The sequence below is a fragment of the Pantoea brenneri genome (assembly GCF_038594305.1).
Taxonomy (GTDB): domain Bacteria; phylum Pseudomonadota; class Gammaproteobacteria; order Enterobacterales; family Enterobacteriaceae; genus Pantoea; species Pantoea brenneri.
Genome location: NZ_JBCGBG010000001.1, coordinates 1270908 through 1384101, shown reverse-complemented (window position 1 = coordinate 1384101; position 113194 = coordinate 1270908). Strand labels below are relative to the sequence as shown.

Annotated in this window: 112 protein-coding genes, 3 tRNA genes, 1 other RNA gene and 1 pseudogene (2 of these 117 only partly in view); 53 read left to right on the top strand and 64 right to left on the bottom strand. The window is 55.9% G+C overall.

Translation table 11 applies throughout. The features are described from left to right. The 8 genes from pheT to AABB92_RS06420 form a co-directional block, all read left to right on the top strand. Positions 1–1630, top strand: the 3' portion of a protein-coding gene (gene pheT / locus AABB92_RS06455) for a phenylalanine--tRNA ligase subunit beta (RefSeq protein ID WP_031375693.1). The gene continues 758 nt to the left of window position 1, outside the view; only the last 1630 of its 2388 coding nucleotides appear in the window; its start codon lies off the left edge, out of view; the stop codon is at positions 1628–1630. A gap of 4 nt (positions 1631–1634) precedes the next feature. After that, on the top strand, positions 1635–1937 hold the full coding sequence (gene ihfA, locus AABB92_RS06450; RefSeq protein WP_003853259.1) for an integration host factor subunit alpha: 303 nt from the start codon (positions 1635–1637) through the stop codon (positions 1935–1937). 161 nt (positions 1938–2098) lie between these two features. Continuing rightward, positions 2099–3082, top strand: coding sequence for a vitamin B12 ABC transporter permease BtuC (btuC, locus tag AABB92_RS06445; RefSeq protein ID WP_046288363.1), 984 nt, complete (start codon positions 2099–2101; stop codon positions 3080–3082). Between the two features lie 39 nt (positions 3083–3121). After that, entirely contained in the window at positions 3122–3667 is a 546-nt protein-coding gene (locus tag AABB92_RS06440; RefSeq protein ID WP_031375694.1) for a glutathione peroxidase, read from the top strand. Beyond that, the gene (btuD, locus tag AABB92_RS06435; RefSeq protein ID WP_031375695.1) at positions 3668–4417 is read left to right on the top strand and encodes a vitamin B12 ABC transporter ATP-binding protein BtuD; all 750 of its coding nucleotides are present in this window, start codon (positions 3668–3670) and stop codon (positions 4415–4417) included. Positions 4418–4485: 68 nt separating this feature from the next. Then, positions 4486–4944, top strand: a complete 459-nt coding sequence (locus AABB92_RS06430; RefSeq protein WP_031375696.1) for a C40 family peptidase — start codon at positions 4486–4488, stop codon at positions 4942–4944. Positions 4945–5239: 295 nt separating this feature from the next. Beyond that, the gene (locus AABB92_RS06425) at positions 5240–5986 is read left to right on the top strand and encodes an EAL domain-containing protein (RefSeq protein ID WP_031375697.1); all 747 of its coding nucleotides are present in this window, start codon (positions 5240–5242) and stop codon (positions 5984–5986) included. 85 nt (positions 5987–6071) lie between these two features. Then, a complete protein-coding gene (locus tag AABB92_RS06420; protein ID WP_031375698.1) occupies positions 6072–7523 on the top strand; it encodes a protein adenylyltransferase SelO in 1452 nt (483 codons plus the stop codon). 1 nt (position 7524) lies between these two features. Here AABB92_RS06420 and AABB92_RS06415 read toward each other — a convergent pair whose 3' ends face one another. Continuing rightward, positions 7525–8571 (bottom strand): 3-deoxy-7-phosphoheptulonate synthase, encoded by a 1047-nt coding sequence (locus AABB92_RS06415; protein ID WP_031375699.1) that lies wholly within the window; start codon positions 8569–8571, stop codon positions 7525–7527. A gap of 152 nt (positions 8572–8723) precedes the next feature. Then, complete coding sequence (ppsR, locus tag AABB92_RS06410; protein ID WP_031375700.1) at positions 8724–9551, bottom strand: posphoenolpyruvate synthetase regulatory kinase/phosphorylase PpsR; 828 nt, start codon at positions 9549–9551, stop codon at positions 8724–8726. Positions 9552–9990: 439 nt separating this feature from the next. On the opposite strand from ppsR, the gene ppsA reads away from it, so the two are divergent. Then, entirely contained in the window at positions 9991–12375 is a 2385-nt protein-coding gene (gene ppsA, locus AABB92_RS06405) for a phosphoenolpyruvate synthase (RefSeq protein ID WP_031375701.1), read from the top strand. 70 nt (positions 12376–12445) lie between these two features. Here ppsA and rprA read toward each other — a convergent pair. Further along, an RNA gene (gene rprA / locus AABB92_RS06400) (antisense sRNA RprA) lies at positions 12446–12553 on the bottom strand. Positions 12554–12817: 264 nt separating this feature from the next. Beyond that, positions 12818–13927, bottom strand: a complete 1110-nt coding sequence (gene ydiK / locus AABB92_RS06395) for an AI-2E family transporter YdiK (protein WP_031375702.1) — start codon at positions 13925–13927, stop codon at positions 12818–12820. 207 nt (positions 13928–14134) lie between these two features. Between ydiK and ydiJ the strand changes: the two genes are divergently transcribed. Next, on the top strand, positions 14135–17188 hold the full coding sequence (gene ydiJ, locus AABB92_RS06390) for a D-2-hydroxyglutarate dehydrogenase YdiJ (RefSeq protein ID WP_046288361.1): 3054 nt from the start codon (positions 14135–14137) through the stop codon (positions 17186–17188). 33 nt (positions 17189–17221) lie between these two features. On the opposite strand, the gene AABB92_RS06385 is transcribed toward ydiJ, so the two are convergent. After that, positions 17222–17626 (bottom strand): hypothetical protein, encoded by a 405-nt coding sequence (locus AABB92_RS06385; protein ID WP_031375703.1) that lies wholly within the window; start codon positions 17624–17626, stop codon positions 17222–17224. Positions 17627–18015: 389 nt separating this feature from the next. Here AABB92_RS06385 and sufA point away from each other — a divergent pair, with 389 nt between their 5' ends. Genes sufA through AABB92_RS06350 form a run of 7 tightly spaced genes read left to right on the top strand, consistent with a single transcriptional unit; the run spans position 18016 to position 24678 of the window. Next, positions 18016–18390, top strand: a complete 375-nt coding sequence (sufA, locus tag AABB92_RS06380) for a Fe-S cluster assembly scaffold SufA (protein WP_031375704.1) — start codon at positions 18016–18018, stop codon at positions 18388–18390. Between the two features lie 7 nt (positions 18391–18397). Continuing rightward, a complete protein-coding gene (gene sufB / locus AABB92_RS06375) occupies positions 18398–19891 on the top strand; it encodes a Fe-S cluster assembly protein SufB (protein ID WP_031375705.1) in 1494 nt (497 codons plus the stop codon). A 42-nt stretch (positions 19892–19933) separates the two neighbouring features. Continuing rightward, positions 19934–20680 (top strand): Fe-S cluster assembly ATPase SufC, encoded by a 747-nt coding sequence (sufC, locus tag AABB92_RS06370; RefSeq protein ID WP_031375706.1) that lies wholly within the window; start codon positions 19934–19936, stop codon positions 20678–20680. Then, positions 20655–21935, top strand: coding sequence for a Fe-S cluster assembly protein SufD (sufD, locus tag AABB92_RS06365; RefSeq protein WP_031375707.1), 1281 nt, complete (start codon positions 20655–20657; stop codon positions 21933–21935). The genes sufC and sufD overlap by 26 nt, the downstream gene beginning before the upstream one ends. Next, positions 21935–23158 carry a cysteine desulfurase SufS gene (gene sufS, locus AABB92_RS06360; RefSeq protein WP_031375708.1) on the top strand — a complete coding sequence of 408 codons (1224 nt, stop codon included), beginning with the start codon at positions 21935–21937 and terminating at the stop codon, positions 23156–23158. Before sufD ends, sufS begins: the two co-directional genes overlap by 1 nt. Before the next feature lie 21 nt (positions 23159–23179). Beyond that, positions 23180–23596: a cysteine desulfuration protein SufE gene (gene sufE, locus AABB92_RS06355; protein WP_031375709.1), complete on the top strand. Its 417-nt coding sequence runs from the start codon at positions 23180–23182 to the stop codon at positions 23594–23596. A 56-nt stretch (positions 23597–23652) separates the two neighbouring features. After that, a complete protein-coding gene (locus AABB92_RS06350) occupies positions 23653–24678 on the top strand; it encodes a L,D-transpeptidase family protein (protein WP_046288360.1) in 1026 nt (341 codons plus the stop codon). 79 nt (positions 24679–24757) lie between these two features. On the opposite strand, the gene AABB92_RS06345 is transcribed toward AABB92_RS06350, so the two are convergent. From AABB92_RS06345 to AABB92_RS06320, 6 genes are all read right to left on the bottom strand, one after another. Further along, entirely contained in the window at positions 24758–24994 is a 237-nt protein-coding gene (locus AABB92_RS06345; protein ID WP_006118977.1) for a major outer membrane lipoprotein, read from the bottom strand. Between the two features lie 303 nt (positions 24995–25297). After that, the gene (gene pykF / locus AABB92_RS06340) at positions 25298–26710 is read right to left on the bottom strand and encodes a pyruvate kinase PykF (RefSeq protein WP_031375710.1); all 1413 of its coding nucleotides are present in this window, start codon (positions 26708–26710) and stop codon (positions 25298–25300) included. Between the two features lie 344 nt (positions 26711–27054). Beyond that, positions 27055–27131 (bottom strand) — tRNA-Val (locus AABB92_RS06335). Between the two features lie 10 nt (positions 27132–27141). Next, positions 27142–27218, bottom strand: a tRNA-Val gene (locus tag AABB92_RS06330). A 3-nt stretch (positions 27219–27221) separates the two neighbouring features. Beyond that, positions 27222–27298 (bottom strand) — tRNA-Val (locus AABB92_RS06325). A 153-nt stretch (positions 27299–27451) separates the two neighbouring features. Further along, positions 27452–28825 carry an MATE family efflux transporter gene (locus AABB92_RS06320; protein ID WP_031375711.1) on the bottom strand — a complete coding sequence of 458 codons (1374 nt, stop codon included), beginning with the start codon at positions 28823–28825 and terminating at the stop codon, positions 27452–27454. 205 nt (positions 28826–29030) lie between these two features. Between AABB92_RS06320 and AABB92_RS06315 the strand changes: the two genes are divergently transcribed. Further along, entirely contained in the window at positions 29031–29690 is a 660-nt protein-coding gene (locus AABB92_RS06315; protein ID WP_046288359.1) for a riboflavin synthase, read from the top strand. A gap of 53 nt (positions 29691–29743) precedes the next feature. On the opposite strand, the gene cfa is transcribed toward AABB92_RS06315, so the two are convergent. Both cfa and punC read right to left on the bottom strand, forming a co-directional pair. Then, complete coding sequence (gene cfa, locus AABB92_RS06310) at positions 29744–30892, bottom strand: cyclopropane fatty acyl phospholipid synthase (protein WP_031375712.1); 1149 nt, start codon at positions 30890–30892, stop codon at positions 29744–29746. Between the two features lie 312 nt (positions 30893–31204). After that, positions 31205–32407 carry a purine nucleoside transporter PunC gene (punC, locus tag AABB92_RS06305; protein WP_046288358.1) on the bottom strand — a complete coding sequence of 401 codons (1203 nt, stop codon included), beginning with the start codon at positions 32405–32407 and terminating at the stop codon, positions 31205–31207. Between the two features lie 106 nt (positions 32408–32513). Between punC and punR the strand changes: the two genes are divergently transcribed. Beyond that, positions 32514–33419, top strand: coding sequence for a DNA-binding transcriptional activator PunR (gene punR, locus AABB92_RS06300; protein WP_031375713.1), 906 nt, complete (start codon positions 32514–32516; stop codon positions 33417–33419). Here punR and purR read toward each other — a convergent pair. Continuing rightward, a complete protein-coding gene (purR, locus tag AABB92_RS06295) occupies positions 33416–34441 on the bottom strand; it encodes an HTH-type transcriptional repressor PurR (RefSeq protein WP_031375714.1) in 1026 nt (341 codons plus the stop codon). The two genes, punR and purR, sit on opposite strands and share 4 nt — an antisense overlap. Positions 34442–34722: 281 nt before the next feature. Between purR and cydH the strand changes: the two genes are divergently transcribed. Then, positions 34723–34812: a cytochrome bd-I oxidase subunit CydH gene (cydH, locus tag AABB92_RS06290; protein WP_122983609.1), complete on the top strand. Its 90-nt coding sequence runs from the start codon at positions 34723–34725 to the stop codon at positions 34810–34812. 59 nt (positions 34813–34871) lie between these two features. Here the strand turns inward: cydH and AABB92_RS06285 are convergent, their stop codons facing one another. Beyond that, on the bottom strand, positions 34872–35666 hold the full coding sequence (locus AABB92_RS06285; protein ID WP_031375715.1) for a C40 family peptidase: 795 nt from the start codon (positions 35664–35666) through the stop codon (positions 34872–34874). Between the two features lie 364 nt (positions 35667–36030). Here AABB92_RS06285 and AABB92_RS06280 point away from each other — a divergent pair, with 364 nt between their 5' ends. Beyond that, entirely contained in the window at positions 36031–36366 is a 336-nt protein-coding gene (locus AABB92_RS06280) for a Grx4 family monothiol glutaredoxin (RefSeq protein WP_176035873.1), read from the top strand. A gap of 45 nt (positions 36367–36411) precedes the next feature. On the opposite strand, the gene rnt is transcribed toward AABB92_RS06280, so the two are convergent. The 4 genes from rnt to AABB92_RS06260 all read right to left on the bottom strand — a co-directional run bounded on the left by rnt (position 36412) and on the right by AABB92_RS06260 (position 39463). Next, positions 36412–37077 (bottom strand): ribonuclease T, encoded by a 666-nt coding sequence (rnt, locus tag AABB92_RS06275; RefSeq protein ID WP_031375717.1) that lies wholly within the window; start codon positions 37075–37077, stop codon positions 36412–36414. Positions 37078–37196: 119 nt separating this feature from the next. Next, a complete protein-coding gene (gloA, locus tag AABB92_RS06270) occupies positions 37197–37604 on the bottom strand; it encodes a lactoylglutathione lyase (protein ID WP_031375718.1) in 408 nt (135 codons plus the stop codon). Positions 37605–37718: 114 nt separating this feature from the next. Beyond that, positions 37719–38816: an alkene reductase gene (gene nemA / locus AABB92_RS06265; RefSeq protein WP_046288357.1), complete on the bottom strand. Its 1098-nt coding sequence runs from the start codon at positions 38814–38816 to the stop codon at positions 37719–37721. Positions 38817–38866: 50 nt separating this feature from the next. Beyond that, entirely contained in the window at positions 38867–39463 is a 597-nt protein-coding gene (locus tag AABB92_RS06260) for a TetR/AcrR family transcriptional regulator (protein ID WP_031375719.1), read from the bottom strand. Positions 39464–39641: 178 nt separating this feature from the next. On the opposite strand from AABB92_RS06260, the gene AABB92_RS06255 reads away from it, so the two are divergent. From AABB92_RS06255 to AABB92_RS06240, 4 genes are all read left to right on the top strand, one after another. After that, complete coding sequence (locus AABB92_RS06255; RefSeq protein WP_031375720.1) at positions 39642–39881, top strand: DUF1289 domain-containing protein; 240 nt, start codon at positions 39642–39644, stop codon at positions 39879–39881. A gap of 68 nt (positions 39882–39949) precedes the next feature. After that, entirely contained in the window at positions 39950–40846 is an 897-nt protein-coding gene (locus AABB92_RS06250) for an aldo/keto reductase (protein ID WP_031375721.1), read from the top strand. 84 nt (positions 40847–40930) lie between these two features. After that, positions 40931–41449: a superoxide dismutase family protein gene (gene sodC, locus AABB92_RS06245; RefSeq protein WP_031375722.1), complete on the top strand. Its 519-nt coding sequence runs from the start codon at positions 40931–40933 to the stop codon at positions 41447–41449. A 131-nt stretch (positions 41450–41580) separates the two neighbouring features. Beyond that, positions 41581–42048 carry a hypothetical protein gene (locus tag AABB92_RS06240; protein WP_031375723.1) on the top strand — a complete coding sequence of 156 codons (468 nt, stop codon included), beginning with the start codon at positions 41581–41583 and terminating at the stop codon, positions 42046–42048. Here AABB92_RS06240 and AABB92_RS06235 read toward each other — a convergent pair whose 3' ends face one another. The 3 genes from AABB92_RS06235 to AABB92_RS06225 are packed head-to-tail and all read right to left on the bottom strand — an operon-like array spanning position 42049 to position 45144. Continuing rightward, positions 42049–44049, bottom strand: coding sequence for an FUSC family protein (locus AABB92_RS06235; RefSeq protein WP_046288356.1), 2001 nt, complete (start codon positions 44047–44049; stop codon positions 42049–42051). Next, complete coding sequence (locus AABB92_RS06230) at positions 44046–44903, bottom strand: efflux RND transporter periplasmic adaptor subunit (RefSeq protein ID WP_046288355.1); 858 nt, start codon at positions 44901–44903, stop codon at positions 44046–44048. The genes AABB92_RS06235 and AABB92_RS06230 overlap by 4 nt, the downstream gene beginning before the upstream one ends. 4 nt (positions 44904–44907) lie before the next feature. Then, entirely contained in the window at positions 44908–45144 is a 237-nt protein-coding gene (locus tag AABB92_RS06225; RefSeq protein WP_031375724.1) for a DUF1656 domain-containing protein, read from the bottom strand. 150 nt (positions 45145–45294) lie between these two features. Here AABB92_RS06225 and slyA point away from each other — a divergent pair, with 150 nt between their 5' ends. Further along, positions 45295–45732, top strand: coding sequence for a transcriptional regulator SlyA (gene slyA, locus AABB92_RS06220; protein WP_031375725.1), 438 nt, complete (start codon positions 45295–45297; stop codon positions 45730–45732). Positions 45733–45775: 43 nt separating this feature from the next. Here slyA and slyB read toward each other — a convergent pair whose 3' ends face one another. Next, positions 45776–46243: an outer membrane lipoprotein SlyB gene (slyB, locus tag AABB92_RS06215; RefSeq protein ID WP_031375726.1), complete on the bottom strand. Its 468-nt coding sequence runs from the start codon at positions 46241–46243 to the stop codon at positions 45776–45778. Positions 46244–46528: 285 nt separating this feature from the next. Here slyB and anmK point away from each other — a divergent pair, with 285 nt between their 5' ends. Further along, the gene (gene anmK / locus AABB92_RS06210; RefSeq protein ID WP_031375727.1) at positions 46529–47650 is read left to right on the top strand and encodes an anhydro-N-acetylmuramic acid kinase; all 1122 of its coding nucleotides are present in this window, start codon (positions 46529–46531) and stop codon (positions 47648–47650) included. 61 nt (positions 47651–47711) lie between these two features. On the opposite strand, the gene AABB92_RS06205 is transcribed toward anmK, so the two are convergent. The 3 genes from AABB92_RS06205 to AABB92_RS06195 all read right to left on the bottom strand — a co-directional run bounded on the left by AABB92_RS06205 (position 47712) and on the right by AABB92_RS06195 (position 50058). Then, the gene (locus AABB92_RS06205; RefSeq protein WP_046288354.1) at positions 47712–47945 is read right to left on the bottom strand and encodes a DUF4060 family protein; all 234 of its coding nucleotides are present in this window, start codon (positions 47943–47945) and stop codon (positions 47712–47714) included. 273 nt (positions 47946–48218) lie between these two features. Further along, positions 48219–49436: a diguanylate phosphodiesterase gene (locus AABB92_RS06200; RefSeq protein ID WP_031375729.1), complete on the bottom strand. Its 1218-nt coding sequence runs from the start codon at positions 49434–49436 to the stop codon at positions 48219–48221. Positions 49437–49533: 97 nt separating this feature from the next. After that, complete coding sequence (locus AABB92_RS06195) at positions 49534–50058, bottom strand: GNAT family N-acetyltransferase (protein ID WP_031375730.1); 525 nt, start codon at positions 50056–50058, stop codon at positions 49534–49536. A 309-nt stretch (positions 50059–50367) separates the two neighbouring features. On the opposite strand from AABB92_RS06195, the gene AABB92_RS06190 reads away from it, so the two are divergent. Next, positions 50368–50601, top strand: coding sequence for a hypothetical protein (locus AABB92_RS06190; RefSeq protein WP_031375731.1), 234 nt, complete (start codon positions 50368–50370; stop codon positions 50599–50601). Between the two features lie 172 nt (positions 50602–50773). Here the strand turns inward: AABB92_RS06190 and AABB92_RS06185 are convergent, their stop codons facing one another. Then, positions 50774–51943, bottom strand: a complete 1170-nt coding sequence (locus tag AABB92_RS06185) for an MFS transporter (protein WP_046288353.1) — start codon at positions 51941–51943, stop codon at positions 50774–50776. Then, positions 51940–52482, bottom strand: a complete 543-nt coding sequence (locus tag AABB92_RS06180; RefSeq protein ID WP_031377851.1) for a TetR/AcrR family transcriptional regulator — start codon at positions 52480–52482, stop codon at positions 51940–51942. The genes AABB92_RS06185 and AABB92_RS06180 overlap by 4 nt, the downstream gene beginning before the upstream one ends. 542 nt (positions 52483–53024) lie before the next feature. On the opposite strand from AABB92_RS06180, the gene AABB92_RS06175 reads away from it, so the two are divergent. Continuing rightward, the gene (locus AABB92_RS06175; protein WP_031377850.1) at positions 53025–53300 is read left to right on the top strand and encodes a hypothetical protein; all 276 of its coding nucleotides are present in this window, start codon (positions 53025–53027) and stop codon (positions 53298–53300) included. 139 nt (positions 53301–53439) lie between these two features. Here AABB92_RS06175 and budC read toward each other — a convergent pair whose 3' ends face one another. From budC to treZ, 4 genes are all read right to left on the bottom strand, one after another. Next, positions 53440–54204, bottom strand: coding sequence for a meso-2,3-butanediol dehydrogenase (budC, locus tag AABB92_RS06170; protein WP_031377849.1), 765 nt, complete (start codon positions 54202–54204; stop codon positions 53440–53442). A 116-nt stretch (positions 54205–54320) separates the two neighbouring features. Next, on the bottom strand, positions 54321–56396 hold the full coding sequence (gene glgX, locus AABB92_RS06165; protein WP_046288352.1) for a glycogen debranching protein GlgX: 2076 nt from the start codon (positions 56394–56396) through the stop codon (positions 54321–54323). Between the two features lie 62 nt (positions 56397–56458). Continuing rightward, positions 56459–58987, bottom strand: a complete 2529-nt coding sequence (gene treY / locus AABB92_RS06160; protein WP_031377848.1) for a malto-oligosyltrehalose synthase — start codon at positions 58985–58987, stop codon at positions 56459–56461. Next, on the bottom strand, positions 58984–60771 hold the full coding sequence (treZ, locus tag AABB92_RS06155; protein ID WP_089561258.1) for a malto-oligosyltrehalose trehalohydrolase: 1788 nt from the start codon (positions 60769–60771) through the stop codon (positions 58984–58986). Before treZ ends, treY begins: the two co-directional genes overlap by 4 nt. 463 nt (positions 60772–61234) lie before the next feature. Between treZ and AABB92_RS06150 the strand changes: the two genes are divergently transcribed. Then, positions 61235–61501 carry a hypothetical protein gene (locus tag AABB92_RS06150; RefSeq protein WP_089561265.1) on the top strand — a complete coding sequence of 89 codons (267 nt, stop codon included), beginning with the start codon at positions 61235–61237 and terminating at the stop codon, positions 61499–61501. A gap of 41 nt (positions 61502–61542) precedes the next feature. Here the strand turns inward: AABB92_RS06150 and AABB92_RS06145 are convergent, their stop codons facing one another. Then, positions 61543–62799, bottom strand: coding sequence for a mechanosensitive ion channel family protein (locus AABB92_RS06145; protein WP_031377386.1), 1257 nt, complete (start codon positions 62797–62799; stop codon positions 61543–61545). Positions 62800–63058: 259 nt separating this feature from the next. On the opposite strand from AABB92_RS06145, the gene AABB92_RS06140 reads away from it, so the two are divergent. Beyond that, positions 63059–64720 carry a methyl-accepting chemotaxis protein gene (locus AABB92_RS06140; RefSeq protein WP_031377385.1) on the top strand — a complete coding sequence of 554 codons (1662 nt, stop codon included), beginning with the start codon at positions 63059–63061 and terminating at the stop codon, positions 64718–64720. A 248-nt stretch (positions 64721–64968) separates the two neighbouring features. Here AABB92_RS06140 and AABB92_RS06135 read toward each other — a convergent pair whose 3' ends face one another. Both AABB92_RS06135 and AABB92_RS06130 read right to left on the bottom strand, forming a co-directional pair. Then, entirely contained in the window at positions 64969–65538 is a 570-nt protein-coding gene (locus AABB92_RS06135) for a hypothetical protein (protein ID WP_031377384.1), read from the bottom strand. Positions 65539–65685: 147 nt separating this feature from the next. Then, complete coding sequence (locus tag AABB92_RS06130) at positions 65686–66147, bottom strand: hypothetical protein (RefSeq protein ID WP_152659088.1); 462 nt, start codon at positions 66145–66147, stop codon at positions 65686–65688. A gap of 451 nt (positions 66148–66598) precedes the next feature. Here AABB92_RS06130 and AABB92_RS06125 point away from each other — a divergent pair, with 451 nt between their 5' ends. After that, positions 66599–66862, top strand: a complete 264-nt coding sequence (locus AABB92_RS06125; RefSeq protein WP_031377382.1) for a hypothetical protein — start codon at positions 66599–66601, stop codon at positions 66860–66862. A gap of 116 nt (positions 66863–66978) precedes the next feature. Here the strand turns inward: AABB92_RS06125 and katE are convergent, their stop codons facing one another. Continuing rightward, on the bottom strand, positions 66979–69243 hold the full coding sequence (gene katE / locus AABB92_RS06120) for a catalase HPII (protein WP_031377381.1): 2265 nt from the start codon (positions 69241–69243) through the stop codon (positions 66979–66981). Positions 69244–69438: 195 nt separating this feature from the next. Here katE and AABB92_RS06115 point away from each other — a divergent pair, with 195 nt between their 5' ends. Then, entirely contained in the window at positions 69439–69852 is a 414-nt protein-coding gene (locus AABB92_RS06115) for a VOC family protein (RefSeq protein ID WP_046288350.1), read from the top strand. 86 nt (positions 69853–69938) lie between these two features. After that, on the top strand, positions 69939–70589 hold the full coding sequence (gene zinT, locus AABB92_RS06110; RefSeq protein ID WP_072050985.1) for a metal-binding protein ZinT: 651 nt from the start codon (positions 69939–69941) through the stop codon (positions 70587–70589). Positions 70590–70714: 125 nt separating this feature from the next. On the opposite strand, the gene AABB92_RS06105 is transcribed toward zinT, so the two are convergent. Then, positions 70715–70891, bottom strand: coding sequence for a con-10 family general stress protein (locus tag AABB92_RS06105; protein WP_031377378.1), 177 nt, complete (start codon positions 70889–70891; stop codon positions 70715–70717). Between the two features lie 154 nt (positions 70892–71045). Continuing rightward, entirely contained in the window at positions 71046–71411 is a 366-nt protein-coding gene (locus AABB92_RS06100) for an MmcQ/YjbR family DNA-binding protein (RefSeq protein WP_031377377.1), read from the bottom strand. A gap of 96 nt (positions 71412–71507) precedes the next feature. Here AABB92_RS06100 and AABB92_RS06095 point away from each other — a divergent pair, with 96 nt between their 5' ends. Next, on the top strand, positions 71508–72476 hold the full coding sequence (locus tag AABB92_RS06095; protein WP_031377376.1) for a UV damage endonuclease UvsE: 969 nt from the start codon (positions 71508–71510) through the stop codon (positions 72474–72476). A 48-nt stretch (positions 72477–72524) separates the two neighbouring features. Here the strand turns inward: AABB92_RS06095 and AABB92_RS06090 are convergent, their stop codons facing one another. From AABB92_RS06090 to AABB92_RS06080, 3 genes are all read right to left on the bottom strand, one after another. Next, entirely contained in the window at positions 72525–73388 is an 864-nt protein-coding gene (locus AABB92_RS06090) for a glucose 1-dehydrogenase (protein ID WP_031377375.1), read from the bottom strand. Between the two features lie 89 nt (positions 73389–73477). Further along, positions 73478–74326, bottom strand: coding sequence for a manganese catalase family protein (locus tag AABB92_RS06085; RefSeq protein WP_031377374.1), 849 nt, complete (start codon positions 74324–74326; stop codon positions 73478–73480). Between the two features lie 289 nt (positions 74327–74615). Next, positions 74616–74873, bottom strand: coding sequence for a biofilm development regulator YmgB/AriR family protein (locus AABB92_RS06080; RefSeq protein WP_031377373.1), 258 nt, complete (start codon positions 74871–74873; stop codon positions 74616–74618). Between the two features lie 541 nt (positions 74874–75414). On the opposite strand from AABB92_RS06080, the gene AABB92_RS06075 reads away from it, so the two are divergent. Beyond that, a complete protein-coding gene (locus AABB92_RS06075) occupies positions 75415–75639 on the top strand; it encodes a hypothetical protein (protein WP_031377372.1) in 225 nt (74 codons plus the stop codon). Between the two features lie 96 nt (positions 75640–75735). Here the strand turns inward: AABB92_RS06075 and AABB92_RS06070 are convergent, their stop codons facing one another. Next, positions 75736–75987 carry a hypothetical protein gene (locus tag AABB92_RS06070; protein WP_031377371.1) on the bottom strand — a complete coding sequence of 84 codons (252 nt, stop codon included), beginning with the start codon at positions 75985–75987 and terminating at the stop codon, positions 75736–75738. A 336-nt stretch (positions 75988–76323) separates the two neighbouring features. Between AABB92_RS06070 and umuD the strand changes: the two genes are divergently transcribed. From umuD to AABB92_RS06040, 6 genes are all read left to right on the top strand, one after another. Then, positions 76324–76743, top strand: coding sequence for a translesion error-prone DNA polymerase V autoproteolytic subunit (gene umuD / locus AABB92_RS06065; protein ID WP_031377370.1), 420 nt, complete (start codon positions 76324–76326; stop codon positions 76741–76743). Between the two features lie 2 nt (positions 76744–76745). After that, on the top strand, positions 76746–78014 hold the full coding sequence (umuC, locus tag AABB92_RS06060) for a translesion error-prone DNA polymerase V subunit UmuC (protein WP_031377369.1): 1269 nt from the start codon (positions 76746–76748) through the stop codon (positions 78012–78014). Between the two features lie 152 nt (positions 78015–78166). Further along, positions 78167–78445 carry a hypothetical protein gene (locus AABB92_RS06055; RefSeq protein WP_046288349.1) on the top strand — a complete coding sequence of 93 codons (279 nt, stop codon included), beginning with the start codon at positions 78167–78169 and terminating at the stop codon, positions 78443–78445. Between the two features lie 209 nt (positions 78446–78654). Continuing rightward, on the top strand, positions 78655–79269 hold the full coding sequence (locus tag AABB92_RS06050; RefSeq protein ID WP_031377367.1) for a TetR/AcrR family transcriptional regulator: 615 nt from the start codon (positions 78655–78657) through the stop codon (positions 79267–79269). Between the two features lie 145 nt (positions 79270–79414). Further along, positions 79415–79618, top strand: a complete 204-nt coding sequence (locus AABB92_RS06045; protein WP_031377366.1) for a hypothetical protein — start codon at positions 79415–79417, stop codon at positions 79616–79618. A gap of 108 nt (positions 79619–79726) precedes the next feature. Then, positions 79727–79867: a hypothetical protein gene (locus tag AABB92_RS06040; RefSeq protein ID WP_227021914.1), complete on the top strand. Its 141-nt coding sequence runs from the start codon at positions 79727–79729 to the stop codon at positions 79865–79867. Between the two features lie 191 nt (positions 79868–80058). Here AABB92_RS06040 and AABB92_RS06035 read toward each other — a convergent pair whose 3' ends face one another. The 3 genes from AABB92_RS06035 to AABB92_RS06025 all read right to left on the bottom strand — a co-directional run bounded on the left by AABB92_RS06035 (position 80059) and on the right by AABB92_RS06025 (position 81219). Continuing rightward, a complete protein-coding gene (locus AABB92_RS06035) occupies positions 80059–80331 on the bottom strand; it encodes a hypothetical protein (protein ID WP_031377365.1) in 273 nt (90 codons plus the stop codon). Positions 80332–80738: 407 nt separating this feature from the next. Further along, the gene (locus AABB92_RS06030; RefSeq protein WP_031377364.1) at positions 80739–80969 is read right to left on the bottom strand and encodes a YgdI/YgdR family lipoprotein; all 231 of its coding nucleotides are present in this window, start codon (positions 80967–80969) and stop codon (positions 80739–80741) included. 16 nt (positions 80970–80985) lie between these two features. Further along, positions 80986–81219 carry a YgdI/YgdR family lipoprotein gene (locus AABB92_RS06025; RefSeq protein ID WP_031377363.1) on the bottom strand — a complete coding sequence of 78 codons (234 nt, stop codon included), beginning with the start codon at positions 81217–81219 and terminating at the stop codon, positions 80986–80988. A 306-nt stretch (positions 81220–81525) separates the two neighbouring features. Here AABB92_RS06025 and AABB92_RS06020 point away from each other — a divergent pair, with 306 nt between their 5' ends. Next, positions 81526–82206, top strand: a complete 681-nt coding sequence (locus AABB92_RS06020) for an SOS response-associated peptidase family protein (RefSeq protein WP_031377362.1) — start codon at positions 81526–81528, stop codon at positions 82204–82206. A gap of 68 nt (positions 82207–82274) precedes the next feature. Here the strand turns inward: AABB92_RS06020 and AABB92_RS06015 are convergent, their stop codons facing one another. Beyond that, the gene (locus AABB92_RS06015) at positions 82275–82478 is read right to left on the bottom strand and encodes a hypothetical protein (RefSeq protein WP_031377361.1); all 204 of its coding nucleotides are present in this window, start codon (positions 82476–82478) and stop codon (positions 82275–82277) included. A 189-nt stretch (positions 82479–82667) separates the two neighbouring features. On the opposite strand from AABB92_RS06015, the gene AABB92_RS06010 reads away from it, so the two are divergent. From AABB92_RS06010 to pdxY, 4 genes are all read left to right on the top strand, one after another. Next, positions 82668–82982 (top strand): MliC family protein, encoded by a 315-nt coding sequence (locus tag AABB92_RS06010; protein WP_031377360.1) that lies wholly within the window; start codon positions 82668–82670, stop codon positions 82980–82982. 25 nt (positions 82983–83007) lie between these two features. Beyond that, positions 83008–83664, top strand: coding sequence for a pyridoxamine 5'-phosphate oxidase (gene pdxH / locus AABB92_RS06005; RefSeq protein ID WP_031377359.1), 657 nt, complete (start codon positions 83008–83010; stop codon positions 83662–83664). Between the two features lie 140 nt (positions 83665–83804). Further along, positions 83805–85079 (top strand): tyrosine--tRNA ligase, encoded by a 1275-nt coding sequence (gene tyrS, locus AABB92_RS06000; RefSeq protein ID WP_031377358.1) that lies wholly within the window; start codon positions 83805–83807, stop codon positions 85077–85079. Positions 85080–85135: 56 nt separating this feature from the next. After that, positions 85136–85996: a pyridoxal kinase PdxY gene (pdxY, locus tag AABB92_RS05995; protein WP_031377357.1), complete on the top strand. Its 861-nt coding sequence runs from the start codon at positions 85136–85138 to the stop codon at positions 85994–85996. Between the two features lie 69 nt (positions 85997–86065). On the opposite strand, the gene gstA is transcribed toward pdxY, so the two are convergent. After that, on the bottom strand, positions 86066–86671 hold the full coding sequence (gene gstA, locus AABB92_RS05990) for a glutathione transferase GstA (protein WP_031377356.1): 606 nt from the start codon (positions 86669–86671) through the stop codon (positions 86066–86068). Positions 86672–86820: 149 nt separating this feature from the next. Further along, entirely contained in the window at positions 86821–88317 is a 1497-nt protein-coding gene (gene dtpA, locus AABB92_RS05985; protein WP_031377355.1) for a dipeptide/tripeptide permease DtpA, read from the bottom strand. A gap of 679 nt (positions 88318–88996) precedes the next feature. Between dtpA and AABB92_RS05980 the strand changes: the two genes are divergently transcribed. Next, a complete protein-coding gene (locus tag AABB92_RS05980) occupies positions 88997–89695 on the top strand; it encodes a CTP synthase C-terminal region-related (seleno)protein (RefSeq protein WP_031377354.1) in 699 nt (232 codons plus the stop codon). 37 nt (positions 89696–89732) lie between these two features. On the opposite strand, the gene AABB92_RS05975 is transcribed toward AABB92_RS05980, so the two are convergent. From AABB92_RS05975 to AABB92_RS05915, 13 genes are all read right to left on the bottom strand, one after another. Further along, positions 89733–91079: an enolase C-terminal domain-like protein gene (locus AABB92_RS05975; protein WP_046288347.1), complete on the bottom strand. Its 1347-nt coding sequence runs from the start codon at positions 91077–91079 to the stop codon at positions 89733–89735. Next, the gene (locus tag AABB92_RS05970; RefSeq protein ID WP_046288346.1) at positions 91057–92400 is read right to left on the bottom strand and encodes an MFS transporter; all 1344 of its coding nucleotides are present in this window, start codon (positions 92398–92400) and stop codon (positions 91057–91059) included. The genes AABB92_RS05975 and AABB92_RS05970 overlap by 23 nt, the downstream gene beginning before the upstream one ends. 210 nt (positions 92401–92610) lie before the next feature. Then, complete coding sequence (locus tag AABB92_RS05965; RefSeq protein WP_031377353.1) at positions 92611–93333, bottom strand: HPP family protein; 723 nt, start codon at positions 93331–93333, stop codon at positions 92611–92613. Positions 93334–93559: 226 nt separating this feature from the next. Continuing rightward, complete coding sequence (nth, locus tag AABB92_RS05960; RefSeq protein WP_031377352.1) at positions 93560–94192, bottom strand: endonuclease III; 633 nt, start codon at positions 94190–94192, stop codon at positions 93560–93562. Then, positions 94189–94893: an electron transport complex subunit E gene (locus AABB92_RS05955; RefSeq protein ID WP_046288345.1), complete on the bottom strand. Its 705-nt coding sequence runs from the start codon at positions 94891–94893 to the stop codon at positions 94189–94191. Before AABB92_RS05955 ends, nth begins: the two co-directional genes overlap by 4 nt. Then, entirely contained in the window at positions 94886–95518 is a 633-nt protein-coding gene (gene rsxG / locus AABB92_RS05950) for an electron transport complex subunit RsxG (protein WP_031377350.1), read from the bottom strand. The genes AABB92_RS05955 and rsxG overlap by 8 nt, the downstream gene beginning before the upstream one ends. 3 nt (positions 95519–95521) lie before the next feature. Continuing rightward, complete coding sequence (gene rsxD / locus AABB92_RS05945; protein ID WP_031377349.1) at positions 95522–96580, bottom strand: electron transport complex subunit RsxD; 1059 nt, start codon at positions 96578–96580, stop codon at positions 95522–95524. Further along, entirely contained in the window at positions 96581–99445 is a 2865-nt protein-coding gene (gene rsxC / locus AABB92_RS05940; RefSeq protein WP_342550265.1) for an electron transport complex subunit RsxC, read from the bottom strand. After that, positions 99438–100016 carry an electron transport complex subunit RsxB gene (gene rsxB, locus AABB92_RS05935; RefSeq protein ID WP_031377347.1) on the bottom strand — a complete coding sequence of 193 codons (579 nt, stop codon included), beginning with the start codon at positions 100014–100016 and terminating at the stop codon, positions 99438–99440. The genes rsxC and rsxB overlap by 8 nt, the downstream gene beginning before the upstream one ends. Beyond that, positions 100016–100597 (bottom strand): electron transport complex subunit RsxA, encoded by a 582-nt coding sequence (rsxA, locus tag AABB92_RS05930; protein WP_031377346.1) that lies wholly within the window; start codon positions 100595–100597, stop codon positions 100016–100018. The genes rsxB and rsxA overlap by 1 nt, the downstream gene beginning before the upstream one ends. A gap of 123 nt (positions 100598–100720) precedes the next feature. Further along, positions 100721–101164, bottom strand: a complete 444-nt coding sequence (locus tag AABB92_RS05925; protein WP_031377345.1) for a DUF2569 domain-containing protein — start codon at positions 101162–101164, stop codon at positions 100721–100723. Between the two features lie 103 nt (positions 101165–101267). Then, positions 101268–101483, bottom strand: a complete 216-nt coding sequence (gene ydgT / locus AABB92_RS05920) for a transcription modulator YdgT (protein ID WP_031377344.1) — start codon at positions 101481–101483, stop codon at positions 101268–101270. Between the two features lie 375 nt (positions 101484–101858). Next, positions 101859–102392 (bottom strand): cysteine hydrolase family protein, encoded by a 534-nt coding sequence (locus tag AABB92_RS05915; protein WP_031377343.1) that lies wholly within the window; start codon positions 102390–102392, stop codon positions 101859–101861. Positions 102393–103163: 771 nt separating this feature from the next. Between AABB92_RS05915 and ytfQ the strand changes: the two genes are divergently transcribed. The 4 genes and pseudogenes from ytfQ to yjfF all read left to right on the top strand — a co-directional run bounded on the left by ytfQ (position 103164) and on the right by yjfF (position 107687). Continuing rightward, positions 103164–104120, top strand: a complete 957-nt coding sequence (gene ytfQ, locus AABB92_RS05910; RefSeq protein WP_031377342.1) for a galactofuranose ABC transporter, galactofuranose-binding protein YtfQ — start codon at positions 103164–103166, stop codon at positions 104118–104120. A 54-nt stretch (positions 104121–104174) separates the two neighbouring features. Beyond that, entirely contained in the window at positions 104175–105695 is a 1521-nt protein-coding gene (locus AABB92_RS05905; RefSeq protein WP_046288343.1) for a sugar ABC transporter ATP-binding protein, read from the top strand. Next, a pseudogene (ytfT, locus tag AABB92_RS05900) lies at positions 105688–106711 on the top strand (galactofuranose ABC transporter, ATP-binding protein YtfT); the annotation flags it as partial. The gene AABB92_RS05905 and the pseudogene ytfT, both read left to right, overlap by 8 nt. After that, positions 106701–107687 (top strand): galactofuranose ABC transporter, permease protein YjfF, encoded by a 987-nt coding sequence (gene yjfF / locus AABB92_RS05895; protein WP_031377340.1) that lies wholly within the window; start codon positions 106701–106703, stop codon positions 107685–107687. The pseudogene ytfT and the gene yjfF, both read left to right, overlap by 11 nt. Positions 107688–107731: 44 nt before the next feature. On the opposite strand, the gene AABB92_RS05890 is transcribed toward yjfF, so the two are convergent. The 3 genes from AABB92_RS05890 to AABB92_RS05880 all read right to left on the bottom strand — a co-directional run bounded on the left by AABB92_RS05890 (position 107732) and on the right by AABB92_RS05880 (position 112412). Next, positions 107732–108199, bottom strand: a complete 468-nt coding sequence (locus AABB92_RS05890; protein ID WP_046288342.1) for a GNAT family N-acetyltransferase — start codon at positions 108197–108199, stop codon at positions 107732–107734. 868 nt (positions 108200–109067) lie between these two features. Beyond that, on the bottom strand, positions 109068–110567 hold the full coding sequence (gene araA / locus AABB92_RS05885; protein WP_046288341.1) for an L-arabinose isomerase: 1500 nt from the start codon (positions 110565–110567) through the stop codon (positions 109068–109070). 147 nt (positions 110568–110714) lie between these two features. Beyond that, positions 110715–112412, bottom strand: a complete 1698-nt coding sequence (locus tag AABB92_RS05880; RefSeq protein ID WP_046288340.1) for a ribulokinase — start codon at positions 112410–112412, stop codon at positions 110715–110717. A 365-nt stretch (positions 112413–112777) separates the two neighbouring features. Here AABB92_RS05880 and AABB92_RS05875 point away from each other — a divergent pair, with 365 nt between their 5' ends. Continuing rightward, positions 112778–113194 carry the 5' end (the start) of an arabinose ABC transporter substrate-binding protein gene (locus AABB92_RS05875; protein WP_031377611.1) on the top strand. It continues 567 nt past the right edge of the window, so the window shows 417 of its 984 coding nt (coding positions 1–417); it begins with the start codon at positions 112778–112780; the stop codon falls past the right edge of the window.

Sequence of the window (113194 nt, the reverse complement as noted above, 5' to 3'; positions counted from 1 at the left end):
CAACTATGTGCTGCTGGAGCTGGGTCAGCCGATGCACGCCTTTGACCTCGACCGTATTGATGGCGGGATTGTGGTGCGGATGGCGAAAGAGGGGGAAACCCTGACGCTGCTGGACGGCACCGAAGCCACTTTACAGAGCGACACCCTGGTGATCGCCGATCACCAGAAAGCGCTGGCGATGGCCGGTATTTTTGGCGGCGAGCATTCCGGTGTGAACAGCGAAACGCAGAATATCCTGTTTGAGTGCGCCTATTTCGACCCGCTCTCGATTACCGGCCGCGCACGTCGTCACGGTTTACACACTGATGCGTCACATCGTTATGAGCGTGGCGTCGATCCGGCTCTGCAGCAGATGGCGCTGGAGCGTGCGACCGCGCTGCTGTTAGACATCTGTGGTGGTGAAGCGGGTCCGATCATCGATCAGACCCATCAGGCCGCGTTACCGCCGCAGGCCACCATTACCCTGCGTCGTGAGAAGCTGGACCGTCTGATTGGTCACGTTATCCCGGATCAGCAGGTGACGGATATTCTGACCCGCCTCGGTTGCCAGGTGAGCGCCGCTGAGGGCCAGTGGCAGGCGGTTGCGCCGAGCTGGCGTTTTGATATGGCGATTGAAGAAGATCTGGTTGAAGAAGTCGCCCGTATCTATGGCTACAACAACATTCCGGACGTGCCGGTACAGGCCGGCCTGGTGATGACCCGCCACCGCGAAGCAAATCTGTCGCTGAAGCGTGCCAAAACTCTGTTGGTCGATAAAGGCTATCAGGAAGCGATTACTTACAGCTTTGTGGACCCGAAAATTCAGCAGCTGCTGCATCCGGGTGAAGAGGCACTGTTGCTGCCCAGCCCGATCTCCAGCGATATGTCGACCATGCGTCTCTCTCTGTGGACCGGCTTACTGAGTGCGGTGGTCTACAACCAGAACCGTCAGCAGAGCCGGGTGCGCCTGTTTGAGAGCGGCCTGCGCTTTGTGCCGGATAGTCAGGCCGATCTTGGCATCCGTCAGGATCTTATGCTGGCTGGCGTACTGAGCGGCAACCGCGCTGAAGAGCACTGGGATCTGGCGCGCCAGACGGTTGACTTCTATGATTTAAAAGGCGATTTAGAATCGCTGCTCGATTTAACTGGCAAACTGGACGACATCAGCTTCCGGGCTGAAGCGAATCCGGCGTTGCATCCAGGACAGAGCGCTGCGATTTATTTGCATGATGAACGAATCGGATTTATCGGAGTGGTTCATCCTGAGCTGGAACGTAAGCTTGATCTCAATGGTCGCACCTTAGTCTTTGAACTGCTTTGGAATAAGGTCGCAGACCGCGTCCTGCCTGACGCGCGCGAGATTTCACGCTTCCCGGCGAACCGTCGTGATATTGCCGTTGTGGTGGCTGAAAACGTCCCTGCAGCAGATATCATCGCGGAGTGTAAGAAAGTTGGCGTAAATCAGGTAGTTGGCGTAAACTTGTTTGACGTGTACCGCGGTAAGGGCGTTTCTGAGGGTTACAAGAGCCTCGCAATCAGCCTGATTTTGCAGGATACCAGCCGGACACTCGAAGAAGAGGAGATTGCCGCGACCGTTGGCAAATGCGTTGCGGCATTAAAAGAGCGATTCCAGGCAACCTTGAGGGATTGAACCTATGGCGCTTACAAAAGCTGAAATGTCAGAGTACCTGTTTGAGAAACTCGGGCTGAGCAAACGCGATGCAAAAGAGTTAGTGGAGCTGTTTTTCGAAGAGGTACGCCGCGCTTTGGAAAATGGAGAACAGGTAAAACTGTCTGGGTTTGGCAATTTCGACCTGCGCGACAAAAACCAGCGTCCTGGCAGAAACCCGAAAACGGGGGAAGATATTCCGATTACTGCGCGTCGCGTAGTGACCTTCCGCCCAGGGCAGAAGCTGAAAAGCCGCGTAGAGAACGCTACACCCAAAGAGACTGACTGATTTCAGCGTTTCAAAAAGGCCGCGCAAGCGGCCTTTTTTCATTTCAGGCATTCCCGGCCTCACGCTTCCCGGCAACCGCGCCGGTGCGCATCACCAGCAGCCTTTCTTTTTTCTGCAATCCCTCTACAATCAAATCTCTGTTTTCTCAGCTAATCCTGCTTATGTCTCTGCTAGACCAGCTTGCTCACCAGGCCGATCGCCGTAGTCAGAAATGGCTGGCGGGGCTGGCTATTGCGCTGCTTGCGCTACTTATTGTCAGCCTGTGCGCTGGCGACAGCTGGATTGCGCCGTCACACTGGCTCAATGACAGCAGCAGGCTGTTTGTCTGGCAGCTGCGTCTGCCGCGCAGCGTGGCTGTGATGCTGGTGGGCGCCTCACTGGCGCTATGCGGCGTGGTGATGCAGGCACTGTTTACCAATCCGCTGGCCGAGCCGGGACTGCTTGGCGTCTCGAATGGTGCCGGGATAGGGCTGGTGCTCGGGGTACTGCTCGGCAGCGGCTCACTGTGGAGCCTGAGCCTGGCGGCGATGGCCGGTGCGCTGATCATCACCTTAATACTGTTGCATTTCGCCCATCGCCAGCTCTCCATGACCCGGCTGCTGCTGACCGGCGTTGCGCTGGGCATCATCTGCAGCGCTATCATGACCTGGGCGGTTTACTTCAGCACCAGTCTTGATTTACGTCAGCTGATGTACTGGATGATGGGCGGCTTCAGCGGTATTGACTGGCGCTACGGCTGGATGATGCTGGCCTTATTGCCGGTGATGCTGGCGCTGAACGGCAGCGGCCGGATACTGAATTTACTGGCACTGGGCGAGACTTCGGCACGCCAGCTTGGCCTGTCGCTGTTCTGCTGGCGCAATCTGCTGGTGCTGGCGATGGGCTGGCTGGTGGGCGTTAGCGTCGCCATGGCCGGGGCCATCGGCTTTGTCGGGCTGGTGATCCCACATCTGCTGCGCCTGAGCGGCATCAGCGATCACCGTTATCTGCTGCCGGCGTCCGCGCTGGCCGGTGCCAGTGTGCTGCTGGGCGCCGACATCGTCGCCCGCCTGGCACTGACCGCAGCTGAATTACCGATTGGCGTGGTGACCGCAACGCTCGGTGCACCGTTGTTTATTGCATTACTGGTGAAATCTTCACGCTAGCCTCGGCTGGTTATTTAACATCCACGATAGGAATCCAGAATGAGCATTTATCAAACTGAACTGGTTACGCTTGATGGGGAAAAAACCACGCTGTCACAGTGGCAGGGCAAGGTACTGCTGGTGGTCAATGTCGCCTCTAAATGCGGTCTGACGCCGCAATATGAAGAGCTGGAGAATCTGCAAAAAGCCTGGCAGGATCAGGGTTTCAGCGTGCTGGGCTTTCCCTGCAACCAGTTTCTTGAGCAAGAGCCGGGCAGCAGTGAGGAGATCAAAACCTTCTGCAGCACCACTTATGGCGTGACGTTTCCGATGTTTGAAAAAACCGAGGTTAATGGCGAACAACGCCATCCGCTCTATGCCCAGCTGGTGGCGGCACGACCTGACGCCGTGCGTCCGGAAGGCAGTGGTTTTTATGAGCGCCAGGTGAGCAAAGGCCGGGGCCCGAAAGCGCCAGGAGATATCCTGTGGAACTTCGAAAAATTCCTGATTGGCCGTGACGGCACGGTTATTCAGCGTTTTGCACCTGATATGACGCCGGAAGATCCGATCATTCTGGAGACCATCAAGCAGGCGCTGGCAAAATAAATGCTGTTGCGGTTGAAACAGGTAGCCGTCTCCGGACGGCTGCTGCCGTTTAGCAGTGCGCTGGATGCCGGTCAGCTGCTGCATCTGGTCGGGCCGAACGGTGCCGGCAAAAGCACCTTACTGAGCGTCATCGCCGGTCTGCAATCCGCTGACGGCAGCGTCGAGCTGGATCAGCGTCCGCTGGGTAACTGGCACGGCAGCGCGCTGGCGCAGGTGCGGAGCTGGTTGCCTCAGCAGCAGTTACCACTGAGCCAGATGCCGGTCTGGCACTATTTGCGCCTGCATCTGCAACCGGCTGATACCGGCGCGGATCGGCGCCTGACTACGCTGCTGCAACGGCTGCAGCTGGATGACAAGTTAACCCGTTTGTTGACCCAGCTCTCTGGCGGTGAGTGGCAACGCGTCCGGCTGGCTGCGGTCTGTGCCCAGATCGATCCGCAGATTAATCCGCGTGGCCGGTTACTGATCCTCGACGAGCCGCTAACCGCGCTGGATCTGGCCCAGCAGAAAGCGGTGGATGATTTAATTGCTGAGCTGTGCGCGGCGGGTATCAGCGTCATCGCCAGCAGCCATGACCTCAATCACAGCCTGCAACAGGCTGATTGCGTCTGGCTGATGCATCAGGGCCAGGTTGTGGCGCAGGGAACGCCTGCGATAGTACTGACGCCGTCGCAACTGACGCCGCTGTATCAGATTGCGTTTCGCCAGCTGGAAATAGAAGGGCGCACGCTGCTGACAGTGCTGCCCTGACACTTGCCACCCGGCGCGCTTTCCCGCTACATTAAGCCGGTCGTAACTTCTGATAAGGACATTTGGCGATGCGCCTGGCTTTGCTGCTTTGGGTTCTGCTACTGACGGGCTGCAGTCATCACGCGCCGCCCATTAACGGCCGTCTTTCCGATTCGATCACCGTGATTGCCCAGTTGAACGATCAGCTTGGCAACTGGCGTGGTACGCCTTATCGCTATGGTGGCATGAGCCGCAACGGCGTCGATTGCTCCGGCTTTGTTTATCTCACCTTCCGCGACAAATTCGCCCTGCAATTACCGCGCACCACTGCGGCGCAGAGCGATATCGGAACGCGGATCAGTAAGGACGATCTGCTGCCGGGTGATTTGGTATTTTTTAAAACCGGCCGCGGAGAAAATGGCTTACACGTCGGGATTTATGACACCGATAACGCCTTTATCCATGCCTCAACCAGCCAGGGCGTGATCCGGTCATCGCTGGATAATGTCTACTGGCGTAAAGTGTTCTGGCAGGCGCGGCGCATTTAACCGTGCGCCCATCCCGCCGACTTAAGTCCAATTTAAATCAGACCTTAACCCGCCAGTGAAAGTTTTATTTTAAATGACATTTATCCCGGCGGGATTTTATTAATCACAATGTCTGCCGGTTTAATTCCACTAATAACCGGGGTTTTATTAGTCCTATTTGGCTTAAGCGAGATTGTCAGACGGCAAACGGCGATGGAAGGCTAATTAAGTCCATCTCTTCAATGATTTGGTCCTATTGCCTGCCTGTATCCATTCATATAGGATATAACCATCGCCGCATATTCTGGCAGTAGAAATGAAAATTCACTTATCGGCCGACTATCAGTCGGAAATTTGGTTCTACCCTGCCTGTGATGTTGACGGGCGGCTGACCGCTGTCGAGCTGGTAACCCAGTTTGTGCATGAAAGTGCACCTATCACCCTGCCGCAGGACCTGCTGCTGCCGCAGCTGGACGAATCGCAGCAGCTGCGCCTGTTACAGAGTCAGATTGGATTACTGGAGCAGTATCGCGCGCTGTTTGAAACCCACACGGTTTCGGCATTAATTCGAATTGATGAGGGAATGGCGCGCACCCTGCTGGAAAGTGAATTGCTGATGCGGAAAATAAAGCAGCTTCCTTATGTGCGGCTGGATATCACTGAAACGTTTCCGCACCTCAGGCAGGGCAGAAATAATCCGTTGCTACAGAGCCTGCGGGCTGAATTTAATTTATCGCTTTCGCATTTTGGTGCCGGAAAATCACCGGCCAATGCAGTCTACGATAATTTATTTAACTGTATCAGTCTCGATAAAGGATTTATTCACTCGCTGGCCAAACGCGCCTCTTTCGTGCCGTTTATACAAAGCATTATCGATAACTTCCGATCCCATTGCGATCAGATCATTATTTGTGGCATTGACGATGAGGCGCTGCTGGACAAAGCCCTTCAGCTGAGCGGTGCGCATTTGCAGGGCGCGCTGTTCCCGGTGGTGAAATCAGATGCGCTATGCTCACTAATCAGTGCCGACAACCGCGTGCCATCCTCCCTGCATCCGTGCTGATGCGACCTGTTTAATCCCCGATATCAGCGTTACACTGAAGGTTTTAGCTGAACGACGTATCGCTGAGCGTCGCATGGGAGAAACAATGTCCACTGGCAAGCTTACCTTTGACAACACCTGGTTTCGCGAACTGACAGGGTGTTACACCGCGCTTACCCCCACGCCGCTGACAGGCGGACGCCTGCTCTATCATAACGCACCGCTGGCCGCCTCAATGGGGCTGGATGAGGCGCTGTTTACCGGTGACGGTCATGATGTCTGGCACGGCGCGGCCTTACTGCCCGGCATGCAGCCGCTGGCGCAGGTTTACAGCGGCCACCAGTTTGGCGTCTGGGCCGGGCAACTGGGCGACGGGCGCGGTATTCTGCTGGGCGAACAGCGGCTGGAAGATGGCAGCAAGCTTGACTGGCATCTGAAAGGCGCGGGTCTGACGCCCTATTCACGGATGGGGGACGGCCGTGCAGTGATCCGTTCCAGCGTGCGCGAATTTCTGGCCTCAGAGGCGCTGCATCATCTGGGTATCCCGACCACCCGGGCGCTGACGTTATCGATTGGCGATGAACCGGTCTATCGTGAAACGCCGGAACGCGGCGCCATGCTGATGCGGATCTCGCCGAGCCATCTGCGCTTTGGCCACTTCGAACATTTCTTCTACAGCCAGCAGCAGGATAAGGTGCAGCAACTGGCCGATTATGCGATCCGCCACCACTGGCCTCACCTGACAGAGGATGCTGAACGCTATCAACTGTGGTTTACCGATGTGGTCCTGCGCACGGCACGCCTGATCGCGCTGTGGCAAAGCGTCGGTTTCGCCCATGGCGTGATGAATACCGACAACATGTCGATTCTGGGCCTGACCATCGATTATGGCCCGTTCGGCTTCCTTGATGACTACCAGCCCGATTACATCTGTAACCACAGCGATTATCAGGGGCGCTATAGCTTCGAAAATCAGCCGATGATCGGCTTATGGAACCTCAACCGGCTGGCACATGCGCTGTCCGGGCTAATGACTACAGAGCAGCTGAAGCAGGCGCTGAGCGTTTACGAGCCGGAACTGATGCGGGTCTGGGGCGAACGGATGCGGGCTAAGCTCGGCTTGCTGACGGCGGAGAGCGGCGACAACGAAATTCTGACCGAACTGCTGGCGCTGATGACCAAAGAGCACAGCGACTATACGCTGACCTTCCGCTTGTTAAGTGAGACGCAGCAGGCTGAATCCCGTTCACCGCTGCGCGATGAGTTTATCGATCGTGAAGCCTTTGATGGTTGGTATCAGCGCTATCGTGCGCGGTTATTGCAGGAAGAGGTGCCCGATGCCAGCCGACAGGCAGTGATGAAATCAGCGAATCCGGCAGTGGTGTTACGTAACTATCTGGCACAGCAGGCGATTGATGAGGCAGAGCGGGGAGAGCAGGGCGCGCTGGCGCGATTGCACCAGGCGCTGCAGCAACCTTTCAGCGATCAGACGGCCGCTGAATATCGTCAACGGCCGCCAGACTGGGGTAAAACCATAGAGGTGAGCTGTTCCAGCTAACTCAGAAACGGCAGGAGACTGCCTCGGCGAGCAGGGCAAGCACGGCTTCACTGTCCTGCCAGCCGAGGCAGGGATCGGTAATCGACTGGCCATAAACCAGCGGTTCACCGCCGACCACCTTCTGATTACCCTCTGCAAGGAAGCTCTCAATCATCACGCCGGCGACCGCACGCGATCCGGCTACGATCTGCTGCGCCACATCGGCCGCCACATCAAGCTGACGGCGATGCTGCTTCAGGCAGTTGCCGTGACTGAAGTCGATCACCAGCTGTTGCGGTAAGTTAAATTCTGTCAGGCTGGCCGCCGCGTCTGCCACATCGCTGGCGTGATAGTTAGGCTGCTTGCCACCGCGCAGGATCACATGGCCATGCGGGTTGCCGCTGGTCTGATAGATGGTCATCTGACCGAGCTTATCCGGTGACAGGAACATATGGCTGGCGCGGGCGGCACGAATCGCATCTACCGCAATGCGGACATTGCCGTCGGTACCATTTTTAAAGCCGACCGGACAGGAGAGTGCAGAAGCCATTTCACGGTGGATCTGGCTTTCGGTGGTACGAGCACCAATTGCGCCCCAGCTGATCAGATCGGCAATAAACTGTCCGATCACCATATCGAGAAACTCTGTCGCGGTCGGTAAGCCAAGGGCGTTGATATCAATCAGCAACTGGCGAGCAATGCCAATCCCGCGGTTCACGTCATAGCTGCCATCCAGATCGGGATCGGAGATCAGCCCTTTCCAGCCCACAACGGTACGCGGCTTCTCGAAGTAGGCGCGCATCACGATCTCCAGTCGATCCTGATAACGGACGCGCAGGGCATTCAGGCGTTCGGCATACTCCAGCGCCGCTTTTGGGTCGTGCAGTGAGCAGGGGCCGATAATCACCAGCAGACGTGGATCTTCACCGGTCAGGATACGGGCAATACGCTGGCGGGCCGCCGTGACGTTATCAGCAATGGCGTCTGAGACAGGATGTCCGGCCGCAAGGCTGGCAGGCGTAATCAGGCTGCCAATGCGCGCGGTACGCAATTCGTCGGTTTTGTTCATGATTTTCTCGGAAACTATTCTTCGCAACGGTGAAATACCGGGAAGTGATGGTGGTCACAATAAACCATTAGCCTGCGAATTCAACCCGGGAATTAATAATGAAATCAAAACCGACGGCAGCGACGCTTTACATCGCGGCCGCGGGGAGACGCTTAGTACATGCGGCGGGTCAGGCCCATGATGTCGAGAATTTTGGTGGCGATCTCCTCCACCGAGTAGTTGGTGCTGTTGAGATAGCGGATCTGATGGGTCCGGAACAGCGCTTCCACTTCTCCCACTTCCAGCCGGCACTGGCGCATTGAGGCGTAACGGGTATTTTCCGCCCGCTCCTGGCGAATGGCGGCCAGCCGTTCCGGATCGATAGTCAGCCCGAACAGTTTATGCTGATGCGCGCGCAGCGCCGGCGGCAGTTTGAGGTTATCCATATCATCCGCGATAAAAGGGTAGTTGGCGGCACGGATACCAAACTGCATCGCCAGATAGAGGCTGGTGGGGGTTTTGCCACAGCGCGACACGCCCAGCAGAATGACCTGAGCGTCTTCCAGACCGCGCAGCGAAATGCCGTCATCATGCGCCAGGGTGTAATCAATCGCGGCGATACGCGCATCATATTTGCCGAGGTTGCTGGCATCCAGCCCGTGGGTGCGGTGAGCTACCGGTGCTGGCGATAATCCCAGCTCCTGCTGCAACGGGGCCACCAGCGCCTGAACGATGTCCTGACAAAAGCCTTCGCTCTGAACAATGATGTCGCGCACTTCCGGCGTAACAATAGAAAAGAACACCAGCGGCCGCACACCGCTCTGCTGATAAAGGGCATTGATCTGCGCTTTGACCGCCTGCGCCCGCTGAACATTTTCAACAAACGGCAGCGTCAGGCTGGTGATATTGACCGGAAACTGTGACAGCACCGCATGGCCCAGCACTTCGGCGGTGATGGCAGTACCATCGGAAATATAGAAAACGCTTCTGTCAGTCGTCATGACGGGTCAGCCTCTGCAAAGAATGAGCGGTCAGAAAGCGCCGCGAGATAAAATAAATAATCCATATTTCCCTGTTATGAATCTTTTAGTTGCATTATTAACGCCCTGTTTTAGCACATCAGTAAAAATGAAAGCGTGTTTCATTCCGCATAATTTGGCGGTCACTCTTTCGGGGACCGTAAATAGTCACCCTGCTTGTTGCGCAACAAAAAACAATTATTAAGTGACTGAAAAGCTGTCATTTACTGTTGCATCAGACAGTTAGCGAAAAATAAACCGCTTGCGCAACGGGTTATTCTGGCGTGCACAATTCCGAATCTGTTGCCAATATTCTGCTTTAACGATTCAACAGATCGTCATTGCCAGGGGCTTATGCCAGGCTGAACGGGTTGATTGCAGAATATTCCATGTGCCCATTCATTGATAAAGGATAAGCTCAATGTCCAATAAAGGCGAACAGCCGCTAGTGCTCTGGTATAACCAGCTTGGCATGCATGATGTTGATCGGGTGGGGGGCAAAAATGCCTCTCTGGGTGAAATGATTACTAATTTGTCGTCGCTTGGGGTCTCGGTTCCCAACGGTTTTGCGACCACCTCGTATGCCTTCAACCTGTTTCTCGATCAAAGCGGACTGAACCAGCGCATTTATGCATTACTGGATAGCACCGATATTGATGATGTTGATGCGCTGGCGAAAGCCGGTAAGCAAATTCGTCAGTGGATTGTTGAAACGCCGTTCCTGCCGGAACTCGAAGCGGCAATCCTTGAAGCCTATCAGCAGCTCTCGACCGACGATGCCGAAGCCTCCTTTGCGGTTCGCTCATCGGCGACGGCTGAAGATATGCCCGATGCCTCTTTTGCCGGTCAGCAGGAAACCTTCCTCAACGTGCAGGGCATCGAGGCAGTGATGGTGGCGGTGAAGCATGTCTATGCTTCGCTGTTTAACGACCGTGCCATCTCTTACCGCGTGCATCAGGGCTATGACCACCGTGGCGTGGCTTTATCAGCGGGCGTCCAGCGAATGGTCCGTTCCGACCTTGCCGCTTCCGGCGTGATGTTTACTATCGATACTGAATCCGGCTTTGATCAGGTGGTATTCATCACCGCAGCGCTGGGCCTGGGTGAGATGGTGGTGCAGGGCGCGGTTAACCCCGATGAGTTCTATGTGCATAAACCGACGCTGGCGGCTGGCCGGTCGTCGATTGTGCGCCGCAATATGGGCTCGAAAAAAGTTCGCATGGTCTATGCCGATTCACTGGAGCATGGCGAACAGGTGCGGATTGAAGATGTGCCGGAAGCGGAGCGCGATCGCTTCTGTCTCTCTGATGACGAAGTGCAGGCGCTGGCGCAGCAGGCGGTGCTGATTGAACAGCACTATAAGCGTCCGATGGATATCGAATGGGCCAAAGATGGTCACACCGGCAAGCTGTTTATCGTGCAGGCGCGTCCTGAAACCGTCCGTTCAAACGGTCAGGTGATGGAGCGTTACACCCTGCAGGGCCAGGGCAGTGTAGTAGTAGAAGGCCGCGCAATTGGTCATCGTATCGGCGCCGGTGAAGTGAAGGTGATTCACGACATCAGCGAAATGAACCGTATAGAAAAAGGCGATGTGCTGGTGACTGACATGACCGACCCGGACTGGGAGCCGATCATGAAGAAGGCCTCGGCGATTGTCACCAACCGTGGCGGCCGTACCTGTCACGCGGCGATCATTGCGCGTGAGCTGGGGATCCCGGCAGTAGTTGGCTGTGGTGATGCCACTGATCGCCTGAAAGAGGGCCACCAGGTCACGGTCTCCTGTGCCGAAGGCGATACCGGTTATGTCTACGATCAGTTGCTCGATTTTGACGTCACCAGTTCGCAGGTTGATTCACTGCCGACGCTGCCGCTGAAAATCATGATGAACGTTGGCAACCCTGACCGCGCATTTGACTTTGCCTGTTTGCCGAATGAAGGCGTTGGCCTGGCGCGTCTGGAATTTATCATCAATCGCATGATTGGCGTCCACCCGAAAGCGCTGCTGGAATTTGATCAGCAGACCCCGGAACTGCAGCAGCAGATTCGTAAAATGATGAAGGGATTTGACGATCCGGTTGAGTTTTACATCGGACGCCTGACTGAAGGGATTGCCACACTTGGGGCCGCTTTTGCACCGAAACGGGTAATTGTGCGACTTTCGGACTTCAAAACCAATGAGTATGCCAACCTGGTCGGCGGTGAGCGTTACGAGCCGGAAGAGGAAAATCCAATGCTCGGCTTCCGGGGTGCCGGTCGCTATGTCGCCGACAGTTTCCGTGACTGCTTTGCGCTGGAGTGTGAAGCTGTGAAGCGGGTACGCAATGAGATGGGGCTGACTAACGTAGAGATCATGATCCCGTTCGTACGCACCGTCGATCAGGCGCAGGCGGTGGTTGAAGAGCTAGCCCGTCAGGGACTGAAGCGCGGAGAGAACGGGCTGAAGGTGATCATGATGTGCGAAATCCCGTCCAATGCCTTACTGGCGGAGCAGTTCCTGCAGCACTTCGATGGCTTCTCGATCGGGTCCAATGACATGACTCAGCTGACGCTGGGACTGGACCGCGACTCAGGGGTGGTTTCAGCACTGTTTGATGAGCGCAATGAGGCCGTCAAAGCCCTGCTGTCAATGGCGATCAAGGCAGCGAAGAAGCAGGGCAAATATGTCGGGATTTGCGGTCAGGGACCGTCGGATCATCAGGACTTTGCTGCCTGGCTGATGGAGGAGGGGATTGACAGTTTATCGCTCAACCCGGACACCGTCGTCGAGACCTGGGTAAGCCTGGCGCAGTTAAACAAATCTGCCTGACGGCAACCCTGATTCACCCGTAAAGGCCAGCTCTGCTGGCCTTTTCTATTTATGGCTGGCCAGTGACAGGCAAAAAAAAAGCCCATCACAGGGGATGGGCAAAGACTACACACAGCAATTCTTTACTTTACTCAGGGGAAAAAGGTTGTTTAGAAATCAGTGAGTTGATTTCGAACATAGGAAACATGTTATTCACCAGACCGGCTGACGTCTTTAAGAATCCTCTTATTAGTTTAAAGCCGATAATCTTTTGTCACCTTTTATGCTGCATTTCCCTTAAGAAACAGTGCAGAAAGTAATCTTTTTTAGCCCTGAATGGTCGATTCAGGGCTAAAGATGGCTTTTTTCTTAAAAACCGCTAATGAAAAATAAACTTTACGTGACGCAAAATAATTGGGGCGGTCAATCATCATTAACCGCCCTAACCATTGCTGATGCAGATTTAATGCGGGGTTTCGTCGTGATCGGTGAGGGCTTCGGCCACGGCCAGCGGGTCATCGTCTGGCGCGGGCGCTTCATGCACCCAGACCGACACCAGGCGATAAGAGACTGCCAGCACCACCGGACCGATAAATAAGCCAATCATGCCGAAGGCGAACAGGCCGCCGATCACCCCGGAAAGGATCAATATCATCGGCAGGTCAGCACCCATCCGAATCAGCACCGGGCGCAGCACGTTATCCAGCGTACCGACCACGCAACTCCAGACCAGCAGTACGGTGCCCCAGGTGGTATCCCCACTCCAGTAGAGATAGATAATGGCCGGCACCAGCACCAGCAGCGGACCAATCTGCACCAGGCAGCAGAGGATCATCAGCACCGTGAGCAGCGTGGCGTAAGGAATGCCGGAGACCGCAAGGCCAATCCCGCCCAGCACGCCCTGCACCAGCGCCGTCACGACCACGCCCAGCGCCACGGCACGGATTGACTGCGCCGCCAGCAACACTGCTGCATCGCCCCGGCGACCCGCCATACGGAAAGCAAAATGGCGAATACCCTGCGCCGCCTGTTCACCACGCCAGTAGAGCAGCACGCTGAACAACAGCATGACCGCCAGATGGATCATAAAGCGGCCAAAATGGCCGGCCTGCGCCACAAAGAAGCCGGTGGTGCGGCCAATATAGGGTTGCACTTTGGCCATGATGCCGGAGCCACCGCCTTCCACCAGCGTGTGATAACTGGCGTAAAGCTTTTCGCCCACCATCGGCATATCGTTGAGCCACAGCAGTTGTGGCATCAGATGGCCTTGCGTCACCCAGGCGACCACTGGTGCGCTGTTATCGATCAGGCTGCTGACCAGCAGAGCGATAGGAATAATAAACAGCAGCAGCAACAGCAAGGTCATGGCAATCACCGCCAGTGAACGGCGTCCCCATAACAGCCGCTGCAGCCGGAGCATCAACGGCCAGGTGGCGATCACCACCATGCTGGCCCAGGCAAAACCCAGAATAAAGGGCTGCACCACCCACAAACAGGCGATGATCAGTAACAAAATGAACATCAGGGTAAAAAGTATCTGTGGTAAATCCATGTCCCGATACAGGCTTTTCATCATCGACTCATAACCTCGTCTAAATCCTTCATTGCCGGGCTCTCGGTGCCCGTTTTTATCATGATCTATTTAGTGCGGATTAAACAGAGCAGCAGGGAAAGGTTTTTCCCTTTCCTGAAAAAACGGCGGTCAGCCAAAAAGTGTGATAAAACGAGGGACCGCAAACGCGCAAACGCAAACGTTTACAACATCTTCGGTTAGACAATAATGATCCCACAGATTTCGCAGGCGCCGGGCCTCGTTCAACTGGTGCTGACATTCCTTGAGTCGCTGAAAGAGCAGGGTTTTACCGGCGACACCGCCACCAGCTATGCTGACCGCCTTTCACTCTCTACCGATAACAGCATCTATCAGCTGCTGCCCGACGCGGCGCTGTTTCCGCGCTCAACCGCTGACGTTGCGCTGATCGCCCGGGTGGCAGGCGAGCCACGCTTTGAAAGCCTGGTCTTCACGCCACGCGGCGGTGGCACCGGCACCAACGGACAGTCGCTGAACCAGGGCATTATTGTTGATATGTCGCGCTACATGAACCGCATCCTCGAGATCAATACGGATGAGGGCTGGGTGCGGGTAGAAGCGGGCGTCATCAAAGATCAGTTGAACGCCTGGCTTAAGCCGTATGGCTTTTTCTTCTCGCCAGAACTGTCGACCAGTAATCGCGCGACGCTGGGCGGGATGATCAATACCGACGCCTCCGGCCAGGGATCGCTGGTGTATGGCAAAACTTCCGATCACGTCAATGGTCTGCGAGCGGTGCTGCTGGGGGGCGATATCCTCGATACCCGGCCGATGGCGACAGCGCTGGCTGAAACGATTGCCCGCACGGCAACCCCGGAAGGGCGCATCTATCAGCAGGTGCTGAGCCGCTGTCGTGAGCAGCGTGAGCTGATCCTCGAAAAATTCCCGCGGCTCAACCGCTTCCTGACCGGTTACGACCTGCGACATGTGTTCAGCGACGATATGCAAACCTTCGACCTGACGCGCCTGCTGTGCGGAGCCGAAGGGACGCTGGCCTTTATCACCGAAGCGCGGCTGGATATTACGCCATTGCCTAAAGTGCGGCGGCTGGTCAACATCAAATATGATTCGTTCGATTCTGCGCTGCGTAATGCGCCATTCATGGTGGAAGCACAGGCGCTGTCGGTCGAAACCGTCGACTCAAAAGTGCTTAACCTGGCGCGTGAAGATATCGTCTGGCATTCAGTGCGGGAACTGATTACCGACGTGCCGGATAAAGAGATGCTGGGGCTGAACATTGTCGAGTTTGCCGGTGATAACGCTGCGTTGATCGACAGTCAAATCAGCCAGCTCTGTGCGCGGCTGGATGCGCTGATGGCGCAACAGCAGGGCGGCGTCATCGGTTATCAGCTCTGCGACGATCTGCAGGGCATTGAGCGTATCTATAACATGCGCAAAAAGGCGGTGGGGCTGCTGGGTAATGCCAAAGGCCGCGCCAAGCCGATCCCGTTCGTCGAAGATACCGCCGTCCCGCCGGAAAGCCTGGCGGATTACATTGTCGAATTCCGCGCCTTGCTCGACAGCCACGGACTGAGTTACGGCATGTTCGGTCACGTTGATGCTGGCGTGCTGCATGTCCGTCCGGCGCTGGATATGTGTGATCCGCAGCAGGAGATGATGATGAAGCAGATCTCCGACGAAGTGGTGGCCCTGACGGCGCGCTACGGCGGATTGCTGTGGGGCGAGCACGGCAAAGGCTTCCGCGCGCAGTACAGTCCGGCGTTCTTTGGCGAAACCCTGTTCAATGAGCTGCGCCGCATTAAATCGGCATTCGATCCGCATAACCGCCTCAATCCCGGCAAAATCTGCACCCCTTTTGACAGCCATGACGAGATGATGCAGGTCGATGCGGAGAAGCGTGGCACCTTCGATCGTCAGATTCCGCTCACGGTGCGTGACGAATGGCGCGGCGCGATGGAGTGTAACGGTAACGGCCTGTGCTTTAACTTTGATGTTCGCAGCCCGATGTGTCCGTCGATGAAGATCACCCGTAACCGTATCCATTCTCCCAAAGGCCGGGCGACCCTGACGCGGGAATGGCTGCGACTGCTGGCTAATCAGGGCGTGGATCCACTGATGCTGGAGAAGCAGTTACCGGAGAGCCGGCTTTCGCTGCGTGGGCTGATCGCCCGTACCCGCAACAGCTGGCACGCCAGTAAAGGGGAATACGATTTCTCGCATGAGGTCAAAGAGGCGATGTCGGGCTGTCTGGCCTGCAAAGCCTGCTCAACGCAGTGCCCGATCAAAATTGACGTGCCCAGCTTCCGCTCGCGCTTCTTACAGCTTTATCACACCCGTTATCTGCGTCCGGTCAGCGATCATCTGGTGGCGGCGGTTGAAAGCTACGCGCCATTAATGGCGAAGGCCCCCAAAACCTTTAACTTCTTTCTGCGCCAGCCGTGGCTGAAAGAGCTGAGCAAAAGCCAGATCGGCATGGTCGATCTGCCACTACTCTCTTCACCGACGCTGAAACAGCAGTTGAGCGGCCATCCCGCCATGAACATGACGCTGGAACAGCTGGAACGGTTACCGGCGGCTGAACAGGCGAAATGCGTGCTGGTGGTGCAGGATCCGTTTACCAGCTTCTATGAGGCGCAGCTGGTGAATGATTTTATCCGGCTGATTGAGAAGCTCGGCTATCGACCGGTTCTGCTGCCGTTCTCACCGAATGGCAAAGCGCAGCACGTGAAAGGCTTCCTGCAGCGCTTCGCCCGGACCGCCAGCCGCACCGCTGATTTCCTTAACCGGGTAGCACGGCTGGGAATGCCGATGGTTGGGGTCGATCCTGCGACCGTGCTCTGCTACCGCGATGAGTATCGTCAGACGCTGGGCGAGGCGCGCGGTGATTTCAGCGTGCTGCTGGTGCATGAGTGGTTGCAGAGTGCGCTGGCGGAACGGGAAGTGCAGAGCACCACGGGCGAGTCGTGGTATCTGTTCGCCCACTGTACCGAAGTGACGGCGTTGCCTTCCGCGCCGAATCAGTGGCAGGAGATTTTTTCCCGTTTTGGCGCAAAGCTGGAGAATATCAACGTGGGCTGCTGTGGCATGGCGGGCACCTACGGCCACGAAACGAAAAACCTCGAAAACTCACTGGGGATCTACGCGCTCTCCTGGCATCCGCAGCTACAGCGCTTACCGCGTCAGCGCTGTCTTGCCACCGGTTACTCCTGCCGCAGTCAGGTCAAGCGGGTGGAAGGTAACGGCATGCGCCATCCGCTGCAGGCGCTCTTAACGCTAATGTAAAAAAATTGTGCGCGACGTCACGACGCGGCTGGATTAGAATATCCAGCCCGCGTGACGCACAAAGTCGCTTTGCAGCGCGGTGGCTTTATCCCATTCACCGATCATCGCCAGCTGATGGCACAGACGGGTCAGGGAGAGTCGCGCCAGTTGGTAGGCCTGAATGCGGAACAGGCGATCGCGATCGCTATTTCCCATCTCCTGCACCAGGCGATGATGCAGTTTGCCCATGGCATGCAGATAGCTCTGGTCATCTCCGTTCAGCTGGCAGACTTCTGCCATATCCAGACAGGTATCATTAAACTGACGTAATTGCTGAATGGTACAGTCGGCCCGGTCGAGTCTGGCCTGCGCCAGGTAGAAGTCGACGGTGATATCGCGTACCGAAAATTTGTATTCATCGATCTTATGCTGCAGCCAGGCAGAGACTGAAAGCGTCATAATGCCACCCTGAACGTGAATGATAATAATTATCATATTCATCCGGGCGAGGAATGCAATTGCTGCAGCAGAAAAATTTAACGATTTATCTGACCTGTCGGTATAATCGGAAATAACAATCTGTTTACATCGTAGAAAGGCGTAACCTATTAATAAGCACTTTTATGAAAAGTCATAATTTAAAAAAGAGTGCGTTATTAACAGGTTACAACAGGACTCTTCGCGTGGTCTGTCTCACCGCAAAGTGAGTTGAAGGGTCTATGCTTAATAAACAGGCGAAAAAAACAGCACAAGATGATTATCCCTGCAAAACAAGAGGTTGAAGTGATCGGTCAGATCACTACCATAGGGGGATAGCCTGAAAAGGTCCGGACTCAAGAGGTATCAACATGGCATCCGTTAATGCAGACTCTTTCTCACCCGACGATTTCGTCTGGAAAGGGCTGACGCTGACTGAAACCGCAGCGCAACAAATTCTCAATCTGGCTGCTCAGGACCCTGATGTCAAGGGGCTACGGTTAGGCGTGAAACAATCCGGCTGCGCCGGGTTTGGTTACGTCATGGATCTGGTGAAAGAGCCAGTCGATGACGATCTGCAGTTCTCGTTCCACGGCGCAACTCTGTTTGTGCCGCTTCAGGCGATGCCATTTGTTGATGGCACCGAAGTGGATTACGTTCGCGAAGGCCTGAATCAGATTTTTAAATTCAATAACCCTAAAGCTCAGCACGCCTGCGGGTGTGGCGAAAGCTTTGGCGTCGAGTAAGTGAAATATGTCACGACACAGCGAAACATCTGACGATGTACAAATCTGGGACGGCAAGCTCAACTATAAAGAGGGCTTCTTTACCCAACTGCAGACCGAAGAATTTGCGAACGGCATCAATGAAGATGTGGTGCGCGCGATCTCGGCCAAGCGTAACGAGCCAGAGTGGATGCTGGAGTTTCGTCTTAAAGCTTTCCGTGCCTGGCTTGAAATGGAAGAGCCTCACTGGCTGAAAGCGCATTACGAGAAACTCGATTACCAGGATTACAGCTACTATTCCGCACCGTCGTGCGGTAACTGCGATGACAGCTGCGCTTCTGAGCCGGGTGCGACCCAGGCATCAGGCAGCGCGCCGGCCAGCGATTACCTGACGCAGGAAGTGGAAAACGCCTTTAACCAGCTGGGTGTCCCGGTGCGTGAAGGTCGTGAAGTGGCCGTTGACGCTATTTTTGACTCCGTCTCGGTGGCTACGACCTATCGCGGCAAGCTGGCGGAGCAGGGCATTATCTTCTGTTCCTTCGGCGAAGCGATTCAGGAACACCCGGAGCTGGTGAAGCAGTATCTCGGCACGGTCGTCCCGGCCAACGATAACTTCTTTGCCGCGCTGAACTCGGCGGTGGCTTCAGACGGAACGTTTGTCTACATCCCGAAAGGCGTCCGTTGCCCGATGGAGCTGTCGACCTATTTCCGCATCAACGCAGCCAAAACCGGTCAGTTCGAACGCACCATCCTGATTGCCGATGAAGACAGTTACGTCAGCTACATCGAAGGTTGTTCAGCGCCGGTGCGTGACAGCTATCAGCTGCACGCGGCCGTGGTGGAAGTGATCATCCATAAAAATGCCGAAGTGAAATATTCGACGGTGCAGAACTGGTTCCCGGGCGGTGAAGGCGAGGGCGGTATCCTTAACTTCGTTACCAAGCGTGCGCTGTGTGAAGGTGACCACAGTAAAATGTCCTGGACGCAGTCTGAGACCGGCTCAGCCATTACCTGGAAATACCCGAGCTGCATTCTGCGCGGTGATTACTCGGTCGGCGAATTCTATTCTGTGGCGCTGACCAGCGGCCGCCAGCAGGCGGATACCGGCACCAAGATGATTCACATTGGTAAAAACACCAAATCGACCATCATCTCGAAAGGGATTTCGGCCGGTAAAAGTGAGAACACCTATCGCGGCCTGGTGAAGATCATGCCGACCGCCACCAACGCGCGTAACTTTACCCAGTGTGACTCAATGCTGATTGGCCCGGACTGCGGCGCACATACCTTCCCGTATGTTGAAACCCGCAATAACACCGCCCAGCTTGAGCACGAAGCCACCACCTCACGTATCGGCGAAGACCAGATGTTCTACTGTCTGCAACGCGGTATCAGTGAAGAAGATGCCATCTCGATGATCGTGAACGGCTTCTGTAAAGACGTATTTTCGGAGCTGCCGCTGGAATTTGCCGTGGAAGCCCAAAAATTGTTAGCCATCAGCCTTGAGCACAGTGTGGGCTGATGCCGTCACACGCGTTGCCGGAAGCAATGTGAAGGAATAAGTATGTTAAGCATTAAAGATTTACAGGTAAGTGTTGAAGATAAAGCCATTCTGCGTGGTCTGAACCTCGAAATTAAACCGGGTGAAGTCCATGCCATTATGGGCCCGAACGGCTCAGGTAAAAGTACGCTTTCTGCCACGCTGGCCGGACGTGAAGACTATGAAGTGACCGGCGGTTCGGTGACCTTCAAAGGCAAAGATCTGCTGGAGCTGGCGCCGGAAGAGCGTGCCGGTGAAGGTATCTTTATGGCCTTCCAGTATCCGGTTGAGATCCCTGGCGTGAGCAACCAGTTCTTCCTGCAAACCTCCGTTAACGCGGTGCGTAAATATCGTCAGCAGGAAGAGCTGGACCGCTTCGATTTCCAGGACTTTATCGAAGATAAAATTCACCTGCTGAAGATGCCGGAAGATCTGCTGACCCGTTCAGTAAACGTGGGCTTCTCCGGTGGTGAGAAGAAGCGTAACGACATTCTGCAGATGGCGGCGCTGGAGCCGGAACTCTGTATCCTCGATGAAACCGATTCCGGACTGGACATCGATGCGCTGAAAATTGTGGCCAATGGCGTTAACAGCCTGCGCGATGAGAAGCGTGCCTTCATCATCGTTACCCACTACCAGCGTATTCTGGATTACATCAAGCCAGACTTCGTACACGTTCTTTATCAGGGCAAAATCGTGAAATCTGGCGACTTCTCGCTGGTGAAACAGCTGGAGGAGCAAGGTTATGGCTGGCTTACCGACGAAGAGTGATTCTGCGCTGCAACAGTGGCATCACCTGTTTGAATCGCGCGGCGACCTGCGTTCGCTGCAGGCACAGCAGCACTGGCAGCAACTGATGCGGATCGGCTTGCCTACCCGCAAGCATGAGAACTGGAAATACACCTCGCTGGATACCTTGCTGGCGCAACAGTTTGTGCTGCCGCAGGCACCGCAAACGCTGAGCGCTGAGCAGGTCGATGCGCTGGCTCTGCCACTGGATGCGGTGCGTCTGGTTTATGTTGATGGCCAGTTCCAGCCTGCACTCAGCAGCCGCGACAGCGATCTGTTTGAGATTCAGCACAGCGTAGCGGCTGAACGTCGCCCACTGCCGGCCGCCGTGCAGCCGGAAGTCTTCCTGCACCTGACCGAGAGTCTGGCGGAAGAGGTGACCTTCCTGCGTCTGGCACGCGGCAAGTCGGCGGCCCGTCCGCTTTATCTGCTGCACATCACCAGCGGCCAGCAGAACGGGATGAACACGGTTCATCATCGTCATCATCTGCAGCTGGATGAGAGCGCTGAAGCAGAAGTGATTGAGCATTACGTTTCGCTGGATGGCAGTGCGCACTTCACCGGTGCCCGCTTTACCTTTGCCGTCGGCGACAATGCAAAACTGACCCACACCAAACTGGCGTTTGAAAGCAGCGAAAGTTATCACTTCGCACATAACGACCTGGTGATCGGCAGCGATGCGCAGGTCAGCAGCACCAGCTTCCTGCTGGGTGCGGGCCTGAGCCGTCATAACACCAGTACTCAGCTGAACGGTGAAAACACCCAACTGGCGGTGAACAGCCTGGTGCTGCCGGTGCGTCAGGAAGTGGCGGATACCCGTACTTACCTTGAGCACAATAAAGGCTACTGCCTGAGCCGCCAGATGCATAAAACCATCGTGCGCGATAAAGGCCGTGCGGTGTTTAATGGTCACATCAAAGTGGCGAAGCATGCGCTGAAAACCGATGGACAGATGACCAACAACAACCTGTTGCTGGGACGTCTGGCCGAAGTGGATACCAAACCGCAGCTGGAAATCTATGCGGATGACGTTAAGTGCAGCCACGGCGCCACCATCGGTCGCATCGATGATGAGCAGATGTTCTATCTGCGCTCGCGCGGTATTGAGCAGGATGCTGCCCAGACGATGATCATTCATGCCTTTGCTGCGGAACTGACCGAAGCACTGGAGAATGAGGTATTGCGTCAGGCAGTGCTGCAGCGTATCGCTGAGCGCTTTCCTGGAGGCGACTCATGATGAACTTCGATCTCGAACGCATCAGGGAAGATTTTCCGATCCTGAAGCGTGAGGTCAACGGTCATCCGCTGGCCTATCTTGATAGTGCGGCCAGCGCACAACGTCCGCTGTCGGTAATCAACGCCGAAAGCCATTTTTACCAGCACGGCTATGCGGCCGTGCATCGTGGTATCCATACGCTCAGCCAGCAGGCGACCAGCGACATGGAGAACGTGCGCGATCAGGCGGCCCGTTTTCTGAATGCGGCCACGCAGGAAGAGATCGTGTTCGTCAAAGGCACCACTGAAGGCATCAATCTGGTGGCCAACAGCTGGGGCGGTGCTAACCTCCAGCCGGGCGATAACCTGATCATCACTGAGATGGAGCATCACGCTAACATCGTGCCGTGGCAGATGGTGGCACAGCGTACCGGTGCTGAAATTCGGGTTCTGCCGCTGAACGATAATGGCGAGCTGGCACTGGAGCAACTGGCGGGACTGATCGACAGCCGTACCCGGTTGCTGGCGGTGACGCACGTTTCTAACGTTCTCGGCACGGTCAACCCGGTGAAAGCGATCGTCGCACAGGCGAAAGCCGCGGGCGTGGTGACGCTGATTGATGGCGCGCAGGCGGTGATGCACGACAAAGTGAACGTGCAGGATATCGGCTGCGACTTCTACGTCTTCTCCAGCCACAAGCTGTACGGCCCGAACGGCGTCGGCATTCTCTATGGGCGTAAAGCGCTGCTTGATGAGATGCCGCCGTGGGAAGGGGGGGGATCGATGATCGACCGCGTACTGCTGCCAACCGGCACCACCTGGAACAGCGCACCCTGGCGTTTTGAAGCCGGTACGCCGAACACCGGCGGGATTATCGGCTTTGGCGCAGCGCTGGCCTACGTCGAGGCGCTGGGACTGGATACCATTCATCAGCGCGAAACGGCACTGATGAATTATGCGCTCGATAAGCTGGCCTCGGTACCGGACATCCGGATTTACGGCCCGCAGTCACGCGCCGGGGTGATCGCCTTCAACCTGGGCAAGCACCACGCATTTGACGTTGGCAGTTTCCTCGATCAGTACGGCATTGCGATCCGCACCGGTCACCACTGTGCGATGCCGCTGATGCACCATTACAATGTGCCTGCCATGTGTCGCGCCTCCTTCACCTTCTACAACAGTGAAGAGGAAGTGGATCGTCTGGCGGCCGGACTGACACGTATTCATCGTCTGCTGGGCGGCTGAACAGTTTTAACGGAGTGACAGATGGCGAACTTGCCAGAAAAAGAGAAACTGGTTCGTAACTTCAACCGTTGCGCCAACTGGGAAGAGAAGTATCTCTACATCATTGAGCTGGGTGCAAAACTTCCGGAATCATCCGAAAGCTTGCACCAGCCAGAGAATGCTATTTCAGGTTGTCAGAGCCAGGTATGGATCAGGATGACGCCGCAGGAAGATGGCACCATCGCGTTTGAAGGCGACAGCGATGCTGCTATTGTTAAGGGCTTGATTGCCATCGTGTTTAGCCTTTATCAGAATCTGCCGCCGGCCGAAATCGTGGCGCTGGATGTGCGCCACTGGTTCGGTGAACTGGCACTGATGCAGCACTTGACGCCGACCCGGTCGCAGGGGCTGGAAGCGATGATTCGGTCTATTCGCCATACCGCTCAGAACCTCAGCTAAGCTACACTCGACAGACGCCATCCGGCGTCTGTTTTTTTATCTGACGAGAAAATTGCATGAAACCTGCTTTACGTTTAGCCGGTGCATTGCTGCTGACCTGTTTTGGGCTCTCTGCACCCGCATTTGCCACGGAATACCCGCTGCCACCACCTGACAGTCGCCTGATTGGCGAAAACGTCCTGACCCAGGTTCCTGACGACAAACGCCCACTGGAAGAGATTGCGGCTCGCTATCAGGTTGGCCTGCTTAGCCTGCTGGAAGCCAATCCAGGCACCGATCCCTGGCTGCCGAAAGCCGGAACACAACTCACCGTCCCGCTGCAGATGCTGCTGCCTGATACCCCGCGAGAAGGCATTGTAGTGAATCTGGCCGAGCTGCGGCTCTACTACTATCCCAAAGGCGAAGACAAGGTCATCGTCTATCCGATCGGTATTGGTCAGCTGGGGGCGGCAACCCCGGTGATGGTGACCCAAATCAGCCAGAAAATTCCTAACCCGACCTGGACGCCAACTCAGAATATTCGCAAGCGCTATGCCAAAGAGGGCATCACGCTGCCCGCGGTAGTGCCTGCCGGGCCGGATAACCCGATGGGGCTGTTTGCAATGCGCCTGGCGCGCGGTAGCGGCCAGTATCTGATTCATGGCACCAATGCGAAGTTCGGTATTGGTATGCGCGTCAGCTCAGGCTGTATTCGTCTGCGTTCAGAGGATATCGAAGCGCTGTTCAATTCGGTGCCGAAAGGTACGCGGGTGCAGATCATCAATCAGCCGGTGAAGTATGCGGTGGAACCGGATGGCAAACGCTACGTCGAGGTGCATCAGCCGTTATCGCACAACGATAAGGACGATCCACAAACCATGCCGTTAGCACTGAGTGGCGGGCTGAAGCAATTTATCAAAAGCGAGAAGAGTGATAGCGCATTGATTAAAGCGAGCCTGACGCGCCGCTCAGGCATGCCGGTGCTGGTAAGCAGTGGTGAGCCGGTCCAGAGTGAAACAACGCCGCCTGCGGGGCTGGAGACGCCTTCATCGGCCTCTGCTGCGCCGGTTGATCGGGCTGAAGCCGAAACGGCCACGCCGTAAAGCCAGTTACGCGGGAAACCGCGTAAACGCAAAGCAAAAAAAATGGCGCCTTAAAGGCGCCATTTTTAAACCAGAACTCTTACTTACGGTAAGAGTGAGCCTGGTTGTCCAGACGCTGGTTAGCGCGAGCTGCGTCATCTTTAGCAGCCTGAACGTCTGAACGCACTGCGTTCACGTCGTTGCTCAGTTGGTCAACTTTAGCGTTCAGAGTCTGAACGTCAGAAGACAGCTGGTCGATTTTAGCGTTGCTTGAGCAACCAGCCAGCAGAGTTGAACCCAGGATTACCGCGCCCAGTACCAGTTTAGTACGATTCATTATTTATACCCTCTAGATTGAGTTAATCTCCATGTAGCGTTACAAGTATTACACAAAGCTTTTTAAGTTGAGAATAAATTTTTGATGAGAAGATGCTTAAATTTGATCGTTCGCTCAAAGAAGCAGCGGATCGCAGAAGATGATAAAAAAATTTAGCGAAAACAGAGAGATTTAATCGGATTAACCTTAATATAAAGTGAAATTGAATAGTTATTTTCGATTGGAATTTTCCGACATTTGTATTAAGTACAAATAAAAAAAGCGCCCGTGAAAGGCGCTTCTAAATAAATGGTGAAAATAGTTTTACAGGACGTGTACTGAGGCGGTGTTGGTAGTTCCGCTTGGTACTAATGCACCTGACACCAGCACCACCACGTCACCTTTCTGACCATAGCCACTTTCCAGTGCCGCTTCTTTACCCAGACGATAGAAATCGTCGGTAGAAGCGATCTCGGTTACCAGACGGGTCTCAATCCCTTTACTCAGGATCAGCTGACGCGCGGTAGTGGCATTGGTGGTCAGCGCCAGGATAGTGGCGTTCGGGAAGTACTTACGTACTGCCTTAGCTGACTTACCGCCTTCAGTCGCGACCACAATCAGTGGGGCTTCCAGTTTCTCAGCGGTTTCAACTGCACCACGGCAGACCGCTTCGGTGATACGCAGCTTGCGGGTGTCGTTCTGGCTATCGATGCGGGACTTCATCACGCGGTCGGTACGCTCACAGATAGTGGCCATGATGGTCACTGACTCAAGCGGGTATTTCCCTTTGGCGCTTTCACCTGACAGCATAACCGCATCAGTACCGTCGAGGATGGCGTTTGCCACGTCGCCCGCTTCAGCACGGGTAGGGCGTGGGTTTTTGATCATCGAGTCAAGCATCTGAGTAGCGGTAATCACCACTTTGCGCGCTTTGTTACACTTCTTGATCATCATCTTCTGCGCGAAGATCACTTCTTCAACCGGGATTTCAACGCCCAGGTCGCCACGCGCAACCATGATGCCGTCTGACGCTTCGAGAATTTCGTCGAAGTTATTCAGGCCTTCCTGGTTCTCAATTTTAGAGATGATCTGGATGTGCTCACCGCCGTGCTGCTTCAGGTGCTCACGAATTTCCAGCACGTCTGAACGCTTACGGATGAACGACGCAGCAACGAAATCGACGCCTTGCTCACAACCGAAGATCAGGTCGCGCTTGTCTTTTTCTGCCAGCGCTGGCAACTGGATAGAAACGCCTGGCAGGTTAACGCCTTTGTTTTCACCGAGGTCGCCATTGTTCAGCACTTTACACACCACGGTGTTTTCGGTGACTTCAGTCACTTCCATACCGATCAGGCCATCGTCGACCAGCACGGTGTTACCGATTTTCAGGTCAGCAGTAAAGCCAGGATAGGTCACCGCAACGCGCTCGCTGTTGCCGATCACGCTCTGGTCGGTGGTGAAGGTAAAAGTCTGACCCGCTTTCAGCGGCGCATCATTTCCGCCTTCCAGTTTCATGGTGCGGATTTCAGGGCCTTTGGTGTCCAGCAGGATAGCCGCCTGACGACCGGTTTTTTCCATCACGGCACGCATGTTGGTGATGCGCTGGCCGTGCTCGGCGTAGTCGCCGTGGGAGAAGTTAAGACGCATAACATTCATGCCGGCTTCAAGCAGCTGAGTCAGCATCTCTTCTGATTCGGTTTTCGGGCCGATAGTACAAACGATCTTAGTCTTTTTCATGACGGGTTATCTGTAAGTTGTGATGGATGATAAAGGGCGAAATCCGATGGCAATGCATCGAAGTGAGAATTCTGTTTGAAATCGAAACGGGCTATACAGAGTAAGAATAGGTGACGAAGGCCAGGCGTGCAGGGAAGTTGTGCGGTTACGGTTGGTAACCACCTTCTGAATGTTGCGCAAATTATCTGAGTTATCGCAATAGGCACGTGATCGCTGAAACCTTTCAAGTGGACAACGCGGCACAGTATAGTCGCTAAGTATGCGAAAACCAATCGAAAAGCAGTTCCGGAAAAGATGTAGATCAATAAAAGGGGGATTTGCGCAAGCGGGAGAAATTCTGAAAGTGGTGCGTTCTAATGGACTCGAACCATCGACCCCCACCATGTCAAGGTGGTGCTCTAACCAACTGAGCTAAGAACGCTTACAGGAAATGGTGCGTCCGAGTGGACTCGAACCACCGACCCCCACCATGTCAAGGTGGTGCTCTAACCAACTGAGCTACGGACGCACTTGGTGCGCTCTAATGGACTCGAACCATCGACCCCCACCATGTCAAGGTGGTGCTCTAACCAACTGAGCTAAGAGCGCAACACGCTGTCTGGGCGACAGCGGGGACGAATATTAACGGCAGCCGATGAGGCTGGCAAGGGGAAAAATGGTTTTTTCACCGTGACTGAACAGCAACTGTGCTATACGTCGTTTTTTTAGGCGTCGCGGGCCTTTTACCGCCCGCTCAACCGGTTAGCGCGCAGCGCGCGTCAGGATCACCTCGGCAGGTGACTGTTGCAGGCGCCTGATCCGCCAAATCATCATTACCGCCGCAGACGTCAGGCCGACAATGAAGCCGCACCAGAAGCCTGCCGGCCCCATCCGCGGCACCAGCCAGTCGGTCAGCGCCAGTAAATAACCGGCCGGCAGCCCCAGCAGCCAGTAGGCGATAAAGGTGATAAAGAAGATCGAGCGGGTATCTTTATAGCCGCGCAAAATACCGCTGCCAATCACCTGTATCGAGTCAGAGAACTGATAGATGGCCGCCAGCAACATCAACTGCGCCGCCAGCGTCACCACTTCCGGGTTGTCGTTATACAGCAGGGCGATCTGATGCCGGAAGGTCACGGTAAACAGCGCGGTCAGCGCGGCCATGCTGATGCCGACGCCCTGGGCAGTCCAGGCGGCGACTTTGGCCTGCTCGGTTGACCCCTGACCCAGCCGATAGCCGACCCGGATAGTGGTTGCCACGCCCAGCGACAGCGGCAGAACGAACATCAGTGAACTGAAGTTCAGCGCGATCTGATGGCCGGCTACGTTAACAATACCCAGCGGCGACACCAGCAGTGCAACCACAGCAAACAGCGTGACTTCAAAGAACAGCGCCAGCGCTACCGGTAAGCCCAGCGTCATCAGACGGGTCAGAATCGGACGCGAAGGCGGTGACCAGCTGCTGGTCAGATGGATATCGCGCATGGTTCTCATCCGGCGTACCCAGAAGCGCATACAGATGAACATCACCCAGTAGACCGAGGCCGTTGCCACGCCACAGCCCACGCCGCCCAGCGCCGGCATGCCGAAATGGCCATAAATAAAGATGTAGTTCAGCGGAATATTGACCATCAGGCCGAGAAAGCCCAGCACCATACCCGGCTTGGTTTTCGACAGGCCTTCACACTGATTACGCAGTACCTGGAAAAACAGATAACCCGGTGCGCCAAACAGCAGGGCATGCAGATAGCCTTCTGCTTTCAGCGCCAGCAGCGGATCGATGTCATGCATCGCCCGGATTAAGTAGCCCGCATGCCATAACAGCACCATAATCAGCAGCGAGACGAACAGGGCCAGCCAGTAACCCTGGCGAATTTGCTCGGCGATGCGTTCGCGGCGGCCAGAGCCGTTGAGTTGCGCAACCGTAGGCGTCAATGCAAGCAGAAGACCATGACCAAACAGGATGGCCGGAAGCCAGATAGAGGTGCCGACAGCGACGGCGGCCATATCCGTGGCGCTGACGGCGCCGGCCATAATGGTATCCACAAATCCCATTGCGGTTTGAGCCACCTGAGCAAGGATGACCGGAATCGCAAGGGCAAGCAATTGACGCGCTTCTGTTAAATACTTCTGCACGTTAACACCTGAATAGTTAAATGAAATAATGGCGGGGCAGGGAAGCCCCAGGAATTGCGTCAGCTAGTGTAACTGGCGATACCGGATTCGCCAATCTTTGTCACTGCATGCGTTTTGCTACGCTGTAAGGCTACGCCGCTGGCTGAAAGCTAACAGCGGACGTGAGCTGTGATAAACTAGCGCAAACTTCGCAGAGGCAAAGACTATGTTTACCGGTATTGTGCAGGGCACCGCAGAAATAGTGTCCATTGAAGAGAAAGAGCTGTTCCGTACTCACACCGTCAGGTTGCCGGAAGAATTATTGCCGGGCCTGGCACTGGGCGCATCGGTGGCACACAACGGCTGCTGCTTAACCGTGACGGCTATTGAGGGCGATCGGGTCAGCTTTGATTTAATAAAAGAGACCCTGCGCGTCACCAACCTGGGCGATTTACGCCAGGGGGATGTGGTCAATATTGAACGCGCCGCGAAATTCAGCGATGAAATAGGTGGACACCTGATGTCCGGTCATATTATGACCACCGCTGAAATCTGCAAAATTATCCAGTCGGAAAATAACCGCGAAGTGTGGTTTAAGATCCAGGATCCGACCCAGATGAAATATATCCTGCACAAAGGCTTCGTCGGCATCGATGGGATAAGCCTGACGGTAGGGGATGTAACCCGTACCAAATTCTGCGTCTATCTGATCCCGGAAACGCTGGAGCGCACTACCCTGGGGGCCAAAACCTTTGGCGACCGGGTTAATATCGAGATTGATCCGCATACTCAGGCGATTGTCGACACTGTTGAGCGGGTATTAGCGCAGCGTGATGCGGCAGCGGCGATGAATATGCTGACCGGGCAACCGACGACAGAAAGCTAAAAAAGAAGGCGCATCAGCGCCTTTTTTAATGGTAAATCCGGTCCACGACTGCCTCAACGCGCCACGCGTAATCCGCCTTCCACGCCCCGACTGAAGACCACCTGCCATAACTGAATGTCACGTGCGCGGAATGCGCCAGCACAGGCATTAAGGTAGTAAGAGAACATACGCTTAAAGCGTTCACCGTAGCTATCCGCCAGCTGCGGCCAGGCCTGAATAAAGCGTTCATACCATGCCATCAGGGTCGTGTCGTAATCTGCGCCAAAGTTATGCCAGTCTTCCAGAATGAAATGCGGCTCACTGGCGTCAGCAATATGTCGTACCGAAGGCAGACAGCCATTCGGGAAAATATATTTATCGATCCACGGATCCACATTCATATCGGTTTTAATCGCACCGATTGTGTGCAGCAGGAAAATACCGTCTGGCTTTAAATTACGATCGACGACATCAAAATAGGTGGCGTAATTTTTAGGACCGACATGTTCAAACATTCCGACCGATACAATACGGTCAAACTGTTCATTCAGATCGCGATAGTCCTGTAATAGAATGGTGACGTCTAATCCTTCACAGCGCTGCTGCGCCAGTTTCTGCTGTTCAGCCGAAATGGTGACACCATGCACTTTAACGCCATAATGACGTGCGGCAAATTCTGCCAGTCCGCCCCAGCCGCAACCAATATCCAGCAGCGACATGCCCGGCTCCAGCGCTAATTTGCGGCAAATCATATCCAGCTTTGCTTCCTGCGCGGCGGCGAGCGTGGTGGCTTCCTTCCAGTAGCCACAGGAGTACTGCATATAAGGATCGAGCATCAGAGAAAACAAATCGTTTCCTAAATCATAATGCTCTTTACCGACAATCCAGGCGCGTTTTTTCGACTGGAGGTTGGTTAAGCGCGCCGCGGCAATACGCAGCGTATCTTTAAAATGATGTGGAAGTTGCTGGTCCAGTTTATGTTTGAGCACGTGGTGGAAGAATATATCCAGCCGATCGCATTCCCACCAGCCGTCCATATAACTTTCGCCCAGACCCAGCGATCCCTCCTGCAAAACACGTTTAAAGAAGTCAGGGTTTTTAACCTGAATATCCCAGCTACGTGAGCCATTAATTTCGATATCTGCTTTATCCAGCAGTTCATGAACGATGCGATACCAATGGTTTTCTTCGAGGCTCACTTCTTCTACATACGATGAACTCATAGCTTCTCCACCACCTGTCCAATCTTAACCTGAAAAAGAATAGTCAATTTCTTCAGGAATTGAGAAAAGTCACGGATGACTCCGTAAACCAGATATCTGGCGTGATACAGAGGATTAAAACGGTGCAAAACGATCCGGCGCGATAACCCTAACCTGCGCGCAGACGCCATCCCGGCAACCCGGTTGCCAATCAATGTGTAACGTTATTATGTTGTTGATTTGTTGCAGAATTATTGACCCGAATGAGTATATTCTCACGCGGGTCAATATTCAATGACTTATTGTTAGTTTGCTAACTAAAAAATCATTGCTTCAGTGATTATCCTGGCAGGCGGTAGAGGGGGTGGCAACATCAGATTGTGCGTTTGCAATACGCTGCATCACGAAGCCGAGCAGGGCAAGCAGGATAGTCAGCGCCATCATCAGGGTAGTGGTCAGCAGCGGCTGCGTCAGTCCGGCCGAGACGGCCAGGCTGGCGGCGAAGCATAATCCCAGTTGCAGAGTATTCTGCAATGCTGCCGCTTTACCGGTGGCGTCAGGGAAAGGCATCAGCGCAGCGGAAACCACGATCGGGTAGATGGCACCATTGGCCAGCGCCATGCCGCAGAACGGCAGCAGCAGGCTGACCAGCGTACTGTGGCCGGAAAGCGCAACCGCAAACAGCGCCAGAATGCTCAGGCTGTAGATCGCCAGCAGCCACGGCAGCAACTGTGCACCAGCAAAACGGTTGAGCAGGGCGCGGCAGCCGAAACCGCCAATCAGGAATGCAAAGGTTTGTGGCAGATAGCTCAGACCGATGTCGGCTGGCGTCAGGCCCAGATCGGCCAGAATAAACGGCGAGCCGGTCAGCCAGGCAAAAAAGCTGGCGGAACAGGCGGAGTAGATCAGCACGTTGCCACTGTAGACCCGCGACTTCAGCAGAGTGAAAAAGCCAGGCTGTGCGCCTTGCTCACCTTTGGCTTTACGGCTGGCCGGCAGACGCAGGGTAGTGAGGATCAAGGCCACGGCAATCAGCGTCAGCACCAGAAAAATAGACCGCCAGTGAAAATGGCTGATCAGCCAGGCGCCCAGCAACGGCGCCAGCGCTGGCGAGAGTGCCACCAGTGGCATAATGGTGGCGAACACCTTGTTGGCGCGCGCCGCCGGATAACGATCTACAACCAGCGCCTGCCAGCTAACGGCTGCGGCACAGACGCCGATCGCCTGAATAAAGCGCAGCGCCAGCATCAGATAGATATTATTGACCCACAGCATACCGGCGCAGCCGACGGCAAACAGCGCCAGACCGGCCAGCAATACCGGCTTGCGGCCGATGCGATCTGACAGCGGTCCCCAGAACAGCTGACCGCAGGCAAAGCCCGCCAGGAACAGGCTCATACTGGCGCTGATCAGGCCGGGTGAGGTGTTAAAAGTTTGCTGCATCGCGCCGAAGGCGGGCAGGTACATATCGGTGGCTAAAAAGCCCAGCATGCTCAGCAGAGCGAGATAAGGCATAAATCCTTTTGACGGTGACATCTGATTCTCATTTTGCAGGTTGAACGCGGCAGAGTGTAAAAGGTGCGTTTGCCGCTGTGAAACGCTAATATTTGCCGGTTGCTGTTAAAAAATTTGAAGGCAGATTATGTGGTCAGAATATGCATTAGAGGTGGTGGATGCGGTGGCGCGCGGTGGCAGCTTCAGCGCCGCGGCGCAGGAGCTGCATCGGGTGCCGTCTGCTATCAGCTATACCGTGCGTCAGCTGGAAACGTGGCTGGCGGTACCGCTGTTTGAGCGCCAGCATCGCGAGGTGGTATTAACCCCCGCTGGCGAGCATTTTGTCCGTGAAGGGCGCAGCGTTATCAAAAAAATGCTCGCCACCCGCCGCCAGTGTCAGCAGCTGGCTAACGGCTGGCGTGGACAGCTGAGTATTGCGGTCGACTGCATCGTCAAGCCGCAGCGCACCCGGCAGTTAGTCAAAGATTTTTACCGCCATTTCCCCGACATGGAGTTGCACATCAGTTATGAAGTGTTTAACGGCGTCTGGGATGCGCTGGCGGATGATCGGGTTGAAGTGGCCATCGGCGCCACTCAGGCGATACCGGTCGGCGGACGCTTTGCCTTTCGCGACATGGGGACGCTCAACTGGCGCTGCGTGGTGGCGAACCACCATCCGCTGACTGGCGTGAGTCAGATTGATGACGACACCCTGCGCAGCTGGCCGTCGCTGGTGCTGGAAGATACCTCACGCGCGCTGCCACGCCGGATGACGTGGACGCTCGACAATCAGCGTCGTCTGGTGGTGCCGGAATGGCAGACCGGCCTGGATTGCGTGCTGGCGGGATTGTGTGTGGCGATGGTGCCGGGGCATCTGGCGCGGCCATTACTGGACAGCGGAGCGCTGGTGGAGCTGACGTTGCCGGTTGCATTTCCGGACAGCCCCTGTTGCGTAAGCTGGGCGGAAGATCGCGCATCACCGGCGACGGGCTGGTTACTCAGCTATCTGGGTGATGCGCAAACGCTTAATCAGGAGTGGTTAAGCGAAGATTAACGGCGATAGTCGCGGAACGGACCGTCAGCCACGGAACGACGTTCAATCAGCGTCGGATGCACTTCGATGGTCTGAGAAACCTCTCGTTTACTGGTGATGCGGTCAAGCAGCATCTCCAGCGCTTTCTCACCCAGTTGTGCTTTTGGCTGATGCACGGTAGTCAGCGCAGGCGCGAAGTAGCGCGCGTTGCGCACATTGTCATATCCGATCACCGAAATGTCCTGCGGCACCCGCAAACCCATCTCATCGGCGGCGCAAATCGCGCCCATCGCCATGATATCACCACCACAGAACACCGCGGTCGGGCGCTGTTTCTGCGACAGGATCTGCTGCATCGCCTGATAGCCTGATTCCGGTTCGAAGTCGCCCTGCACGATCCATTCGGCACGCGGCTGAATGCCGGCTTCTTCCAGCGCCTTGAGGAAACCAGCATGACGTCCACCGCCGGTGTTGCGCTCCATCTGACCGGGAATCGCGCCAATCTCACGGTGACCGCGCTCAATCAGATAACGTCCGGCCAGATAGCCGCCCTGAAACGCATTATCCAGCACCGTGTCGGTGAAGTCGGCGCGTGACTCGCCCCAGTCCATCACCACCATCGGGATATTACGATTTTCTTCCAGCATCTTCAGCAGATCGTCCGGATACTCAGAGCACATCACCAGCAAACCATCGACGCGCTTCTGCGCCATCATGCTGAGATAGGCACGCTGCTTTTGCAGGTCGTTATGCGCATTGCCCAGAATCAGGGTGTAACCTTTGTCGAAGCAGTGATTCTCCACCGCCTCAATAATTTCAGCAAAGTAGGGCGCTTCGCTCGAGGTTGCCAGCAGGCCCAGCGTTTTGGTGTGATTCACTTTCAGGCTGCGCGCTACGGCGCTCGGCGAATAGTGCAGTTCCTGAATCGCCTGCCAGACGGCGTTGCGCGTCTCTTCAGCGACAAAACGCGTTTTGTTGATGACGTGCGAAACGGTGGTCGTTGAGACGCCGGCGCGTTTTGCCACATCTTTAATTGTTGCCATTAAAATCGGACTCCAGGGCTTATCTAACGCAATGATAAGCATAATGTTAAACGTTTGCGTCTGCTCAGGGTTTTCTCCGCAATTATGCAGCTTTTCTGGCCGGTAAACAGGCGTCTGGCGGGTAATGAGCGCCTGAAAAGGAGAGCAAACGGAACCGGGGCTGCGCGCGTTGCGCAACAAAGGCAGGATTCTAACAAGGCTGGACGGATAAAACGAGATTTTTACCGGCCCGTATGGGAAAATGGCTTATCCCTACAAAATGTGTGACTAAGGAGCGGTAAATGAGTACAGATTTGAAACTGGCCCTGATGACTACCGTCGGCTGTCTGCTGATGATTGTCGCCTTTAGCTTTACAGCTGTGCTGCACTAATGAAAAAGCCGGGCATCGCCCGGCTTTTCTCTGTCTGGTTATTCGCGTAGCGAATCCGCTTAACGAATGGTTTTCGGCGTCATCACCCGACGCGCGCCGATGTAGTGGCGCTGCCAGTAATCTTCACCCAGCGCACTGATCTGAATATCTTTGCCGGTGCGTGGCGACTGAATAAATTTGCCGTTGCCGAGATAAACCCCAACGTGATCGGCGGTGCCGCGACCATTAATCCGGAAGAAGACTAAATCGCCTTTCTCCAGCGACTCACGTTTTACCGGCGCGGCGTCGCGCAGGTGGTACATCTCATTGGCGGTACGCGGGATCTTAAATTTAACCAGATCTTTATAGGCGTACCACACCAGACCGCTGCAGTCGAAACCGGTGTGCGGTGAGGTGCCGCCCCACTGATAGGGTTTACCCAGCTGGCCCATCAACTTGGTCATCGCCGTCTCGCGCGCCTTCTGGTAGCGCTGGCGATGTGACTTGCTCATTTTAATGGTGCCGGTGTCACCGCTGTCATTGCTGCTGGCGTCAGCCGTTTTAAGCAGACGCTGATGGCCGTAGCGTTTCTTACTGGCGGTTTTGAGCAGGGTTTTGCTTTTCTTTGCGGGAAGATGACTGGCGGTGAGTTCGCTTTTTTTCTGTTTTTTGAGTTTGAGCTTCTGGACCGGGCTGACGCGTGTTTTCTTCGCCGACGTTTTCAACGGGCGACGCTTGCGGCGCTCATCTTCGCGCGCACTCTTTTTCTCTGCTTTATGCGAACTGACATTCACCGGCGCCTGCGGGGAAGCAGAAGCGATGTTGAAGAACAGTTGCGCAAAGGCAAGGATGAAAAGCGTAATGATTAAACGCATAGTCCGGTTTTAGTTAAGTTGTCAGGGCCACTACGCACCGCGACAAAGTTGGGAAAAATCTGATCCAGGATCAGCGCCGAAGCCATTCTAGTCCAGTTCACCTGAAAACCGTAACGCCTTTTTTTATTAATCTTTCGGCCTCGCCCGTTTGCGCTGAAAATGAGCATTTTCAGCGTCTTATATCTACAAAACTATTGCAAATTATTAATATGTTACTTGTAGTTAATAATCGGGAGTTAACAGGGCCGAAAAGAGGACTTAACAAACATGGCGATTTAATCGGGCAACCCCCAAAATCTCATTTTCAGTCCTGGTGCGAAGTCGCTACAATAAACAAACACGAAGTGACGAATTAAGGAAGGCAATTATGAGTACTGTAGAAAAAATTCAGCGCCAGATCGCAGAAAACCCGATCCTGCTGTACATGAAAGGTTCCCCGAAACTGCCAAGCTGCGGTTTCTCTGCGCAGGCGGTACAGGCGCTGTCAGCCTGCGGTGAGCGTTTTGCTTACGTGGATATTCTGCAGAACCCAGACATTCGTGCAGAGCTGCCGAAATATGCCAACTGGCCAACCTTCCCGCAGCTGTGGATTGATGGCGAACTGGTCGGCGGATGTGACATCATCGTCGAGATGTTCCAGCGCGGTGAACTGCAGTCGCTGATTAAAGAGACCGCAGAGAAGTTTAAAGAAGCGGAATAAAACAAAAAGGCCGACATCGCGTCGGCCTTTTTCATTGCAGATTCTTCAGTCAGCGCTCGCGGCTGCTTCGCCTTCGGCGAAGGGCAGGGGCCAGCCACCCAGCCGTTTCCAGCGATTCACCAGTTCACAGAACAAAATAGCGGTCTGCTGAGTATCATACAGCGCCGAGTGTGCCTGGGTGCTGTCAAACGCCATACCCGCGGCTTTACACGCCTTCGCCAGCACGGTCTGTCCGAGCACCAGTCCGCTCAGCGCCGCGGTATCAAAGGTGGCAAACGGGTGGAAAGGATTGCGCTTCAGACTGGCACGCTCGGCGGCCGCGTTCATGAAGTTCAGATCAAACGTCGCATTATGCGCGACCATAATGGCGCGATTGCAGCCGGTATCCTTAATGCCTTTACGCACCATCTTAAAGATGGCGTGCAGCGCCTCATATTCACTCACTGCGCCGCGCAGCGGATTGCTGGGATCGATACCGGTGAACGCCAGCGCTTCAGGATGCAGTAGCGATCCAACAAACGGTTCAACGTGAAAATGCAGCGTCTGGTCGAGATGGATCCAGCCCTCATCATCCATTTTCAGCGTGGTAGCGGCAATCTCCAGCAGCGCGTCAGTCTGCGCGTTGAAGCCGGCGGTTTCGACGTCGATGACCACCGGATAGAAGCCACGGAAACGTTGATTGAGTGCATTGGGGGAATTCGATTCAGACATCAGGATCTCATTGCAGAAAAAGGGCAGCGCGCATTATGGCAAAAATCTGGCCCGGGTGCAGCAGATGAAGAGGAGCAGAAGAGGTCAGCCCACCCGACAGGGCAGGCTGAAGAGCAGGCTTAGTTGCCCAGGCCGTGACCGGCGTGTTTGTTCTCGATCAGTTCGATTTTATAACCATCGGGATCTTCAACAAAGGCGATGATGGTTGAGCCACCTTTCACCGGACCCGCTTCACGAGTGACGTTGCCGCCATCGTTACGGATACGTTCGCAGGCTGCAGCAACGTCGTCGACGCCCAGCGCGATGTGACCGTAAGCGTTACCGAGGTCATACTTATCAACGCCCCAGTTGTAGGTCAGTTCGATCACTGCGCCTTCGCTCTCTTCGGTATAGCCAACAAACGCCAGCGTATACTTATATTCGGTATTTTCACTCTGACGCAGCACGCGCATGCCCAGCACGCGAGTGTAGAAGTCGATTGAGCGTTGCAGATCGCCAACGCGCAGCATGGTATGAAGTAAACGCATAACATCCTCTTTAATAATCAAAACGCCATCGCCGGATGACACAAGCGCTAAGTATAGCGATCAAAATCGCCAATGAATAATGGCTGCCATCATCCCGGATGGCAGCCCGCTCTCTTACAGCGTTGGGTAATCGATATAGCCTTCAGCACCGCCGCCGTAGAAGCTCTCCGGACGCTGCGGGTTGAGTGGCGCATCCTGCTGCAGGCGCTCCACCAGATCCGGGTTGGCGATGTAATCGCGACCAAACGCGACCGCGTCGATCAGACCACGCGCAATCAGGTCGTCCGCTTTCTCAACGGTGTAGGCACCCGCGCCGATGATTGCGCCAGGGAACAGGTTACGAACTTTCTCACGGAACGCGTCGCTGTATGGCTTACCGCCGGCCCAGTCAGGCTCGGAGAGGTGCAGATAGGCGATATTGCGCTTCGCCAGTTCACCGATATACCACAGCGCCGCTTCTTCTTCATCCGGACCGTTATCCAGATTCTGGAAGCTGCCGATCGGCGATACGCGGATACCAATCCGGTCGGCTGACCAGTTAGCGATTACGGCATCAACCACTTCCAACGCGAAACGGCCACGTTTTTCAATGCTGCCGCCATATTCGTCGGTACGCTGGTTAGAGCCCGGTGCGAGGAACTGATGGATCAGATAACCGTGCGCCGAGTGCAGTTCCAGCAGGTCGAAATCAGCTTCACGGGCATTGGCTGCCGCCTGACCGAAATCGGCCACGATCTGCTGAATTTCGGCCACTGTCAGTTCACGTGGCAACGAGGTGTCTTCGCGATAAACGCTGCCGTCAGCGGCACGCAGCGAGGTGCGGGTGCCAGCGGCGATAGCGGAGGGCGCAACCGGTGCTTTACCGTCTGGCTGCACGCTGTTATGTGAGATGCGGCCGGTGTGCCACAGCTGCACGGCAGTGTGTCCGCCAGCCTGATGAACGCCTTCGTTAATCGCTTTCCACGCCGCAATCTGCGGTTGAGTATGCAAGCCTGGTGCACCGGCATAGCCTTTCGCCTGGAAAGAGACCTGGGTGGCTTCGGTAATGATCAAACCGGCACTGGCGCGCTGGCGGTAATATTCGCCCATCATCGGGGTAGGAATATCGCCTGGCTCAATACTGCGCAGACGGGTCAACGGCGCCATAAAAACGCGGTTTGGCACGGTAATCGCGCCGACTTTCAGCGGACGAAACAGCTGGGTACTCGCCATATTAGCTCCTGATTAGTAGACCAGTCGTCTACAAACACTCTTTTTAAAAATCAGTGGATTTTCAACCACTGTTCGATGGTACGTAATGCCAGACGCAGCGGCTGCGGCTCGCGGGAAATCTTGCTCTGTAAACTGGCACCCAGCCACAGCAGTGACAGCAACTCAGCCATCTGTTCCGGAGGGTGCGGTAACGACAGCGACTCCTGCTGCGCAGCGGCGCTCAGCGTGCGCGCATAGAGGGCAGTAATTTTTGCCGCACCCTGTTGCAGCGCATCGCGCATCGGTTCAGAGAGATCGCAGACCTCAGCGGAAACCTTCACGCCGAGACAACCCACGATGTGCCCCTGCTGAGTGAACAGCTGCTCTGCCGCCCGGAAATGGTTAAGCAGACGCTCGCGCGGCGTACCGTCGGGCTGATTCAGCTGTAACTCAACATCCTGCAGGAATCGCGCAAAATAGCGCTCCAGCAACGCCACGCCAAAGGTCTCTTTGGAACGGAAGTAATAGTAGAAAGAGCCTTTCGGCACTTCCGCCTGGGTCAGCAGTTCGCTGAGGCCCATTCCGGTAAAACCGCGTTGCAGACAGATCTGCTCACCGATGCGGAGCAGGTGTTCGCGGGTTTCATTGCGTTGTTGCGTCTTGTTCATGGCCATCAGGTTAGTAGACCAGTCGGTCTAATGCAATGCCAGTCGCTCCCATTTGGCACAGAGTGTTCAGTGTATTGGGGTTATTAAAGAGAAATTGGGTGAGTTTATGCTTATTTGTTGCACAAACCGGCTAAGATCTCTTCAATAGACTGTTTCACTCTCTCAATCCGGAGTCGTGGTGGCCGAGCAGCTTGAATTTTTCCCGGTTCCCAGTCCCTGTCGTGGCATCTGCCAGAGCGATGCCCGCGGCTATTGTCTGGGATGTTTACGCAGCCGTGATGAGCGGTTCAACTGGATGCGCTTTAGCGATTCGCAAAAGCGTGAGGTGTTGCGTCTCTGTTATCAGCGTCGTCTGCGCCTGCAGCGGCAACAGAATAAAGAGGAGCCGCTTGATCCACATCAGCCGAGCTTGTTCTGACGGTCTCTCGCTTTCCGTTATACTCTCTGACACATTTATTGCAGCCATCGTGCCACAGGGAGATCGTTATGTTACAACCGCAAGCCATCGCGTCGCAGGGTCCGGATTTTTCACCGTTGATTATGGGTTACTGGCGGCTGATGGAGTGGGGCATGTCGCCGCAACAGCGGGTGGCGTTTATTGAACACCATCTGAGCCTCGGCATTACCACCGTCGACCACGCGGATATCTACGGCGATTATCAGTGCGAAGCCGCATTTGGCGAGGCGCTGAAGCTGGCACCGGGCCTGCGTGAGCGCCTCCAGATTGTCACCAAATGCGGCATTGCTACCCGCGCCCGCCCTGAGCATCAGATCGGTCATTACAACACCGGTAAAGCCCATATCCTGCAAAGTGCTGAAAATTCACTGCGCCACTTTGGTACCGATCGCCTCGACCTGCTGCTGATCCACCGTCCCGATCCGCTGATGGATGCTGATGAAGTCGCCGAAGCCTTTATGTCTCTGCACCAGAGCGGAAAAGTGCTGCACGTCGGCGTTTCCAACTTCACCCCGGCACAGTTTGCGCTGCTGCAGTCACGTCTGCCGTTTTCGCTGGTCACTAATCAGCTGGAGATCTCGCCGGTACAACAAAATCTGCTGCTGGATGGCACGCTGGATCAGTGCCAGCAGTTACGTTTCCGACCGATGGCCTGGTCCTGTCTTGGCGGTGGCCGGCTGTTTAACGATCCTCATTATCAGCCGCTGCGTGACGAGCTGGAGGTCATTCGTCAGGAAACCGGTGCCAGCAGCCTCGAGCAGGTGGTGTATGCGTGGATAATGATGCTGCCGAGTAAACCGCTGCCGATTATTGGTTCAGGTAAAACGGCGCGCGTCAGCGAAGCGGCGGCGGCGGTAAACTTATCGCTGACGCGTCAGCAATGGTTCCGCATCCGCAAGGCGGCGTTAGGCTTTGATGTGCCCTGAAGCGTAAAACTGCGTCAATCTTCGGCAGAATAGTGCAACCGGTACCAGGCTTATGCCTTACCCTGGTACCTCAAAGGAGTCACAATGAAACTCAAAGCAGTTGCGCTATCAGCCCTTCTTGCCTGCGGTGCGGCCTCGGCGGCCAGCGAGCAGGTTACCCTCCATCAGGTTACGGCGGAGGGGATTGGCAAATCGCTCGGTAGCGTGACGATTGAAGAGACGCAGTATGGCTTACAGTTCACCCCGGACCTGAAAGGGCTGCAGCCGGGCATTCACGGTTTCCATGTGCATGCGAAGGGAAGCTGTGAGCCGGGTGAATCACAGGGGAAAGTGGTGGCGGCCGGTGCGGCAGGAGGACATTTTGATCCGGCCAACAGCGGCAAACATCTCGGTCCCTATGCCGACGGACATGCTGGCGATCTGCCAGCGCTGTATATCGATGACAAAGGCAACGCCAGCTACCCGGTACTGGCACCGCGCCTCAAATCACTGAGCGAGATTAAGGGGAAAGCGCTGATGGTGCATGTCGGCGGCGATAACCATGCCGATCATCCTCAACCGCTGGGCGGCGGCGGCGCGCGCTTTGGCTGCGGTGTTATCTGAGTTTTGGGGCGGTGAAAGCCTGCCGCCCGCTTTTCTTCCCGCCTGTTTATGAATTGTTGTACCATCCCGCAGATTTCCCCCCTATGATATTGATTCAGGTAAGAAAGCGCGAAGGGTCAAGGAGCAGGAGTATGAAATTCAAGGGCGCATTACTGCTGTGCTTACTGCTGGTGGGGTGCGATAAACCCAACGATACACAGTTGGTGACGGAAACCGGGCGTGAGCTACAGCGCACGATTGATACCAGCCCGATGCGCAGCACCTGTGAAAATATCGCTAAAGGGCGTGAATGGCTGAGCCGCAATACGGTGCGTAAGCTGGAAGCGAAGGGCTGTGAGCAGGTGTTCCGCAGCGCCACCGAGACCAATTTCATTGAAACCACCATATCCCGGCGCACCATGACGATGGTCTGTGGCAGCATTCAGGGTAAAAGTTTTACCGGCACTGAACTGACCCGCCGTTTTATCTTCTCGCCGGATGAAAAAGCGCTGGTGATCGAACCGATGACCGAGGTGGATAAAACCCGCTTTGAGGGCCATAAAACGCTGCAACAGTTACAGGATGACTTTAACCGGCAACAGCAGCAATACTGCCAGTAATCAGCCGGGTACCGCCTGTTGCAACTGGGCCAGCGAACAGCGCAGCCGCCAGATAATACCGGCCAGTTCACTGGCCTCATTACTGCCCAGCGCCAGCAATGTGGCGATCATCCTCTCCAGCTCCGTCAGGATCTGGTCCAGCGAACTGTGCTGCACGCCGCGACTGCTGATAATCCGCTGCAAATTCTGCAGACTGCTGTCGCGCACCTCCATCAGCGTGGCGGAGTCCGCCTGCCACTGCCGTAACTGCCAGACGATATGCGAGCAGTTAAGTAACACCACTCCCCAGCGCAATAACCAGACGCGCGCCTGCTCATCCCGGCTGTGACTGAGCTGGCTGATGCGATGATAAATCTGCGATTCAAACCGGCTTTCACTCAGCCGTGGACGCCGTCTGAGCTGGTCGAGAAACGCCAGCCGCAGCGCCCGGATATGACGCCGGCTGCGACGGGCATCTGAACTGGGACGCAGCACCTGAAACGCCAGCCAGGCCAGCAACACCCCGCATACTTTGGCGATATTATCGTTAAAGAAGTCCTGATAATCCCAGGTCGGCGGGTTAGTGACGGCGATGAACGAGCCCATAAACACGATAAATTGCCCCCACATTCCCGCCCGCTGCTTTTGCTGTAGCTTGAACAGCTGTAGCGTCACCAGCAGCGGGAACAGCAGCAGCAAAAACTGCCACAGCTGACTGATCTGCACCATCAGACCGAACTTCATGACAAAGCTGAATGCAAACAGCCAGAGCAGGGTTTTCAGCAGCAGGGTAACGCTGCCGCCCGGTGAAGGCGAAGAGGCATACAGCACGCAGGCGATGGCGGTTAAGGTCAGCGCCGCTGCGCCGGAGGACCATTGGGTATTGATCCAGAACGCGCAGCCGAGCACGATGACGCTAAAGGTGCGCAGCGCGCTCCAGCCCGCTTCGGCGCTGTCGCTATCGCGCGCCAGTGCGGGAACCGGTGGCGGCTGGAAGCGGGTATCGGCGTCGGCCCGATCCAGCAGCCTGATCCAGCGCAGCACGTTGAGATACATCCAGCAGAAGTAGCGCAGCCGCTGACAGAAGGCGCGTTGGCGGTAGTCGCCATCAGCAGCCGGCGTGACGCTACGCAGGATGCGTGCCAGCTGGTATTTATCACATTCCGGTTTACCCAGCTCCGCCAGCAGCTGTTGCAGCGCAGCAAACAGCGCGTCGGGCGCGTCGGGCCAGTTCAGCAACATGCGGCGCAGACTGGAAAGCACGCTGGTAAGCCGCAACTGCTGGTGCAGCACATAGTTGAGCACGTTGTTTTGCCGGCGAAAGCGGTAGTGACTCCAGAACGCCTGAATCCGCAGCAGGTTCATGGTCAGAATCTGGCTGATAACGTTCTCGTGCGCGGTACGAATGTTGTCGCTGACCGACGGCTGCAGCAGCAAAACCGCATGTTCCAGCAGCCGCGCATGCATCTGCTTCAGCGAGGTGATTAAGGTCTCGCCATCCGAGGTGCTCGGCAGCACCATCATCATAAAGCCGGCACATAAAATACCGGATATCACTTCACAAACCCGCGCCTGGGCAATGGTCCACAAATCGGTGATATCGGTAATGTTAACGCTGCTGAAGGCGATAATGGCGGCGGTATAACCGGCGAGCGAAAAGGCGTAGGCGACGTTGTTCTGATAATGATTGGCGACGCCGGTACACAACCCCAGCCAGCCAGCAATCGCAAAGGTAAACAGCCAGGGTTCATTCAGGGTATGCCCGGCGATCAGCAGGGCGGCGCTGGCCCCAAGCAGGCTGCCAGCAATCCGTCCCAGGCTCTTACTGATGGCACCGCCGACGGTAGGAAAGCTGATCACCGCCGCTGAGGTCATCGCCCAGTAAGGCTCATCCAGATCCAGTCCATAGGCGATGCTGAGCGCCAGACACATAGCAATGGCGTTGCGCAATGCATAGCGCCACTGATTAGCGTTAGCCTTAATCCACGGCAACTGATCCCACGCCAGCCACTGAAAATTCATGGCTGAATAGTGATAGTGCAGGTGGTTCCCGCCACTAGTGGCACATCCGCTGGCAGCGGATCGAGATGAATCCGCACCGGCACCCGTTGCGCCAGCCGTACCCAGGGCACGTTGGGTTTGACGTCCGGCACCAGGCCGCTGTCCGTCTCAATACTCTGGTCGTAGATGGCGCGACCAATACTGTCGACCTGACCCTGGAGCCGTGCGCCATTGCTATACAGCACCACCTGGGCCGCCGCACCCGGACGAATGTGGCGCAGTTTGGTTTCTTCGAAATAGCCCACCACGTAATAAGAGTGGCTATCCACCAGCGCAAACAGCGGGCTGCCCGCGGTGGCATAGTTGCCGGGCCGCAGGGTGAGATTGGTGATCCAGCCGTCAGTCGGCGCGGTGATAGTGGTCTGTTGCAGATTCCAGCGCGCCCGATCCAGCTCTGACTGGGCGGCTTTGGCGCTGGCCGCGGCGGCATTGGCTGCCAGCCGTGCGGCATCGAGATCTTCGGCTGAGATCACATTGCGCGGCAGGCGGCTACGCCGGTTAAATTCGTGCTGCGCCCGGGCCAGATCGGCCTGCGCTTTGCTGAGCTGGGCATCGGCGTTGTCGAGCGCAATCTGCCACGGCACCGGATCGAGCGTCAGCAATAGCTGACCGCGGTGAACGAACTGATTGTCTTTCACCTGCAGTTGCGTAATGCGGCCGGAGACCTGAGGCGTAATATCGACCAGTTCGGCGCGCACTTTGCCGTCGCGGGTCCAGGGCGACTGCATATAGTAGTTCCACATCCAGCCGGCGGCCAGCAGCGCCAGCGCAAACACAATCAGGGTTGAAAAGTATTTTACCGCGTTGAATTTCATACGATTATCCGTGACCGATGAGCCAGAGTGCAGCGGTAACGCACAGCACAAACAGGGAGAGATCAAACAAGGTGGGATGCCAGATATCACCAGAATAGATCCAGCCGCGCACCAGCGGGTGAATCAGCAGCCAGACCAGGAAGCCGAGTATCACCGCTTTGAAGATCGGCGGGAAAAACAGCGAGGCGCCTACCACCAGATCAGTCAGCGGTTTGGCACTGGAGAAGACGTTGGTGAGCACGTTTCAATATCCTTAAGTAACCCGAGCGGCAGTCTGAAGGGGATGCCGCGCAACGGCGCGCTGGCCCGGGATTTGTAATTTGTCCTGTAAACTCGCAGAATAGTGTAAAATCTGGCTTGATAGCTAGCAAGCTAATTATAAGGAGATGAAATGGATACGCCCCTCGGAACGGATTTATCTCGACTGGTGCGCATCTGGCGCGCGTTGATTGATCAGCGATTAAAACCGCTTGAGCTGACTCAGACTCACTGGGTAACGCTGCACAATATTCATCAACTGCCGCCAGAGCAGTCACAGATTCAGTTAGCCAAAGCCATCGGTATCGAACAACCTTCACTGGTGCGTACGCTGGACCAGCTGGAGGAGAAGGGACTGATTACCCGTTCGACCTGCGCCAACGATCGTCGCGCCAAGCGCATCAAGCTGACGCAACAGGCGGAGCCGATTATCGCACAGGTTGAGAGCGTGATTGATGCTACGCGGGATGACATCTTATCTGGCATCAGCCGTGAAGAGATCAATCAGATGGTGACGCTGATTGCCCGGCTTGAAAAAAACATTCTCGAATTACAGCATCGCGAGAAATAAAAAAACCGACGCCCAGGCGTCGGTTTTTTCTGCATCATGCAGATTAGCGAGGTGAAACTGTCACCTGGCTGCCATTCGACGCCATCACGACACGCTGACCCACAGAGTAGCGCGTTGCGGCTTGCTTCTGCACTACCATGATAGTGTTGCCATCATCCTTACGGATTTCCAGCTCGACACCATCAGTTTTGTTCACTGCGCCCTGTACGCCCTGACCGGCAACGCCGCCCAGTACTGCACCGCCGGCTGTTGCCAGGCTCCGGCCGCTGCCACCGCCAATGGTATTACCCAGGAAGCCACCGAGCACGGCACCGCCGATAGCGCCAATCACATTACTCTCATCACCGCCCTGAATTTTCACCGGACGAACCGAGACTAGTGTGCCGTAAGAGACGCTCTGCACCTGTTTAGCTTCACTGGCGCTGTAGGTATCACCCGACAGCGTACTCGTGTTGCTACAACCTGCCAGCATCATACCGGTCAAAGCGACCACAACTACACGCTTAATCATTTGAAACTCCTTTAGTCGAGAAGGCGCCACGTTTATCGCGATATCCTGCACACAGTATAAGACACAAACCTGGCAAATTAATCCTTGTCCGAATAAAACACGGTGGGACGAAGCATAGACTGCGCAAGGTTAACAATAATTCAATCGGCAGAAAAAAAAGTGTCCCATTGCGTTATCTGTGCGCTATCTCTGAGAAAAAAACAAATTAATCATAGAATTAGCCCACGTAATTTGTCAGGCTAATCGCAGATGAATCGCACACCCAGCGGGGAAAAATCAATGGCTATGAAATCAGGACGTTATATTGGTGTGATGTCAGGTACCAGCCTGGATGGGGTGGATGTGGTACTGGCGGCGATTGATGATAATCTGGTGGCGCAGCAGGCCAGCTATTGCCATCCGATGCCACCCGAGTTACGTCAGGCTATTCTGGCGGTTTGCCAGGGCCAGAGCCTGACGCTCTCACAGCTGGGCCAGCTGGATACCCGTCTGGGCCAGCTGTTTGCTGAGGCGGTGCTGACGCTCATGAAACGCGAATCGCTGGAGGCGAGCGACGTGGTAGCGATCGGCTGTCACGGGCAAACCGTCTGGCATGAGCCGCAAAGCGACGCCCCGAACACCCTGCAGATTGGCGATAATAACCAGATTGTCGCGGCGACCGGCATTACCGTGGTCGGGGATTTCCGCCGCCGCGATATGGCGCTCGGCGGGCAGGGTGCACCGCTGGTACCGGCCTTCCACCAGGCGCTCTTGATGGATGCCACGGAGCGCCGCATGGTGCTGAACATCGGCGGCATTGCCAACCTCTCGCTGCTGTTTCCGGGTCAGCCGGTGCGCGGTTTTGACACCGGACCGGGCAACATGCTGCTGGATGCGTGGATCTGGCGCAATCAGGGCAAAGCCTACGACAAAGATGCCCAGTGGGCACGCAGCGGCACGCTGATCCCGGCGCTGCTGGAGGCACTGCTGCGTGAGCCATGGTTTGCGCTGCCGCCGCCGAAAAGCACCGGCCGTGAACATTTTAATCTCGGCTGGCTGGAGCAGCATCTGCGCCATTTCCCGGGACTGGCACCGCAGGACGTGCAGGCGACTCTGGTGGAACTCACCGCCATCACCATCACTCAGCAGGTGCAGCTCAACGATGGCTGCGATCGCCTGCTGGTGTGTGGCGGGGGCAGCCGCAATCCGTTGCTGATGGCGCGTCTGGCGACGCATCTGCCGGGCACGGAAGTGACCACCACCGATGCTGCGGGCATCAGTGGCGATGATATGGAAGCGCTGGCGTTCGCCTGGCTGGCCTTTCGCACGCTTTCCGGCTTGCCGGGCAACCTGCCAGCCGTGACAGGCGCGCGCGAAAAGAGCGTGCTTGGTGCGATTTATCCGGCTAATGCGCTTTACCGCCGCTGAGGCGGGAACGAATGAAACAGGGGCCGGGGGCCCCTGTGATTTTTGACGGGATCGGTCGGTATCAGGCTGCGCCAGAAAGATGGGTCAGATTGCGCACCCCGGTAATCACCGTAGCGACCATGGTTTCACGGCGGGTAATGACTTCAACCTGGTAAAACCGGCTGCGATAGGCGATGGAATAGATGATGGGATGGTATTTGTTGCCTTCACCGTAGCGCGAGTAGTGCGCTTCAAGCGCGCGAGTCGCGGCCAGGATATGGGCGGGTTCTTTATCACCGCGGATGATTTGCTTCATTCAGTTCCTCAAATGCTGTCCCTGGGAGTCACGTCGCAAGCATGGCGCGCTGCGTCGGCCTAAACACTGAACATCTGACTGCTAAACATCGATGATAATAACGAAATAATAATAGCTGACTGTGCAGCGGTGAGATGACAGTGAGATGAAGATCATCACCCGGTGCTGCTTATTTTTTAGCAGCACCAGGGCGATCCGGCAAGGCGGGGGAGATCAGATTCGTCTAAATCGCAGGGCGCGAGACTCTGTTTAGCGCTGGCTTTGGTTGTGGTTTCAGCTCTGGCTCAGTTCGGGCCAGGCAACCGGCGCGATGCCATTGAGTTTAGGTTTCGCGAACAGAAAGCCCTGGAACTGCGAAACACCCGCCGCTTCCAGCCACATCCACTCTTCTGGCTGTTCAATCCCTTCCGCAATAACCGAGATTTCCAGTGAGGAGCAGCATTTCAGAATGGCGTGAATGATCGCCTGTTTCGGGCCGCTCTTATGTACGCCACTGATGATGTTGCGGTCGATCTTAATCTTATCGGGCTGGATCCGGGTCAGTAGCGACAGGCCGGCAAAACCGGCACCGAAATCATCAAGCGCCAGGCTGATACCGGCTGCTTTTAACTGCTTGATCGCGGCTTCGAACTCATCAAGCCGTGAGATTACTTCGTTTTCCGTAAATTCTACCATGATCTGCTCAGGTACCAGCCCCTGCGCTGCAATCTCATTCAGCAGGAACGGCACCGCGTCAGGCACCTCGACCAGCGACATCGGCAACAGATTAATCGACAGCGTCAGGCCTTCAATGCCCAGCTGCTTTGCCTGAGCAAAGGCGATCTTTTTAGATCGGATATCGGTGAGATAAACCTCGTCGCGTGACAGTCGGGAGAAATAGTCGAGCGGCAGTTCACCCTGTGGGCCGCGCAGCAACGCTTCCAGCGACACAATCTCACAGGCGAAGGGATCGACAATCGGCTGAAAGGCAAAACTGACCTCATCAGAGACCAGCAGCGCCGCTTCACCGTCGCGCCCGGCGGATTCATCGTGGATAAAGGTCCAGCTGCTGGCGTCAGGGATCTCGAAATAGTTCTCTTTTTCGCGGGCTTCGACAAAGGTCCGCAGGAACTGCAGGCCGCGATCGGCATAGGTGAGCTGGAATTTGGTGGTGCATTTTGCCAGCACTGCCTCCAGCACCGTCTCTTTGTCATGTTGTCGCAGGTCGAACAGCTCCATGCCGACATTGCCGAACCGGCGTAATGGCGCATAATCGCGCATTAGTTCCACCAGATTATGATGACGCGGGTCCTGACAAATCCGGCTATATATCGCCTTTACCGCCTGTTCCGGGCCTTCCAGCACCTGAAAAAAGTGGGTGCCATTAAACAGCAGGATGCCGGTAATGCTGGATGATTCATTGATCTTGTTAGCTTTTACCGCCAAATCAAACAGTGATTTAACCGGAACATGCCCGGCGATATGGCTGCGGTAAATGATTGTCGACAACATAAAGGCTTCCGGATTTTTTGCTTTTGTCCGCACACATTACCAGAAGCTTTATCAGCGGTGAACGAGGCCTGGCTGCCTTTATTATTCCCGCCGTGATTTAGCCGTCGGCGGGCAGCACCGAATCAGCCACGCCGAGTGTGCGCTGCAGGAAAACGGTATCAAGCCAGCGGCCATGTTTGAAGCCGACCGACCTGAGTGTGCCGACCATTTCAAAGCCTGCCGCACAGTGCAGTGCGACCGACGCGCGGTTATCGCTATCACCGACGTTGGCAATCAGCTGTCGGTATCCCGCCTGTTCTGCCCAGCTAATGGCATGGCGCAGCAAACGCGAGCCGACGCCGCGCTGACGAAACTGCGGATCGATATAAATTGAGTCTTCGAGGGTATAACGGTAGGCGTGGCGCGGACGATAGGGCGCCAGATAGCAAAAGCCGAGAACTGCGCCGTCACCGACGGCAATAAACCACGGCAGGCCCGCCTGTTTAATCTTGTTCAGACGCTCACCGATCTCCGCCTCATCCGGCGGCACGGTTTCAAAGGAACCGGTACCGTTAAGCACATGCCAGGCATAAATCTGCTGAATCGCCGCAATATGACGCTCATCCGCCTCAAAAATTTCCATCTCCTGCCTCTTCGCTATTCTTTCCCAGGTGCGCTCAGTGAAAACCACCATAAGGCGCGCGCTTTCCCGGCGCAATATGCGCAGACCGAAGCATAAGTATTTCCTCTGATGGCCCCGCCAGCACTGTTAAGCGGGCAGGACTGAGATTATTTGCTCTGTTCAGTCCGGCTGATTATTCGCCATTAAGCCTATTCTGAAAACCGCGCGACTTTAATGATCCGCGCTGCGCTTACGGCTATTATCCTTCGCCGGGTCTCTGTTTAATAAAAAAGCAGAGCGGATGAAATTCGCCAGGGGAGACGCAGCGTGATGCGATTTGTTGATTTTCTTAATAGTAAGCAGGGGCTTCGTGAAGCAAGAAAACACTGCTTTGAATTAAATGGTGTGGTATTAGGCTATTTCACTGCGCTGTTTCTGCATGACAATCAGGTTATTTTCACCAAAGATGGCAAGCAGTGCGCCGTGCCTTATTATCTTGGGCCGGAACAGGAGCTGTTAAACCAGACGATAAATCCGAGAATTAAAAATATTCGTGTTATCTGACCTGTCAGCCTGCCCAGCCGTAATAGTCCTTCCGACGCAGAGCGAGTTTATTTGCCGCTGATACTGCCAGCGGCATAAATAGCCGGCTGGTTTAAAAGAGTCGGCTGAGAAAAAATGAACTTCGCCCCAGACGTGCTGCCGAAACAGAACAGAGTTTCTCTGTAACGAACTTTTACCCGCAGCGTGCGGGTTTTTTTTTGCTCTCACTTCGTGTGGCTTCTTGCGGGGCAAAAAACAGCAGCAGTAACGCGCTGGCGGCAAACAGCAGCAGGGCAATAACGGCACCCGCCGCGGCGTAGAGTTGACCAAACAGCAGCGATCCAATCACCTGACCGACAGCCAGCATGAAAAACAGGATACCGACGCCGGTAGCCGGCGTTTCTTCGGTCGCCTGCGCGCCCCATACCAGCAGCACGCCTGACAGCGTGACATAACCTGCACCGCAGCAGGCCACCGCAATCAGCAAGCCTGCTGAATAACCGTGGCTGAAGGCGATCATCAGCAGCGGCAGCGCCATGCCCAACAGTGACAGCCGGTAAACGGCGTTCATGCCGATGCGGGCCGCGACCGGTCCGGTCGCCGCGCCGGCAATCCCCGCACCGCCTGCCACCAGCCACAGCAGGCTGGTGGCAGCGGGATCGAGGCCGACATGCTGCCGCAGCAGGGCGGAGCCAAAGCTCCACCAGGCGGCGCTCGTCAGGCCTGAAACGAAGGCGATGGCGATCAGGCGCGCCATTGAACGGCGAAACAGTTGCTGATGCCACGGCTGGCGGCAACGGTGATCGACTTCAGTGTCACCGGGTAAAACCCGCATCACCGGCACGATACAGCTCAGCGCCAGCAGCGCGAACAGCAGGCAGGCGGCCCGCCAGCCACCCGGTAAAATGTTCAATATGGGCACCGTCAGGATAATTCCGGCGCTGGTGCCCGCATTAATCAGGGTATTAACCGGCGACTGCCGGGCGGCGCTCAGCCGCTGACTGACGGCGGCGGCCAGCGCCGGAGACGCCAGGCCGGAACTCAGGCCGGCGATAAACAGGCCCGCCGCCAGCCACAGCGGCGAAGTGGCACAGGCGAGCAGTACCAGACCGCTCGCCGCGCAGAGTGACGCCAGCAGCGCGACGCGACGCGCGCCAAACCGCTGCGCCAGCGAGGCGGCGGCCAGAATAGTCAGGCAGTAAGCGACAAAGCTGCAGGCGGAGAGCAGACCCGCCAGCTGCGGGCTGAACGGAATATCAGCCGAAATAGCCGGCAGCATCAGCCCCCATGAAAATCTCGCCATGCCATAGGTCACCGCAATCAGGCTAAATCCGGTCAGCGCCAGCGCGCCCGGCGATCTCATTGCGCTGCACCGTGCTGTTGCAGCAGCTGACTGGCGACCGTACCGGCCTGCTGAGCCGCGGCGGGACCGATCACCAGCGCCGAGGTAATTGCACCTTCAAACAGCATCCAGATGGCGTCGCTCAACAGCGGCTGTTCTTCTCCCCGCGCGACGGTGACGCAGTCGCTAATGTAACGACGCAGCGTGGCGCGAAAGGCCAGCGCCTGGGCAGCCAGCGCCGCATCCCGCTCGGCATACTCGCCCCAGGCTTTAAGAAAAAAGCAGCCTTTTGCCCCGTTCGCCTGTGTCCACTCGCCCAGAACCTGAAACAGACGGGCAATCGCTTCAGGCTGTTGTGGCATCCACAGGTCCGCCATAAAACGCTGCTCACGGGCATCCATCACCGCAGCGGTCAGCGCTTCCCGCGAACTAAAGTGATGATAAAGCGTGCGCGTCGAGACACCTGCCGCGCGGCATATCTGGTCGGTACTGGTGGCGTGAAAGCCGCTGGCATAGAACAAGCGCTCGGCCGCCTGAATAATATCGTTTCTTTTTTTCATAGTTTAAAAGTAAACCGATCTTTTTACTTTTTCAAGGCGAGAACGGATTTATCGCGTCCGCCTTAACTGATTAACCGCTAAGCCAGACGGCACTGCCGCTGAGTCTGATTAAGGCCAGCAGTTGAATGACTGGATAATTTTGCTTCAGTTCATCAATGCTCATAATTACCAGCCAGAGGCACGCTTTTTACCACAGCTGATTTAATCAAATTGATCTCTTCCACTGCATTGCTGAACAAGTCGTTGTTTTTAATATTTTGATTTTAAAAGATTATTTTATCAGTGGCTATCGATTGAAATCATTAGCATGCTGAATGAAACTGGCGACGGTGGGGCATAGAGGGAATTAACTCTTACTGGAGGACTAAAGCGACTCAGGCGTCTGAAAACGGCTAAATCCCAAAGTCAGTTTAACCGGTACAATAAAGTGGTTTTAAGCATAACTCTCAGTTAGTTTAATAAAGCTTCAGATAAAAACATAAGCCCTTACGAATTTTGTCGGTTTTTTTAAGATACATACAGCAACTATTAGGATGAATACCATGCTCAAAGCCAGTTATTATTATCTGTGCCCACGTCCCATGGGTGGATGGATTTTACACAAAGAAGGTTGCGTTAATCTGTTAAAAAGCGATAAGCGCGTGTTTATAGGCTCGCTTTATACCCGTCAGCAGGCATTAACCGTTGCGAAAATACATCACGCTAATGCCACCATGTGTAGTGTTTGCCTGAATAATTTTATCTGCCCGACCACCAGCAGTACGGCAATTAAGCCGGCGCGTGCCGCTACGCCAACCCGTCATACACCCAGACATTAATCCCGCTGTCGCTGATTATTGACGGCCTGGACCCTGCAGATAATAAAAAGCGCGGTGAAGCGCGGCAGTGATAAAAGAAAAAGGGCAGCGTATTTACGCTGCCCTTTTGATTATCTCCGTCAGGATATCTGTCAGCTCATTAAGCCTGTTTTGGCTGACCGTTTGACGCGGTAATACCGCCATCTACCGGCAGGTTGACCCCGGTAATATAAGCAGCATCCTCGCTGGCAATAAAGACAATCGCGCGGGCAATATCGTCCGCTTCCCCGGCGCGCCGTAACGGAATACGGTCGTAAAAGCGCTCCAGCAGTTCGGGGTTATCTTTCATATCTTCAGTCAAATCGGTAAAGGTGAAGCCCGGACAGATGGCGTTCACCCGCACGCCGTCAGCACCGTAATCCATCGCCAGCGCACGGGTGAAGTTAGTGATGGCGCCTTTAGCGGCGTTATAGATGCTCATGCCCCAGTCGCCGCCTAAGCCGGAAACGGAAGAGATGTTCACCACGTTACCTTTGCTGCGCAGCAGGGCGGGCATGAAGTAGTGTACGCCATGGAAAACCCCATCCAGGTCGGTTTTCATCAGCGTTTTCCAGTCATCAAGCTCGACCTCATGGATCCGGCCCTGCACGATCACTCCGGCGTTGTTGACCAGCACGTCAACCCGGCCATATTTATCCTGTACCGTTTCTGACAGTTGCTTCACCTGGTCAGCGTCAGAGACGTCACAGGCAGCGACCAGATGATCGCCCGCAGCCAGCCCGGCCAGGGTTTTTTCCAGTTTTTCGCGGGTTCTTCCCACCAGCACCACCGATGCGCCTTCTTCAGCAAAGCGTTTAGCCGCCGCTTCACCAATACCAGAACCGGCACCTGTCACAACCACAACCTTCTGCGTAAATCTTGACATTATGCCTCCTTGTCAGCATCAATATTGCGTGTTAATAACCGGTCAAGCCTGGCAGCCATGGTCAGAAACTCAAGCGCAGCGCGAAATGCGCTGCGCCTGGCTGCCTTGCTTAACGGCTAGGGACGTCTGAACAGGGCGAAGCTGCGCCCCTCCAGCTCGAAATCTTTCTCTTTGGTGATCACCAGACCGCGCTTCGCCGTGTCGCTGGTGGTCAGCTCCAGCACCCAGCCACCTTCACCAAACTGCGGAATACGGAACGGCACGTTGCCTTCAAATGGATTGAACAGCATCAGCACGTCGTGCCAGATGCCTTCCTCAGTCTGCAGATCCGGTCGCCCGATATAGACACCCAGCGTCGAACCTTCATCCCACTGTTCCGCCTGCTGGAAACCGCCACCGGCGTTGAACCACTTGATATCCATGCCGTCGCGCCAGTTTTCGCGCCGCAGCAGCGGCTGGTCAGCACGCAGCTTGAGGATCTGACGGGTAAATTCGCGCAGCGCCTCGGCGGATTCCGGCAGGTTATCCCAGTGCACCCAGGAGATCTCACTGTCCTGACAGTAGCCGTTGTTGTTGCCCAACTGGCTCCGGCCAAACTCGTCACCCGCCAGCAGCATCGGGGTGCCATGTGAGAAGATCATCGTCGCGAGGAAGTTGCGTTTCTGACGCTCGCGCACCGCGTTAATGTTCTCATCATCGGTCGGGCCTTCCGCTCCGTAATTGTAAGAACGGTTATCGTTGTGCCCGTCGTTGTTATCCTCGCCATTGTCATCGTTGTGCTTGTCGTTATACGACACCAGATCGTTGAGGGTGAAGCCATCGTGGGCAGTGATGAAGTTGACGCTGGCCCACGGACGACGGCCGCGCTGATCGTAAAGATCGCCCGAACCCAGCAGGCGAGCCGCAAAGTCGGTTGAGACGTTGTTGCCTTTCCAGTAATCGCGCACCGTGTCGCGGTACTGGTCGTTCCACTCCGCCCAGCCCGGCGGGAAGCCGCCAACCTGATAGCCGCCCGGACCAATATCCCACGGCTCACCAATCAGTTTTTTCTGCGACAGGACCGGGTCCTGCATCACTGCGTCAAAGAAGCCGCCGCGCGGATCGAACCCTTCAGGCTCACGGCCGAGAATGGTGCCGAGATCGAAGCGGAAACCGTCGATATGCATCGATTCAGACCAGTAACGCAGCGAATCCATTACCATCTGCAGCACCCGCGGATGCGAGGTATTAACCGTGTTGCCGGTACCGGTATCGTTGATGTAGTAACGATGCTGATCGGGCAGGGTACGGTAATAAGAGAAGTTATCGATGCCTTTAAACGACAGCGTTGGGCCCAGCTCGTTGCCCTCGGCGGTGTGGTTATACACCACGTCAAGGATCACCTCGATACCGGCATCGTGAAACGCCCGCACCATGTCACGGAAGCCCTGAATACCGCGCGGACCAAAGTAGCGCGTGGCGGGCGCAAAGAAGCCCAGCGTGTTGTAACCCCAGAAGTTTTTCAACCCTTTGTCCAGCAGATGCTGGTCATCCGGGAACCAGTGCACCGGCAACAGCTCAACCGAGGTAATCCCCAGACTTTTGATGTAGTCGACGGTAGATTTGTGGCTCATGCCGTCAAAGGTGCCGCGCAGTTCTGGTGGCAGCGCCGTATTGAGCTGGGTGAAACCCTTAACGTGGGTTTCATAAATCACCGTCTTCGGCCACGGCACGTTGGGACGGTTCTTGTCCTGCCAGTCGAACTCATCCGGATCGATGACCCGGCATTTTGGGGTAAACGGCGCGCTGTCACGGCTGTCAAAGGTCAGGTCTTTGTCTTCGTGATAAAGGTCATAGGCAAAGTGCGCCTCATTCCACTCAATATCGCCAGCCAGTTCACGGGCGTAGGGATCGAGCAGTAATTTATTCGGGTTAAAACGATGGCCATTTTCCGGGTCGTAAGGACCGTAGACGCGATAGCCATACAGCGCGCCCGGTTGTAGTCCTGGCACGTAGCCGTGCCACACTTCATGGGTAAACTCCGGCAGTTCCAGCCGGGCGATTTCAGTCTTGCCACTCGGATCATAAAGGCACAGCTCCACCCGCTCGGCATGCGCACTGAACAGAGCGAAGTTAACGCCCTGACCATCAAAATTAGCCCCAAGCAGATGGCTGTAGCCCGCCGTGATTTCAAAACGCTTACTGTTTGACATTTATGCCTCGTTATTCAATGACCAGATTGACGCGTTAAAAAAAACGTCCTGAAAGCGGACGATCACTGTGCCAGCAGCACTGCACACCAACCTGATGCGATGCTATCCAGTTGCAGCTGTTCGCCAGGCGCAATCTCTTTCCCGCTCAGTACATCACGGTAGCGGCGCTGGCTGAGTGAAGGCGGCAGGGCGATCGCGGTAGCGGCCCAGCGGTCTGCCGGTGGCTGATCGAGCGTCGCCGGCAGGTTGCTCAACACCAGCCGCGGAACCACCACAATCAATGCCTGATCCGGTTCGCAACGGGCAAATGCCAGCAGCCGATCCTGATGCTCACCGTGCACCGGCAGCGGCAGATAGTCACCGTGGCGGAACAGCGACGGATGTTGCTGACGCACCGCCAGCAGGCGGGCAATGGCCTGCTGATTCACCTGACCGCGCAGCCAGTGGCCGTCGCCCTCGTCATGCTGCGGCTGGTCCAGCATTGCGGCCAGTGCAGCAAAGTCAGGCTCGCGCCGGTTATCCGGATCGACCAGGCTGAAGTCCAGCGCTTCACTGCCCTGGTAAATGTCCGGCACGCCTGGCGCGGTGAGTTTCACCACCGTCTGGGTCAGGCTGTTAACCAGTCCGGCACGCACAAACGGGCGCAGGGCGGAGCAGAAATCGCGCAGGAAGGTGATATTGGCCGGTGCCAGCAGATGACGGGCATAGTCGAGTACCGCCTGTTCGTAGGCATCGTTATTGTCTGCCCAGTCGGTGCGTAATTTGGCTTCGCGCAGCGCTTTCTCGACGTAAACCACAAAGCGCGCTTCCAGTGCCGCCAGACCGTCGGCGTCCTCTGGCTGCAGGGAAGGCGGCCAGACACCGGCCAGCGCTTCATACAGCATCCACTCCACCGCCGGTTCCGGTGCCGGACCATCTTTCAGCGCGATCACCTGCCCGTGGTTCATCTCCCGCCAGCGTGCGACACATTCTGCCCAGCGGTCTGGCGCTTCGGTCAGGGTATACAAGCGGGCGCGGGCGTCTTCGCCGCGCTTGGTATCGTGGGTTGAGGTACCCGACAGCGCATCCGGCTGATGCTCACGTCGTGCCTGCATTTCGGCGTGGAACTGATCCGGCGAAAAGTGGCGCGCCAGCGGCTCGGCACCGACTTCGTTTAACGCCAGCGCCATGTGCTGACGGAAAAACAGCGTGTCTTCAACGGATTTCGCCATCAGTGGCCCGGTCAGCTGCTGAAAGCGGGTGCGGAACTGGCTGGCATCTTCAGCGGCAGCGGCTGCGACGTCGCCGCGCAGAATCCGGACCAGCAGGTCAAGTGCCTGCTCATCCGGTGCACTGGTGCTGGCTTTTACCTGGCTCACCACCTGTTGCAGCAGGGCGGTATCGGCCGGCGTCAGGCCCTGCGGCGTGCCGTAGGTGCGGTAGACCGGAAACGCCACCAGCAGCTCGCGCAGCGCATTTTTCAGTTTGGCTTCCGGCTGTGGCGCGCCATCGTGGCTGGCGATACCGAGAGCCAGTTGCAGCAGGCGGTTAAACTCGCCCGCGAAGTTGCGATTGGCCATCAGGAGTTTGGCGGCGCGCAGTTCGGCCTTCATGTCGACCGTTTTGCCAATCACCGCCTGATAAGCCTTACGCAGCGCACCAAGGTGATTACCGTCCACCAGCACGTTCGACAGCGCGGCCATAAATTCGTAACCGGTGGTGCCGGAGACCGGCCACGCATCCGGTAACTGCTCGTTCTCACCGAGGATCTTCTCGACCGTGAGGTAGCAATCAGGGCCTGCGGCCTGGCGTAACTGCTCAAGATAGCCACGCGGATCGGCCAGACCATCGACGTGGTCGACACGCAATCCCTGCACTGCACCGCTGTGCACCAGTTCGAGGATCAGCTGGTGTGCAGCGTCGAACACCGCTTTATCTTCGACCCGCACGCCCACCAGCCCGGTCACTTCAAAGAAGCGGCGATAGGAGAGGTCGTTGGGTGCATCACGCCACGACATCAGGCGCCACGGCTGCTGATCATGCAGCGCGGCAATCTGGTCCGGCTCGCGCAGGCCGAGCACCTCTTCCTCACGGCCCTGCCAGGTGTGCGGCGCCAGCGGGTAATAGTTATCGAAGTAGGCCAGCGCCGGTTTGCCGCTTTGCGGATCGCATTGCACGCTGATCTCGCCGTTGGCCAGCACTGTCTCAAAGCTGTCGCCAAGGAACGGCAGCGTCAGGCGACGTGACCAGTCAATGTCAAAGTAGTGGGCATAACGGCTCTGCTCACCGTTCTCGATGACGTCGCGCCACCACGGATTCTCCAGCGAGGCCGCCATATGGTTGGGGACGATATCGAGGATCAGCCCGAGTCCGGCCGCTTTCAGCGCCGCAGCCATGCGGTCAAAACCTGCACGACCACCAATCGACGGTTCGATCTGGTTAACGTCGGTGACGTCATAACCGTGGGTCGATTCCGCAGTAGCACTGAAGATCGGCGAAGCGTAAAGGTGGCTGATACCGAGTTGCTTCAGGTAAGGCACCAGCGCCGCAGCACGATCAAAGGTCATGCCGTTGCGGAACTGAATACGGTAGGTGGCGGTTGGGATGTTCATTGTGCGGCTCCTTTATCCAGACGAACCACGATCGCCTCCGGTGCCAGTTCGGGGGTCTGCTGCGGCCAGGCAAACAGGGTCTCGCCCGGCAGATCGGCGATCGGTTGCGGCTGGTCGCCGACGTTCAGCGCCAGTGACAGCGTGCCCTGCGGGAAGTCCCAGCGCACTGCCAGGAAACCGGGCGCGGTATTCACCACCCGACCACAGTGGCCGCCGGCGGTGTGCAGCAGCGGCACAATGTGTTGCTGGCGCAGCTGTAGCAGTCTGCGCGTCAGCGCCAGCCACTGCTGGCCTTCCGGCGTTTGCGGCTTATCCCAGTTCAGCTTCGAACGTTCAAAGGTCTGTGGATCGTTCGGGTCCGGCACGCTTTCACCTTCGTGACCGGCATGGCCTTCAAACTCTCGGGCGCGGCCTTCACGCACCGCTTTGGCCAGGTCGCCATGGAAATCGGTGAAGAACAGGAACGGCTGGGTTTCGCCATACTCTTCGCCCATAAACAGCAGCGGGATGTGCGGCGACAGCAGTAAGGTAGCCAGCAACAGCTGGGTACGTTCCACGCCGGCCAGGCTCACCAGCCTTTCGCCCTGGGCCCGGTTACCCACCTGGTCATGGTTCTGGATGAAATCGACAAAGGCCACCGGCGGCTGACCGCGGCTGTCAACACCGCGCGGCTCGCCAGACTGCTGCGACACCTCACCCTGATAAACGAAGCCTTCCGCCAGCGCCCGGGCAACCCGTTGTTCCGGTCGATCGGCGAAGTCCTGGTAATAGGCATGGTTTTCGCCGGTCGCCAGCACGTGGACCGCGTTGTGGAAGTCATCATTCCATTCGCCGGTAAACAGCGTTGCCTGACCTTTTTCATCGCGCGGATGCAGAAAGGTGACGTTACGGCAATCTTCGGTGGTGAGATGAATAGGTCGATCGGTAATTTCAGCCCGGATGCGCTCCGCAATCTCAATCAGCACATGTTTATCGGCCGGGTCTTCAATCTGATCAATGGCATCAAAGCGCAGGCCATCGAGATTAAACTCCTGCAGCCAGTAGAGCGGCGCTTCGGTGATGTAACGGCGCACCGCGTCAACGTCATAAGCGATACCCGCGCCCCACGGCGTCTGCCGTTCTTTATGGAAGAAGTCCGGCGACAGCAGCGGCAGATAGTTACCTTCCGGGCCAAAGTGGTTTAGCACGATATCCAGCACTACCGACAGGCCATGGCCGTGCGCCGCGTCGACAAACGCTTTGAAATCATCGGGCGTGCCGTAGGCGGAATGCGGTGCATACAACAGTACGCCGTCGTAGCCCCAGCCGCGATTGCCACCAAACTGCGAAACCGGTAACACTTCAATCATGGTGATACCGTTTTCCGCCAGCCACGGCAGCTTTTCAATCGCGGCCTGAAAGGTGCCCTGTGGGGTAAAGGTGCCGATGTGCAATTCATACACCACCGATTCCTGCCATGGGCGGCCTTGCCAGTCGGTGTTTTGCCAGACGTAAGCCTCAGGATCGATCACCAGTGACGGACCGTTGACTTCACCTTTCTGGCCGCGGGAGGCGGGATCGGGCACTGCGGTGCCGTCCGCCAGCACAAAATCGTATTCGGCGCCGGGGGCGACGCCGCTCAGCTGGGTTTCGAACCAGCCGTCAGGCTGGCGGGTCATCTCGATATCTTTGCCGGATAACCGCAGGGTGACGCGTTGCTGGCCCGTTGCCCAGAGACGGAAACGGACCTCATCGCTGGACACCCGTTCGGCGCCCCAGCTTTTAAAAAATGATTTGGATTCCATTCAGTTGCCTCGTTTAAGCTGGAAATGCGCAATGATCGCCATCGCGCGGAAATGATGCCGATGATGCGAGCTTCAAAAACATAAACATGTCAGCGAGACCAGGATGCCAAATGGGTTGGCGCGTCTCTTCAGCCAGGATCCTGGACTGGTAAACAGTGTGATGCGGCGAAAAGCCGGTGATGAGACCGTTTCCACGCGGCATACGAAGAATAATCATAGACTAAGATGTCGCAATCGCGGGGCAGCGGACCATAGAGAGGCGGGAATTTGACTTAGTGGCGCGGATTCGCATCCTCGCCGCGGTCAGTCCGGGCGGAACGGCGGCAGAAAATCCTGCCGACGGCGGTCGATTGCGTATAAGCTGGATGACCTGCCAACGCAGGCGTGCCGGGCAATCCAGCAGCGCGAAATTATTTTTTCAAAAGGATGTTACGTGAGTAAGAAAGCCCTGTTTGTGGCGCTGATGATGCTGTTATCCGGCTGCTCTAATCGCGTCGGACATAATCTGGATACCGCGCGGTTGCAGCATATCCATCCCGGCCAGACTACGCAGGCACAGCTGATTTCGCTGTTTGGTCAGCCCGACAGCGAGACGCCGTATCCGGATGGACAGCGTCTGCTGAAGTGGACCTACAGTGAGGCGCGCACCCTTAACACCACCGAAGGGCAGACGCTGACGGTGCAGATGAAGAATGACAGGGTGCTGAACTTTGCCCTGAGCAAAAGCTGACGCCGCCGCGCCATTGCAGGGGGCGTGCGGCGGCGATCGGCTTACTGCGGGCCGTTCTGCTGCGCATCAGCGCTCGCAGCACGTGGCTGGGCCAGTCGGGCGAAATCCGAACCCGCCGGATGCTGATAAATCTGCAGATCAAAATAGCGGGCCATCGCGTAAATGTATTCAAAAATGGCTGACTGGGTATTCTCATAATCGGCCCAGAAAATAGAGGAGGTGAAGCAGTAGATCTCCACCGGCAAGCCATCCGGCGACGGCTTCAGCGGACGCACCACGATATACATCTCTTTCTTAATGTCCTCGCGCTGCGTCAGCCAGGCGGTCAGGAATTTACGGAACACCATCAGGTTGGTGATACCGTTCTCCATAAACCAGCGGTCGCCGACCGCGCTGATATCACGTCCATCCAGCAGTTCCGTAATCGATTCGCTGGCGATGCGGATCTGACTCATCGCCTGCAGCATCTCCTGATTCACAAAGGTGATCGACTTCTGATCAAGATAAAAGCTGCGCATGATCCGCCGTGCGCCTGAAGAGAACATCGCCTGCCAGTTGGTGTAGGTCTCGGTGAGGAAATTCTTGGTCGGAATGCGCGAGATGGTGTTATCCCAGTTGCGGATGGTGATGGTATGCAGCGCAATATCGATCACCTCGCCGCTGATATTTCTATCCGGCATCTCAATCCAGTCGCCCAGTTGCAGCACATCGTTGGAAGAGAGCTGAATATTCGCCACCAGCGACAGCAGCGTGTGCTGAAAGATCAGCATCAGTACCGCGGCAACCGCACCCAGCGAGGAGATAATAATCGCCGGTGACTTATTGGACATAATCGCCAGAATCATGATCGCGGCGATAATATGCACCAGAATTTTGCCAATCTGGATATAGCCCTTGATCGAGTGATTCTTACGCTTCGATTTGCGCGAATAGGAGTTGTTAACAATCTCCAGCACTTCATTGAAGAAGATCGACAGATAGACAAAAAACAGAATGCCGCAGATGGTCTGAATCGCCACTTTCAGATTATCAGGCAGGCCCGGCATAAACTGCAGGAAATTGTAGACCACAATCACCGGCACAAAATTCGACAGCTTCTGAGACAGGCGGACATCTTTATCCAGCGGCACGCCCTGTTTATGGCTGCTGAAAAAGACCTTTCTGATCACTTTGACCACGAAAAACTTACAGATTAAGTGAGCCACCATCCCGGCCATGATCAACAGGATCACGCTGAAGCTGGCCGACAGCACCGCATTTCCCTCAATAAAATCCATTAAACTATGAATGTAATGCATGTTAACCACGTGCTGAGCTAGATAAGGGGCGAATTCAACCACACTGCGGCGCGGGTTGTTGAGCGACGAATGCGTTTAGCGCGGCTGAGGCCCGGTTTTGCCGCCGCTTCGGCTGCGTCAACCCCGACCGACAGGCGACTAAAACCAGGCCCATTTGCCCGGTTATTTATCTTATCGCGAGCCCATCGCCTGCCGGCACTCAGATAAAGTCCAGGCTGGCCGATAACAGCACTATCTCCTCTGACATGAGTTTGCTGACATGCTTAAAAACCTCAAAATAACCCACAGTATTCTCGCCGTACTTTTTATCTTTACCGCACTGCTGAGTCTGACCGGCTTTCTGTTGTATAACGCCGTCTCCAAAGCAGACCAGAACTTCGTTGCGGCGGAGCAGTTAACCCTGCAGCAACAGCACCTGAGCGATGCGGTGAAAACCCTGATTAAAACCCGCGTCACTATCAATCGGGTGGCGATCCGCTTCCTTAAAAATCAGCAGGATCCGGCTTCACTGGCTGCGATGGCGTCGCTGCTGGATAAGGCTGAGCAGTCAGCCGCCGCCGCCGATGTTGAATTCCGCGCCTGGCAGGCGTTGCCGCGTAAAGCGGGGCAGGATGAAGCCCAGGCCGGTGAGGTGCAGGCTGCCTATCAGCAAATGCACGACACCATGCTGGCCTCGGTGACTTTCCTGAAACAGCGCAACTATCAGGGCTACGGCAATCTGGAAGCGCAGGCGGCGCAGGATCGGCTCGACAGCGCTTATGAGGCCTGGCGCGCGGTCAACATTCAGCTAATGAAAAACACCTCTGAGCAGAACCAGCGCAGCCTGACCGATGCGCTCTGGACCTTGCTGGTGCTTGGCCTGGTGACCGTGGTGATCATTTTCGCGGTCTGGGTCGGGTTACAAAAACGGCTTATCGGCCCGCTTAGCCGACTGACCGGCTATATCCGCGCGATTTCTGCCGGCGATCTGACCTCAGACATTCAGCATGAAGGCCGTAATGAGATGGGGCTGCTGATTACCGAACTACAGCAGATGCGCGATGCGCTGGTGGTCACCATTACTTCGGTTGATGACGCCACCCGCTCTATCTTTACCGGCGCTGCCGAAATTTCAGCCGGCAGCACCGATCTTTCATCACGCACCGAACAGCAGGCCGCGGCGCTGGAACAAACGGCGGCCAGCATGGAGCAGCTGACCTCAACCGTTAAGCTCAATGCCGACAATGCGCAGCAGGCAACGGCCGTATCGAAACAGGCGTCAACCACCGCCACCCAGGGCGGCGAGACGGTGGCCCGGGTCATCGCCAACATGGAGCAGATCAGTGAAAGCTCCGGGCAAATCGCCGGCATTATTGCGATTATCGACAGCATCGCCTTCCAGACCAATATTCTGGCGCTCAACGCTGCGGTAGAAGCCGCGCGTGCCGGTGAACAGGGACGTGGATTTGCGGTGGTCGCGGGCGAGGTACGTTCGCTGGCAGGCCGCAGCGCCAGTGCCGCTCAGGAAATCCGCGGCCTGATCGATCGCTCCGCCGAACGGATCAGAACCGGGGCCGGCCATGCCTCTGAAGCCGGTAAGGCGATGGAAAGTATCGTAACGTCGGTCAGTCGGGTAACCCAGTTGATCGAAGAGATCGCCTCATCATCAGTTGAGCAGACGCGTGGCATTGAGCAGGTTTGCATCGCGGTTTCTGAAATGGATGGCGTGACGCAGCAGAACGCCGCCCTGGTTGAAGAGTCGGCCAGCGCGGCGGCTTCGCTGGAAGAGCAGGCCAGCTATCTGCGTAAAACGGTGGCGGTATTTAAAACCGGCAGCCTGCAGGCGGCGTTTTCCGCAGCTCCGGCCCAGCCGGTCGTGAGTCAACTGCGTCCTGCTGCGGTCAGCCCGCAGGCGGATAACCAGAACTGGCAGGCCTTCTGAGTGGCTGGCCGTCAGCCAGGCAAAAGCTGACCGCCATCGCGTGATAACCCGGTTGAGCTCGCTGCATTTGAGCTCAACCGGGAAGGTGTTTGATTGCGGTGCAGCGGTGGTGAACGTTTCTAACAGTGAAGGGCGGACGTTAATGACTATCACTCATTTTTACAGTCGGCAGAACAGAAGATAGCGGCCGATACGTTGGCGAATAACGTTGGTGAATCACTACAGCGAATCACTACAGCCAGCTTAATTTACCGGTAGATAAATTCATATTTCACGATGTAAGAGCCAATATTATTCACACGAGCGGTTACCCATACGCCTGTCATTCCTTGCTTACGGTGGCTGTGCAGATACTCTTTATTGATACAAAGCTGCTTCCATCTGCTGGTGTTCGGGTCTTTTAGCCAGATACCCGCTTCACACTGCCCGTGCTTGCCTCTTGACGGGCCTGGAAAGACAACTTCATATTCCGATTCATAGCCAATAACTTTGTCCGGGAAGAGATAAACATAGACATCATAACAATTTAAGGACAACACAAAGCCTAGAATAAAACCGCCACTGAATGCATTAAACAGAGATTTTACGTTTTTATTAAAAGTGCCCCGGCAGCAAGCCAGCGCCAGAATAATGACGCCCATAAACAGGCCAGATAAAATATAGGTTTTCCATTCAGGAACCGATTTTTTTAACACTGTATTGTGGGAAATGCTTGATGCCCACAACATATACCAGCACCAACCACCTAACAGAATGTATACCGCTGCGGCAGTAAACCATTTCCTGAAATTATCTTTGAAATAAGTACTGTTGCTCACACTTATATTCCCTTATTTATCAGTGAGTAATGCTGCCGCTTTTCTGACATGCTCGCTCAACTTTAGCGTCTGACGCAGCTTCCTGTTTCGGCTGGATTTTCACTTTGGGGGCCAGCTCAGATTGTAGTTTAAGCTTTTTAGAAATTATCAGCCGAGATAACGGTTTGATCGTAATTCTCGCGCCGGCGAGTGAGGCAGACACCGGCCATAAATGATGGAAGAATAATCACCCCCCCTATCATCAGTTATCTGACAAACGCACTTAAAAGGATCACCTGATGTATGACACTCAGCTGACTGAGCAGCGTTATCATTTGTATAAAAATCGATGACAATAGCGGCATTTTTAACCCATGAGTCAGGCAGTTGCTGTTTCAGTATAAGATCTGCCAGCATTACCGTATAACGCTGCTCTATATCATTTATCAGATCAAAATTTGCACCGCTTGCAGGCATGGGAAAGGTAAACGTCACGGATTTAAGTCCCTGGTTAATAGCAAAGCGTTTTAACCGGCCTATAGCCCAGAAACCATTGTAATCGTTGTTTCGACTGACAAAACTACTATTCAGAGAATGGCTAATTCCTTTGAGCTCTCTTCTTCGTGCCATCGACCCTTCCTGGCTGTTTTCACGCGTTCTAATCAGTTATTGAAACAGTATCGGTACGGTTGGTCCATCCTTTAACGTTTGTCATCCAGCCTCATCTGCCGTTGCTGACTCATGACACGGAAGAGGTAAAGAGCCGCGCCACAAACCCGACCCGCATTCGACCCGGCTCCCGTGCGAGGCAGCCGTCCGCGAGGCACATTCGTTGTCCGTGAGCCTGAATCCATCTCGCTGGCGCAACCGCCTGTTTTTCTCGCTATTGCGCTTTAGTGCATTTACCAGGACGACCCGTTGCCACCGATAACAGAATACAAGCAGGCGACGGCCAGCGCGGATAAGCCGGCGTCTGATCAATGTCGCTTTGCCTGGCTGCCCAGGCCTGAGTTTCCGCTGGGCGCAGCGTCCGATTGCGGTTATGTTGAAGCTTCAAATCGTGACTGCAAAGGAACTCAGCATGCCCGAATTTTTCTTTTTCAGGAAAGGCCGTCAGCTGGTGGCTGCCGACCGGAAGGACAGCGCGGCAGCCGAACGGCTTAAGGCTGACGGCTATCAGAAACAGTTTGAGGGAATTATTGCGCCAGATGCGGAAAGGGCGCTGATCAGGCTGCAGGATATCCGTAAGGATGCCGCCGATCTCGAATATGGTTTTCTGACCGGCGGGATATTCGGTGTCGTCACCTTACTGTTCCGTGAAAACCGGGTCAAAAAGACGAAATGATCGGCGCATCTCTGGCTGCAGCAGCGCCGCTTGCCAACCGGGTCGAGCAGTAAAAAAACCGCCCCGGGAGGCGGTTTTTTACTGCAGATCTGACGCGCAATAGCACGTCGCGATCGTCAGGCCGGTACTGACAGCGCTTTCTGGCTGCGTGACCAGACGCGGTGTGCTTTCATCGCCTGGATGAAGTCCGCCATCAGGGCGTTTTCTGCTTTGTCACCCTCAACAATGCCTTCTTCCTGTTCGGTTTCGCCCAGACTGAACTGCGCCTTGAAGCGACGTGCATCGCCTGACAGACCAATAACTTTCAGATGCTTGTAGGCTTCCAGCAGGAAGTAACGCGCATCACCGCTCAGCAGCAGGGCGTCGATGTTGCCATCCGGCACGATAACGGCGTCAAAGGTCAGTGACGGCAGACCGGCGAAGGTGGCATCAATCGGCAGCACCGAACCATCATCGGCGCGTACCTGGCCCATGTGTGCGGCCAGCAGTTTGGTGTGAACACCGACCGCTTTCAGTTCCTGCAGAATTGACAGCACATCTGCCGCCTTCACGCCATCGCTGACCAGTAACGCTACCTGACGGCCCTTGATCTCGCCATCCGGGATGGCGTAGAGACTCAGGCTGTCATCTTTGGTCAGGCCGTTAACCGCTTTTGGCGGCTGGATATTCAGCTGATCGGCGGTCAGGGCGATACCGAGATTATCCGCCACGCCTTTCGCCAGACCGAGGTCAATCCGCGCCAGATGATCGACCACCCGCTCACGAATATAGGCCCGCGCCACTTTACTCAGCTCGAACGAGTAAGCGCCGATAATATGCTGCTGTTCGACCGGCGTCTGGCTCATCCAGAACAGGCGCGGCTGAGCATAATACTCACCGAATGATGGGCTGCGCTCGCGCACTTTGTGGCCCTCAACGCGCTCCTGGTAGCTTTCAAAACCGCCACCTTCAGCGGCTGGCGGGGTTTCACGTGGCCAGTTATCGTTGATCGAGTTCGGCTCGTAGTTGGCCGGGTTAGTGTCGATATCCTGACGGTGCATCCCCTGACGCTGGAAGTTATGGTACGGACAGGTTGGACGGTTGATCGGGATCTCATGGAAGTTCGGACCACCGAGGCGGCTGATCTGGGTATCGGTATAGGAGAACAGACGGCCCTGCAGCAGCGGATCGTTGGAAAAATCGAGGCCCGGCACGATGTGGCCTGGGTGGAATGCTACCTGCTCGGTTTCTGCGAAGAAGTTATCCGGGTTGCGGTTAAGCACCATCTTACCCACGATTTCAACCGGTACCAGCTCTTCCGGGATCAGTTTGGTGGCGTCCAGAATATCGAAATCGAATTTGAATTCATCCTCTTCCGGGATCAGCTGCAGGCCCAGTTCATATTCCGGGAAGTCACCCGCTTCAATCGCTTCCCACAGGTCGCGACGATGGAAATCGGGATCGCGGCCGGTCAGTTTCTGCGACTCATCCCACAGCAGCGAGGCTTTGCCTGCCACCGGCTTCCAGTGGAAGCGGACAAAGGTCGCTTTGCCTGCAGCATTAATCAGGCGGAAGGTGTGAATACCAAACCCTTCCATGGTGCGATAGCTGCGCGGAATGCCGCGATCGGACATCGCCCAGATGACGTTGTGCATGGTTTCCGGCTGGAGAGAGACGTAATCCCAGAAGGTATCGTGGGCGCTCTGGCCCTGCGGGATTTCGTTGTGGGGTTCAGGCTTCACCGCGTGCACGAAGTCAGGGAATTTATGCGCATCCTGAATAAAGAACACCGGGGTGTTGTTGCCGACCAGGTCGAAGACGCCCTCTTCGGTATAAAACTTGGTGGCGAAACCGCGAATATCACGCACCGTATCAGCGGAACCGGCGCCGCCCTGTACCGTGGAGAAACGCACGAAAACCGGCGTCACCTGATTCGGATCGCTGAGGAACTGCGCTTTAGTCAGATCTTTTAACGAGCGGTAGGGCTGAAAATAGCCGTGCGCCGCTGAGCCGCGCGCATGCACGATGCGCTCCGGGATACGTTCATGGTCAAAATGCGTGATCTTCTCACGCATAATAAAGTCTTCCAGCAGGGTTGGCCCACGCGAACCGGCACGCAGCGAATTCTGATCGTTCGCAATACGGGTTCCCTGGTTGGTGGTAAGCGGGCTGTTGGTGCCGTTTTTACGGCTGGCATTGAGCTGGTCGAGTTTAGCGTTATGGGTCTGCGGGGCTTTCAGGCTACCTGGCGCGGTCGGTTGTTTGCCGGGAGGCGTCGGTTCGGCTGGCGGCTGATGTGATCCATCCTGAGGTGCCAGCGAACCGAGTCCGGGTTCTGACGACTCCGGCCCGGTGGTGGGGGCGCGGTGGCTCAGTTCTTTCTTCTCTGTTTCTTTCGACATTAATCCATGCTCCAGCGGTTATTTTACTTTCGACGACACTAAATATAGAACAACCTGACCAATGCTGGGGGTAAACCGCGACTTTAACTCACCTCGCCGGGTTTCTTTTTGGCGGGCTAAAATAACACCTTCACCCGGTGCGGCAGCCTGTCGTTTCGCTTATTGCCGGCCAACTGCAACTATTCGGAGGTCTGTATGCTCAGCTATCTGTTTATTGGTGCGAATGATGTGGCGCTGTCCGGTCACTTTTATCGGGCAGTTCTGCTGCCGCTCGGGTATCTGGTTGAGCCCGATGGCGAACAGCTGATTTTTTCGCTGCCGGAGGTGCCCGATCGGCAAAACGGACCCGGTGCCGTCTACATTGCGAAGCCGTGGGATGGCGCAGACGCGCAGCCGGGTAACGGCAACATGGCCGGATTCCGCGCGCCGACGCGGCAAAGGGTTGACGAGCTTTACGCGGCGGGCCTACGGGCAGGGGGCACAGATGAGGGCGCGCCAGGCATTCGTGAACGCTATAACCCGAATTTTTACGTGGCTTACCTGCGCGATCCGGCAGGCAATAAGCTGGCGCTGTTCTGTAACGACGATCCGGCCTACGCGTCGGTTTAATTGCAGCCGGCGTGCATTTCCTGATTGAAGTTAGAAATGTTATATCATAACATTTCATTTTGTAACTTCTATTGAGGATCGCGACGTTGGCAAATCATACAGGTAAGTGGGCGATGGCGCTGGGCGCGCTGTTGATCAGCAATCAGGTGGCGGCGCATGGCGATCATGCGCACGGCAAACCGTTGTCAGCCATGGAACAGAAAGCGGCGGAAGGGGACTTTGCCGATGCGGATGTTAAAGATCGCCCGCTGTCGGACTGGGATGGCCTGTGGCAGTCGGTCTATCCGCTATTAGAAAGTGGCGAGCTGGACCCGGTATGGCACAAAAAAGCGCAGCAGGATGGCAGCAAAACGGCGCAGCAGGTTAAAGCTTATTACCGTAAAGGCTACGCGACCAACGTCGACACTATCGGCATCGAAAACGGCGTGATGGAATTTCATATTGGCGATCGGGTCAGCGCCTGCCGCTACCATTATGCCGGCCACCGGATCCTGACCTATACCTCGGGCAAGAAAGGGGTGCGCTACCTGTTCGAATGCCAGGAGGCGAACAGCGATGCGCCGAAATATGTGCAGTTCAGCGATCACACCATCGCACCGCGCAAATCAGCCCACTTCCATATTTTTATGGGTAATCGTTCGCAGCAAGCTTTACTGGCGGAGATGGATAACTGGCCGACCTACTATCCCTGGCAGATGATGAATGCGCAGGTGGTGGATGAGATGCTGCATCATTAAGGATTTGCTTCGGCTTTTGACACACCCGCCCGTAACGGCGGGTTTTCAGGCGACAAACGCGGCCGGCTTATGCAGATAAATCGCCAATCCGTGGCGTACAAAATCCTAAAGCGCTTCACTCAGATCTACTTAGAGGTGCGCCGACTGACTTTACCGCCCTTGCGGCCAGCTTCCCTGGCTCTTTCAGGATCGTTCTTGAAATTGCCTCCGCTGGCTTTGCCACCGGCACTTCCAGCTTCACTGGCACGGTCCGGGTCATTGGCAAAGTTGCCTGCGCCACCCCGGTATTTCTGTTGTGTCATAGATAGGCCTCGTATCAGGTTCCTTAGATAAGTAGGACTAGCTAGTCACAGCATTAAGTTTAGTTTGCCGGCTGGATTATGCCAGCAAAACGGCAAAATCGAGGCGGCTGTCGCCTCGCTAATCTGTTGATTATCTGCATAAATTGGCGGGACTTCAGCCAACCCATACCGGCCGGCGCGAGGCCGGTATTCCCTTCACCACCTGTTGATACGAATCGTCGACCAGCTGCTGGATCAACCCTTCTGACAGTGCGTCGCCCGGGTAGACGGTGATCCAGTGCTGCTTATTCATATGGTAACCGGCGGTAATAGAGGGATAGATGGCGCGATGCAGTTCCGCCTGCTGCGGCTGGCATTTCAGGGTGATGATCGGCACCCCCCGCAGCACGGTCAGCAGTAGAAACACCTTACCGCACACTTTATAGACCTGATGTGCCGGTCCAAACGGATAGCTGGACTCGGCGGCAGGCAGCCGCTCGGCCGCCTCAATAGCGATGCGCTGGATATCAGCACCCTGCATAGCGAATCTCCTTGTTACCGGGTTGGTCAATCACTGCCCACTGGCTGAGTGACTGAGGCCTGTTACACTTCTGATAAGCATAAATCAGGAGCAGACATGAAATTAGGCTTTGCATGTAAGTATCTCAACCACGATGGCAAACAGTTTTTCCCGTTCCGCGCCACCACGCGTAAACGGTTTCTGAGTTTACCGCACGATCAACGTAATCAACTGATTTATGAGATATCCGTTACCAACCTTAACCAGCTCTACCTGACGCTGGAGCAGCTAGCGACCTTACCGGAGCCGTTAAGAATGATGCGTATTGGCAGCGATCTGCTGCCGCTTTATACCGTTCCGGAGGCCACGTCGCTGTTTGCCGCGTTTTTACCCGAGCTTCATCCACTGTTCGCCCGCTGCGGTGAACTGGCACGCGCGCACCAGATCCGACTCTCCTTTCATCCGGGGCAATATACGGTGCTGGCGTCAGATAATCCGGATGTGGTGAGCCGCGCGCTGGAGGATGTCGAATATCACACCCTATGCGCCTGCCTGATGGGCTACGGCCAACGCTTCCAGGATTTTAAAATCAATATTCATATGAACGGTAAGGCGGGATTCGACGGTTTTAAACGTTCGTTTGGTCAGCTGAGCGAGGAAGCGCGCCGGATGCTGACGGTAGAGAATGATGAAATATCCTGTTCGCTGGATGACGTACTGCAGGCCGCCGCGCTCTGTCCGGTGGTGCTGGATATTCACCATCACTGGGTGAAAGAGAATCAGTTTATCCAGCCTGACGATGCGCGGATTGCCGCGATAATCGCTTCGTGGCGCGGCGTCCGGCCGGTACTGCATTATTCGATTTCACAGGAGGGGATTATTCCGCCGCAGGGCTGGCCGGATCAGCAACAGCTGGGCGTGTCGAAAAGCAAACTGCGGGCGCACTCCGATTACTACTTCAACGACACGCTCAATGACTGGGCATTGTCGTTTCAGGATTTCGACATCATGTGCGAAGTGAAAATGAAGAATCTGGCGCGGGAACAGCTCTACCAGTGGGCGAAACAGCAACAGCGGATAGCGTAACAGCCGACAGCTTTCCCCTTGCTGGTCGGGCAGCAAGGGGAAGCGACCTCAAATAATCGCCACGCCGCCGGTGACGGCGACCGTAGCGCCCGAAATATAGCTGGCCTCATCGCTGGCCAGCATCACATAGGTCGGGGCCAGTTCAGCCGGCTGACCGGCGCGCTGCAACGGCACTTCGCTGCCAAAGTTTTTCACCTGCTCAACCGGCATGGTCGACGGGATCAGCGGTGTCCAGATTGGGCCCGGTGCTACCGCGTTGGCGCGAATGCCTTTTTCCGCCAGCATGGCGGCGAGGCTGCCGGAAAAGTTGACGATAGCCGCTTTAGTCGCCGAGTAGGGCAGCAGCTTCGGCTTTGGCTGGTCGGCGTTGATCGACGCGGTATTAATGATCGATCCACCCGCTGGCATATGCGGCACTGCCGCTTTGGTGATGCGGAACAGGGCGTAAAGATTGGTTTTCATCGTCCGGTCAAACTCGTCATCGCTGATTTCATCCAGCGATTCACGCGTCATCTGATAAGCCGCGTTGTTCACCAGAATGTTGATCTCACCAAACGCTTCTACCGCTTTCTCAACGATGGCGGAACAGTGTGCTGCCTCGGTAATGTCGCCTGGCACCAGAATCGCTTTCTGGCCTGCGGCTTCGACCAGCCGGGCGGTATCCTGCGCATCTTCATGTTCATCAAGATAAGAGATCAGGACATCAGCCCCTTCGCGGGCAAACGCGATAGCGACCGCCCGACCGATGCCGGAATCGCCGCCGGTAATAATGGCTTTTTTGCCCGCCAGCCGGCCTGAGCCCTGATAACTTTGTTCACCATGATCGGGCTGCGGCTGCATGGCCGAGGTCGTACCGGGCCAGTTCTGTTGCTGTTCGGCAAAAGGGGGTTGGGGGCGTTGAGTCGATGACATGAATATTCCTCCATAAAAATCCGTTAGCGTAAAACAGTCAGTCAGGACCGCCGGAACGGCTGTGGCCCTGACTGACACGCTGGCGTCAATTAAGGTTTCGGTGACGCGACACCGTCAATCTGCTCCTGCTGTGCGCCTGAGCCTGGACGGGCGTTACCAAGCAGCGGCTCATCACCGAGGATCTCCGGCTGCTGTTTTGCACTGAACTGGCCGTGACCGTCGTAGGCCGGGCCATTGCTCCAGCGGCCTTCCGGCAGCGGTTTATCCAGCGAGGTGTTCAGGCAGTAGTAAGAGTGCTCCTGCGCTTCATTTTCCTGCGGGAAGCTGTTTGGAATAGGCAGCGAAGCATTCAGGCCGCCCATCTCTTCAATCACCGCCAGCCACTGCTGCTGGTGCATGGTGTCACGAGCGATCAGGAACGACAGGAAGTCCTTCATCCCTTTATCTTCCGTCATATTGTACAGGCGGGTCGCCAGCACGCGGCCGGTGGCTTCAGCCGTGACGTTAGCCAGCATATCGGCCGCCACGTTGCCGGAAGCATAGATATGGCTCATGTCGAACGGCATACCGTTGGCGTTCACCGGCATCGCTGACAGACCCGATGAAAGGATATGACGCGGGTTCATGCCGCCCAGAATGGCGTTAACCACCGGATCTTTGGCTGAGGCTTCCTGGTAGGAGAGCGGTGCGCCCTCAAGGTTGAGTGCCACTGCATAGCCCAGCATTTCGATATGGCCGAGTTCTTCGGTTGCGGTGGAGATCAGCAGATCCCGAATCCGGGCATCGCCACGCGCGCCCATCGCCTGGAAAAAGTATTGCATCGCCACACGAATTTCACCCTCTACGCCACCGATGGCTTGCTGTAACAGCATGGCGAATTCTGGATCTGGTTTCTCGACGCGAACCGGGAACTGGAGTTTTGATGAATGAAGAAACATGATTTTTTTCCTCGTCAGTGTTTGCACTCGATGCAGAAAAAAGCCTGGACAGGGATAGCGAAAAAAGAAAGCGTAACGAGAGCAATTAGTGGATGAGTAAGAGGGGATAAGCGGCAAAAAACCGCGAAAAATGGATAAACGGTTGGTCCGCCGATGAGGGCTGATTACAGTAGAATGATGACGCTGACCACCGGAAGAAAAGGCATAAAAAAGCCCCGCAGGCGGGGCAAATTCTGGGAAGCAAAAGCATCCGTGCTAATCAGTGATCCCTCACAACAGACACAGGATGTCAGCTGTTACTGGTCGACGACGCATTCTGCAGAACGTGTTCCAGTGCCTGACGATAAATATCCTGTTTAGCCACGTCACGCTCACTCTCCAGGCGATGAATCAGGCCCAGCACAATGTCTTTATCGGAAACGTGGGTTTTGTAATGCGCGAGTTCAGCATGGACGGCTGCAATAACTTCTTTCTCGCTGGTAACCGGAGTGCCAGAGTTCATGAAGTATTCAGAAATCTGAGACTCTGTATTGATTGTCGTTTGCATATCAGGCCTCATCAAAAAGGGGGGTAAATGCGCCATTTCAGGTCCGGTCAGCGGACGACGCAAAAAAAGAGCATCTGAAGGTGGAAATCCACGACACCTTCAGATGCGGTGCAATGCACCTTTCGTTACAAGTGACTTAACATCACGGCGCAAAGTTATACAATAACGACAAACTTGTACAACGAAATTCGATAAAATTTTACTGGTCGGTGGTGTATTTCACATGCATGTTTAAAATAATTAACGGTTAATTTTTATTAAATATATTTAAATACAAGTGGTTATCTTGTTGTCGCTGCGCTTTTCGCTTTTTCTTTATCAAATTCGCTGAAAAAAATATTTCCGCTCAAGGCTGTACGTCTGGGTGATTTTCCGCAAAAACCTGTACAGGTTCAGACAGTAAAACCGCGCTGACGGGACAGGGGCGGGCGGTACAACGGTGGCAATCTTATTCACCTGACCGTGAAGCCAGCACAATTCACTTCACACCTGCGCCTCAGAAGGCTAAGGTTTAGCGCTTACTTATCAGAAGGAGATGATCATGATTAACGACTATTTCGCGCTTCCGCCTGCCGGCATCACGCAGGAACAGCACAAGCGCACGGTGGCGGTGGCAGCGGCGCTGGCGGTAGCTAAAGAGTCAGTCAGTGCGTCAACCTCGGCGACCGGTTCAAAAACGGCGTGGGATCTGCAGGCGGTGGCCAATGAAATTGCTAATCTGGCGGATGCGATTCAGGATGCGCTGGAAAGCGATAGCGAAGTGTAAACCTGCGGCCTGAGGCGGCGAGGTGTGGATAGCAGACCGGGCCTCAGCACCGGGTCGCCGCTGAAGCCCGGCAACGCTCTGGCTGCCGGGTAACGCTTATTCTACTGACGGCGGCTCATATTTAATGTACTGCCGTAATGTGTCATGGATCGCCCGGTTATCGCCCTCATCCAGACCGCGTCCGGCATATTCTTTCGCCAGCGCCGCCAGCACATCATCAAACTTACCTTTGTAGTTGAGATTATTCAGCGCAATTTGCTGGCCGAGGATCTCTTTTAATACCGTGGTCTCTACTTTTAGCTGACGGACTTCATCTTCAAGATGTTTGATTCGCGCATCGTCTGACATAACACCTCCATGATTAAACACCGCAGAATAACCATGCCACGCCGGATATTCAAACAACGCAGGCAGCAGACAAACTTTGTCAGATTTTCCTTAAGTCAGAATAATGCATTAGCCGGGCGATTATACCGCCATTCCCGATCAACAAGTCGCGCCGCTCAGCTTGTGCGGTGATAGTGATCGCTTTCTGCTGAATATTACGCCAGCGCAAAAAAACGCCACAAAAAAAAGTGCATTGTCATCAACCCCTTCGCTTAAACCTTTTCCGTTGCGCTTGATTAAAAGGGTAATTCGATATTACTGTGTTTATATACAGTTATCTGGAAAAGGAGTGTTATTATGGAGTTCATCAAACCTGCGGACCTGCACGCCGTTATGCCGTTGCCGTTGTACATCGAACGGGTACCCTGCGGATTTCCCTCACCGGCGCAGGATTATGTCGAACAAAGAATTGATTTAAACGCGCTGATGGTTCAGCGACCCAGCGCCACCTATTTTGTCCGGGTGAGCGGTGAATCGATGACAGACGCGGGTATTAACGACGGTGACATGCTGGTGGTCGACAGTTCGCTGACCGCTGCCCATGGCGATATTGTGGTCGCCGCCGTTGACGGTGAATTCACGGTTAAACGCCTCCAGCTCCATCCCTGCCTGCAACTGATGCCGATGAATACCCAGTTCAAGCCGATCGCCATTAAAACGGAAGATGCGCTTGAAGTGTTCGGTGTGGTGACCTTCGTTATTAAATCGACCCATTAATCATGTTCGCGCTGGTCGACGTGAACAGTTTTTATGCCTCATGTGAAACGGTGTTCCGGCCCGATCTGCGCGGCAAGCCGGTGGTGGTGCTGTCGAATAACGACGGCTGTGTCATTGCGCGCAGCGCTGAGGCGAAAAGGGTGGGCATCAAAATGGGCGCACCCTATTTTAAAATGCGTGAAGAGCTGACGCGTCATGGGGTGCAGGTCTTCAGCTCGAACTATGCGCTCTACGCCGATATGAGCCAACGGGTGATGACCATCCTGGAAGAGATGGCACCTTCGGTTGAGATCTACTCGATCGACGAAGCGTTTCTGAATCTGACCGGCGTGCAGAACTGTACGGCGCTGGAAACCTTTGCCCGCCAGGTCCGCCAACGGGTGCTGAAAGAGACGCATCTGACCGTCGGCGTCGGCATTGCCCAGACCAAAACCCTGGCGAAGCTGGCTAATTTTGCCGCCAAGAAGTGGAGCAAAACCGGCGGCATCGTCGATCTGTCCGATCCTGAGCGGCAGAAAAAGCTGCTGGCGTTGATTGATGTCGCCGAGGTGTGGGGCGTAGGTCGCCGCATCGCGAAACGGCTGAATGCGATGGGGATCGAGACCGCGCAGGATCTGGCTGCCCAGAGTACTCCGACCATTCGCAAGCATTTTAATGTGGTGCTGGAGCGTACGGTCAGGGAGCTGCGCGGCGAGCCTTGCCTGGAAATGGAAGAGTTCACTCCGGTGAAGCAGCAGATCATCTGTTCGCGATCGTTTGGCAGCCGTATCTCCGATTACAATCAGATGCGGCAGGCCATCTGCGCCTATGCCGAACGGGCGGCAGAAAAACTGCGGCGGGAGAAACAATATTGCCGTCAGGTCGGGGTGTTTGTGCGAACCAGTCCGCATGCGGTCAACGAAACTTTCTATGGCAATCAGTCTACCGGTCAGCTGCTGACCCCAACCCATGACACGCGTGACATTATCCGCGTCGCCATGGCGTGCCTGGATAATATCTGGATAGAGGGCCACCGCTATATGAAAGCCGGTGTCCTGCTGGGCGATTTTTTCAGTCAGGGCGTAGCCCAGCTTAATCTGTTCGATGAGATGCCACCGCGCGCTGACAGCGAGGTGCTGATGCAGCTGGTTGACCGCATCAACCAGAAAGGCCGGGGAAAGCTGTGGTTTGCCGGGCAGGGCATCCATAAAGAGTGGGCGATGAAACGCGAGATGCTGTCGCCCGCTTACACTACCCGTCTGACCGATTTACCGGTCGCGAGAGTGAAATAAGCGCCCGCTGTTTTTACTGCCGCCGTAGCATAATGATTTCCGGATAAAAGCTTTTTTTATCACGCAGTGAAATTATCGGGCCGTTATCCTTTACCTGGCCCGACCAGTTGTTAGCTGGTCGGGTGTATTGATAAAATATTTAGGTAAATGTGATGAATTTTAGACAATTTGAAAACAGAATTAATCAGTGGCCGGCCATACATTTCACCGCGATAGTAAAAAACCGTCGCGAAGAGGAATATGAAATTTATGCAGTCGATGAGAGCAATAATATAAAATCTCAGCTATTTATCTGCTTTGCGGATAATGAAAGCCATGCCAGCTTGCTTATTAAACAATTTACGCTGTGGCTGATCAAAATAAATAGCGAGAAACGCCGCCAGCAAAAGGCCGAACGTCACGCCGAGGCAGCATTATTGCCGGATAAATAAGCGGCGGGATTGTTCTGATGCCGGGAAAATAGGTTCTCACTAAAAAGCATAAATTGAGTAGCATCGTTAACCATTAAGGCGATTAAATTGTCACGCAGCCGAACCCGTGCCTGAAGATAAAGTATCAGCGCGGTATACTTATTATCAGCGGCTGGGATACAATCCCCTGTTGATTTTTACGGGAGCACCTTTCCCCCTGGCCGGTAATGATGATCACGATAGCCACAGCGCATAAAAACAAAGAACGGGGCCGCCCCAGAGAGTTTGATATTGAACAGGCTCTGGACCACGCCATGATTGTTTTTCGGCAAAAAGGGTATCACGCGGCATCACTGAGCGAGCTGGGCGAGGCGATGGACCTCTCTGCTGGCAGCATCTACAAGGCGTTTAAAGATAAACGCTCCCTGTTTCTGCAGGTGTTTGAACGTTATCTGCTGCTGCGTAATGCCGAGCTGCGCCGCCGGCTGCTGCCCTGTACCAGCGGACGGGCAAAAATAGCGGAACTGCTGCAGTTTTATCTCGATTCCGCGCGTGCCGTTGAAGGGCGACGCGGCTGTCTGGTGGTCGCCAGCGCGATTGAATTGCAGACGCTGGATGAGGCGCTGGCGCTCCGCATCAATCAGGTGGTGGTGCGTAATCAGTGCTTTCTGGTTTCGCTGCTGGAGCAGGGACAGCAGGATGGCTCTGTCTCCGCCACGCTGGATGTTGAGTCGGCTGCCGGACTGATCCTCTGCATTGCCTATGGGATGCGGGTGGCGGGCAAGGTCAGCGATGTGGCAGACGAACAACAGACCCTTGCCCTGGCATTAAAAGTGCTGGGTTAAAATTTAGCTAATTAGGAGGCGAGCGCTTCCTAAATTTATCGGTAAACGGACAGAGGTAACCCACAGCGAACAAGAGAAACGCGATGGCAACGATCATAACCCGCGGCGGGACAATCGCCGCCCGCCAGATGCCCGGGAGCGAGCAGTGACAGACGACGACCTGACGATTAATGATGAAATTCGCGCCCTGATAGGAAAAGTGGTCTCACGCCTGATCAGGCCCGATGAAGTGCTGAGTGTTCATGAGATCATCACTGCGCTGCACAGTTTGCGCGTCCGTTCACCTGACCGTAATACGCGCTTATCCTGTCGGAAAGCGATTCGCATTCTGGCGCGTAAACTCCATTAGCCCCGCGCTTTTCAGTCAGAGAAATTCTGCGGTGCGCTTTCCGAACCGCTTATTGTGTGCCAGGCTTTTCTGCTCCATTATCCTGCGTAGAAAATTAAGGCCTGTTTCGTGAAAACCTCAATCTTACTGACCCTGGTGGCCGCTATCGGCTGTTCCGTTTTTGCCGCCCGTGGCGGGTTCGAAACCCATGCGACACAACATCCGTCGCATCAGAGCGTAACCGAAAACGGCGAGCCACTGACTGAATAGGCGAACTGGATAGCGCCACAGTCGGCCCGGACAGGTCAGCCTGCCGTTGCCCGGCACGCCGCAGAGCACAGGATTCGCTTTTCAGCTGGCTTGTCTGAAGCAGCATGACGCGGTAATAAAAGGCGGGCAGCGGGGCGATACGGGCACCGGAGAAGGTGCCCTCGGCAGAACTGTCAGCCGGAGAGGAAGGATTAACGATAGTTTTTAAGTTCAACCGGTTCCTGTCCGGTCACCACCAGCCAGTTCAGCTCGGCCCGATCGCGGGTTGAAGCATTGATAAAACTTTTCAGCCAGTTGCGCGCATCAGCAATTTGCGCCACGCGATCGTCGTTACGCTCATTTTCAGCCATCTCACCCAACTGTCGAATCAGTGATACCAGCGTAATATCCTGTTGTTCAAACGCCAGGTTAATGGCGGCTTCACCAAGAATCATATGACCGGTTGATTTATCGTGAAATACCATGGGTAACCTCCTGAGTGAAAATGTAAATAACACAATAATTATTCTAGTTAAAGGCAGCTTAAACGAAAGTGGAATCCCCTAAGGCAGACGCTATTAAAGTCATCAGCAAATAAAATGAACTTTTTCCTATCCGGTTAACTTACTGATATCGCGATAAAACGTTACGCATTACTATTTTTGACGCCACTCGGGGTACACATAATAGCGGTAACAAAAGCTGGATGAGCCTGAAATTCAGATAAGCGAAGGGGCGGAATAAAGCGCGGCAGTAGCACCGGACAGCCCGACACAGCTGAAGGGCGGCGGTGTTAAGGGCGCACTGCAGCACAGGCCGCGATTAACGTTTCAGCTAAAAAAAAGCAAAAATAAAGCCGCCATGCGGCGGCTTTATAACGGAATATCCGTAATTATTTATTTGGCACTTCAGAAACTGCTTTAACGTCAGCTTTATTAATTTGCTGCTTAACGCCGTTGGCATCTTTATATGCCAGCAGACCAGCATCTGACTCAGAAGGTTTGCCATCACTAATAATGGTGCGTCCATCATTGGTGTGGATTGCGTAGCTGGTACGGGTGCAACCGGTTAATACGGTCATACCAATCAATGCAGCAAGAGGTAAAATCAGCGCTTTTTTCATCGTATTCACCTTATAATTAGTTGTCGAGTTCACTCATGTTACTAATTTCATTGCGATTGATTTGCTCGGTTTTACCGGTCTGAGCATCGCGATATGAGACCAGTCCGGTATCATCATCAATTTGTGGCTTGCCATCGGTAACAATAGTGCGGCCATCGGTAGTCTTAATCGATTGATTAGATGCGCAGCCCGCCAGGGTGCCTAAACAAAGGGCCACCAAAGCGACAGCCGAGAGGGATTTCATTTTCATTTTTTCATCTCCTTGAAGTAAATCCAGACGTATACAGCATAGACGCCTTTATAAATTTTGCTGGCTCTGTAGCGCTTCGTTGGCTAATTTTTGGCCAGAAAGGCGCGTGCAGGGGAATAATCGTCCACCTGTGCGCCGGATATAGCATTTATTGCCAATGAAAGCAGTCGGGCAGGTTATTTGTCCGCCTGGTTAAAGGGTACGCAAATAATCCGCAGTAAAAAGGTCAGACCAGTAAAATTAATCTCACTGCCACCGTCCTGGTGGTGCCGTCGGCGTCAGCTATGCTTAAGCATGGAGGTGCTTATGTGTGGACGCTTTGCGCAGTACAGCAGCCGGAATGACTATTTCGATGCGCTGGGGATCCCGGAAGATGAAATTATTTACGACCCGCAACCGATCGGCCGCTACAACGTGGCGCCCGGTACCCGGGTGCTGTTGCTTAACCAGCACGATAACCAGCTGCATCTTGATCCGGTGCTGTGGGGTTACGGTCCCGACTGGTGGCACAAGGCCCCGTTGATCAATGCGCGCAGCGAAACCGCGGCGCAGGGACGGATGTTTAAACCGTTGTGGGCACAGGGTCGCGCTATCGTGCCAGCCGATGGCTGGTACGAATGGAAAAAACAGGGCAAGCAGAAGCAGCCGTGGTTTATCTACCATCGTCACCAGCAACCGCTGTTCTTCGCCGCTATCGGCAAAGCGCCTTATGACCGCGAGCACGGCAAAGAGGGATTTGTGATTGTGACTGCCGCCAGCGATAAGGGGATGGTTGATATTCACGATCGGCGGCCGCTGGTGCTGGAAGCCAGCGCAGTAACTGAGTGGCTAAGTGCGGAGACGACGCCAGAACGGGCGGTTGAGATTGCGCAGCAGGCGGCGTTACCGGAGCAGGCGTTTGCCTGGCACCCGGTGAGCCAGGCGGTGGGGAATATTCATCATCAGGATGCCAGCCTGATCGCGGAGATTGATGACCCGGCAGAGTGAGCCGCTACCGGGTCGGACAGGGCTGATAACCGTGCTGATCAACTGGGTGCGCCGATCGGCAGGGCCGATCAGAGGAGCGAGTCTTCCCCGGCTTTGGCGGCCGCTTTCTCGGCTTTCATCGCATTGATCGGATCGGAGGCGCTCAGCCAGCGATCGAATTTCTGGTAGGTGTCGATAAAGGTTTTAAAGTAGCTACTGGCTATGGTGGCGTTCTCTTTGTGGTTCATAAACGCGACTGCCAGTTTGAACGCATCTTCGTTATCAAATTTCATTTTTGTCTCCCTCGCTTCAGATCTATAGAGCGTAGCCTGATTAAGCCGCGCGTGCATTCAGACAACCGGCTGATAAACCGCAATAAAGCACCTCAATCTCAGCTGTCGGCCAGATTGGCGTTGATTCCCACTTACTTCACGTCAAATCCTTCTTATAATGCCAGCTTCACTCGTGAAGGAGACCCGCTTATGTTGAAAGGATTAACCGTTGCCGCTGCGCTGCTGCTGTCGGGCTGTAGCCTGATGCATAAACAGCCACCGGCGCCCCAGACCCTGCACTACCGCTGCGGTACCTTGCCGCTGACCGTCACCCTTGATGAAGCACAGCAGCAGGTCAGCTTTATTATGGATGGTCAGCCGCTGACGCTAAAACAGACGGTATCCGCCTCGGGTGCCCGCTACAGCGACGGCAACTATGTCTTCTGGTCCAAAGGAAACGGCGCGTTTATCGAACGTAACGATAAAATTGTCGTTAATGATTGTGAGCTGCAACCCGCCAGCTGACTGTTTATCTGAATGAGCGAACATTATGAGCGACAGCGATACGCTACACACCATTGCCCACCTGCGGCGTGAATATACCCGCGGCGGGCTACGCCGTAAGGATCTGCCGGACGATCCTATCGTGCTGTTTGAACAGTGGCTGAGCCAGGCCTGCGAAGCGAAGCTGCCCGATCCGACGGCGATGACCGTGGCGACGGTGGATGAAGAGGGGCAGCCGTGGCAACGCATCGTTCTGCTGAAGCATTTTGATGCGCAGGGCATGGTGTTCTATACCAATCTGGGCAGCCGTAAGGCCTTGCAGTTGGCGCACAACCCGCGTATTTCGCTGCATTTCCCGTGGCACTTTCTGGAGCGTCAGGTGCTGGTGCTGGGTGAGATCGAGAAGCTGTCGCCGCTGGAGGTGCTGAAGTACTTCCACAGCCGTCCGCGTGACAGCCAGATTGGTGCCTGGGTGTCGAAGCAGTCGAGTCGCATCTCCGCGCGCGGCATACTGGAAGGCAAGTTCCTTGAGCTTAAGCAGAAGTTCCAGCAGGGCGAGATCCCGCTGCCCAGTTTCTGGGGCGGCTACCGGGTGAAATTTCATACGGTGGAGTTCTGGCAGGGGGGCGAACATCGCCTGCACGATCGTTTCCTCTATCAGCGCGATCACGACGGCTGGAAAATCGACCGACTGGCACCCTGAATCGGTAAGATTCCCGCCTTTCAGCGCTGGCACAGAAGGCGTCAGCGCTTTATGCTATAGCCCTCATTTTTTTCGATTCCGCAACTCAGCGGAAAGCTGTGTACCAGCATAGGTGCAGTCTGATCAATTTGGAGTCAGTGATGACCAGCAGTAACCTGATACAACAATTGCAAGAGAGGGGCCTGATCGCCCAGGTGACGGATGAAGACGCGTTAACAGAGAAACTGGCGCAGGGGCCAATTTCGCTCTATTGCGGCTTTGATCCCACTGCTGACAGCTTGCATTTGGGCCATCTGGTACCGCTGCTCTGCCTGAAGCGTTTTCAGGATGCCGGACACAAGCCGGTCGCGCTGGTTGGCGGTGCTACCGGCCTGATTGGCGACCCCAGCTTTAAAGCAGCAGAGCGTAAACTCAATACCAGCGAAACCGTCAACGAATGGGTTGAAAAGATCCGCCAGCAGGTGGCGCCATTCCTTGATTTCGATTGCGGTAGCAACAGCGCTATCGCCGCCAATAACTATGACTGGTTTGGCAGCATGAATGTGCTGACCTTCCTGCGTGATATTGGTAAGCACTTCTCAGTGAACCAGATGATCAATAAAGAAGCGGTGAAGCAGCGTCTGAACCGTGACGATCAGGGCATCTCCTTCACTGAGTTTTCCTATAATCTGCTGCAGGGCTACGATTTCGCCTGCCTCAATGAGCGTCACGGCGTCTCGCTGCAGATTGGCGGCTCCGATCAGTGGGGCAACATCACCTCCGGTATCGATCTGACCCGTCGTCTGCATCAGAATCAGGTGTTTGGCCTGACGGTTCCGCTGATCACCAAGTCTGACGGCACTAAATTCGGTAAAACCGAAGGCGGCGCGGTCTGGCTGGATGCGAAGAAAACCAGTCCTTATAAGTTCTACCAGTTCTGGATCAACACCGCAGATGCCGATGTTTACCGGTTCCTGAAGTTCTTTACCTTCATGAGCATTGAAGAGATCAATGCGCTGGAAGAAGAAGACAAAAACAGCGGTACCGCGCCACGTGCGCAGTATGTACTGGCCGAGCAGGTCACCCGCCTGGTGCACGGTGAGGAAGGTCTGGCCGCCGCGAAACGGATTACCGCCAGCCTGTTCTCCGGTTCGATCAGCGAAATGACCGAAGCCGATTTCGAACAGCTGGCGCAGGATGGCATGCCGACCATCACCCTGAGCGCGGAGGACGATCTGCAGCAGGCGCTGGTGAAAGCGGAGCTGGTGCCGTCACGCGGTCAGGCTCGCACCATGATCGGCTCAAACGCCGTCTCACTCAACGGTGAGAAGCAGTCGGACGCGGAGTACCGCTTCAGCGACAGCGATAAGCTGTTTAATCGCTACACGCTGCTGCGTCGCGGCAAGAAACATTACTGCCTGATTAACTGGCAGTAAGATTTCAGGGCCGGTTTCCGGCCCTTTTTTATGGCAAGGCAGGACAGGGCAAACAAGTGAAAAATATTTTAGCGATTCAGTCGCACGTTGTTTTTGGTCATGCCGGTAACGCGGCTGCCGAGTTTCCGATGCGCCGCATGGGCGCGAACGTCTGGCCGCTGAACACCGTACAGTTTTCCAACCATACGCAATATGGTCACTGGACCGGCACGGTGATGCCAGCCACCCATCTGACCGATATCGTGAAAGGTATCGCCGACATCGACCGCCTGAAGACCTGTGATGCGGTGCTGAGCGGCTATCTGGGATCGGCGGAACAGGGCGAACAGATTTTAGAGATTGTCCGCCAGGTCAAAGCGGCTAATCCCGACGCCTGGTATTTCTGCGATCCGGTGATGGGCCATCCTGAAAAGGGCTGTATCGTAGCGCCGGGCGTGGCGGAATTTCACTGTAAAATGGCGATGCCGGCCAGCGATATTATCGCCCCGAATCTGCTGGAACTGGAAATGCTGAGCGAGCGCAGCATTACCGACGTTGATGCCGCGGTAGACGCCGCGCGGGCGCTGATCGCCCAGGGACCAAAAGTGGTGCTGGTAAAACATCTGGCGCGGGCGGGCCGTCGCAGCGATCGCTTTGAGATGCTGCTGGTCACCGCCGAAGATGCCTGGCACATCAGTCGTCCGCTGGTTGATTTTGGCGTACGGCAGCCGGTTGGCGTGGGCGATCTGACCAGCGGCCTGCTGCTGGTGAATCTGCTGCACGGCAAAAGCTTACAGGATGCGCTGGAGCACGTGACGGCGGCAGTGTATGAAGTGATGCTGAAAACCCATCAGATGGGCGAGTATGAACTGCAACTGGTGGCCGCGCAGGATGCGATTGCCGCGCCGACCCAGCACTTCGCGGCTGAAAAGCTGTAAAACAGAGCAGGGCCGGATCATCGGCCCTGTTCACGTAGCGGCTCATTTTTTGCTGAGGTAGCACCAGACTCAGTGTAAGCCTTCCGCCGTTAACGCCGCCTGCACCGCCGGCCGCGCCGTCACCCGACTGAACCAGCTCTCCAGCGCCGTACAGGCCGATAAATCGAGCCTGAGCGCCCTGGCCCAGCGCGTCACCACATACAGATAGGCATCGGCCACGCTAAAGCGCAGCCCCATCAGCCACTGCTTGTCACGCAGCGCCTCATCCACAAAGCGGAACTTAGCCGTCAGCAGGGTCCGCGCCCGGCTTTTTTCCTCTTCCGTGCTATCCGGACGAAACAGCGGGGTAAAACTTTTGTGCAGTTCGCTGCTGATGTAGCTCAGCCATTCCACGGTGTGATAGCGCGTCAGGCTGCCGACCGGAGCCAGCAGATGGCGGTCAGGCTTGAGGTCCGCCAGATACTGCACAATCGCCACGCCTTCGGTCAGTACCGTGCCGTCGCTGAGCTGCAGCGCCGGTACCTGTCCTTTGGGATTGATTTGCCAATAATCGTCGCCACGTTCCGTGATTTTTTTTGCCAGATCAACATTCACCTGCGTGAAGTCGAGCCCGCATTCGCGCATGACAATGTGGGGTGAGAGAGAACAGGCACCCGCTTTGCAAAACAGTTTCATGACCAGCCTCCTTGATGCGATGGGATCATTGCATCATAAGGGCCTGGCCCGGAATTGCCAGTGACGACGATCAGGGAACGGAGAGAGGGCGACTGGGAGAGGAATAAAAAAAAGCCGGGCAGTGCCCGGCGGGTAAAGGGTCAGACGGTTTACGCCTCGACCTCTTTGGTTTTTGCGTCGTTATCCTGGGTCATCCGGTTAAGCAACGGCGCTGTAATCAGCATCAGCAGGGCAATGACCGCGGTCACGATACCAATCTGCTGGAACACGCGGCTATAGGTGGCCAGCGAAATCAGCGGATCGGTCACGTTTTCCGGCACTGCCATCAGGTTAGCCACTTTACCGGCAATCACTGCCGCGCCTGCGGTGGTCAGGAACCATGAGCCCATGATAAAGCCCATCAGACGCTGTGGCACCAGCTGTGCGACCATCGCCAGGCCGAGACCGGAGATCATCAGCTCACCGATACTCTGCAGCGCATAGCTCAGAATCAGCCAGTTAACCGAGACGATACCCGCATCGCTGGCAAACTTCGCGCCCACCGGCAGCACCAGAAACGCACCTGAGCAGAGCACCATGCCGAAAGCAAACTTATGCGGCATCGGCAGTTTATCGCCCAGCTTGTTGTAGAGCGCCGCCAGCAGCGGACTGGCCAGCATAATCCAGAACGGGTTCAGCGCCTGGAACTGTTCCGGCGCAAAGGTGATGCCAAGAATGCTGTGCTCAACGTTGCGGATGGCAAAGAAGTTCAGCGAAGTCGGCATCTGCATGTAGAGCACAAAGAACAGAATCGCTTCGACCATCAGCAGGAAGGCGACAATCATCTTACGACGCGCGGCACCCTGCAGGGCAAAGGCCTCTTTGGCAAACACCAGCACGATACCCAGCGCAATCACCGCCAGCACCAGACGGGCGATAGACTGGTGATGCAGCATCCAGTTAGCCAGTGCCACCAGCACCACAACGCCTACCAGCGTCATCAGCAGCTTACCGATTTGCAGCGGGGCGAAATCCGGTTTAGAACCGTAATCTTTGACCATGCGCTTGCAGAACAGGAAGTTGAACAGGGTGATCACCAGACCAATGACCGACAGCGAGAACGCCACGTTGTAGCCATATTTCTCGGCTAACCACGGGGTCAGCATCATCGAGAACAGCGAGCCGATGTTGATCGACATATAGAACATGGTGAAAGCACCGTCGATACGCGGGTCATCTTTGTCGTAGCAGGTTGACAGCAGCGAAGACGGGTTCGCTTTAAACAGGCCGCTACCGACGGCGATGGTCGCCATACCGATATAGACAATGCTGACGTTGTGACCGGAGAAGGCCACCAGCGCATAACCCAGCGCCAGCACCAGCACGCCCAGCACAATCACGCGTTTGGTACCCAGCACCTTATCGCCGAGCCAGCCACCAATCGCCACCAGTCCGTAGACCAGTGCGCTGAACGAGGAGAACAGCGTGATGGAGTCTGATTCGGACATCCCCAGCTGTTTCACCAGGTAAACCGCCATGATGGCCTGCAGGCCATAGAAACCAAAACGTTCCCACAGCTCAATCGAGAAGATTAAGTAGAACGCCTTTGGCTGTTTAAACGCATTGAGACTGACTGTCTCATCAGTGTGTTTGTTTGCAGTTGACACATGTACCTCAGTTTTATCACACCCTGTTTCGGGACAGGAATTAAGTCCGCGTCATGTGAGTTGTCCATGCGCAAGATTGTTATTAGAAGGGAAAAGCGGCGACTAATTTGGCTGATTAAGCGCGACAGGGCAAGAATTTTCTGACCACTGGTTTAGCCTGATATTGTCGGGTTAAAAAACTTATAACAAACTGTTAATCGGATTTAAATATGGCAAGTGTCGATTATAGCAGTATAAATGCTGTGGATGCGAGCCAGTGGCTGGATAATATTGATATTAACTGCTAATAGAGGATTATGCAGATTAATAGTTTGTTGAATAATAACTATCCAGCACTATTCGTCAGTCAGCGACTATATTCCAGGCGAAGCGGCGAAATATCCGTCATTTATCTGCCCGCTTTGCACTAAAAGTGAACAAATGACGATCCTGCGCACAAATAGATGATTTAATTCAGGAAGAAAAAGAAGAAACCGTTTGCGTGCTGAAAATCTGCGCAGCAAAAAACGGCAGCAGACGACAATCGAAGCATAAAAATTGCCTGCGCGGTCTGACAGTCCGGAATCAGATGCCCGGTTCGGTAGGGTGCAGAGGGCACAAATTCACGGCGCGTCCGGCCTCGCTCGACAGCAAATTAACATTCCTGTAACCTCATTCTTTCCCCTCATGAGGATGGTTTATGTCTTCCCCTTTACGTTTATCTCTGGTCGGCGATTACCGTGCTGACGCCGTCGCCCATCAGGCGATTCCGCTGGCAATAGAACGTGCCGCCGCTGAGCTGAATATCACCGTTGACGCAGAGTGGATTGCCACTGAACAACTGGGCGATCTCAGCCAGCTGCAACAGCGTGAGGCGATCTGGGTGGTGCCAGGCAGCCCTTATCGCCATGATGCCGGTGTGTTTGCCACCATTCGTATGGCGCGGGAACAGGGCAAACCTTTTCTCGGCTCCTGCGGCGGGTTTCAGTATGCGGTGATTGAGTATGCCCGCAACGTGCTCGACTGGCAGGATGCGGCACATGCGGAGACCGACCAGAGCGGACGGATGGTGATAGCGCCACTGAGCTGTTCGCTGGTGGAGCAGCGCGGCGCGGTCAGATTTGCCGCCGGTTCGCGTATTGCCAGGGCCTACGGCACGCTGAACAGCGATGAGGGTTACCATTGTAACTTTGGCGTTAACCCGGACTTCAGCGCAGCGCTGGCCGGCAGGACGCTGGCTATCACCGCCTGGGACTCAGACGGTGATGTACGCGGTGTTGAGCTGGACGATCACCCGTTTTTTGTCGCCACGCTGTTTCAGTCAGAGCGGGCCGCGCTGCAACAGAAGACCTCACCGCTGGTGGTCGCCTGGATGCAGGCCGCGCTGGCGCAGCGCTGACCGCCAGCAGCCGGTGACAGTGTCACCGGCTGCGCGATTAATCGCGTAACAGCGCCGGGCGTCTGGCATCAAAGCGCCAGTTATTAATCAGGAACTGCATGCCGATTGCATCGTTACGGTTCTTATCCGGCAGTGCATTGTAGAGAGCATGTGCCGCTTCAACCTTCGACATATCTAACGTAATACCCAGTCCTGGCCCCTCAGGCAGTTCCAGATAGCCGTCGCGAATCTGGGGTGCCTGCTGCGTCAGCTGCTGTCCATCCTGCCAGATCCAGTGCGTATCGAAGGCGGTCAGCCGATCGCCAGGCGCAGCCGCTCCCAGGTGCGCCACCATCGCCAGCGACACATCAAAATGGTTATTCGAGTGACAGCCGGTGGTCAGGCCCCATTCGTGGCACAGCTGCGCCACGGTATGCGCATTCCGCATCGTCCAGAAGTGCGGATCGGCCAGCGGAATATCGATGGCATTAAGCTGTAAGGCATGCTGCAACTGACGCCAGTCATTGGCAATCATGTTGGTGGCGACCGGAATGCCGGTGGCGCGCTTAAATTCTGCCAGCGTCTCGCGGCCGGAATAGCCGTTCTCCGCGCCGCAGGGATCTTCCAGATAAGGAATGCGACCCGCCAGCTGGCGTCCATAGTAAATCGCGTCATCCAGTGACCAACTGGCGTTGGGGTCCACCGTGACCCGCGCATCGGGAAAGCGTGCCAGCAGGGCATTAACGGTTTCAACTTCCACCTCTGCGTGGTGCACGCCGCCCTTAAGCTTGAAATCACGGAAACCGTAACGATCCGTCGCAGCCTCCGCCAGTCGCACCACGGCAGCAGCATCCATCGCTTTTTCATGGCGCAGTTGCAGCCAGCCATCGCTACCAGCCGGACCCGCCTGATAATTCATGGTGGTCAGTTTACGGTCGGCAATATAAAACAGGTAGCCCAGCACCGGCACCCGATCGCGCTGTTTGCCGCTGGCCAGCAGCTCGGCGACCGGCAAATCGAGATGCTGTCCCAGCAGGTCAAGCAGCGCTGCTTCAATCGCCGCAGCGGCATTGTAGAACTTCTCCGGGTTCATCTGCGGAATGTGAATGTCATTGGTATGTGCGCTCTGCTGGTGTCGCGCATCGCTGGCAAACAGCGTCGAAATCGTTGCGTTGAGCCGCAGCAGATCGCTGCCCTCAATCTGTGGCCGGAAGCGCTCCAGCAGCGCCAGCGTCGAGGCGTGGCAGGGGCTTTCGCCGACGCCGGTGCGGCCGGCGGAGTCGGTCATAATCACCAGAATGCGGGTGAAATAGCAGTTATGCGCGCCGCCAATATTCAGCAGCATGCTGTCATAGCCGGCGACCGGCACCACCCGCATAGTTTTAATCACTGGACTGGCTGACATGTTGATTCTCCATAGGTACAAGGGAAGACGGGGTGGGTTTACGGCGCAGCAGCAGCCACAGACCGGTCAGCAGCGACACGCTGGTCAGTGCATAAAGGCCGCCGGTGGTCGAGCCGGTCTTCATTTCCAGATAGCCGAACACCGTCGGCGCGAAAAAACCGCCAAGATTGCCGATGGAGTTCACCAGCGCAATTCCCGGGGCGACAATCGATGCGGGCAGTTCACCCTGTGGCATGAGCCAGAAGAAGGTGGCGCTGACTTTCGAGCCGATGCAGGCGACGATCATCGCCAGAAAACCAAACCACGGCGATCCCAGCGTCGCCATAAAGGTACCGCAGGCGGCCACCAGCATCGCGACACCCAGCGCTTTATCCAGCTTATCGCGATGGCGGTCTGAAAAACGGCTCAGCAGATTGATGGCGACAATCGCGCACAGCCAGGGAACGGCGGTCAGAATGCCGATGCCAAAGCTGCTGAAGCCCTGAATACGCTGAATAATTTGCGGTAGCCAGAACACCAGCGTGTAGCCGGTCATGGTCATGGTGAAGAAAATGGCGCAGAAGAACAGCAGGCTACGGTTACGCAGCAGTGACATCCGGCCCGGCTGCTGGTTAAGCCGATCACGATGGGCTTCTTCATTGTGCAGCTGCTGTGCCAGCGCCTGCTTTTCCGGCTCGCTCAGCCAGCGGGCATCGGCGGGCCGCGAAACCAGCACCCAGGCGGCCACGATCCCCACCAGCACCGAGGCACCACCTTCGAGGAACATCACCCATTTCCAGCCGGCGATACCGAGAAAATTATGCAGCATCAGGATTGCGCCGGTGATCGGGCCGGAAAACAGAAATGCCCCGGCGGTTGCGCTCAGTACCATCGCAGTGGCCCGGCCGCGCCAGGCATTGGGCACCCACTGGCGAAAATAGAACAGCACGCCAGGGAAAAAGCCCGCTTCGGCAACGCCCAGTAAAAAGCGCAACAGGTAGAAATGCAGCGGAGAAGTGATAAAGCCGGTCAGCACCACCACCATACCCCAGGTGATCATGATGCGGGTCAGCCAGACCCGGGCACCATAACGCTTCATCATCAGGTTACTCGGCACCTCAAACAGCGCGTAACCGATAAAAAATAGCCCGGCACCCAGGCCGAAGGCGGCCGCGCTGATCCCGGCGTCGGTGTGAAGCTCTGCCTTGATAAAGCCAATGTTGGCACGGTCAATCTGGTTAATGATCAGCATAACGGCCAGCATCGGAATGATGCGGGTAAAAAACTTTTTGATGGCGGAGGCGATCAGCTCATCGTGATGCGGTGACAGGGCGCTATCCATCGGTCTTCCTCGCGGCTGCGTAGAGAAGAGCAAAGTGTAGGGCGCTGAAAAGGCGGGCTCTATGGGCAATCGCCCAGGGGACACTGGGCGTCCGGCCTGGGCATCATTGTTATCAATATGTTATTGGACCGGCGCTTCGCTTTGGCTGAGCAAAACTGTGGGTCGGATCATATTCAGGGTCTGGCCGTCAGCATTACCGGCCGCGGCGTCTCACGCTTTGGCGGTCTGACGACGCTGGGCAATCTGTTCGGCACGCTGCAACAGCGCCTGCAGATCGTCCTCGTCGATATCCAGCAGTTCGCCGCCTTCCAGCGCCTGATGCAGATCCGCGCGCGTCAGCGGCACCGGTATCTCAACCGGAGACGGTTTCACCTCTTCCGGTGCCAGCGGATGGGGATAGCGCCGCCCGGCAAGGTTGTTGAACAGGATAGCCAGCAGCGCCAGGGTCAGGGAGTTGAGCAGCACCGGCGTCAGGACAAAATGATAGCCGAGTTGATTCACTGTGGGTCCGCCCAGAATGGCGGTCAGGGCGACAGCGCCGCCCGGCGGATGCAGGCAGCGTAGCTGAAACATCAGCAGGATCGCCATGCAGGCGGCGACGCCACAGGCAATCGCCGGATTGGGGATCAGCTGACCGATCGTCACGCCAGCCAGCGCCGACAGCGTATTGCCGCCGACGATTGCCCACGGCTGCGCCAGCGGACTGGCCGGTACGCCAAACAGCAATACCGCCGATGCACCCACCGGCGCGACAAACCACAGGTTCAGCTCGCCCAGCACCCAGTGACTCAGCAGACTGGTCAGGATCAATCCGATACCAGCACCGAGGCTAGCGATCATCACATGCTTTTTACTCACCGCCAGCGGATGGGGCCAGAATCGGGCCAGAAACAGGCGCATCGCCTGCCTCCCGCTGGAAGGGCTTTTGCTCATTACTTTACGCACCGTGTCATAACTTTTTCTTATCGTCGGGGTCGGCGATTTTCCATCATCAACATCAATGTAACAACCCGACAAATTGTGCAGGTATCTTCGGGGCGATATTTACCCCGGAAAAAAGGGGAAATCATGGGGCAGCAACGATGTTTAACTGTCGTCATTGGCGCTGGCAGGTGGGGCGCTAAATAAAAAGACCCGCCGTAGCGGGTCAGAATGAAAATTAATCAACCTTATCGGGATACTCACACAGGTCTTCAATCAGACAGGCACCACAGCGCGGTTTTCGCGCCACGCAGGTATAGCGGCCATGCAGGATCAGCCAGTGGTGGCAATCAACTTTATAGGCCGCCGGCACCACCTTCAGCAGTTTCTGCTCCACCTGCTCGACATTTTTACCCGGCGCAAAGTGGGTGCGATTGCAGACGCGGAAGATATGGGTATCGACCGCGATAGTCGGCCAGCCAAACGCGGTGTTCAGCACCACATTGGCGGTTTTACGGCCCACGCCGGGCAGTGCTTCCAGCGCCGCACGATCTTCCGGCACCTCGCCGTTATGCTGTTCCAGCAGGATGCGGCAGGTCTTAATCACATTTTCCGCTTTGCTGTTAAACAGCCCGATAGTTTTGATGTACTCCTTAACGCCCTCAACGCCCAGCGCCAGCATCGCGGCCGGGGTATTCGCCACCGGATAGAGCCGGGCGGTGGCTTTGTTAACGCTGACGTCAGTGGCCTGCGCCGACAGCAGAACCGCAATCAGCAGCTCAAACGGCGAGCTGAAGTTTAGCTCGGTGGTCGGATGCGGATTATTCTGCTGCAGCCGACGGAGGATCTCATTACGTTTGGTCTGGTTCACACCGCTTTCCCGGTCGCGCCCTGTGGAGCGGCAGAGGCAGCGGCTTCTGCGCGCTGTGCAGCCCGTTGTTTCATTTTCTGGTCGATCAGATATTTACCCGCCAGCATCATGCCGAGACCGATAAAGGCTCCGGGCGGCAGCATCGCCAGCAGCATCGGCGAGTCAAAATGCACCACCTCAATCCGCAACGATTTAGCCCACGGACCCAGCAGCTGATCGGCACCGTTAAACAGCGTGCCGCTGCCGATGATTTCACGCATCGATCCCAGCACCACCATGGCACAGGTGGCACCCATACCGATGGCGAAACCATCCAGCGCCGCCAGCGGGATGCTGCTTTTCGAGGCGACCGCCTCGGCCCGGCCAACCACGATGCAGTTAGTCACAATCAGCGGGATGAAGATGCCCAGCGACTGATACAGACCATAGGCGTAGGCGTTGATCAGCATCTGCACACAGCTCACCACCGAAGCGATGATCATCACGTAAATCGGGATGCGGATCTCCGACGGCACCCAGCGGCGTGAGGCGGAGATAAAACTGTTGGTCAGAGTCAGCACCAGGGTGGTCGCCAGACCTAATCCCAGGGCGTTGGTGGCGGTGGCGGTCACGGCCAGCAGCGGGCAGAGACCCAGCAGCTGCACCAGGGCGGAGTTATTTTTCCACAACCCGCCGACCAGCAGGCTTTTAGCTTCACTCATTTGCGTCTCCACATGCCGGTAACGAAGAGAGTTTCTCCGGAAGGGTTGCTATTAACAGTGCGGTGCGTTTGGTGGCGTTGACCACCGCGCGTGGGGTAATGGTGGCACCGGTAAACTGGTCGAACTCACCGCCATCCTTTTTCACCGCAAAGGCTTTATCTGTCGGACCCTGAACCACTTTGCCGTTAAAGCTGTTGATCCAGTCCGAAATACGCAACTCGATTTTATCGCCCAGACCCGGCGTTTCATGATGTTCCACCACCCGCACACCCAGCACTTTACCGTGAAAATCGGCCCCGACCAGCATCTGAATGGCACCGGAATAGCCATCCGGCGCGGTCGTTTCCAGCGCGGCCGCCACTGGCTGACCGTTGTTACGCGCCAGATAAAGATGGTGGGGCGCGGCATTGCCTAACGCCGGGTCCGTGACAACGTAACAATCCTGCTGGATGTTGTTGTCGTAGAGCGAGGTCGGCACCACCTGGTCAAGCAGGTTTTTCTGCTGTAGCTGAGTCTGATGTTCCACCGTGGGTTTGGTCACGGTATTAACCACTGCGGTCGCCGCAGTAGTGATCGCGGCAAAGATCGCCAGCGTCACGCCATTTTTACGAATCGTCTCCAGCATCGCTTAATCCTTTAAATGGCCGTAAACGCGCGGCTGGGTGTAGTAGTCAATCAGCGGCACGCAGATGTTGGCCAGCAACACCGCGAAGGCCACGCCATCCGGGTAACCGCCGAAACTTCTGATCAGCCAGACCAGCAGGCCGATCAGCGCGCCGTAAATCAGACGACCGCGGTTAGTGGTGGAGGCGGTAACCGGATCGGTGGCGATGAAAAATGCACCCAACATAGTCGCGCCGGAGAACAGGTGAATCAGCGGACTGTTGAGCGAGTCTGGTGAAAATACCCAGCCAAGCGTAGCGCAGAACGCCAGCGACAGCAGCATAGCGGCAGGAATATGCCAGCGGATCGCATTTTTCCACAGCAGAAACAGACCGCCAGCCAGGTAACCCAGATTGACCCATTGCCAGCCGAGACCCGCCAGCACGCCGCTGTAGATTGGCTGCGCCAGTAACTGATCGGCGCTGTGACCGGCGCGCAGCCCGGTTTTAAAGGTATCCAGCGGCGTCGCCTGGCTGATGCCGTCAACGCCAATCTGCAACTGCTGCATGGTCTCGCCCGCCAGCGTATGGCCGCGGAATATCATGCTCAGACTGTCCATCAGCGTCGGTTTAATCGCCTGTAGCGTGTCGGGCGGCAACCAGCTGGTCATCTGGACCGGGAAGGAGATCAGCAGCACCACATAACCGACCATCGCCGGATTGAAGGGGTTCTGGCCCAACCCGCCATACAGCTGTTTGGCAATGACGATGGCGAACACCGTGCCGATCACCACCAGCCACCACGGTGCCAGCGGGGGCAGACTGATACCGATCAGCACCGCCGTCAGCAGCGCTGAGTTGTCTGCCAGGTTGCTGCCAACCGGCGCTTTACGCAGCCGTAAAATAGCAGCTTCAGTCAGCCAGGCGGTCAGCGTAGCCAGTAAAACCTGTAAAAGCGTGCCGTAGCCAAAGAAATAACACTGTGCGGCAAAACCCGGCACCGCCGCCAGCACCACCAGCAACATGATATTGCCGGTACTGCGGCGGTTATGGGTATAAGGGGAACTTGCGATACGAAAAGCCATTTAATCCTCAAGCGTCGTAGACGACTGCGCTTTACGCGCTTTGGCACGTGCGATGGCGGCCGCTATGGCGGCTTTACGCGCATCATCGGGTTGATTCAATTCAGGTGCCTGTTCCGGTTCAGCATTGGCGTTGTTCGCTTGCTCCTGCGCCTGTTCAGCTTTTTCGACGGCGTAATGGGCCTGCGTGGCCACTACCGCAGCATCACGTGAGGCTGCATCGGCCGCCGCTGCCTGAGCCTGCGCTTTCTTCGCCTTCGCGCGGGCGATAGCGGCCTGCACCGCGGCTTTACCCGGATCGTCAGTTTCAGCGGCAGGCTGTGCGTCAGCGTCCGTTACCGGCTGCGCGCTTTCCGCCTGGGCGGCTTTCTTCGCCTTCGCACGGGCAATCGCGGCCTGCACTGCGGCTTTGCGCGGATCGTCAGTTTCAGCAGCAGGCTGGGCGTCAGCGTCCGTTACCGGCTGCGCGCTGTCTGCCTGGGCGGCTTTCTTCGCCTTCGCACGGGCAATCGCGGCCTGCACTGCGGCTTTGCGCGGATCGTCAGTTTCAGCGGCAGGCTGTGACTCAGCGTCCGTTCCCGGCTGCGCGCTGTCTGCCTGGGCGGCTTTCTTCGCCTTCGCGCGGGCGATAGCGGCCTGCACTGCGGCTTTGCGCGGATCGTCAGTTTCTTCAGCAGGCTGGGCGTCAGCTCCCGTTACCGGCTGTGCGCTTTCCGCCTGGGCGGCTTTCTTCGCTTTCGCGCGGGCAATCGCGGCATGCACCGCGGCTTTACGCGGATCGTCAGTTTCAGCGGCAGGCTGTGACTCAGCGTCCGTTCCCGGCTGCGCGCTGTCTGCCTGGGCGGCTTTCTTCGCCTTCGCGCGGGCAATGGCGGCCTGCACCGCGGCTTTACGCGGATCGTCAGTTTCAGCGGCAGGCTGGGCGTCAGCGTCCGTTACCGGCTGCGCGCTTTCCGCCTGGGCGGCTTTCTTCGCCTTCGCGCGGGCAATGGCGGCCTGCACCGCGGCTTTGCGCGGATCGTCAGTTTCAGCGGCAGGCTGGGCGTCAGCGTCCGTTACCGGCTGCGCGCTTTCCGCCTGGGCGGCTTTCTTCGCCTTCGCACGGGCAACAGCCGCTTCAACCGCCGCTTTACGCGGATCGACTGCCGCCTCTTCACTGGCCTCGCTCCCGGCCCCGGCTGGCGTCATTTTCTTCGCTTTGGCGCGGGCAATCGCCGCCTCAACCGCCGCTTTACGCGGATCGGTAGTCTGACGACTCAGCGCCTGAGTTTCTGCCTGAGCCTCGGCCTGACGCAGACGCGCCTGCGCATGACGGGCTTCACGCTGCGCTTCAGCAGCGGCTTCATCAGGTTCGGCACGACGGGCGGTGGCCCGCGCTTTCGCTGCCGCCAGCTCGCCGTTGTCACTGCGGGCAACGCGCTGTTTCGCCTCTTCATGTCGCGCTTCACGCGCCTGCTTCTCACGTTCCAGCCGGGCCTGGCGCGCTTCAAAGCGCGCTTTGGCTTCGAGGGTACGTTTCGCTTCCAGATCGATGGCGCGCAGCTCAGCTTTTTCCTGCCGGTAATACTGCACCAGCGGAATATTGCTCGGGCAGACATAGGCGCAGGCACCGCACTCAATGCAATCATCAATGTGATGCGCGCGCGCCTTATCGTGGTCGCCGCCCTGGCTGTACCAGTAAAGCTGCTGTGGCAGCAGTTTAGCCGGGCAGGCATCAGCGCAGGCAGAACAGCGAATGCAGGACTGCTCTTCGTCGTTGTTACCCATTTCGCTGCTGGACGGGGCCAGAATACAGTTGGTGATCTTCACCACCGGCACGTCCAGCGACGGCAGGGTAAAGCCCATCAGGGGACCGCCCATGATCACCATCTGGCGCGGGCCAGGACGGAACCCGACCTGATGCAGCAGATGGCTGATAGGCGTGCCGAGACGGCTCCAGACGTTGCGCGGCTGGGCGATCGCCTCGCCGGTCAGCGTCACGACGCGTTCTGTAATCGGTTCACCATTGATAATCGCGCGCTTAACTGCCCAGGCGGTACCGACGTTCTGCATCAGCACACCAATATCGGTCGAGCGTCCGCCGTGCGGAACCTCCATCCCGGTCAGGATGCGGGTCAGCTGTTTAGCACCGCCAGAGGGGTATTTGGTCGGGATCACCCGTATTTGCAGATCGCGCTCGCCGCCTAACGCCTGCTTCAGTGCCGCAATGGCTTCAGGTTTATTATCTTCGATGCCAATCAGCACCCGTTCTGCCTGTAATACCCAGGCGAGAATCCGGCTGCCTTCCAGCACTTCAGCCGCGTAGTCCTGCATCAGACGGTCATCCGCAGTGATGTAAGGCTCGCACTCTGCCGCATTGATGATCAGGGTTTTGACACCGCGCAGACCGCCTTTAAGCTTGGTGGCGGTCGGGAAGCCCGCGCCGCCCAGACCGGCAATCCCGGCATCGTGAATACGCTGCACGATGTCGGCGCGCGGATGCTGGCGGTAATCGGGCAGGGGATCAAGCGGCATCCAGCGGTCTTCGCCATCGGGCGTCAGGAAAATGCACAGCTCTGACAGGCCAGACGGATGGGCGGTCATGTGCTGACCGATATCCTCGATGGTGCCGGAGGTCGGGGCATGCACCGGTAACATCCGGCCGGTGCCAAAGGTCAGGGGCTGACCGCGCAGCACCTTATCGCCCGGTGCCACGCAGATTTCACCTTCGTGACCGATGTGCTGTTTCAGCGGGATGATAAAACGGTGCGGCAACGGCAGTTCGCTCAGCGGGGTACCGTTGGACTGGGTTTTCATTTCCGGCGGATGAATGCCGCCCTGAAAATCCCAGATCTTATCTTTTTTGAAAAAATTCAACAAATTAAGCATGAGTTTCTACCGGAATCACCCGCACCGGAATGCTGTTCAGATCCCACTTCCAGTTGGCAGGCGTGGTCTCAACCGGCCGCATCTCGATGCAGTCAGTCGGGCAGGGCGCAACACAGAGATCGCAGCCGGTGCAGACATCGCTCAGCACGGTGTGCATGGCGCGGGTCGCCCCGACAATCGCATCTACCGGGCAGGCCTGAATACACTTGGTGCAGCCAATGCAGTTCGCTTCATCGATAAAGGCCACGGTGCGGACCGGCGCTTTGGCGGTTTCATCGCCATCAATCGGCTGCGGCTCAACGTTCAGCAGCTCTGCCAGCTTGAGCATGGTCTGCTCACCGCCTGGCGCGCACTTGTTGATGGCTTCACCGTTGTTGCCCACCGCATCGGCATACGGGCGGCAACCGGGATAGCCACACTGCCCGCACTGACTCTGCGGCAGAATGGCATCAATTTGCTCAACGATTGGGTCTTCTTCGACCTCAAAGCGGCGTGAAGCGTAGCCCAGCAGCGCACCGAACACCAGGCTCAGCGCACTTAATACAGCAACTGCTATCCAGATCGCGGTCATCAGAATTTCACCAGACCGGTAAAGCCCATAAACGCCAGCGCCATCAGGCCAGCGGTGATCAGGGCAATGGAGTTACCTTTGAACGGGGCCGGGACGTTGGCCAGCACCAGACGTTCACGCATGCCGGCGAACAGCACCATCACCAGCGAGAAGCCGAGTGAGGCGCTAAAGCCGTACAGGGCTGCCTGCAGAAAGGTGTGATTCAGATTGACGCTCAGCAATGGCACGCCCAGCACCGCGCAGTTGGTGGTGATCAGCGGCAGGAAAATGCCCAGCAGGCGATAGAGCGACGGGCTGGTTTTACGCACCACCATCTCGGTGAACTGCACCACCACCGCGATCACCAGGATATAGGCCATGGTGCGCAGGTAGACCAGATCGAGCGGCAGCAGAATCAGGTGATTCACCAGCCAGGCACAGATTGAGGCCAGCGTAATCACGAAAGTGGTGGCCAGGCCCATGCCGATTGCCGTCTCCAGTTTTTTGGAAACGCCCATAAACGGGCACAGGCCAAGGAACTTCACCAGCACGAAGTTATTTACCAGCACAGTACCAACAAAGAGAAGCAGATAATCGGTCATTTTTTCGCCTGAAATCCAGAAAGCGGCTTATTATCATTGATAGTGCGGCGTATCTCAACCGCTACGCCGCAACCGGCCGGGCAGACCGCACTCAGAATTAAATTCCTGACACAACTCACAGCGTTAGGGTTCAATAAAGGTGCTTTTTACCCGCTTTGAGCGTTTGAAGTAGGGGGCAAACACCGCTGCGGCCGCCAGTGAAAGCAACAGCGTCTGTAAGGCGCGGCTGTCGGTTACCGGGGTAAAGGCAAAGGTTTTCAGCGCCAACAGCACGGTAATCAGCAACCACAGCAGATAATGGCGCGGTAAACGGCGTGAGCGCTTAAAGAACAGCCAGCTAATCCACAGGCTGTAAGCCCAGACCGCCGCGGCGGTCAGCAGGGAGATGGCCCAGTAAGAGAAAAGGGTGCTGCCATGGGAGAAGAGTGTCGCGCGCCATTCCGGATTAAACAGCGGTGTAAGGTACATCGCCATTACCAGCGCAGTGGTTAACAGGGTCATAATCAGCCAGGCCAGCGGCAGCAAAAGCCAGCCACCGATGCGCGGCGCAGCAACCTGTTCATTCATAGCGGTAATTCCTGTCTTGGGAAGTCGAAGCGCAGCAGAATAGCATGTCCAGATGGGGCGCGCCCGCCTGGACAACGTAACCAAAAAATCAGGCAGCAGGAAGTTATACCACGTAGCGCCACACCGTCTTAGGCACACAGCCAAGATCATATAACCGTCCGCCCGACGCCAGTTCGGCGCGCCGATGATCGGCAGCACGGTACATATTGATGATATCCATCTCATCGGTGAGCGAGTAATTGAGGTGATCGAAGAGCTTTTCCAGACTGTCTGAGTTATTCACTTTACGAAATTTAAGCAGGTAGTCGTACGCAGTCATCATTGCCATAACAGTAGAAGGAACTAAGGAGTGCTCAGTATAGGGGGCAAGCTAAACCTGTCCAGATCCTGTGATCAAAAAAAGGTGAAAATCAGATAAACGACCGGAATACGCCGCTAAAAGTCCATTTTTGCAGGTTTATTCGCGGATAGGGCCACCTGCCCGCGGTGCTGAACCGGGAATTCTGCAACATCGCCCGTGTCAGAAAATAATCCCTCCGCGCTGACGTGCCAGGCGTGTCACACCGCGTCCGGACGGTTTTTGCCTGGCCTGCGTGGTGAAGGCCAGCATCAGGCCTGCCGGCAGCAGCGTGGAAGGTGGCTGACCGGCGCGGCAGATAGAGTGAATGCGCAGATTTTAATAACGCAATGTTGACTAAAAATGCCACTCTGCAGCCGCGCTCAGGGTAACAAACGGACCGGCCAGGGTCAGATTATGGTGAGCAATGATTTTTTCTGCGGTCAGATGGGGATTATCCACCGTGGTGTGGGCATCAGAAACCAGCACCACTGAAAAACCGCAATCTGCGGCTGCCCGACAGCTGGTATCGACGCAAAACTCGGTTTTCATCCCGGTCACCACCAGCTGTTTAATCCCTTGTTCTCGTAACTGGCTCAGCAGCGGCGTATCTCTGAAACAGCTGGGGAATTTTTTGATAAAAACACCCTCCTGCGCGTCATCAATGCCCAGTTCCGGCAACAGACGGGTTAACGGGCTCCAGGCGCTGAAGGGGGAATCATCGGGTCCGGTATGGCGTGCAAAAAAGATCGGGACCTTAGCCTGACGCGCTTTTTCAATCAGCAGGCAAATATTCGCTAACACCCTATCGGCGTGATAAGGCGTGACAGCTCCCCTGAACAGGCCCTGTTGCATATCGATGACTAATAATGCGCTTTCAGATGAACTCATGTTGTTTCTCCATTCAGAGGGTTAAGAACGGAGAACAGGTCCCCGTCCGGTTGGGCGGGGAGCGAAGATCTGTTTGTCAGGTACCGGTCACAGATACGCTCACGCCGCCGCTCAAAGCGGTGCGGGTGGTGGTAGTGGTGGTGATCGAACCTGAGATAAACATGATGTTGCCTTCAGTGGTGACTGCTGAACGAGTGGTGACTAATGAACAACACGCTAACACAGATGGTGCAGTAAATACGCCGCAGCGGAGTAAAAAAACGCTTGGTCAGGGTCGCCCTTAACCCGGCAGTGCGCATTGCCTGCCGTCGTCTCAGGCCGCCCGTCGTGGTCAGCCGGCGTCGCGCTGTCAACCGATCGCCCGCAGAAGTCGCCAGAGAAACGTTTCGCCCGCCAGTCACCTGAAAAATGCACTATGTGGGCACTATGCGAGCGCTACGCTAGCACTATGCAAGCAATGTGCGGGCAATCACAAATCCCATTTTTTGTTCATCCCGCAGGCGGATAACCCATTTTGTACGCCTGGCTGTAATCGCTTTCAGTGGGGCTGCGCATAAGCGATTCTGTTTATTACAATTATTTAACCCGTCCTGATTTCACTTTCAGTTGTTTTATCCATAACAGCCTGCACTATAAAACGGTTGATGTTGACGTAACTCCTTTAAATTGCTCAATTTTGTGAAGCATGTCGCCATTATGCACCCTTTTTTAGTCCAGGCTAAGCGGGCTCTCTACCCTAAACAGCAAATGCCCTTCAGAGGAATAAAAACTATGTGGAAACGTTTACTTCTGACCACGCTGGTCAGCGCCGCGTTGACCGGACCAGTGCTGGCTGCGGACATGACGGTCGGCTTCTCGCAGGTGGGTTCGGAATCTGGCTGGCGCTCCGCCGAAACCAACGTGGCGAAAAGCGAAGCTAAAAAACGCGGTATCACCCTGAAAATCGCTGATGGTCAGCAAAAACAAGAGAACCAGATTAAAGCGGTTCGCTCGTTTATCGCTCAGGGCGTTGACGCCATCTTTATCGCGCCGGTGGTGCAGACCGGTTGGGAACCGGTGCTGGAAGAAGCCAAAGACGCCAAAATCCCGGTCTATCTGCTGGACCGCGCCATCGTAGTCAAAGACAAATCGCTGTATCAGGCGGTTGTCACTGCGGATAACGTGCTGGAAGGCAAGCTGATTGGCGACTGGCTGGTGAAAACCGTCGGCGACAAGCAGTGTAACGTGGTGGAACTGCAGGGCACGGTCGGGGCCAGCGTGGCGATCGATCGTAAGAAAGGCTTTGCTGAAGCGATCAGCGGTCATCCGAACATCAAAGTGATCCGCTCTCAGTCCGGCGACTTTACCCGCAGCAAAGGTAAAGAGGTGATGGAAAGCTTCATCAAGGCGGAAAACAACGGCAAGAACATCTGCATGGTTTACGCACACAACGATGACATGGCGATCGGTGCCATCCAGGCGATTAAAGAAGCCGGTCTGAAGCCCGGCAAAGATATTCTGACCGGCTCGATTGACGGCGTACCGGATATCTATAAAGCGATGCTGGCAGGCGAAGCCAATGCCAACGTGGAGCTGACGCCAAACATGGCCGGCCCGGCCTTTGATGCGCTGGAGAAATTTAAGAAAGAGGGCACGCTGCCGCCAAAAGTGATCAAAACCGAATCGAAACTGTTCCTGCCTGCTGACGCTCAGCGGGAACTGGAACGCAAAAAAGGCATGGGTTACTAAGCCGCAGACCGCCCTGCGGGGCGGTTTTTCATGACGTGAGGCGGAGTTAGCAGAATGACCACACACAATGAAACATCGCTGTTAACCATCAGCGGCGTCAGCAAAGGATTTCCTGGCGTTAAAGCGCTGAACAACGTCTCGTTTGATATTCGCAAGGGCGAGATCATGGCGCTGCTGGGCGAGAACGGCGCGGGGAAGTCAACCCTGATCAAAGTGCTGACCGGGGTCTACAGCCGCGATGCCGGCACCATCACCCTGAACGGTAAGCCGATTACGCCGCACAACACTGCCCAGGCGCAGGAGATGGGCATTGGTACCGTTTATCAGGAAGTGAACATGCTGCCGAATATGTCGGTAGCCGATAACCTCTATATAGGCCGCGAGCCACGACGCTTCGGCATGCTCGATCGGCGGCGCATGGTGCGGGATGCCGATGCGCTGATGCGCAACTACGGTTTTTCACTCGACGTGACGCGCCCGCTGGGACACTACTCGGTGGCGATGCAGCAGATTATCGCTATCTGCCGCGCAGTCGATCTCTCCGCCCAGGTGCTGATTCTGGATGAACCAACCGCCAGCCTCGACGCCAGTGAAGTGGAGATGCTGTTTACCCTGATGGCGCAGTTAAAAGCCAAAGGGATGAGCCTGATTTTCGTTACCCACTTTCTCGACCAGGTTTACCGCATCACCGATCGCATCACGGTATTACGCAACGGGCAATTTATCGCTACCCGCGACACCGCCTCGCTGCCGCAAATTGAACTGATCAAACTGATGCTGGGGCGCGAACTGCTGGAGACGGCGCTGCAGCGGCAGGGCAGCACCCTGCGCAGTAATCAGCCGGTGGTATCGTTTGAAGATTACGGCAAAAAAGGCACCATCGAGCCGTTTAATCTGGAGGTCCGGCCGGGTGAAGTGGTCGGTCTGGCAGGACTGCTGGGCTCGGGCCGTACCGAAACCGCAGAAGTGCTGTTTGGTATTCGCCGCGCCGATCGCGGCACGGCAAAAATCAAAGGCAAGGTGCAGCGAATCACTAACCCGGCTCGCGCCTCGCAGCTGGGGATGGGGTTCTGTCCGGAAGATCGCAAAACCGACGGGATTATTGGCGCGGCATCGGTGCGCGAAAATATCATTCTGGCATTGCAGGCGCAGCGCGGCTGGCTACGACCGATTAAAAAACGTGAGCAGCAGGCGATCGCCGAACGCTTTATCAAGAGCCTGGGCATTCGAACGCCACACGCCGATCAACCGGTGGAGCTGCTGTCGGGTGGCAACCAGCAAAAGGTGCTGCTGTCGCGCTGGCTGGTGACTAAACCGCAGTTTCTGATCCTCGACGAGCCGACGCGCGGCATTGACGTGGGCGCGCACGCCGAGATTATTCGTTTAATTGAATCCTTATGTGCTGATGGACTGGCGCTGCTGGTCATCTCCTCTGAGCTTGAAGAACTGGTGGGTTATGCCGATCGGGTGTTGATCATGCGCGATCTGAAGCAGGTGGCAGAAATTCCGCTGGAGCAACTTTCGGTAGCGTCGATCGTCAACGCTATCGCTGACGGAGGGGCACAACATGCTTGAGACCCCTATGACACCTGAAAAACCGCAACGCCGTAAGCTGAAACTGCCACCGGGCATGCCGCAAATCGCGGCGCTGCTGCTGGTGCTGCTGATCGATAGCCTGGTGGCAAATAACTTTTTTGCTGTCCATCTGCAGGATGGCCGACTGTTCGGCAGTCCGATTGATATCCTCAACCGCGCTGCGCCGGTGGCGCTGCTGGCAATTGGCATGACGCTGGTGATCGCCACCGGCGGTATCGATCTGTCGGTTGGGGCGGTGATGGCGATTGCCGGCGCGACGGCAGCGACCCTGACCGTGGCCGGACACAGCGTGCCGTTTATCATTGCCGTGACGCTGGCTACCGGTCTGGCCTGCGGTATCTGGAATGGGGTGCTGGTGGCGCTGCTGCGTATACAACCGTTCGTCGCCACGCTGATTCTGATGGTGGCGGGGCGCGGTATTGCCCAGCTGATTACCCAGGGCCAGATCGTTACCTTCGACAGTGACAGTCTTGGCTGGTTTGGCAACGGTTCGCTGCTGATGTTGCCGGTACCGGTGTGGATCACTCTGCTGGTGGCGCTGGCGGTCTGGCTGCTGACTCGCAAAACCGCGCTCGGCCTGTTTATTGAAGCGGTAGGGATCAACCTGCGTGCCGCGCGCAATGCGGGCGTCACCGGCTGGCTGGTGGTGATGTCGACCTACGCCATCAGCGGCGTTTGCGCTGCGGTAGCCGGGCTGATTGTTGCTGCCGACATTCGCGGTGCGGATGCCAATAACGCCGGATTATGGCTGGAGCTGGATGCGATTCTGGCGGTGGTAATCGGTGGCGCTTCGCTGATGGGCGGACGCTTCAATCTGGTGCTGTCTTTGATCGGTGCGTTGATTATTCAGTCGATGAACACCGGTATTTTGCTCTCCGGCTTCCCGCCAGAGCTGAATCAGGTGGTCAAAGCGGTGGTAGTGATGTGCGTGCTGTTACTGCAATCACCCCGGTTTATTGCGATGTTAAAACGGAGACGCCCGACATGATCAAACGCCATCTGCCGTTGATGATCACCTTGCTGGTGTTCGTCGCGGGTTACCTGTTCTGCCTGAGCCAGTTTCCGGGCTTCGCCTCAACCCGGGTCATCTGCAATATCCTGACTGATAATGCCTTTCTGGGCATTATAGCGGTCGGTATGACTTTTGTGATTTTATCCGGCGGTATCGATCTGTCGGTCGGCGCGGTGATCGCCTTTACCGGGGTGTTCCTGGCGCGGGCGATTGGCGATTTCCACCTCGATCCGCTGCTGGCTTTTGCGGTAATTCTGGCGCTGGGTGCCTTGTTCGGCGCGATGATGGGCTGGTTGATCGATGCGCTGAAGATCCCGGCATTTATTATCACCCTGGCCGGCATGTTCTTTCTGCGCGGCTGCAGCTATCTGGTGTCGGAGAACTCGATTCCGATCGATCATCCGTTCTATACCATGCTCTCCAGCCTGGCGTGGAAAGTGCCAGGCGGCGGACGTCTCAGCCTGCTGGCGGTGATTATGCTGGTGGTGGTGCTGGGTGGGATTATTCTGGCGCACCGTACCCGCTTTGGTAATCAGGTCTACGCGATTGGCGGTAACCTGACCTCGGCGCAGCTGATGGGGGTCTCGACTCGTGCCACCACCATCAAAATCTATATGCTCTCTACCACCTTAGCCACGCTAGCCGGTATCGTCTTCTCTATCTACACCTCGGCCGGTTATGCGCTGGCGGGACTGGGCGTGGAGCTGGATGCGATTGCTTCGGTAGTCATCGGCGGCACGCTGCTGTCGGGCGGGGTCGGAACGGTGCTGGGTACGCTGTTCGGCGTGCTGATTCAGGGGCTGATCCAGACCTGGATTAACTTCGACGGCACCCTCAGCTCGTGGTGGACCAAAATCGCCATTGGTATCCTGCTGTTTGCCTTTATCGCGTTACAACGTTTGCTGACGGTGATCTGGGATCGCCAGCAGAATGCACCGGTAAAACGATTGAGTTCCTGACTACCTGAGTATCCCGCTAGAGGGCGGCTCGCCCGAGCCGTCCTTTACTGCGCCAGACGCAACTTCATCACCGTGACCTCTTCACCCGCTATGTGCCGCTGTTCCACCGCCTGCCATCCTGAGCGCTGATAGTACCCTTGCTGATCGGGCGTATAGAGCCACAGTTCACTGATTTGTTGTTTGATTGCTGTCGCAATCGCCTGTTGGATCAACGCTTTTGCCACGCCCTGACCCCGGAATCTCTTATCTGTGACCACCTCACCAATCCAGTATTCCCGCGCGGCAATGTCATCCAGTTCATAGCGAATGACGCTACAGGTCGCGATCACCGTTTCGCCATCCGGCGTGGCAATAAGGGTAAATTCTGCCGAAGGTTTCTGATTGCGCTGTTTTAAACGCGCAACAATGGCAGGCGGGTGAGACCATGCAGGAAAATGTGACCATTCAGTGTGCAGCAGCTGTGCGGTTTGTTCGGCGTAGCGGGGATGTTGATTCAGCTCGGCAATAAGCATGTGCGGGGCACCTTTATTTTGTCAGGCATCAAGCAATACAGGCTGGTGGGTTAAAGAGCAAGATCATGAAGAGGTTACATTGCAGTAAAGGATGTTTGTATATCCGGCTAAAACAGTCGCTGTTAGATGAAGGTGCAGGGTCAGGAAAGGCATGCCCGATCGCAAAGGATTCCCGCATCCCTGCGGATCGGCCGCGCCATCCCGGGCGCGGACGCTTTGCTCTTCAGGCATGTCTTCCTTCCCGGCTGGGCTGATGTATCGCTTTAAGAAGCAGGAAGCGGATAGTTATTATTGGGAATGGCATAAAACAGTCGCTGTTGGCTGAGAGTACAGGATCAGGAAAGGCATGCCCGATCGCAAAGGATTCCCGCATCCCTGCGGATCGGCCACGCCATCCCGGGCGCGGACGCTTTGCTCTTCAGGCATGTCTTCCTTCCCGGCTGGGCTGATGTATCGCTTTAAGAAGCAGGAAGCGGATAGTTTTTATTGGGGATAGCATAAAACAGTCGCTGTTGGCTGAGGGTGCAGGGTCAGGAAAGGCATGCCCGATCGCAAAGGATTCCCGCATCCCTGCGGATCGGCCGCGCCATCCCCGGCGCGGACGCTTTGCTCTTCAGGCATGTCTTCCTTCCCGGCTGGGCTGATGCATCGCTTTAAGAAGCAGGAAGCGGACAGTGTGAGGCGAGTATCCCGGCAGCCGGAGCTACAGGGATCTGTTGACGGCGATGTTACGGAACGCCCGCCATCCCGACTAAATAGCACCGTTTTTATAAAAAAAAACCGATGCCGCATAAGCCTGCATCGGTGGTTTGATTGATTCTGGCGCGCTGCTAATCATTAAAATGAACAGCGCTGCCGCAGTGCGTAATTAACGTTTCAGCCGGTAGTACGCTTCGTTCCAGCGCAGCGCATCTTTGAAAGCGGGTAAACGTGTATGCTCGTCAATCACCAGCACTTCGATGTCGTTCATCTCACCGTACAGATACATATCATCCAAAGTCAGCGCCTGGCTGAACACCGTATGGTGCGCGCCGCCGCCCAGAATCCACGCTTCGGACGCGGTCGCCAATGACGGCTGGGCTTTCCACAGTGCGCGCGCAACCGGCAACTTCGGCAGCGGTTTCGGCTGTTCAATCGCATCTACCACGTTAACCAGCAGACGGAAACGATCGCCCATATCAATTACGCTGGCATTAATCGCACGCCCGGCTGGCGTTGAGAAAATCATGCGGGCCGGATCGGCTTTATCACCAATGCCGAGGAACTGCACATCGATTAATGGCTTCTCTTCAATGGCAATCGACGGGCAGACTTCCAGCATGTGGGAGCCGAGCACCAGATCGTTACCCGGTGAGAAGTGATAGGTGTAATCCTCCATAAATGAGGTACCACCTTTACGATCGCCCGCCAGCACTTTGAAAATGCGTAACAGCGCCGCGGTTTTCCAGTCACCTTCACCGGCAAAGCCATAACCCTGGCCCATCAGACGTTGCACCGCCAGTCCCGGCAACTGCGTCATACCGTGCAGCGTCTGGAAGTTGGTGGTAAATGCCTGACAGCCTTCTGCTTCCAGGAAACGCTTCAGGCCCAGCTCGATACGCGCTGCATCCAGCACGTTCTGCCGTTTTTCGCCGCCCGAGGCCGCCACATCGGTAAAGCGATAGAGGCTTTCGTACTCATCGATCAACGCATTGACGTCGCCATCACTGACCTGATTGATCACCTCAACCAGATCGCCGACGCCCCAGCCGTTGACGGCATAACCGAACTGAATCTGCGCCGCGACTTTATCGCCTTCGGTAACCGCCACTTCGCGCATGTTATCGCCAAAGCGCGCCACTTTTAGCTGCTGGCTGGCCTGTTTCGTCAGCGCCGCACGCATCCAGTTACCCAGACGCTGCTGGCTGGCACCGTCCTGCCAGTGACCGGTGACCACGCTGTGCTGCAGACCCATCCGTGCGCCGATAAAACCAAACTCACGGCCGCCGTGTGCGGTCTGGTTCAGGTTCATAAAGTCCATGTCCATGCTGTCCCACGGAATTTCAGCATTGAACTGGGTATGGAACTGCAGCAGTGGTTTATTCAGCACGCTCAGGCCGCCGATCCACATTTTAGCCGGCGAAAAGGTGTGCAGCCAGGTAATGATGCCAACGCAGCGGGTGTCATGATTCGCGTCGCGGCACAGCGTCAGCGCTTCATCCGGTGATTTCACCAGCGGTTTCAGCTCCAGCTGCAGCGGCAGGCCAGCCTGATTTAATCCCTCGACTACCTGACGCGCATGCTGTTCTACCTGGCGTAACGTCTCCGCACCGTAGAGGTGCTGCGTGCCAATCACAAACCACACGCTGTAGCTGTTTAACTGTTCCATAAAATCACTCCTTTACTTTGAGCCTACCCCAATAGGCTATTTTATTTGTCAGTCTGAACCTGGGTAGTGCTCACAATCCTCACGTACTCCGTGTACGCTCCGGTTGTTCCGCGCTGTCCGTGTCCAGACTGCCTGCAACAATTACGCCTACTGGGATAGGCTCTTAGCGGAAGCGGGGCGAGCGGCGTATTGCGGTTCAGCCGTCACGCACCATTGTTGATAGCGTTGATAGAGTTGTTGATAGCGTGCCACGCGCGCCGGATCGGGCTGCAGGGTGACGGCAATCGGACTGGCCATCACCTGCTGTGCCTCGGGCACGCTGGAGTAGACGCCGGCCGCGACGGCGGCGAAAATCGCCGCGCCCAGCGCACAGCATTCATCAGAGGCGACGATATCCAGTGGCCGGTTCATCACGTCGCAGCAGGCCTGCATAATCGCTGGCGATTTACGCGCGATGCCGCCGAGGGTCAGGATGTTTTCTACCGGGATCTGCTGCTGCTCGAAGCACTCCATAATGGCGCGCGCACCAAACGCGGTGGCGGCAACCAGCCCGCCAAACAGCGCCGGTGCGTCAGTGCCGAGGTTGAGATCGGTTATGACCCCTTTCAGGCGCTGGTTGGCATTCGGGGTGCGGCGGCCGTTGAACCAGTCGAGTACCACCGGCAGGTGGTCGAGCTGCGGATTGGCAGCCCACGCCTCGGTCAGATCTTTAATCAGCGTTTTCTGCATTTCTGCCAGTTGCGGTTTCAGCGCCGGATGACGCTCAGCGGCCAGTTGCAATGGCCAGCCCAGCAGGCGGCTGAACCAGGCATAGATATCGCCAAAAGCAGACTGTCCCGCTTCCAGCCCGACAGCACCGGGCATCACGCTGCCATCAACCTGACCGCAGATACCTTTAATTGCGCGATCGCCAACCTGGTCAGCATCGGCAATCAGGATGTCGCAGGTGGAGGTGCCAATTACTTTGACCAGGGTATACGGCTTCGCGCCGCCGCCGACTGCGCCCATGTGGCAGTCAAACGCACCGCCGGACAGGGTGACCGTCTGCGGCAGACCGAGCCGCTGCGCCCATTCCGGGCTGAGGGTGCCGACCGGCAGGTCAGCGGTCCAGGTGTCGCTGAACAGCGGCGAATCGAGCTGCTGAGTGAGCAGCGGGTCCAGCGCATTGAGGAAGTCCGCTTCGGGCAGGCCGTTCCAGTCGCCGTGCCACAGCGCTTTATGTCCGGCGGCGCAACGGCCACGCCGCAGCCGGTCGGGTGCCGTGGTGCCGCTCAGTAACGCCGGTACCCAGTCGCACAGTTCGACCCACGAGACTGCCGCGTCACGCACCGCCGCGTCTTCGCGTGATACGTGCAGAATCTTGGCCCAGAACCATTCTGAGGAGTAAATGCCGCCGATATAGCGGCTGTAATCCTGAAAGCGGCCGCTGTGGCACAGCTGATTGATCTCTTCCGCTTCTTCAATTGCAGTGTGATCTTTCCATAACACAAACATGGCGTTGGGGTTGTCGGCAAATTCGGGGCGCAGCGCCAGCACGTTACCGTCGCGATCGATGGGGGCCGGGGTCGAGCCGGTTGTGTCGACGCCAATGCCGACTACGGCGGCGCGCTGCGTTTCGCTGAGCGCATTCAGAACGCCGAGCATCGCCTGTTCCATCGCATCGATGTAATCCTGTGGATGGTGACGAAAACGGTTGGTGTGTGGATCGCTGTATAAGCCCTGTTGCCAGCGCGGGTAGCTGACCACCGCACTCTGCAGCTCTTTGCCGCTGTGACAATCAACGGCCAGCGCACGCACCGAATCACTACCAAAGTCCAGCCCAAGGGTGATGGCTCCAGCACGCATCGGAATCTCCTGTAGTTAATGAACTCCTACATCCTGTGACCGGCGCGCCAGAACGGTTAGTCATGGCTGGCTGACAATATGCACTTTTCTGTCATCGACAGTGATTTTGTGATCCATTGCAAAAGTTAACCTCCGGTTAAATTTGCTGAATATATGGACCATTCTGCCGTGATTTTAAGATGTGATACCGCTCTACATTTTTCTTCGCTAATCCCGCTAAAACTAGCCCAGCGTCTGAACAGGCTTTCAGCACATAGCACTCTAACGCACTGATTTATGGCTGTACCTACAAATGAAAAAAGACTGGTAGCGTTTACACCGATTCGTTATTAGCAGTGAAAAACAACCTGGCACCGGAGAGCATCATGCATAAATTCACTAAAGCGTTCGCGGCCATCGGCCTGGCAGCGGTTATGTCACAATCCGCTATCGCCGAGACCATGAAGCTCGGTTTCTTAGTCAAGCAACCGGAGGAACCCTGGTTCCAGACCGAGTGGAAGTTCGCCGATAAAGCCGGCAAGGATTTGGGCTTTGACGTGATTAAGATTGCCGTTCCCGATGGTGAGAAAACCCTCAACGCCATCGACAGCCTGGCCGCTAACGGCGCCAAAGGCTTCGTCATCTGTACGCCCGATCCTAAGCTCGGCTCAGCGATCATGGCCAAAGCACGTGGCTATGGTCTGAAGGTGATTGCGGTGGACGATCAGTTCGTGACCGCCAAAGGCAAGCCGATGGATACCGTTCCGCTGGTGATGATGGCGGCCACCAAAATTGGTGAGCGT

Bases quoted from the DNA above. Each gene is read 5' to 3' on its own strand.
- cydH (WP_122983609.1), top strand. From the start codon at position 34,723: ATGAGTACAGATTTGAAACTGGCCCTGATGACTACCGTCGGCTGTCTG.
- AABB92_RS06425 (WP_031375697.1), top strand. From the start codon at position 5,240: ATGAAAATTCACTTATCGGCCGACTATCAGTCGGAAATTTGGTTCTAC.
- cfa (WP_031375712.1), bottom strand. From the start codon at position 30,892: ATGAGTTCATCGTATGTAGAAGAAGTGAGCCTCGAAGAAAACCATTGG.
- AABB92_RS06430 (WP_031375696.1), top strand. From the start codon at position 4,486: ATGCGCCTGGCTTTGCTGCTTTGGGTTCTGCTACTGACGGGCTGCAGT.
- AABB92_RS06235 (WP_046288356.1), bottom strand. From the start codon at position 44,049: ATGAATTTTCAGTGGCTGGCGTGGGATCAGTTGCCGTGGATTAAGGCT.
- AABB92_RS05965 (WP_031377353.1), bottom strand. From the start codon at position 93,333: ATGAGCAAAAGCCCTTCCAGCGGGAGGCAGGCGATGCGCCTGTTTCTG.
- nemA (WP_046288357.1), bottom strand. From the start codon at position 38,816: ATGGCGAGTACCCAGCTGTTTCGTCCGCTGAAAGTCGGCGCGATTACC.
- AABB92_RS05915 (WP_031377343.1), bottom strand. From the start codon at position 102,392: ATGAGTTCATCTGAAAGCGCATTATTAGTCATCGATATGCAACAGGGC.
- AABB92_RS06080 (WP_031377373.1), bottom strand. From the start codon at position 74,873: ATGCAAACGACAATCAATACAGAGTCTCAGATTTCTGAATACTTCATG.
- sufE (WP_031375709.1), top strand. From the start codon at position 23,180: ATGGCGAACTTGCCAGAAAAAGAGAAACTGGTTCGTAACTTCAACCGT.
- sufD (WP_031375707.1), top strand. From the start codon at position 20,655: ATGGCTGGCTTACCGACGAAGAGTGATTCTGCGCTGCAACAGTGGCAT.
- AABB92_RS06150 (WP_089561265.1), top strand. From the start codon at position 61,235: ATGATGCTGTTATCCGGCTGCTCTAATCGCGTCGGACATAATCTGGAT.
- ppsA (WP_031375701.1), top strand. From the start codon at position 9,991: ATGTCCAATAAAGGCGAACAGCCGCTAGTGCTCTGGTATAACCAGCTT.
- AABB92_RS06440 (WP_031375694.1), top strand. From the start codon at position 3,122: ATGAGCATTTATCAAACTGAACTGGTTACGCTTGATGGGGAAAAAACC.
- AABB92_RS06175 (WP_031377850.1), top strand. From the start codon at position 53,025: ATGCTCAAAGCCAGTTATTATTATCTGTGCCCACGTCCCATGGGTGGA.
- AABB92_RS06140 (WP_031377385.1), top strand. From the start codon at position 63,059: ATGCTTAAAAACCTCAAAATAACCCACAGTATTCTCGCCGTACTTTTT.
- AABB92_RS05905 (WP_046288343.1), top strand. From the start codon at position 104,175: ATGACCACACACAATGAAACATCGCTGTTAACCATCAGCGGCGTCAGC.
- AABB92_RS06075 (WP_031377372.1), top strand. From the start codon at position 75,415: ATGATTAACGACTATTTCGCGCTTCCGCCTGCCGGCATCACGCAGGAA.
- AABB92_RS06090 (WP_031377375.1), bottom strand. From the start codon at position 73,388: ATGTCATCGACTCAACGCCCCCAACCCCCTTTTGCCGAACAGCAACAG.
- gloA (WP_031375718.1), bottom strand. From the start codon at position 37,604: ATGCGTTTACTTCATACCATGCTGCGCGTTGGCGATCTGCAACGCTCA.
- AABB92_RS06070 (WP_031377371.1), bottom strand. From the start codon at position 75,987: ATGTCAGACGATGCGCGAATCAAACATCTTGAAGATGAAGTCCGTCAG.
- AABB92_RS06085 (WP_031377374.1), bottom strand. From the start codon at position 74,326: ATGTTTCTTCATTCATCAAAACTCCAGTTCCCGGTTCGCGTCGAGAAA.
- rsxC (WP_342550265.1), bottom strand. From the start codon at position 99,445: ATGCTTAATTTGTTGAATTTTTTCAAAAAAGATAAGATCTGGGATTTT.
- AABB92_RS06010 (WP_031377360.1), top strand. From the start codon at position 82,668: ATGTTGAAAGGATTAACCGTTGCCGCTGCGCTGCTGCTGTCGGGCTGT.
- AABB92_RS06250 (WP_031375721.1), top strand. From the start codon at position 39,950: ATGTTACAACCGCAAGCCATCGCGTCGCAGGGTCCGGATTTTTCACCG.
- sufB (WP_031375705.1), top strand. From the start codon at position 18,398: ATGTCACGACACAGCGAAACATCTGACGATGTACAAATCTGGGACGGC.
- AABB92_RS06100 (WP_031377377.1), bottom strand. From the start codon at position 71,411: ATGCAGGGTGCTGATATCCAGCGCATCGCTATTGAGGCGGCCGAGCGG.
- AABB92_RS06190 (WP_031375731.1), top strand. From the start codon at position 50,368: ATGCGATTTGTTGATTTTCTTAATAGTAAGCAGGGGCTTCGTGAAGCA.
- AABB92_RS06185 (WP_046288353.1), bottom strand. From the start codon at position 51,943: ATGAGATCGCCGGGCGCGCTGGCGCTGACCGGATTTAGCCTGATTGCG.
- AABB92_RS06260 (WP_031375719.1), bottom strand. From the start codon at position 39,463: ATGAACAAGACGCAACAACGCAATGAAACCCGCGAACACCTGCTCCGC.
- AABB92_RS06020 (WP_031377362.1), top strand. From the start codon at position 81,526: ATGTGTGGACGCTTTGCGCAGTACAGCAGCCGGAATGACTATTTCGAT.
- rnt (WP_031375717.1), bottom strand. From the start codon at position 37,077: ATGTCTGAATCGAATTCCCCCAATGCACTCAATCAACGTTTCCGTGGC.
- AABB92_RS05890 (WP_046288342.1), bottom strand. From the start codon at position 108,199: ATGCTTATTGCCGAGCTGAATCAACATCCCCGCTACGCCGAACAAACC.
- umuC (WP_031377369.1), top strand. From the start codon at position 76,746: ATGTTCGCGCTGGTCGACGTGAACAGTTTTTATGCCTCATGTGAAACG.
- umuD (WP_031377370.1), top strand. From the start codon at position 76,324: ATGGAGTTCATCAAACCTGCGGACCTGCACGCCGTTATGCCGTTGCCG.
- rsxB (WP_031377347.1), bottom strand. From the start codon at position 100,016: ATGACCGCGATCTGGATAGCAGTTGCTGTATTAAGTGCGCTGAGCCTG.
- AABB92_RS06025 (WP_031377363.1), bottom strand. From the start codon at position 81,219: ATGAAAATGAAATCCCTCTCGGCTGTCGCTTTGGTGGCCCTTTGTTTA.
- rsxD (WP_031377349.1), bottom strand. From the start codon at position 96,580: ATGGCTTTTCGTATCGCAAGTTCCCCTTATACCCATAACCGCCGCAGT.
- AABB92_RS05975 (WP_046288347.1), bottom strand. From the start codon at position 91,079: ATGTCAGCCAGTCCAGTGATTAAAACTATGCGGGTGGTGCCGGTCGCC.
- ydiJ (WP_046288361.1), top strand. From the start codon at position 14,135: ATGATCCCACAGATTTCGCAGGCGCCGGGCCTCGTTCAACTGGTGCTG.
- AABB92_RS06035 (WP_031377365.1), bottom strand. From the start codon at position 80,331: ATGGTATTTCACGATAAATCAACCGGTCATATGATTCTTGGTGAAGCC.
- AABB92_RS06125 (WP_031377382.1), top strand. From the start codon at position 66,599: ATGCCCGAATTTTTCTTTTTCAGGAAAGGCCGTCAGCTGGTGGCTGCC.
- AABB92_RS06030 (WP_031377364.1), bottom strand. From the start codon at position 80,969: ATGAAAAAAGCGCTGATTTTACCTCTTGCTGCATTGATTGGTATGACC.
- AABB92_RS05980 (WP_031377354.1), top strand. From the start codon at position 88,997: ATGTCTTCCCCTTTACGTTTATCTCTGGTCGGCGATTACCGTGCTGAC.
- AABB92_RS06130 (WP_152659088.1), bottom strand. From the start codon at position 66,147: ATGGCACGAAGAAGAGAGCTCAAAGGAATTAGCCATTCTCTGAATAGT.
- AABB92_RS06200 (WP_031375729.1), bottom strand. From the start codon at position 49,436: ATGTTGTCGACAATCATTTACCGCAGCCATATCGCCGGGCATGTTCCG.
- AABB92_RS06195 (WP_031375730.1), bottom strand. From the start codon at position 50,058: ATGGAAATTTTTGAGGCGGATGAGCGTCATATTGCGGCGATTCAGCAG.
- btuD (WP_031375695.1), top strand. From the start codon at position 3,668: ATGCTGTTGCGGTTGAAACAGGTAGCCGTCTCCGGACGGCTGCTGCCG.
- slyB (WP_031375726.1), bottom strand. From the start codon at position 46,243: ATGATTAAGCGTGTAGTTGTGGTCGCTTTGACCGGTATGATGCTGGCA.
- ydiK (WP_031375702.1), bottom strand. From the start codon at position 13,927: ATGAAAAGCCTGTATCGGGACATGGATTTACCACAGATACTTTTTACC.
- katE (WP_031377381.1), bottom strand. From the start codon at position 69,243: ATGTCGAAAGAAACAGAGAAGAAAGAACTGAGCCACCGCGCCCCCACC.
- AABB92_RS05925 (WP_031377345.1), bottom strand. From the start codon at position 101,164: ATGAATGAACAGGTTGCTGCGCCGCGCATCGGTGGCTGGCTTTTGCTG.
- AABB92_RS06015 (WP_031377361.1), bottom strand. From the start codon at position 82,478: ATGAAATTTGATAACGAAGATGCGTTCAAACTGGCAGTCGCGTTTATG.
- AABB92_RS06205 (WP_046288354.1), bottom strand. From the start codon at position 47,945: ATGAAGCAAATCATCCGCGGTGATAAAGAACCCGCCCATATCCTGGCC.
- sufC (WP_031375706.1), top strand. From the start codon at position 19,934: ATGTTAAGCATTAAAGATTTACAGGTAAGTGTTGAAGATAAAGCCATT.
- sufA (WP_031375704.1), top strand. From the start codon at position 18,016: ATGGCATCCGTTAATGCAGACTCTTTCTCACCCGACGATTTCGTCTGG.
- AABB92_RS06420 (WP_031375698.1), top strand. From the start codon at position 6,072: ATGTCCACTGGCAAGCTTACCTTTGACAACACCTGGTTTCGCGAACTG.
- anmK (WP_031375727.1), top strand. From the start codon at position 46,529: ATGAAATCAGGACGTTATATTGGTGTGATGTCAGGTACCAGCCTGGAT.
- AABB92_RS05955 (WP_046288345.1), bottom strand. From the start codon at position 94,893: ATGAGTGAAGCTAAAAGCCTGCTGGTCGGCGGGTTGTGGAAAAATAAC.
- punC (WP_046288358.1), bottom strand. From the start codon at position 32,407: ATGTCACCGTCAAAAGGATTTATGCCTTATCTCGCTCTGCTGAGCATG.
- AABB92_RS06095 (WP_031377376.1), top strand. From the start codon at position 71,508: ATGAAATTAGGCTTTGCATGTAAGTATCTCAACCACGATGGCAAACAG.
- budC (WP_031377849.1), bottom strand. From the start codon at position 54,204: ATGTCAAGATTTACGCAGAAGGTTGTGGTTGTGACAGGTGCCGGTTCT.
- AABB92_RS06285 (WP_031375715.1), bottom strand. From the start codon at position 35,666: ATGCGTTTAATCATTACGCTTTTCATCCTTGCCTTTGCGCAACTGTTC.
- pykF (WP_031375710.1), bottom strand. From the start codon at position 26,710: ATGAAAAAGACTAAGATCGTTTGTACTATCGGCCCGAAAACCGAATCA.
- rsxA (WP_031377346.1), bottom strand. From the start codon at position 100,597: ATGACCGATTATCTGCTTCTCTTTGTTGGTACTGTGCTGGTAAATAAC.
- ihfA (WP_003853259.1), top strand. From the start codon at position 1,635: ATGGCGCTTACAAAAGCTGAAATGTCAGAGTACCTGTTTGAGAAACTC.
- AABB92_RS06115 (WP_046288350.1), top strand. From the start codon at position 69,439: ATGCTCAGCTATCTGTTTATTGGTGCGAATGATGTGGCGCTGTCCGGT.
- glgX (WP_046288352.1), bottom strand. From the start codon at position 56,396: ATGTCAAACAGTAAGCGTTTTGAAATCACGGCGGGCTACAGCCATCTG.
- AABB92_RS06415 (WP_031375699.1), bottom strand. From the start codon at position 8,571: ATGAACAAAACCGACGAATTGCGTACCGCGCGCATTGGCAGCCTGATT.
- araA (WP_046288341.1), bottom strand. From the start codon at position 110,567: ATGGAACAGTTAAACAGCTACAGCGTGTGGTTTGTGATTGGCACGCAG.
- AABB92_RS05970 (WP_046288346.1), bottom strand. From the start codon at position 92,400: ATGGATAGCGCCCTGTCACCGCATCACGATGAGCTGATCGCCTCCGCC.
- sufS (WP_031375708.1), top strand. From the start codon at position 21,935: ATGAACTTCGATCTCGAACGCATCAGGGAAGATTTTCCGATCCTGAAG.
- treY (WP_031377848.1), bottom strand. From the start codon at position 58,987: ATGAACATCCCAACCGCCACCTACCGTATTCAGTTCCGCAACGGCATG.
- AABB92_RS06345 (WP_006118977.1), bottom strand. From the start codon at position 24,994: ATGAATCGTACTAAACTGGTACTGGGCGCGGTAATCCTGGGTTCAACT.
- ytfQ (WP_031377342.1), top strand. From the start codon at position 103,164: ATGTGGAAACGTTTACTTCTGACCACGCTGGTCAGCGCCGCGTTGACC.
- AABB92_RS06240 (WP_031375723.1), top strand. From the start codon at position 41,581: ATGAAATTCAAGGGCGCATTACTGCTGTGCTTACTGCTGGTGGGGTGC.
- AABB92_RS06050 (WP_031377367.1), top strand. From the start codon at position 78,655: ATGATCACGATAGCCACAGCGCATAAAAACAAAGAACGGGGCCGCCCC.
- gstA (WP_031377356.1), bottom strand. From the start codon at position 86,671: ATGAAACTGTTTTGCAAAGCGGGTGCCTGTTCTCTCTCACCCCACATT.
- sodC (WP_031375722.1), top strand. From the start codon at position 40,931: ATGAAACTCAAAGCAGTTGCGCTATCAGCCCTTCTTGCCTGCGGTGCG.
- purR (WP_031375714.1), bottom strand. From the start codon at position 34,441: ATGGCAACAATTAAAGATGTGGCAAAACGCGCCGGCGTCTCAACGACC.
- slyA (WP_031375725.1), top strand. From the start codon at position 45,295: ATGGATACGCCCCTCGGAACGGATTTATCTCGACTGGTGCGCATCTGG.
- punR (WP_031375713.1), top strand. From the start codon at position 32,514: ATGTGGTCAGAATATGCATTAGAGGTGGTGGATGCGGTGGCGCGCGGT.
- AABB92_RS06230 (WP_046288355.1), bottom strand. From the start codon at position 44,903: ATGAAATTCAACGCGGTAAAATACTTTTCAACCCTGATTGTGTTTGCG.
- AABB92_RS06145 (WP_031377386.1), bottom strand. From the start codon at position 62,799: ATGCATTACATTCATAGTTTAATGGATTTTATTGAGGGAAATGCGGTG.
- pdxH (WP_031377359.1), top strand. From the start codon at position 83,008: ATGAGCGACAGCGATACGCTACACACCATTGCCCACCTGCGGCGTGAA.
- AABB92_RS06055 (WP_046288349.1), top strand. From the start codon at position 78,167: ATGAATTTTAGACAATTTGAAAACAGAATTAATCAGTGGCCGGCCATA.
- ydgT (WP_031377344.1), bottom strand. From the start codon at position 101,483: ATGACTGCGTACGACTACCTGCTTAAATTTCGTAAAGTGAATAACTCA.
- btuC (WP_046288363.1), top strand. From the start codon at position 2,099: ATGTCTCTGCTAGACCAGCTTGCTCACCAGGCCGATCGCCGTAGTCAG.
- AABB92_RS06315 (WP_046288359.1), top strand. From the start codon at position 29,031: ATGTTTACCGGTATTGTGCAGGGCACCGCAGAAATAGTGTCCATTGAA.
- AABB92_RS06385 (WP_031375703.1), bottom strand. From the start codon at position 17,626: ATGACGCTTTCAGTCTCTGCCTGGCTGCAGCATAAGATCGATGAATAC.
- yjfF (WP_031377340.1), top strand. From the start codon at position 106,701: ATGATCAAACGCCATCTGCCGTTGATGATCACCTTGCTGGTGTTCGTC.
- AABB92_RS06180 (WP_031377851.1), bottom strand. From the start codon at position 52,482: ATGAAAAAAAGAAACGATATTATTCAGGCGGCCGAGCGCTTGTTCTAT.
- AABB92_RS05880 (WP_046288340.1), bottom strand. From the start codon at position 112,412: ATGCGTGCTGGAGCCATCACCCTTGGGCTGGACTTTGGTAGTGATTCG.
- tyrS (WP_031377358.1), top strand. From the start codon at position 83,805: ATGACCAGCAGTAACCTGATACAACAATTGCAAGAGAGGGGCCTGATC.
- rsxG (WP_031377350.1), bottom strand. From the start codon at position 95,518: ATGCTGGAGACGATTCGTAAAAATGGCGTGACGCTGGCGATCTTTGCC.
- AABB92_RS06350 (WP_046288360.1), top strand. From the start codon at position 23,653: ATGAAACCTGCTTTACGTTTAGCCGGTGCATTGCTGCTGACCTGTTTT.
- ppsR (WP_031375700.1), bottom strand. From the start codon at position 9,551: ATGACGACTGACAGAAGCGTTTTCTATATTTCCGATGGTACTGCCATC.
- AABB92_RS06105 (WP_031377378.1), bottom strand. From the start codon at position 70,891: ATGACACAACAGAAATACCGGGGTGGCGCAGGCAACTTTGCCAATGAC.
- treZ (WP_089561258.1), bottom strand. From the start codon at position 60,771: ATGGAATCCAAATCATTTTTTAAAAGCTGGGGCGCCGAACGGGTGTCC.